Origin of the sequence: Catellatospora sichuanensis, from assembly GCF_007483665.1 — a bacterium.
In the GTDB taxonomy this organism is placed as follows: domain Bacteria; phylum Actinomycetota; class Actinomycetes; order Mycobacteriales; family Micromonosporaceae; genus Catellatospora; species Catellatospora sichuanensis.
The window spans coordinates 162178-275702 of the sequence record NZ_ML660185.1; the positions used below are offsets into that span (position 1 = coordinate 162178).

Genomic DNA, 113525 nt, shown 5'->3' on the forward strand with positions numbered 1-113525 from the left:
TGGACCCGACGTGGCGCGGCACGGACGACCGTGCCGCGCCACGTCCGTCATTCCGGGCTTGCCACCGCTCGAACGCGATCCGGCGCAGCGGAGTGTCGGCGCAGGCAGCGCGAGAGGGCCCGCCGTCGGACGGCTCATGATCTAGGCTGCGGTCATGATCGCGAGTGCTGACGTCAGGCAGGACCTGGCTCCGACCGGTGTGCTGCGGGCGTCCATCAACCTCGGCAACCCGGTGCTGGCGCAGGGCACGCCGGACGCGCCGAGCGGGGTGACGGTGGACATCGCACGGGAGGTCGGCGTACGCCTGGGCGTCGCCGTCGAGTTCGTCTGCTTCGACGCCGCCCGCAAGTCCCTGGAGGCGATGACGACCGGCCGGGCCGACCTCTGCTTCCTGGCGGTCGAACCGGCCCGCGAGTCCGAGGTCGCGTTCACCGCCCCGTACGTCGTCATCGAGGCCGTGTACGCCGTCCCGGTGAACTCGTCCATCACCACACCTGACGACGTCGACCAGCCCGGTGTGCGCGTCGGTGTGAAGCGGGGATCCGCGTACGACCTGTTCCTGTCGCGCACCCTTCGGCACGCCGAGATCGTGCGCGGCGACGAGGGCGTCGAGGCGTTCCGTGTCCACGGCCTGGAGGTGGCGGCGGGCATCCGGCAGCCGATGAAGGAGTACGCCGCCGCGGATCCCGGCGTCCGGCTGATCGACGCGGCCTTCATGCAGATCCAGCAGGCCGTGGGCACGCGCCGGGACCGGCAGCCGCATACCGTCCGGTTCCTGCGCGACATCGTCGAGGAGCTGAAGGCCGACGGATTCGTGGCCGAGGCGCTGCGGCGCTCGGGCCGGCTCGACGCGGCGGTCGCCCCGGCGGCCTGACCAGGCCGTAGACGGTGGTGACGGCGCGCGCTGCGCCGTCACCACCGGGTTCGCTACTGCTTCAGGAACTGCTGGGCGGGACTGCCGTTGCAGTCCCACAGCCGCAGGCGGGAGCCGTTGGCGGTGGAGCCGTTGGGCGAGTCGAGGCAGCGGTTGGACTGCGGGTTGCGCAGTGAGCCGTTTGCCTGCGGTATCCACTGCTGGGACCCGCCGGCGTTGCAGTCCCACAGCTGGATGAGGGTGCCGTTGGCGGTGCCGTTGCCGGTGGCGTCCATGCAGCGGCCGAGGGTACGCAGGGTGGTGCCGTCCCAGGCCCACTTCTGGTCCACGGCCACGGACTGGCAGTCCCACAGCTGGACGGCCGCCCCGTTGCCGCCGGTGTCGTCGGCGGCGACGTCGACACACTTGCCGCCGGGGCCGATGATGTTGCTGGCCGCGGTGGACCCGCCGCCGACCCGGAACACCTGCGCCACGCTGCTGTTGCAGTCGTAGAGCTGGAGCCGCGCTCCGTTGGCCGTGGAGCCGCTCGGCGAGTCGAGGCAGCGGCCGGACTGCGGGTTGCGCAGCGAGCCGTTTGCCTGCTGCACCCACTGCTGAGCGCCGCCGCCGTTGCAGTCCCACAGCTGGATGAGGGTGCCGTTGGCGGTGCCGTTGCCGGTGGCGTCCATGCAGCGGCCCAGGGTCCGCAGCGCGCTGCCGTCCCAGGTCCAGCGCTGGTCGCCGGAGGTCGCCTGGCAGTCCCACAGCTGGACGGCCGAGCCGTTGCCGCCGGTGTCGTCGGCGGCGACGTCGACACACTTGCCGCCGGGGCCGATGATGCGCTGGCCGGGCGGCGGGCTGGTGTTGAGCGCCTTCGATGCGGCGATGATGCCCTGGTTGGCGGCGCGCACCCGGGCCGCGTCGAACTTGAGCACCTGCCGGTCGTACGTCCAGAAGCCGTTGACCTCGCCCTCGACGTCGAACGGCTGCGTGTAGACCAGGCCGGACAGGCCACGGGTGTACATGAGGTTGGTGGACGAGTTGATCAGGCCCACGTAGCGGTCGGTGATGGACTGGGTGCTGGTGTGCATCTCGTACGCGCCGAAGCTTCCGTTCGGGCTGTACTCGTGGCCGGGGGTGCGCAGGCCCATGCCGCCGTACTCGCCGAGCACCGCGACGCGGGTGGCCGTCGGGGTCGGGGAGTCCGGGCCGACGTACATGTGCCAGTCCATGATGTCGCCGTTGCCGGGGTCGCCCTTGGACGCGCAGCAGTTGTATCCGCTGTGCGCGTTGACGAGCCGGGTCGGGTCCTGGTTCTTGACGTTCTGGGTGACCCGCGACGTGTCGGCGAGGTTCCACTCGCCCCAGCCCTCGTTGAACGGCACGTACACCACGACGGCGGGGGAGGAGCGGTGCTCGTCGACGAGTTCGCGCAGTTCGGTCTCCCACTGGGCCTGCTGGGCCGCGTTGCCGGGGTCGCCCTTGCTCGGCATGTCCTGCCAGACCAGCAGGCCGAGGCGGTCGGCGTGGTAGAACCAGCGCTGCGGCTCGACCTTGATGTGCTTGCGGACCATGTTGAAGCCGAGGTCCTTGATCTTCTGCAGGTCGCCGGCCAGGGCCGCGTCGGTCGGCGCGGTGTACAGGCCGTCGGGCCAGAAGCCCTGGTCGAGGGTGCCGTTGTGCATGACGAACTGGCCGTTCAGGGTCGGCATCAGCTTGCCGTTGACCACGGCCTTGCCGACTTCGCGCATACCGAAGTAGTGCATGGTCTGGTCGACCGTCGCGCCTGAGCTGTTGCGCAGCGACAGGCGGAGGTTGTAGAGGAACGGGTCGTCGGGCGACCAGCGCCGTGCACTGGGCACCGGCACGGTGAACTCGGTGAAGCCGCCGGTGGCGGTGCCGACCACGGTGGTGCCGTTGAGTGCTTCGGCGTACACGGTGTGCCCGGTGACGGTGCCGCGGGTGAACACCCGGATCCGCAGGGTGTTGTTGCTCAGGTTGGGATAGAGGTCGGCGCTGTAGATCGACGCCGTGGGGGTCGGCTCCATCCAGACCGTCTGCCAGATGCCCGACGTGGGGATGTAGAAGATGCCGCCGGGGTTGCGGACCTGTTTGCCGCGGGCCGGGTTGGAGCCCTCGGCGCCGGAGTCGGTCGGGTCGAACACCCGCACGATCAGCTCGTTGGTGCCCCCGTTGAGCTGCGGCGTGACGTCGAACTCGAACCGGTCGTAGCCGCCGGTGTGGGTGCCGACCTGTACGCCGTTGACCCAGACCGTGGTGCGCCAGTCCACCGCACCGAAGTGCAGCTGCACGCGGCGGCCGGCCCAGCCGGCCGGGACGGTGAAGGTGCGCCGGTAGGTCAGGTAGTAGCGGTTGTCGTTGGCGGGGCGTTTGATGCCCGACAGCGCCGACTCGACCGGGAACGGCACGTTGACGCGCTCGGGCAGATTCTGGCCGAACACGGGCGCGCCGTTGGTGGTGGACTGGCTCAGCTGCCACTCGCCGTTGAGGTTCAGCCAGTCGGGTCGGGTCATCTGCGGACGGGGGTACTCCGGCAGCGGGGTGCCGTTGAGTGCCTGGCTGGTCCACGGGGTGGTCAGCGGTGAGGGCTGGGCAGGGGCGGCCGTGGCCGGAGCCGCGGCGGCGGCGAGGCCGCCGAGGACGGTGAGGATGCCGAGGGCGCCGTGGAGGACGGCGGTCAGCAGGCGCCGTCGATGACGTGCTGGGTGCATGGGGTCTCCCAGGGTCGTTACCGGGCCTGATGAGGCGTCGCCGAAAGCCTCATCGTGGTCAGGGAAGGCGGCGGCGACGTTCCGTAGCGGATCGTCGTCGTCCCAGAGCTCAACGGCTCTATAACGTTATTTGCAGCTAATTGATACTCGTAGAGATACACGACTGTCAAGGTCTGGACACCGTCCGGAAACGAATCGCGGGCGGCTCGCGGCTGCGATCAGGCGCGGCGCGAGGACAGCACGCAGAACTCGTTGCCCTCCGGGTCGGCGAGCACGACCCAGCTCTGCTCGCCCTGTCCGATGTAGACGCGCGTCGCACCGAGCGCGATCAGCTGGTCGACCTCGGCATCCCGGTCATCGGGGCGGAAGTCGAGGTGCAGCCGGTTCTTGCCGGTCTTCACATCGGAGACCGGCACGAAGATGAGGCCGGGGAGCCGGTCGAGGGCGGGTCGGATCTCGTACCACCGCGGGTCGTCGTCGACGACCACCCAGCCGAGCGCCTCCCGCCACCAGCGGCCCAGTGCAGCCGGGTCATGCGCGTCGACGACGGTCTGTTCCCAGCTCAGGCTCACCGGCCCACCCTAGCCGCGCCCGGTCAGCTGATGAACGTCTCGGAGCCGAAGCGGCCCCACGCCACGAAACCGGCCAGGACGAAATAGACCAGGTCTACGACCATGAGGGTGTACTCGCGACGCCGGATGCGGGTGATCGCCGCCCCGGTCATGATCATCATCAGGCCGACGGCGGCCAGCGGCACCAGAACCGGCGCGATGTCGAGCACGGCGGGCAGGATCAGGCCCACCGCGGCCAGGACCTCGAGCGCTCCGATGGTCTTCACGGCGCCGGCGCTGAAGTCCTCGACCCATTTCGCGCTGGGCCCGAATGCGGCGATCCGTTCCTTTGGCATGATCAGCTTGCCGGCCCCGCTGAACAGGTAGGCGGCGGCGAGCAATCCGGCGACGATCCACAGGGCGAGGTTCATGAGGTTCTCCTCAGAGTCGGGCGACTCCGGCCTCACGGCGGGAGTGGCGACGGGTCCCGACCCTTCGGGCCGAGGCGTTCGGACATGGGATGCCGACGGCACGACGCGTGTGACAGCGCGGTCGCGTGACGCGCGTCACGGGCCGGGGCTGTCGCGGTTCGACCGTGGCCGGCGTCTTGTGGTGCAGACCAGTGGGACAGGAGACCGCACATGAACGAGGACGGCGGGCCGGGCCCGGCCACCGAGGTGTTCGTCGCCCACCGCAACCTGCTCTTCACCGTCGCCTACGAGATGCTCGGCTCGGCGGCGGACGCGGAGGACGTCCTCCAGGAGACGTGGCTGCGCTGGGCGGGCGTCGAGTTCGAGCAGGTGCGGGATCCGCGGGCATACCTGGTCAGGATCACCACCCGGCAGGCGCTGAGCAGGCTGCGTGTCCTCGGCCGGCGCAAGGAGTCCTACGTCGGCTCCTGGCTGCCCGAGCCACTGCTGACCACGCCCGACGTGGCCGAGGACGTCGAGCTCGCCGACAGCGTCTCGATGGCGATGCTGCTGGTGCTGGAGACGCTCGGGCCGACCGAGCGGGCGGTGTTCGTGCTGCGCGAGGTATTCGACCTCGGGTACGACGAGATCGCGGAGGCGGTGGGCAAGAGCCCGGCCACGGTCCGCCAGATCGCCCACCGGGCACGGGCACACGTCGCCGCACGCCGACCGCGTGACGTCGTATCCCCGGCCGAGAGCCGGGCTGTGCTCGAGGCCTTCCAGCGGGCGGTTCAGACGGGCGACATGCAGTCCCTGCTCGACATCCTCGCCCCGGACGTCGTCGTGCTGAGCGATGGCGGCGGACTCAAGCAGGCCGTGCTGCGGCCCGTCGTGGGGGCCGACAAGGCGGCTCGCCTGCTGGCCGCCGGCTGGAAGAAGGTCGGCGCTCAGATCTCGTTCGAGCCGGTGCAGGTCAACGGCTGTCCGGGCCTGCTCATGCGGCTCGACGGGGAGCTCGACACGGTCGTGGCCGCGCGGGTGGAGGGCGGTGCCGTCCGCGGGCTCTACTTCGTGCGCAATCCCGAGAAACTGACGCGTGTGCAACGGGAGACGATCCTGAGCCGCTGAGTGCCAAAGGGCTCGCCGACCTCCGGCCGGGCCGCCGGTTCGAGTGCGAGTGCGGACCGGCCCGCGGGTCTGCTCGCGGTCGGCGTGGTTTTCAGCGTCTGCCCAGCGCGGCTGGCTACCGTGGGCGCATGGACGAGAACCGTGCTCGGCGAGTGGTGGACCGCCTGCGTGACCGCGGAGTCCCCGCGCACCTGTCCCTCGGGGGAGGGCACCGCAAGGTCGGTGTCCGGATCGCCCTACCCGACGGCCGCGAGGCGCTCTGGGACACCGACGGCACCGCGGGCCTGGAAGCGCAGGTGCTGCGTGACGGCATGCTGGTGGGGTTCGTGCCGCACATCCCCGGCTCCGAGGACTTCACCGAGGAACAGGTCATCGACGCCATCGCGCGCACCGACTACGACCAGCCGATCGCCCGCCAGCGCGCCGTGGCCCCGCCGCCCGCAGCCCCGCTGCCCATGGAGGGCGGCTTCTTCCGCCGCCTCCGCGACGGCTTCCGCTGACCCCCACCTCCGGCAACTCTTAAAGACTTGGGCCAAACCGGGTGTGCGGTAAGCCCAAGTCTCTAAGAGTTGCGGCTCCGGGAGGCGGGCGCCGCCGCCCGGACTACTCGGTGTGCAGGGCTTCAGCGGTGCTGATTCGGGCCGCTTGGCGGGCGGGGAGCAGCGCGCTGAGCACGGCGATGAGCACGCCGCTGAGCAGCAGGACCGCGAGCTGCGGCGCGGTGTACACGTCGACGATGCCCTGCGGCAGCCGGGTCCCGGCGGCCTCGCCGATGAGCTGGATGATCTGCCGCTGTGCCGCGACGCCGCCGGGCAGCCCGAGCACGCCGCCGAGGATGCCCAGGGCCGCCATCGAGGTGACCACCATGACGGCCGCCTGGGCCGGCGTCATGCCGACGGACTTGACGATGGCGAGGTCGCGGCGGCGTTCGCGGGTGTTGAGCACGGCGGTGTGGGCGACGCCGAGTCCGGCCACGACGAGCAGGGCGGCGGTGAGCGCGCCGACGACGCTGAGCAGCACCGCCATGTCGATCTCGTCGTCGTCGGGGGTGGTGGCGATGAGGCCGGCGTCGCCGCCGCCGGCGACCTGTTCGATGAACCGGTCGGCGGTCGTTCCGGGTGACAGGCCTACGAAGTAGACCGGCATCCGGGGCTCCATGAAGGACACCGAGGCCCAGTCGAGGTAGACCTCGCTGTGCACGCCGAAGATCTCACCGACGATGCGGACGACGACGGTGCGTCCTTCGACGGTCAGCGTCAGGCTGTCGCCGATGGACTTGCCGGTCAGCCGCAGGACCTCGGCCCCGACGGCGGCCTCCCCGGCGCCGCTGATCCAGCGGCCTTCGAGGATTTCGTAGCCGAGCTGGGCCGAGTCGCCGCGGTAGGCGTTCAGGTCGACGTTCTCGGTGATCCCGGCGACGGCCGCGTCGCCGTAGAACAAGGTGGTGACGTACCGCGCGCCGGGTATGCCCCGCACGAACGCTTCCACCTCGGGGTCGGTCATCCGGGTGCCCTCCGGCTGGCGGCGGGCCTCGCCCTCCACCTCCGTGGGTCCGCCCGGCGGCGGGTTCATGACCTGCACCTGGACGTGGTCGGCGCGGACGAGCGCGTCGTTCCAGCGGCCCGCCGACTCGGTCAGGCCGATGGAGAACACCACGGTGGCGCTGCCGAGCACCACCGCGAGCAGGGTGAGCAGGGTCCGGGCAGGGCGTACGACGGGCAGGGCCAGGCCGAGGCTGACCGCGCGGGGCAGCCGGGAGCGGGACAGCAGCCGCTGCACGGCGCGGCCCCGGCCGGTGGGGGAGGCGACGGCGGACAGTGCGGCCGTCGCGGTAGTCCGGCCCGCGCGCAGGGCCGGGACCAGGGCCGTGACCGCCACGAGCACCGGGACGGCGACGAGCACGGCGACGGTCAGCACAGGGGACGGCGTCGTGTCGAGGCCGAGTACGTAGACGTTGTTCTGGAACTGTTCGAGCAGCCAGGAGGTGCCCAGGTTGCCCAGGACCGCGCCGACCGCGCAGCCGATCAACGCCGGGCCGGTCATCATCAGCAGGTACACGGCGGTGACCTGGCCCGGGGTGAAACCGATCGCCTTGAGCACCCCGATGCTCCGGTATCCGGCGATGACGGCGCCACTGACCACGTTTCCGATGACCAGCACCGCGACGATCAGGGACAGCACGGCGAAGACGGTGAGGAACGAACTGAGCGTCTTGGCGCGCTGCCCCGCCCGTTCCCGGTTGGTCAGGTAGTCGCCGGTGCCGGCGACCGCGTCGGTGGGCACCCCGGCGGTGACGGCGGCCAGCCGCTGCTCAAGGTGCGCGGCCGTCGCCGCCGACTCCGGCGCGAACCGGTAGAGCATCTGGGTGCTGGTCGCGCCGATGCGGCGCACGTCGTCGGGCCGCATCCACGCGTCGGCGCTCTGGGTGACCGAGTAGGCGACGCCGACGACGGTCGCGGTGCCGAGGTTCGGCAGCGTGTAGGTGCGGCCGAGGATCCGCCCCGGGTCGGGTCCCCAACGCAGATGGGTGCCGACGACGATCTCGCCGGTGGCGGTCGCCCACCGCCCGTGGGTCAGCCGGAGCTGGTCCGCGCCGCCGCCGGGCTCGGCCCGTCCGGCGATGCGCATCGGCCCGGCGCCCATCTGCATGCCGTTCTGCAGCTGCGCGCTCGCCATCGGGAAGGGCCCGGAGGCGGCCACGACGCCGTCGGCCTGCGCGGTGGCGCCGACGCGGTCGTCGGTGATCTTCGTGCTGTCGTACAGGACCGTTGCGTGCGCACCGTGGAGCTGTGCGAACGTGCGGTCGAACGGGCCGGTTACGGCCGCGAGCAGGGCGATGCCGATCAGCAGCGCGGCCGTGCACAGGGTGACGATGACGCCGATGAGCACGGTCTGCCCGCGGCGGCGACGGACGGCGGCGCGGGCGATGCTCCAGGTCGCGCCCATCACACCGACTCCAGCTCGGAGACCTTGCCGTCTTCGAAGTTGATGACGCGGCTGGCGCAGCGCTCGGCCAGGCGCTGGTCGTGCGTGACGATCAGCAGCGTCTGGCCGATCTGGTTGAGGTCGAGCAGCAGGTCCATGACCTGCTCGCCGGTGCGGCTGTCGAGCGCGCCGGTCGGTTCGTCGGCCAGCAGCAGGGCCGGCCGGTTCATCAGTGCGCGGGCCACGCCGGCCCGCTGGCGCTCGCCGCCGGACAGCTGGGACGGGTAGGCGTCCTTGCGGGCGGCGATGCCGAGCTCCTCCAGCAGGCCGAGCGCGCGGGCACGGGCCTGCTTGTGCGGGGTGCCGACCAGGCGGGCCGACAGCATCACGTTGTCGAGCACGGGCAGGTCGTCGAGCAGGTGGAAGAACTGGAAGACCATGCCGATGCGGCGGCGGCGGTAGCGGGCCAGTGCGCCCTCGCCCAGCGCGGACAGCTCCTCGCCGTGCACCGTGACGGTGCCGGAGGTGGGGCGGTCGAGCCCGGCGACCAGGTTGAGCAGCGTCGACTTGCCGCTGCCGGAGGGGCCCATCACGGCGACGGACTCGCCCTGGCGCACGGTGAGGTCGACGCCGTCGAGCGCCACCGTCTCGCCGTACCGCTTGTACACCGCGCTGAGCTGCACCAATACTTCTGCTTCTGCCATGACGGCGACAGTATGCAGCGGGCACCCAGCGCCGCGTCAGGCTGGGGATGCAACCGGCGGCCCAGGTCATCCCACGGATGTATGCGCCCGGTTCGCCAGGTTGATGCGGCCCTCGCGGGGGCCTTGCCACAATGGTGCGGTGATCTTCGCCGGTGTGCTGCGCCCGTCCGTCGTCGCGGGCCTGCTGCCGGCTGCCGCGGCGACAGCTGCGTGGGTGTGCCGCGACCTGCGGGTGACGCTGCCCGGCTGGGTGGCGGCGCCGCTGCTGGTGCTGGTCCTCGCCGCGCTGGGGTACGCGTGGAGCACCCGCCGGCGCTACGAGCGCTCGCTGCGCGACCGGGTCCGCCTGCTGGACGAGGCCGGGGAGGCAGCCGTCGCGGCCGCGCTGGCCGCCGAGCGCGACCGCATCGCGCGGGAGCTGCACGACATCGTCAGCCACAACGTCAGCCTCATGATCATCCAGGCGGGCGCGGCGCGGCAGGTCGTCACCGGTGCGCCGCAGGACGCCACGGAGGCGCTGCTGGCGGTCGAGTCCAGCGGCCGGGAGGCGATGAGCGAGCTGCGCGCCCTGCTCGGAGTGCTGTCGGCGGGCGACGACGGCGAGGACGACCTGACCCCGCAGCCCGGCATGGGGCGGCTGGAAGAGCTGGTGGACCGGGTCGCGTTCGCGGGGCTGCCGGTGGACCTGACCGTGGAGGGGCAGCCGCGGCCGCTGCCGCCGGGCATCGACCTGACCGCGTACCGGGTGATCCAGGAGGCGCTGACCAACGCGCTCAAGCACGCGTCCGGTGCCCGCGCCGAGGTGCACGTCCGCTACACCGACCGGCACCTGCGGTTGGAGGTCCTCAACACCGGGCCCAGCGTGCTCACCGGGCAGGCGGTCCCGCCGTCGGCGCCTGCCGAAACCGGTCGGGGTCTGCTCGGGCTGCGTGAACGCGTCGCCGCGTTCGGCGGCCACCTGGACGCGCGGCGGCGGCTGGGCGGCGGCTTCCGGGTGCGCGCGAGGATCCCGCTGTGACCCGGGTGCTGATCGCTGACGACCAGGCGCTGGTCCGTACCGGCTTCACGATGATCCTGAAGGCGGCCGGGATCGACGTGGTGGGCCAGGCCGCCGACGGGCTGGAGGCGGTGCAGCTGGCCCGGTCGCTGCGCCCCGACGTCGTGTTGATGGACATCCGGATGCCGCAGCTCGACGGGCTGGAGGCGACCCGGCGGGTGCTCGCCGACGTGCCGGAGACCCGCGTCATCATCCTGACCACCTTCGACCTGGACAGGTATGTGTACGCGGCGCTGGCCGCAGGGGCCAGCGGCTTCCTGCTCAAGGACGTGTCGCCCGAACATCTGGCCGCCGCGGTGACGCTGGTCGGCACCGGTGACGCCCTGCTGTCGCCGTCGATCACCCGGCGGCTGGTGCAGCGATACGCCCGCCCCGAAGGCGAGACGCCCGTCCCGGCCGACCTGAGCGCGCTGACCCCGCGCGAGCTGGAGGTGTTCCGGCACGTCGGCCGGGGTCTGTCCAATGGGGAGATCGCCGACGGGCTGACCCTGAGCGAGGCGACGGTGAAGACGCACGTCGCCCGGATCTTCGCCAAACTCGAACTGCGCGACCGCGCCCAGGCGGTTGTCGTCGCCTATGAGACCGGCCTGATCCGCCCCGGCGACTGAGGACGCCCGGCTGTCGGGGGCGGTTCCTATGATCGCCGCCATGGCGAACGCATACACGGTCCTGTGGACCCACGACACCTGCCGCGAGTTGCGTAAGGCGGGCCGGACCGGGCAGCGCCCGCCGGTCGCGTTCAGCGGGGTCCATACTTCGCTTCCCCGGTGGAGCAGGCCCGACGTCGGCGACGACGTCTACGCGCTGCACGTGAACCGGCGGGTACTGCACGTGGTGAGCCGGTTGCGGGTACGCGACAAGCAGCGCGGCGAATGCTGCGGCGCGAAGCCACTGACCTGGCGTGATCCGGCGTTCCCCGGCCACGCCGAGTGGGCGGCGCTCGGCGCGGACGGCTGCGGCGCGTCGGCGGTGCACGTCGACGCCACGCCGGTGCGGTTCGACTTGGCCGTCCCCGGCGACCTGCTGGCGGAGCTGGCGTGGCGCAACGCCCGCGGGGTGACCCGCGGGCTCAAAGGCGTCGCCGACGGGATGCTCGAAAAGTCCAACAGCCTGCAGGGTGGCGTCTACTGGCTCACCAGCGAGTCGGCTGCCGCGCTCGCGGCGCTCGTCGCGGGTGCCGCGAGCCCGTCAGACCGCGCCGAACCGGCGGTCGCGGGCGGGCTCCGGACCTAGCCACGAGTGTGAGGGAGCTTCACGGATCGCGGCGTACAGTGGGCGGGGATCGTCGTTGTCGGCTCCCTCCACCGATGGACCGGCGTACGCCCCTCGTACCCTGGTGAGGAACGCATGCCCTCCTTCCCCCGCCCTGATCTCGGCCCGCTGACGCGCAGGTCCGCCCTCGCCGCCCTGGGTTTGACGGGTGCCGCGATCGGCCTGGCCGCCTGCACCGGCAGCAAGTCTCCGTCCGGGACCGGTTCGCCCGGCCAGAGCCCTGACGCGCCGCCGCCCAAGGCCAACGTCACGATCACCGAACCCGCCGCGGCGGCGACGGATGTCCCCGCCTCCGCCGAGATCGTGTTCGCCGCGACGGACGCGGTCTCCACGCAGGTCGTGCTCAAGGACGCGGCCGGCGCCGATGTGCCCGGCGAGATGCATCCCGACGGCAAGGGCTGGCTGCCCGCCAAGTCCCTGGCGTACGGAACGGCCTACACCGTCACGGTCACCGCGACCGGTGACGACGGCAGGCCCGCGACCGCGACGTCGACCTTCACGACCATGGCCCAGCCCGGCAAGGTGGTCAGTGTCGTCAGCTTCCTTCCCGACGACGCTGTGGTGGGGGTCGGCATGCCGCTGATCTTCCGGCTGAGCCGCAAGATCCCCGAGGCGCAGCGGGCGGCGTTGCAACGGCGGCTGCTGGTGCAGACGACCCCGGCGCAGGAAGGCATCTGGACCTGGTACACCCCGGATGAGCTGCACTGGCGACCACGGGAGTTCTGGCAGGCCGGCACCAAGGTCTTCGTCGACGTGCGTGCGGGCGGGCTGCCCCTGGGCGACGGTTATTTCGGGAAGCGCAACTCGACGCTGACCTGCTCCGTCGGCCGGTCGCTGGTCATGACGATCGACGACAAGGCAAAGCCGAAGGTGATGAAGGTCGTGAAGGACGGCGTCACCGTGCGCACCATCCGGGTCAGCCTGGGCCGGGCGAGCATGCCGTCCTCGAGTGGCACCACCGTGATCATCGAGCGCCTGGCCAAGACGGTGTTCGACACGACGAACGACCCGAACCCGTCGAACCGCTACCGGACGAACATCGTCTACGCCCAGCGCCTGACCTGGGGCGGGGAGTTCATCCACGCGGCGCCCTGGTCGGTGAAGGACCAGGGAGTCCGCAACGTCTCGCATGGCTGTGTGAACATGTCCACGGCGGACGCCAAGTGGCTGTACGAGCAGACGATGATCGGCGACCCGGTGATCACCAAGGGCACGCCGCGCAGGCTGCAGTACGGCAACGGCTGGACCGACTTCGACAAGCCCTGGGACGAGTACGTCAAGGGCAGCGCGATCCCGTACACGCCGCAGACGGACACGACGCCTGAGCCGTCGGCGTCGCCGGTCACCTGAGCGGTCCTGGTCCTCCTCCTCCTCCCGCAGATCCGCCTGGCGGTCTGCCGGTGTGACCGTGCCCATGCCGGGATGTCCACATCGGACATCCCGGTTGGAGCGGGCGGGGGTGCCGCTCTCACCGCATGAAGTGCCACCCCCGCCCGCCGTCGAGCTGCCGACGCCGGCCGGGCGCACGGCATGTCCGCGGACTCGATCCGGTCGAACTCCGGACTCGGTTGCAGCGATAGTGTTAACGCACACATCGGTTCGCGTCAAGGGATGCCCGATGACCGGCTGTGCGCCTCGCGTGCCGCCTGCGTGAAGACTTGCGCAAATTCTCGGGTCGTTCAGCACAAGCCGCCGTTACGCATCTGTTGCGATCGCGTGTCTTGACGCACCTTCATGTGAGCGCTAACACTGTGTGCCAGCAACCGAGCGGAGGAAGACACATGAGCGACCGGTACGTCGTGGGCGTCGACTACGGCACGCTGTCCGGCCGGGCCCTGGTGGTCCGTGTCAGCGACGGCGCCGAGGTCGGCACGGCGGTGCACGAGTACCGCCACGGCGTCATGGACGGCGTGCTCGCCGCGTCCGGCGCTCCGCTGCCGCCGGACTGGGCGCTGCAGGACCCCGACGACTATCGCGACGTGCTGCGCAACGCGGTCCCGGCGGCGCTGGCCGCGGCGGGCGTCGACCCGGCCGACGTGATCGGCATCGGCACGGACTTCACCGCGTGCACGGTGCTGCCGGCGCTGGCCGACGGCACGCCGCTGTGTGAGCTGCCGGAGCTGCGCCACCGCCCGCACGCGTGGGTGAAACTGTGGAAGCACCACGCCGCGCAGCCGCACGCCGACCGCATCAACGCCCTGGCCCACGAGCGCGGCGAGCCGTGGATCGGCCGCTACGGCGGCAAGATCTCCGCGGAATGGCAGTACGCCAAGGGACTGCAGCTGCTCGAGGAGGACCCGGAGGTCTACGACCGGGCCGAGCGCTGGATCGAGGCCGCGGACTGGATCATCTGGCAGCTCTGCGGGGTCGAGACCCGCAACGTCTGCACCGCCGGTTACAAGGGCATCTTCCAGGACGGCAGCTACCCGTCCAAGGACTACCTGGCGGCGCTGAATCCCGGTTTCGCCGGCTTCGTCGCCAAGCTCGACGGCCCGCTGCTGCCGCTGGGCGGCCGGGCGGGTTCGCTGACCGCCGAGGCCGCTGCGTGGACGGGGCTGCCGGCGGGCATCGCGGTCGCGGTCGGCAACGTCGACGCGCACGTCACCGCCGCTGCCGCGCAGGCCCTCGACCCGGGCCGACTGGTCGCCATCATGGGCACCTCGACCTGCCACGTCGTCAACGGCACGGTTCCCGCCGAGGTGGCGGGCATGTGCGGCGTCGTCGACGGCGGCATCAGCCCGGGCGCCTGGGGATACGAGGCCGGGCAGAGCGGCGTGGGCGACATCTTCGGCTGGTATGTCGAGCATTCCGCCCCGGCGGGCTTCGACTCGCATGAGCGGCTGTCGGAGCTGGCCGCGGCGCAGCCGGTCGGCGGCCACGGACTGATCGCGCTGGACTGGTGGAACGGCAACCGCTCGCTGCTGGTCAACCACGACCTGTCCGGCCTGATCGTCGGGCTGACCCTGGCCACCCGGCCGCAGGACGTCTACCGGGCGCTGCTGGAGTCGACCGCGTACGGCACCCGAATGATCATGGAGGCGTTCGCGGCGGCGGGCGTGCCGGTCACCGAGCTGGTGGTGGCGGGCGGCCTGACCTCGAACCGGCTGCTGATGCAGATCTACGCCGACGTGACCGACCGGCCGCTGAGCATCATCGGCTCGGCGCAGGGCCCGGCCCTGGGCTCGGCGATCCACGCCGCGGTCGCCGCCGGGGCCTACACCGACGTGCACGAGGCGTCCGAGGCGATGGGCCGCGTCGAGCGGGGCGTCTACCAGCCCGACCCGGCACGTGCCCGCGCCTACGACGCGCTCTACGCGGAGTACCGGACTCTGCACGACCACTTCGGACGCGGTGCGAACGACGTCATGTCGCGCCTGCGCGCCATCCGCAACGCCGCTCACCTGCGCTCGGCCGACGAGCCCACGGTGGCGCTGGGGGCTGCGGCATGAGCGAGCTCCGCGAGCGAATCATGGGGCAGGCGAGTCATGCCGGCGACGAGCGCAGCGAGGAGTGGGCATGAGCGAGATCATTGCGGCACTGCGGCAGACCGTCTCGTCGCTGCACGGGGAGCTGACGCGATACGGCCTGGTGGCCTGGACCTCCGGCAACGTGTCGGCTCGGGTGCCGGGGCAGGAGCTGCTGGTCATCAAGCCGAGCGGGGTGTCCTACGACGACCTCAGCCCGGCGAACATGATCGTCTGTGATCTGGACGGCGTGGTCGTCGAGGGCGACCTGTCGCCGTCGAGCGACACCGCCGCGCACGCCTACGTCTACCGGGCCATGCCCGAGGTGGGCGGGGTGGTGCACACGCACAGCACGTACGCCACCGCATGGGCGGCGCGGGGTGAGGCGATCCCGTGCTTCCTCACGGCGCAGGCCGACGAGTTCGGCGGGGAGATCCCGATCGGGCCCTTCGCGCTGATCGGCGGCGACGACATCGGCAAGGGCATCGTGGCCACGCTGTCCGGGCACCGCTCGCCGGCGGTGCTGATGCGCAACCACGGGGTCTTCACCATCGGCAAGGACGCCCGCGCCGCGGTCAAGGCCGCGGTGATGTGCGAGGACGTCGCCCGCACCGCGCACCTGGCCAGGGCGCTCGGGCAGCCGCTGCCGATGGCGCAGGCCGACGTGGACTCCCTCTACGACCGCTACCAGAACGTGTACGGGCAGGCCGCCACCGGCCCCAAGGATCGCTAGACCTCCGCACGTGGGCCGACTCGGTCCCGGGCGGAGCCGCACCACAACGACCCTCTCACCGCAGTTTCACCGCTCCACCAGCACCACAGCGCAGGCCGCGCGCCGACGTCCCACACGGCGCGCGGGGGTAGGCCCATCCTCATTCCAAGGAGATCGCATGCTCACCATGGGCAAGGCCATCACGCGACGCCGCGCCGTCGCGGTGTTGACCGCAACTCTGCTCGCGACCGGTTTGGCCGCGTGTGGCAACAGCGACACCGGCGAGACGCCGGCCGACGACGGCAAGCTGACGCTCGGCTTCTCGCAGGTCGGCGCCGAGAGCGGCTGGCGCACCGCGAACACCAACTCGATCAAGGAGTCCGCCGCGGCGGCCGGCATCGAGCTGAAGTTCGACGACGCGCAGGGCAAGCAGGAGAACCAGATCACGGCCATCCGCAACTACATCCAGCAGAAGGTCGACGTCATCGCCTTCTCGCCGGTGGTGGAGTCGGGTTGGGACACCGTGCTCAAGGAGGCCAAGGACGCCGGCATCCCGGTGATCCTGACCGACCGTGCGGTGGACTCGGCGGACAAGTCGCTGTACAAGACGTTCATCGGCTCGGACTTCGTCAAGGAGGGCAAGCTCTCCGGTGAGTGGCTGGTCAACGAGACCAAGTCGGCCACCGGCACGGTGAACATCGTGGAGCTGCAGGGCACCACCGGTTCCGCGCCGGCCAACGACCGGAAGAAGGGTTTCGGCGAGGCCATCGCCGCGAACCCGAACCTGAAGATCATCGCGTCGCAGACCGGTGAGTTCACCCGCGCCGGCGGCAAGGCCGTCATGGAGCAGTTCCTGAAGGCCAACCCGAAGATCGACGTGCTGTTCGCGCACAACGACGACATGGGTCTGGGCGCGCTTGAGGCGATCACCGCCGCGGGCAAGGTGCCGGGCAAGGACATCAAGATCATCACGATCGACGCGGTCAAGGACGGCATGCAGGCCCTGGCCGACGGCAAGTTCAACTTCATCGCGGAGTGCAGCCCGCTGCTCGGGCCCCAGCTGATGGACCTGGCCAAGAAGGTAAAGGCCGGGGAGACGATCCCCCAGCGCATCCTGACCGAGGAGACCACCTTCACGCCGGAGCAGGCCAAGGCGGCTCTGCCGAACCGCAAGTACTGATTCCATCCCGGGGCCGCCGCACGCGCCGTGCGGCGGCCCCGTCTCGAGTCCTCACCGCAGACGGAGCCGGACCGGCGGGCACATCCCGCATCCGGCCGACGTCCCCGCCGCCCCGCCGACCCTGGTCCGCTGCCGGCCGCGGCGGCCCATGCCCAATAACTCAGCGAAAGGTCGGATGGGATGTCGGGTAGGCAACCGGTCCTGACGATGACCGCAATCAGCAAGTCCTTCCCGGGGGTACGCGCGCTCGACGGCGTCGACTTCCGGCTGTTCCCCGGCGAGGTGCACGCCCTGATGGGCGAGAACGGCGCCGGCAAGTCCACCCTTATCAAGGTGCTGACCGGCGTGTACGGCAACGACGCGGGCGTCATCAGCCTGGCCGGGCAGCAGGTGTCGTTCAGCGGCCCCATGCAGGCCGCCGCCGCCGGGGTCAGCACCGTCTATCAGGAGGTCAACCTCTGCGCCAACCTGTCGGTCGCGGAGAACATCTTCATCGGGCGCGAGCCGCGCACCCTCGGTGCGATCCGCTGGGGCGAGATGCGCCGCCGGGCCCGTGACCTGCTGGCCCGCCTCGACCTGCACATCGACGTGACGCAGCTGCTGGGCACGTACTCCCTGGCCGTGCAGCAGATGGTCGCCATCGCCCGCGCCATCGACATCCAGGCCCGGGTCCTCATCCTCGACGAGCCCACCTCCAGCCTCGACGCCACCGAGGTGGAGCAGCTGTTCCGCATCATGCGCCACCTGCGCGACGAGGGCATCGCGATCATCTTCGTGACCCACTTCCTGGATCAGGTCTACGGCATCGCCGACCGGATCACCGTGCTGCGCAACGGCCGTCTGGTGGGGGAGTACCCTACCGCGGAGCTGCCCCAGCTCGCCCTGGTCGAGAAGATGATCGGCAAAGAGCTCGACGTGCTGGAGAGCCTCGACGAGCACGCCAAGCGGGATGCTCGCGAGATCGAGGCCGGCACGCCGTTCCTGCAGGCCGAGGAGCTGGGCCGCAAGGGCTCGGTGACGCCGTTCAGCCTCACCATCCACGCCGGCGAGGTCGTCGGCCTCGCCGGGCTGCTCGGCTCCGGTCGCACCGAGGTGGCCCGCCTGCTGTTCGGCGCGGACCGCGCCGACCACGGCAAGGTCGCCGTCGACGGCAAGTCCGCACCGCTGCGCAACCCGATCGCCGCCATCGGCCACGACATCGCGTTCTGCTCCGAGAACCGGCGCACCGAAGGCCTGGTCGGCGAGCTGAGCGTGCGCGAGAACATCATCCTCGCCATGCAGGCCGCCCGCGGCTGGCTGCGCCCGATCCCGCGCCGCCGCCAGGACGAGCTGGTCGACAAGTACGTCAAGGCGCTGAGCATCCGCCCCGCCGACCCCGAGATCCCGGTGCGCAACCTGTCCGGCGGCAACCAGCAGAAGGTCCTGCTGGCCCGGTGGCTGATCACGGAACCGCGGTTGCTGATCCTCGACGAGCCCACCCGCGGCATCGACGTCGGCGCCAAGGCCGAGATCCAGAAGTTGGTGGTGCAGCTGTCCGACGGCGGCATGGCGGTGCTGTTCATCTCCGCCGAGCTGGAGGAGGTGCTGCGGCTCAGCCACAAGATCGCGGTCATGCGGGACCGGCAGCTGGTCACCGAGCTGGTCAACGACCACACGGTGGACGCCGACCGCGTCATGCAGACCATCGCCAGCGGCACGCACCACGAAGGGCCCGAAGTAGCATGAGCACCTCGAAGGTACGGTGGGCCGCCGTCACCGGCCACTCGCTGTTCTGGCCCGTGGTCGCGCTGCTGGCGCTGCTGACAGCCAACACCATCTACCGGCCGGGCTTCCTGTCGGTCGAGATGAAGGACGGCCACCTCTACGGCAGCCTCATCGACATCCTGCGGCTGGCCGCCCCGCTGATCCTGGTCGGGCTGGGCATGACGCTGGTCATCGCCACCGGCGGCATCGACCTGTCGGTCGGCTCGATGTGCGCGATCAGCGGTGCGATCGCCTGCCTGCACATCAGCCAGCAGCCCGACCAGAACGCCCTCGGCGGCGTGCTGGTGGCGCTGGCCCTGGGCGTCGGGCTCTCGCTCGTGCTCGGCGCGTGGAACGGTGCGCTCGTCTCCATCATCGGGATCCAGCCGATCATCGCCACGCTGATCCTGATGGTGGCCGGCCGGGGCCTCGCCCAGCTGATCACCGAGGGCCAGATCATCACCATCAACTCCGAGCCTTACAAGGCCGTCGGCGTCGGATACCTGCTCACCCTGCCCATCTCGATCTTCATCGCGGTCGGGGTGGCGCTGGTGGTGGCCGCGGTCACCCGGCGCACCGCGCTCGGCATGATCATCGAGTCGGTGGGCGGCAACGCCGAGGCCAGCCGGCTGGCCGGCATCCGCTCCGCCCGGATCACCTTCCTGGTGTACGTCATCAGCGCGGTGTGCGCCGGTATCGCCGGCTTCATGGTCACGGCGAACGTGTCCAGCGCCGACGGCAACGCGGCCGGACTGTGGATCGAGCTCGACGCGATCCTCGCGGTCGTGATCGGAGGCACGTCGCTGGCCGGCGGGCGGTTCTCGCTCGGCGGCACGATCCTCGGCGCGCTGCTCATCCAGACCCTCACCACCACCGTGTACGCCATGAACATCTCGCCGCAGACCGCGCTGCTGTTCAAGGCGGTCGTGGTGATCGCGGTCTGCCTCATCCAGGCCCCCGCGTTCCGGGCCAAGTTCGCCCGCCGCGGACCCGCCGCCCCCGCCGCCCCGCTCGCGGCCGACCAGCCGAAGGAGCAGGTGCCGGCATGACCACGACCTCACTCACCCCCACCCGCGACTGGTGGCGCATCCCGCAGCGGTACGTGCCGGTGCTGGCCACGCTAACCCTGCTGCTGGTCATGTACGCCGTCGGCGTCTCGCAGTACCGTGCCTTCTCCAACGTCCAGGTCATCTTCAACGTCTTCATCGACAACGGCTTCCTGCTCGTCGTCGCGGTCGGCATGACCTTCGTGATCCTCACCGGCGGCATCGACCTGTCCGTCGGCTCGGTCGTCGCGATGACCGCCATGATGTCGGCGTCACTGCTGCAGGGCGGCATGGATCCCGCGGCGGTGCTGGTGATCGCGCTGCTCGTCGGGCCGACGCTGGGCTTCCTGATGGGCTGCGTCATCCACTTCTTCGAGATCCAGCCGTTCATCGTGACCCTGGCCGGGATGTTCTTCGCCCGCGGCATGTGCACGTTCATCAGCAAGTCGTCGATCCCGATCACCGACCCGTTCTGGACCTCCATGGCCCAGGAGCGGATCGGTGACCCGCGCGGCAACTTCGTGTCGATCAGCGTGCTGATCGCCTTCGTGGTCGTCGTCGTCGGCGCGTTCGTGCTCGCGTACACCCGGCTGGGCCGCAACGTCTACGCCCTCGGCGGCAACCAGCAGTCGGCGCTGCTCATGGGTCTGCCCGTCGGCCAGACGAAGATCGCGGTGTACGCCATCAGCGGCCTGTGCTCGGCCATCGGCGGCATCCTGCTCTCGTTCTACACGCTGTCCGGTGCCCCGCTGATCGCGGTCGGCATGGAACTCGACGTCATCGCTGCCGTCGTCATCGGCGGCACGGTGCTCACCGGCGGCTCCGGCTACGTCTTCGGCACCGTGCTGGGCGTGCTCGTCCTCGGCGTGATCCGGACCCTCATCACCTTCGACGGCAGCCTCAACTCGTGGTGGACCAAGATCGTGATCGGTGGGTTGCTGTTCGCGTTCATCCTGCTCCAACGCCTTATCGGCATCCGCAAGAAGTAACCCCACCCGTTTCGCGGAAGGCACGAACATGACAACGCATCCCCAGCCCGAGGTCTGGTTCCTCACCGGCAGCCAGGGCATGTACGGCGAAGAGACCCTGCGTCAGGTCGCCGGCCAGTCCCGGGAGATCGCCCGCATCCTCGACGAGTCGCCGGGCATCCCGGCGCGGGTGGTCTGGAAGCCCGTCCTCACCTCGAGCGGCGAGATCCTGCAGGTGTGCCGCGAGGCCGCCGCGCAGGGCGCCGTCGGGGTGATCGCATGGATGCACACCTTCTCCCCGGCGAAGATGTGGATCTCCGGGCTGGATGCGTTGACGACGCCGCTGCTGCACCTGCACACCCAGGCCAACGTGATGCTGCCCTGGGACGAGATCGACATGGACTTCATGAATCTCAACCAGGCTGCGCACGGCGACCGCGAGTTCGGGTACATCCAGACCCGGCTCGGCGTCGCCCGCAAGACCGTCGCCGGCCACGTGTCCGACCCGCGGGTGGTCGCCCGGGTCGGCGCGTGGACCCGGGCGTCGATCGGCTGGGCGGCGATGCGCTCGCTGCGGCTGGCGCGCTTCGGCGACAACATGCGCGACGTCGCGGTGACCGAGGGCGACAAGGTCGAGGCCGAGCTGCGCTTCGGCGTCTCGGTCAACACCTACGGCGTCAACGATCTGGTCGACGCGGTCGAGGCGGTGCCCGCCACGCAGATCGACGAGCTGGTCAAGGTGTACGAGGACAGCTACCGCGTCACCGCCGAGCTGCGGGCCGGCGGCGAGCGCCACGAGTCGCTGCGCTACGCCGCCCGCATCGAGGCCGGCCTGCGCAACTTCCTCGAGGCCGGCGGCTTCCGCGCCTTCACCACCAACTTCGAGGACCTGGGCGGCCTGCGGCAGCTGCCCGGCATCGCGGTGCAGCGGCTGATGGCCGACGGCTACGGTTTCGGCGGCGAGGGCGACTGGAAGACGTCCGTGCTGGTGCGCACGCTGAAGGCGATGTCGGTCGGCACCACCGGCGGCACCTCGTTCATGGAGGACTACACCTACGACCTCACGCCGGGTCAGGAGCTGGTGCTCGGCGCGCACATGCTGGAGGTCTGCCCGACCATCGCCGCGGACACACCCAACGTGGAGATCCACCCGCTGAGCATCGGCGGCCGGGAGGACCCGGTCCGGTTGGTGTTCGACGCCCAGCCCGGCCCTGCCGTGGTGATGGGCCTGGCGGACATGGGCGAGCGGTTCCGGCTGGTGGCCAACGAGATCGACGTCGTCGCCCCGCCGCAGCCGCTGCCGAAGCTGCCGGTCGCCCGCGCGGTCTGGCGTCCCCGGCCGTCCCTGGCCGGCTCGGCCGAGGCGTGGATCACCGCCGGGGCCCCGCACCACACGGTGATGTCCCAGGCCGTGGGTGTCGAGGAGCTGCACGACCTGGCCGAGATGGCGCGCACCGAACTGGTCGTGATCGACGCCGACACCACCACGCGCCGGTTCGCCGACGAGATCCGCTGGAACCAGGCTTACTACCGGCTGGCCCGCGGATTCTGATCCCTGCCACCCCCGATGCGACGGATGCGTGTGCCCGAGGGGGCTGGGGCGCGCGCATCCGTCGGCCTGTCGGCCGTCCGCGACGAAAGATGATCAACATGCGATACGATGTGCCGTCAGGGGAGTCACCATGAGCCAGCAGCCGGCCGCCCGCGCGGCGGTGATGAACGACGTCGCCCGCCTTGCCGGGGTCTCGCACCAGACCGTGTCCCGGGTGCTCAACAACCACCCCAGCGTGCGCGACGAGACCCGCGAGCGGGTACTCGTGGCCGTCAAGCAGCTCAACTACCGGCCCAACGCGCTGGCCCGCGGCCTGGCCGGGCGGCGCTCGCGCGTCATCGGCGTGGTCAGCTTCGACACCATCCTCTACGGTCCCGCCGCCACCCTGCTCGGCGTCGAGCGCGCCGCCCGGCACGCGGGCTACGGCATCAGCATCGTCGCCCTGGAGAAGCTCGACCGCGCGGGTGTCACCGAGGCGGTCAACCGGCTCACGGAGCAGTCCGTGGCGGGCGTCGTCATCATCGCGCCGCTGCTGACCGCCGCCGCGGCGGCACACAGCCTGCCGACCGGCGTCCCGGCCGTGGTGGTGGAGTCCGACATCGCCGGGGACCTGCCGACGATCTCCGTCGACCAGGTCGCGGGGGCCCGCCTCGCGGTCGAGCACCTGCTCGGCCTCGGGCACGAGACCGTGTGGCACCTGACGGGGCCGCGGGACTGGCTGGAGGCCCGCGACCGCGTCGACGGCTGGCGGCAGGCACTGGAGGCGGCTGGCCGCCGGGTGCCGGCGGCGATCGTGGGCGACTGGAGCCCGCGCTCGGGCTACGAGGCGGGCCACCGGATCGGCTCCGAGGTCACCGCCGTGTTCTGCGCCAACGACCAGCAGGCCCTGGGCATGCTGCGGGCGCTGCACGAGCGCGGCATCCGGGTGCCGGAGGACGTCAGCGTCGTCGGCTTCGACGACATTCCCGAGGCGGAATACCTGTCCCCGCCGCTGACCACCGTCCGCCAGGACTTCGACGAGGTCGGCCGTCGCTGTCTGGCCGCACTCCTGGACCTGCTCGACGCCCAGGACATGCCCGACGCCCCACCCCACCCCCGCGTCGCACCGACCCTCATGGTCCGCGCCAGCAGCGGCCCGCCTGCCTGACACACGGCCGAGGCGGCCTGCCTGTCCGGCACGTGGCCGGTGCGGTCCGCCTGTCCGATTAGGCGATGGCCTGTTTGTGTGCCACGGCGATGCGGTCCGCCTGTCCGATAAGGCGATGCGGCGATGTGGCCCGCTTGTCTGACACGGCCGATGCGGCCCGGCCCCCGCGGGGCCCCCTCGGCCGTGTGTCATGAAACCGTGCTCCGCCTTCGGTGCTCGGGCGGTGTAGTCCGCAGGCGCGTGCTCGTTTCGGGACGCTCAAGCGTCCCGAAACGAGCACGTCCTGGCGCACATGTGCCTCGCCGGGGCAGCATCACCGGTGTCGGCATGCGTGCGCGCCCGCCGTCGATGCCAGGGAGCCGGGCCCGCCCCGAAGGCGTGGACTCAGAGGAAGCGCCAGAGGCGGTCGGCGGCGGTGCCGTCGTCGGCGGTGACGATCTGCGCGCCCTGGGCCGTCGATGCACCGCTGACCGCCAGGACCTTGCCGCCGCCGGCACACTGGATGCGGAAGCAGCCGTTCGCGCTGTGGCGCAGGCGCCAGCGGTGGTCGGTGGTGCCGTTGTCGGCCCACTGCATGACGCGCGCTCCGGTGGCGGTGGACATGTTCTCCACGCCGAGCACCTTGGCACTGTTGCCGTTGCGGAATCGCAGGTAGCCGCCGGTGTCGACGACGGCGGTCCAGAGGTGGTCGGCGGTGCCGGTGTCGCCCCACTGCAGCACCAGGCCGCCGTCGGCGGTCGACATGTTCTGTACACCCAGGACCAGGCCGGAGGCGAGGTTCTGGATGCGGCGCGCACCCTCGGGCACGAAGCGCCAGAGGTTGTCGGTGCTGCCGTTGTCGGGGTCCTGCACGGCCTGCGCGCCGTTGGCGGTGGAGCCGCTGAGGATCGCCAGCACCTTGCCGGTGTGCACGTTGCGGAGCTTGTGCGAGCCGTCGCCGTTGTCCACGATCGTCCAGCGGTGGTCGGCGGTGCCGTTGTCGGCCCACTGCATGACGCGGGCGTTGTCGGCGGTGGACATGTTCTCCACGCCGAGCACCTTGCCGCTGTGGGCGTTGCGCAGCCGCAGCGCCGAGCCGTCGACGATCAGCTCCCAGTTGTGGTCGGCGGTGCCGTTGTCGGTCCACTGCACGGCGAGCCCGCCGTCCGCCGTGGACATGTTCTGCACCCCGAGGACCAGCCCGCTGGCCGCGTTGGCCAGCCGGAACACCGCGCCCGCGGTGGTGCCGCCCTGCCCGGAGGCGTTCCAGTAGACCGTGTAGTTGTAGCCGTGTGCGTCGTAGAACGGGGCGAGATTGACCGTCGTGCCGTTGGCGGTGGCGGTGAACGCCAGCGAGGTGGTGTTACTGCGGGTCACCGTGCTCGTGGTGAGGCTGGGCAGCGCGGACAGGGCCGTGTTGCCGTAGTTGCCGGCGAGCACGACCGGGCCGTAGGTGACCGCGGAGACGTTGGCGTTGTCGTTGGCCGCCTTCATGACGACCCGCATGGGCAGCCGGACGGTCACCGTGTCGCCCGACGTCCAGGACCGCGTCAGGGTGGCATAGCTGCCCGGCGTCGTGGTGATGCTCTGGGCGACGCCGTTGACGCTGACGGTGGCGCCGGTGGTCCAGCCGGGGATGCGCAGCCGCATCGACCAGGACCCGCTGACGCTGCCCGTCACCTGGAGGGTGGTGGTGTCACTGACCGGGTAGGTGGTCGTCTGGGTGACGGTGATTCCGCGGGAGGACCAGGTCAGCACCGAGGGCGTGTACAGGTTCACGGTCAGCGTGGTGCCGTTGTAGAAGTAGATCGAGTCCATCAGCTTCGTATTGGTCTCGATGCCCGTGCCCTGGCAGCACCAGAAGGTGGTGTAGTCGGTGCTCCAGGTGCCCCCGCCCCACGCCGGGCCGACGCCGCGGCGGCCGCCGGGGTTCAGCGGGGTGAAGTAGGTGAAGTGCCCGTGGCTGTCGGCCGGGTTCTGCTGGCCGATCAGGTGGTTGAGCAGCGCGCGCTCGTAGAAGTCGAAGTACGCGGCCTGGTTCGGGTTGACCAGCCACAGCTCGCGGGCCAGCTTGAGCATGTTGTACGTGTTGCACGCCTCGGCGGTGTCGGTGTTGAGGTAAGCGGCGATGGCGTTCGGGGCGCGGAAGTGCTCGGCCTGGCTGTTGCCGCCGATGGCGTACGTGTGGGCGTTGACCGTGATGTTCCAGGCGTTGGTCGCGATGTCGCGGTAACGGGTGGTTCCGGTGGCCTTGTATTCGCGGGCCGCGCCGATCCACTTGGGCACCTGGGTGTTCGCGTGCAGGCCGTTGAGCTGATCCTGGTTGGCGGCGAGCGGGTTGAACACCGTGGCGTGGTCGAACCGCTGCGCGGCGGTCAGCCACCGGGCATCGCCGGTCTGCTGGTAGAGGTCGGCCAGCACGGCGTTCATGCCGCCGAACTCCGTGCCCAGCATGGCCTGCATCTGCGAGCTGCTGAGCCGCCCGGTGCGCCAGTCGACCCAGCCGGCCAGCGCCAGCAGCACGTCGCGGGCCTGGGTGCTGCCGAGGTATCGCCACACGTCGAGCAGGCCGGCCAGGGTCTTGTGGAGGGCGTAGTAAGGCACGTTGCCGTTGGACAGGGTTCGTGCCTCGAGGGCGGTGAAATCGGACTCGGGGAAACCCGACAGGTACCCGGCGGTGAACCCGGCCGCGGCGTTGTTGGCCTGGCAGGCGGCCAGGGCGGCGACCATCTGGTTGGCCTTGTCACGGCAGGTGGTGTCGCCGAGCACGGCCCAGGCCTGGGCCCATGCGGTGAGGAAGTGGCCCTGGCTGTGGCTGCGGAACGGGAAGGTGGGGGCCTCCCAGCCGCCGGTGGCCGCGGCGCCGTTGGTGGACAGGCGGTGGTTGGCGCGGAACACGTACATCAGCCGGTCGACGTTGACGTCGCGCAGGTAACTCAGGGTGCGGTTCTGGTTGTCCAGCCAGCGGCCGCTGGTGAGCCGCACCTGGCTGAGATCGAAGGCGTACGCCGAGACGCCGAGGTCGGCGCGGGCCGGGGGGATCGCCGCGGCGGCGGCCTCGGTGGCGGCGAGGGCGGGTACGGCGGTGGCCGCGGTGGCGACGCCGGTGGCCTGGAGCAGACGCCGGCGGCTGAGGGACGGTGACCACATAGGAGAGCTCCTTGACGGGGTTGGTGGTAACGGAAGCGAGTTACCGATCACACGTTTGCCAGGGGATGTGTCGACAAAGCAACCGCGCTGCCTCATGCAGAGCAGGTAGAAGCGGCATGCATCGTGTGCCCTCGATCCCGCCCCATGAATGTGACCGATAACAATCCGGGCGTCAAGACGTTCCGAAAATGTTTCCGCTCGGTTGCTGGTCGGCGTTGGGTTCGACGGCGAAGGCGAAGATCGTAGGTGGGGTACGATGCGCCGACAGGGGGTCACCATGAGTCAGCAGCCGGCCGCCCGAGCGGCGGTGATCAAGGACGTCGCGCGCCTGGCCGGCGTGTCGCACCAGACCGTGTCCCGGGTCCTGAACGACCACCCGAGCGTGCGCGACGAGACCCGCGAGCGGGTGCTGCGCGCGGTGCAGCAGCTCAACTACCGCCCGAACGCGCTGGCCCGAGGCTTGGCCGGGCGGCGATCGCGGGTCATCGGCGTGGTCAGCTTCGACACCATCCTGCACGGCCCCGCCGCCACCCTGCTCGGCATCGAGCGGGCCGCCCGGCGCGCCGGGTACGGCATCAGCATCGTGGCGCTGGAGCGGCTCGACCGCAGCGGGGTGGTCGAGGCGGTGAACCGGCTGACGGAGCAGTCCGTGGCCGGTGTCGTGATCATCGCGCCACTGCTGACGGCGGCCGCTGCGGCGAGCAGCCTGCCGACCGGCGTGCCGGCGGTCGTGGTCGAGTCGGACATGGCCGGTGACCTGCCGACCATCTCCGTCGATCAGGTCGCCGGCGCGCGGCTGGCAGTCGATCACCTGCTGGAGCTGGGACATGAGACGGTGTGGCACCTGTCCGGGCCCAAGGACTGGCTGGAGGCCCGGGACCGGATCGACGGCTGGCGGATGTCGCTGGAGGCAGCCGGCCGGCGCGTCCCGCCGGTGCTCGCCGGTGACTGGAGCCCGCGGTCGGGCTACGAGGCGGGCCGGGAGCTCGCAGAACGCGGCGACGTGACCGCCGTGTTCTGCGCCAACGACCAGCAGGCACTGGGCATGCTGCGGGCGCTGCACGAGCGCGGCGTGCGGGTGCCGGAGGACGTGAGCGTCGTCGGCTTCGACGACATCCCCGAGGCCGCATACCTGTCGCCGCCGCTGACCACCGTGCGGCAGGACTTCGACGAGGTCGGCCGCCGCTGCCTGGCGGCACTGCTGGAACTGCTCGGCGTCGACCGCCCGCCGGGCGTGCCGCGCCACCCCCGGGTGCCGCCGTCACTGGTGGTGCGCGCCAGCAGCGGCCCGCCACCCGCGCCCTGACGGCGGATCCGAACTCCGCACCGCTCAGCGTCGGTCGACCAGCCGTATCCACGAGCGGACCTTGATCCGGCCTATGGGGGCGGCATCCTCGACAGCGGCAGAACGGATCACCATCACAGGCTACTGATCACCCGGGGCGGCGTGGGAGTTGTCTTCGCCATATTCATGCACTGGGGGTGCAGATATCTTCGCGGATCCGTTACCGTGACGCCGTGACGGAATCGTGGACCCTCGCCATCGCACGTGACGACCTGTCCCGCACCGAGCTGGTGCGCCACCCGCTGCCCGACCTCGCCGACGGCGAAGCCCTGCTGCGGGTGGACCGGGTCGGCATGACCGCGAACAACGTGACCTACGCCGTGCTCGGCGACGCCTACCGCTACTGGGACTTCTTCCCGGCCGCCACCGCGGGCCTCGACGAGCGGTGGGGACTGGGGCCGCTGTGGGGATTCAGCGAGGTAGTGGCCTCACACGCGGACGGGGTGCCGGTCGGGCAGCGCCTTTACGGCTACCTGCCGCCCGCCGGTCACCTGATCGTGCGGCCGGGCCGGGTCGACGAGCGCGGTTTCCGCGACGCCAGCCCGCACCGTGCGCCGCTGCCGTCGCCGTACAACGCGTACGCGGCTACCACCGGCGATCCTGCGTACGCCGCGGACCAGGAGGATCTGCTGATCCTGTTCCGGCCGCTGTTCGTGACCTCGGCGATGCTCGCCGACCGGTTGCAGGACAACGGCTTCCACGGAGCCGGCACGCTGGTGCTGTCCTCGGCGTCGAGCAAGACCGCGTACGCCGCCGCCTTCGAGCTGCAGGGCAAGGGCCCGCGCCTGATCGGCCTCACCTCGCCCGGCAACGTGGCCTTCACCCGTGAACTGGGCTGCTACGACGCCGTGCTGCCGTACGACGGGATCGGCGAACTCGACCCGACCGCCCCGACGGCGTACCTCGACCTGTCCGCGAACCCGGACACGCGCGCGGCGCTGCGCGCCCACCTCGGCGACCGCCTCGTGCACGACGTGGCCGTGGGCCTGACCCACCAGGAGCGGGCGACCGACGCGCCCGCGGTGTTCTTCGCCCCGGACCAGATCCGCAAGCGCACGCTCGACTGGGGCCGCCCGGAGCTGGACCGGCGGCTCGCCGAGTCCTGGCACCGCTTCGCCGCGGTGGCCGAGCGATGGGTCGACATCACGGTCAGCCACGGGCCGGACGGGCTGCGCGACGCCTGGCTCGGCATGCTCGCAGGCACGACCCCGCCGCGGGTCGGCCACATCATCTCCCTGTGACAACCGGACGGGAAGTAGGCGGCCACCGTCGTCGTGACCCGGTTCAGGGGCGGGGGCGCTTGCCTGCGGCGAGGTCGGCGATCGCTTTGTTGAGGCGGGTGGCGCGGGTCCCGGGTGTCGTGGCCTTGAGCAGCGGGAGCATCACCAGGTACTGATCGGTCTTGCCGAGCTGCGTGTAGAACGCCCCGGCAGCCTGGTCCGCTGCCAGCGCCGCGGCGAGGTCCGGGGGCACGGTTGCTTCGCTCTGCTTGACGTACGCGGCGTCCCAGCGCCCGTCGGCCTTGGCCGCCTCGACCTCGGCCAGGCCCGGCGCGCGCACCCGCCCCTGCGCCATGAGCGCCTCCATGCGCTCCACGTTCACGCGCGACCACGAGCCCTTGGGTCTGCGGCGCGAATACCGCTGCAGGAAGTGATCGGCGTCGAGGGATTTGCGGATGCTGTCGATCCAGCCGAAGCACAGGGCCACGTCGGCCGCCTCGGTCACGCAGATCGCGGGCTGCCGTGCGTTCTTCTTGCGGACCTTCAGCCACGCGCCGTCAGGGCTGCCGTGGTGCTCGGCCAGCCAGGCCTCCCACTGGTCGGGTTGCTCGAAGCTCAGGATCTCCACACCGGCGACTCTAGGCGCTGCGGCCGACAGATGATCGAGACAGGTGCGGTCCCGGCGCGACCGTCCGGCCGGTCCTGGTCGGACCGGCCGGACGGCGGGATCAGCGGGTCGTGCAGAGGTTGCCGTTGAGCTTGAACAGCGGCGGGAGCACGTTCGGTCCCTGGTAGTTCCCGACGTAGCCGACGTTCACGGTGGCGCCCGGCGCGATTACCTTGTTGAAGTCGGCGTTGGACACGGTGACCGCCGAACCGGTCTGCGTCCAGGTGCCGTTCCAGCCGCTGCCGAGCTGCTGCCAGGCCGTCGGCCAGCTGAACGCCAGAGTCCACGTGTCCACCGGGTTGGTGCCGGTGTTCGTGATGTCGATGCTGCCGACGTACCCGTTGCCCCAGTTGCTGGCGTCGGTCAGGGTGACCGCGCACGGTGCGGCGGTGGGTGTGCCGGTCTGGAAGGTCACCGGCGGTGACGCCCAGGAGACCCGGCCGGAGCCGTCCCGCGCGACGATGTTGGCCGTGTACCGCGTGCCGGGCGCGAGGTTGTGCACGGTGAACGTGGTCCCCGTGGTCTCGCCCCATTGCTCGCTGATCGTGCCGAGCTGGCGGTGGATCTCGTACTTGAGCCCGGCGGCTGCGGCGGGCCAGGTGAGCGTGGCGGTGGTGGCTGCGACACCGGAGGCGGCCGGGCGGCCGGGTGTCGCCGGACGAGCCGTGGACCCCGCCGGACGCAGGACGAGCGTGGTGAGGGAGTTCGGCGCCAGCGTCACCGACGTGGCGCTGCCGGAGCCGGTCGTGATGGCGGTGTCGCCGTTGCCGAAGGTGTGCACCTGGGCGGTCGCGGCGGGGGAGTATCCGGCGTAGCTCAGGCTGACCTGCTTGCTCGCGGCCTCGTCGGTGTTGGCGAGCAGCACCGCGAGATCGCCGTTGGCGCGCCGGGCGGCGTGCGCCCGGATCGCCGGGTCGGACGTTCCCGCCCGGATGAGCTGGTCACCGGCCTTGACGAAACGCGACGTCATGGCCAGCCCGAAGTACGGCGCGAACGGGGTGTTCAGCGGGGGTTCGCAGACGGTGCCGTCGGCGTTGCAGGAGGCGCTGGAGAGCAGGCCGAAGTCGCCGTAGTCGGTGTGTCCGGCCACCGTGGACACCGTGCCGATGCCGTTGTGCACGTTCCACCAGTCGATGTTGAACACGCCCGCGGCGAGCAGGCTCGCGTAGGCGTCGGCGGCGAACAGCGCGCCGGGCTGGGTGTTCTGGCCGTACCCGGTGTTGATCTCGGTGAGCGCGATGCCGAGGTTCTTGCCCGCGTAGCGGTTGATCTGCTGGCGGGCCAGCCAGACCGCGTCGGTCACCTGTGCCGTCTTGGACAGCGCCTCGGCGGAGGAGGAGCCGCCCGGATACCAGTGCAGGATCGCGAAGTCGACGGACGGGCCCGCGATGGACAGCACGACCTGGTTCCAGGTTCCGGCGTCGCCACCGGCCACGATGCCGTCGGGCCAGTTGCCCGGCGTGGTGAGCACGATGCCGATCTTGATGGTGGGGTCGACGGCCTTCATCGCCTCGGCGTACTGCTTGGCGACGGTGGCGTAGCCGGCCGGGCTCTTGTCGGCGTGGTCGTCGGCCTCCCAGTTCGCGCCGTAGTGGCCGTTGCCGTAGAGCTCGTTGCCGATCTCCCAGTACTTCACGCCGTAGTTCTTCTCGACGTTGGCGTAGCGCACCCAGTCGGCCGCCTCCTGCGGCGTGCCGGTGCCGTAGTTGGCGATCACCATGGCCTGCGCGCCGGCGCGCTGCACACCGGCCATGAAGTGGTCGAAGTCGGTGTCCGGAGCGACGTAGCCGCCGGGCGCGGTGTTGTCCTTCCAGTGGTAGATGTCCGAGTAGGACCCGCCGGGGTAGCGCATGGTCTGCACGCCCGCGTCCTTCATCAGGTCCGCGACCGCGTTGGTGCCGAGTTGCGAGTCCCAGACGGCATGGTTGACGCCGATCGCGGCGTCGCCGACCGTCTCCAGCCCGGCTCGGGCGTTGACGGTCACGGTCACGGCGGGCTCGGCGGCCGCCGTCTGGGTCGGGACGGCGAGGGTTGCCGCTGCCAGCGTGAACGCCAGCAGGGCGGTGCGGCTCTTTCTCATCGTCGGACCTCCTTTCGGGAGCAGTGATTGGAAGCGCTCCCAAGAGTCGTACGCCCATCGATCCATGTCAACTGTGCGAAGCGGACAGATCTGCTGGCAGATCAACGTCGCTAAATCGAAAGAGGGCGATGCCTGCCCTAGATTGACGGCACCCTGTCCCACCTCGTCGGAGGTACTCCATGAAACTCCGTCGCGCCCTCGTGGCGCTGCTGACCGCGGTCGGCGCCGCAGCCGTCGTGTCGGCTCCGGCCGCGCACGCCGCCACGCCCGACCGCTGGGCGTTCGCGTTCATGAACAACCCCGTCCCGCCGGCCGGCTTCCTGATGGACCCGACCCGGCAGTGGAAGAGCGACAACATCCCGAACAGCACGGTCAGCCCGCTCGTGGTCGGCCGCTACCGGGTGAGGTTCCCGAGCATCGCCTCGGCCAACGGCGTCGCCCACGTCACCGCCGTCGCGGGCGACCCGCGCTGGTGCCAGGTCTGGAACCACTACGCCTCCGGCGCCGACCAGATCGTCGAGGTGCAGTGCTACAAGTACGCCGGCGCGGTGATCACGCCAGACTGGTCGGCGTTCACGGTCATGTATTCGACCAGCTCCGGGCTGCTCGCCGGGCCTGGCACGTACGCCTACGTGCAGGGCAAGTCGACCGGCGGCACCAACACGTCGTACAACCCGGTCGGGGGCGTCAACACGGTCGCCCACGGCGGCATCGGCACGGGTGTCTACAAGGTCTGGCTGCCCGGCGTCAGCACCGGGTTGCAGGACGGCAACCTGCAGTTGACCGCGCAGCACCCGAACAGCCCGCGCCGCTGCAAGATCGACAACTGGATCCCCGGCGGGGCCGGGCTGGACATCGTCGTGCGCTGCTACGACCACACCGGAGCGCCCGCCGACAGCTGGTTCGACCTGACCTACCACCGCGCGCGCTCCGTGTACGGAGCTTTCAACCCGCCGAAGTACTTCGCCTACCTGTGGACCCCCGGGTTCCCCGGACCATCCGATTACAACTCGGTCGGCTCGATCAACACACTGTCCGGTGCGGGGCCGGGACTGCAGTACGTCGAGTTCCACAAGGTCGGATTCCGCGAGGGTCACGTGCAGGTCAGCGGATACCGCAGCGGCGCGAGCTACTGCAACCTGCAGAACGTCTGGATGCTCTCCGGCAGCGTCGTGATCGTCCGAAACGTCATCTGCTGGACCGCCGCCGGTGCTCCGGTGAGCCCGGAGTTCTTCATCAGCTACAGCTCCCGGGTCTGATCCGGGGGTCGTCCGGTGGCCGGCCGCCCGGCAGGCCACCGGACGACCGGGTCGCATGACGACTGTTGATCGCCCGATCGCATATGGCCGCCGGACGTGCAGCCCTGCGCTGGTTCAGGTCCTGGACGGGGAAGGTGTCGGCACGGCCGGTGGCGCGGGCGTCACCGGCGGTGGCTTGGGCGGCACCACGGGCGGCACCGGGGCCGGTGGCGGCGGGAACTGCCGGTCGCGGTCGTACCACTCGGGGCGCTCGTGCCATCGGTCGCGGTCATCGTGCCAACCATGCTCCATGCGCTCGTGGCGTACGGCGTGGGCCGCCGCGACCAGGGCCGCGCCGACGCATCCAGTCAGGCAGGAGCCGGCCAGGAACGCTCCGACCAGTGCGAGAGCGAACCTTCCGGACGAGTCGCGCCTGGCCGGGCGTTCCGCGACAGGCTCGTCGGCGGTCGTGCCGGGCTCATCGGTCATACCTCCATCGTGGGGCAGATCGGTCGCCAGGTCAGGCGGCGTCGCGAGATGGCCTGGGATTCAGTGCCTGGTGTGGCGTGATGCGACCAGCGTGACGGCGACTGCTTCCCGCCGCCGCGCCGTCCGCGGGCGTGTTCCTCATCGCGTGTGTGCCGGGGAGCAGGAATGCGGCGAGGAACGTGACGGCCGGCAGCGCCGGCGGGCGGCTGCCGAGATTGCGGGTCAGGCCCGCGCCGCCGGCTGGCCAGGATCGGGCCGCCGACCGCGGACAGGCCCATGACCGGCCCGAACGCGCCGCAGGCCGCGCCCGCCTCCTTGGGCGGGAACATCCCCCTGATCATGCCGGACCCTGCGGAAGCAGCACGGCTCTGAGCAGGCCCGGCAGCACGCGGGCGCCGATGAGCAGCTCGCCCGCTACCTGCCCGCGCGGGCTGAGCCGCTCGGCCGCCCGGCGAGCCATCGAACACATCGGACACGCTACGGATTCCGCCGGTCGGCGCAGGGCTGTCGGACCGGGCCGTGCGGGCCGTCTAGCGGCGGCGATGAAGCCGCATGCCAACTTCGCCCTCGTTCCGGTGCCTGCTCACGGCCGTCTAACGCCATGCCGGTAAAAGGGCGTATGGTGTGAACGTCGCCCGGGTCCCCGGTGGCCGCCTTCCGCCGCCGCCGATGCACGACCCGCTGTCCGGCCGGAATCCGCCCCGCACGCCGCATCTGCGGCGGTCCCCGGCACGACGGTCGTCGCCACCGCAGGTCCTCCCTTGTGCGCGTACGCCGCGGGAGCGTGATTCACCGTCAAAGTTAAGGAACGTGAGTGCGATGGACGACATCGCCGACAATCACGACCGCACCAACGGCACCACGATGCCGAGCATGGGTCCGCTCGCGACGGTGCCGGACACCGCCGCCCGCAGGGCCGCCGACAGCAGGTACCCGGCCCCGGCCGCCAAGCATGCACTGCCGACCGTCCCGCCTGCACCCCTGGAACCCTCCGCCGCTGCACGTTACCTGCTCGCCGGCATCCGGATCGCCCTCGGCTGGATCTTCCTCTGGGCCTTCCTGGACAAGCTGTTCGGCTGGGGATCCGCCACCCCGCCGGCGAAGTCCGTGCTCAACGGCGGCAGCCCCACCGAGGGCTTCCTCTCCTCCGCGAAGGGCCCGTTCAGCGGATTCTTCCAGTCGATCGCCGGCGGCCTCGTGACCGACCTGCTGTTCATGGCCGCGCTGCTCGCCATCGGCGGTGCCCTGATCCTGGGCATCGGCATGCGACTCGCCGCGGCCGCAGGCGCCGTCCTGACCGTCCTGATGTGGGCCGCGGTCCTCCCCCCGACCAACAACCCGTTCCTGGACGAACACCTCGTCTACGCGGCGATCCTGATCGTCCTGGCCCTGCTCGGCGCAGGTGACACCCTCGGCCTCGGCAAGGGCTGGGCCGCTACATCGCTGGTGCGGCGAGCCGGCTGGCTCCGGTAGGCGCGCCGGCGCGGCCGCCGTTCACCACACCGCATTCCTGACTCGCCGAGCGCGTCGGGCGTCGCCACGCCGGCGGCGCCCGGCCCGCGCTGCGCTGCCACCTGAACGATGGGTCGAAAGGTCGAAGATGGTCGCCACCGTGCACGTCACCGCCGAACCGTTCCGACCGCCGGAGAAGACCGATCGCTGGCAGCCGCTGCCACGGCTTCGCAGCGCCACCATGGCAGCACCCCTGGCCGGGCCGGGCGAAACCGATCCTCTGCTGGTGTCCCTGCACGCCATGCCTGTCGGAGACCCGGCCCGGGCCGTTGCGCGCGACAGGGCCATCGAGTGGTATCTGCCCATGGCCGGCCACCTGGCACGCCGGTTCCGGAACCACAGCGAACCCCTCGACGACATCACCCAGGCCGCGGTCATCGGGCTGATCAAAGCGATCGACAGGTACGACCCCGGCCGCGGTGTGCCCTTCGTCAGCTTCGCGTTCCCCACCGTCCTCGGCGAGATCCGGCGGCACTTCCGGGACGCCACCTGGGACATCCGGGTGCCGCGCCGCATCCAGGAGCTGTATCGAGAGCTCGCCAAGGTGACCGATCAGCTGACCCGCGAGCTGCAGCGCTCGCCGAGCACGGTGCTGGTGGCCCAGCGGCTCGGGGTCAGCGAGCGGGAAGTGGGCGTGGTCCGCCTGGCCGCCCACTCCTACCGGCTGCTGTCGCTGGACCAGCCGCGAAGCGACGGCGACTGGGACGGCGACGGGGACGGGCAGCTGGCCGACCTGCTCGGCGTGGCGGATCCCGCCCTGACGGCGGTCGAGAACAGGATGCTGTTGCGGCACCGTCTGTCCCGCCTGTCCGAGCGCGACCGGCGCATCATTCTGATGCGTTTCGACGCGGAGTTGACGCAGGCGCAGATCGCGGCAGAGCTGGGCGTGTCGCAGATGCACATCTCGAGGCTGCTGTCCCGCACGCTGTCCCGGCTGCGACTGATGAGATGACGCCGGCCGCCCTCGGGCTACACCGCGGTTCGTCTGCGCTTCGGCGGTCGGCTGCGGGGCACCCGTCCCTCGGCGGGCAGCCCCAGCGCCTCGCGCTCCGCCGCGGTCAACATACGTTTGCCGGGTGACGAGACCGGAGGTGCCGGCGGTGCCGCTGCCGGCTCCTCCGTCTCCGCCACGGGAGCGCCCTTCGACTTCTTCGGCCGGGCGGCCGTGGACGGCTTGGCCGTGGTCGCCACCCGCACACGCTCGGTCTCCCCGGCGAGGCTGATCAGCTTGCGCACCCGCGGCACCGTCGCGAGGTTCGTCTTGGCGGCCGCCTCGGCCACCGGCATGCCGGAGATCACGAGGTCGGCCACGGCGCGGCCGCGCTCGCGCTGGATCGCCGCGACGATGCCGTCGAACAGGACCTGCTGGTGCGTGAGGTCGGCGTAGCGCTGCAGCGGGTCGGGCTCGCTCAACGCGTACGCGCAGAGATTGCGCACCATCCCCTCGATCTCGGCGGCGGTGGCGGTGTATCCCTCGGTCGTCGGGTCGGGCATCGTCGGCTCCTTTCACCGCGCGACGGCGAGTCCTCGTCCGGCGGCGAAGGGACTGTATCGGCAACCGCCGACCTTGAGCGAGTGCCTGCCGGCGACGGCGATAGCCCCGTCGCCGGGCGTACCCGCCGAGCCGGGGGAGCATCCGGTCAGCGCGCGATCATTCCCGCCGAGAGGTCGACGTCGGCGCCGGTCATGCCGGGCATGCGCAGGATGGCGACCACGGCCGCGCCCACCTCCTCCTCGGTGACCATGCGCTGCAGGGCGGCCCGGGAGACGAACGCGTGCTCGGCCTCGGCTTCGGTGACGCCGGTGCGCTGCGCCTCCAGCCGGAAGTTGCGCGCCATGCGCGGGCCTGCGACCGGCCCGGGGGACAGGCTGTTCACGGCCACGCCCAGCGTGCCGACCTCGTGCGCCAGGGTGACGGTCAGCCCCAGCACCGCCATCTTGGACGCCGTGTACGGGGTGCGCCGCGCCAGCGGCCGTTTGCCGCTCACCGAAGCGATGTTGATCACGTCGCCTCGCCCGGCGGTGGTCATGGCGGGCAGGAACGCCCGGCACATCAGGTACACGCCCCGCACGTTGACGGCGAACACCTCGTCCCAGTCGTCGGGCTCGATGTCGACCAGCGCGTCGACCGGCCCGGCGATCCCCGCGTTGTTGACCAGAATGGACACCTGCTCGTCGGCCAGCTCGTCGCGCAGCGCCGCGACGGAGTCCGGACGGGACGTGTCGCACACCGCGACCCGCACCCCTGCCGGGGCCAGCTCGGCCGCGACGGCGTCGAGCGTCGCGCGGGTGCGCCCGGTCAGCACGACCCGCGCCCCGGCGGCCGACAGCGCGTGCGCGATGGCTCGGCCGAGCCCGTTGCCCGCGCCGGTCACCAGCGCGGTGCGCCCGGCGACGTGATCGGCCGCCGCGCTCATGCCGCCGCCTGCGCGGGCGCCCACGGCAGCGGGTCGCCGGCGTACTTCGCCGCGCGTACGTCGCCGGAGCGCGCGTGGCCCTCGAACAGCTCCACCCGGCTGGCCCGGCCGCACAGCCGGCCGAGCTCGGCGCTCGCGGCGGGATCGACGACCTCCTGGTAGGTGACCGTCTTGAGATACCGGCCGACCCACAGCCCACCCGTGTGCCGCGCGCCGTGGCGGGTCGGCAGCGTGTGGTTGGTGCCGATGACCTTGTCGCCGTACGAGACGCAGGTGCCCTCGCCGAGGAACAGCGCGCCGTAGTTGCGCATCCGGTCCAGCGCCTCCCGGGGCCGTCGGGTGAGGACTTGCACGTGCTCGCTGGCGAAGTCGTCGGCCAGCGCGTACGCCTCGGCGAGGTCCTCGACGACGATCACCTGGCCGTGGTCGCGCCAGGCCGGGCCCGCGAAGTCGCGCGTCGGCATGTCCGCCAGGATCCGCTCGACGTGCCCGACGACCTCCCGGGCCAGCGCGTCCGACGTGGTGATGAGCACTGCGGGCGAGTCGGGGCCGTGTTCGGCCTGGCTGAGCAGGTCCACCGCGACGACGAACGGGTCGGCCGCGCCGTCCGCGACGATCAGGATCTCGGTCGGCCCGGCCAGCAGGTCGATGCCGACCTCGCCGAACAGCTGCCGCTTGGCCTCGGCGACGTACGCGTTGCCGGGGCCGGTCAGCATGTCGACGGCGTCGATCGCCGCGGTGCCCAGCGCCATCGCGGCCACCGCCTGCACGCCGCCGAGCAGGTAGATCTCGTCCGCGCCGGCCAGGTGCATCGCGGCCACGGTCGCCGCGGGCACCTGCCCGCGGATCGGCGGCGTGCACGCGGCGACTCGGCCGACCCCGGCCACCTTCGCCGTCACGATCGTCATGTGCGCGGAGGCGACCAGCGGATAGCGGCCGCCGGGGATGTACGCCCCGGCCGCCTCCACCGGGATGCTCCGCTGGCCGAGAAGCACTCCGGGCGACGTCTCGACCTCGAAGTCGTGCAGCGACGCGCGCTGGTGCCGGGCGAACGCGCGCACGTTGCCCTGCACGGTGAGGATGTCGTCGACGACCTGGTCGGGCACCGTCGCCACGATCGCGGCGACCTCCGCCGGGTCGAGCCGGAAGTGCTCGGGTTCCCAGCCGTCGAAACGGCGGGAGTATTCGCGCACCGCCTCGTCGCCGCGGGCGCGGACGTCGGCGATGACGGCGGCGACGGTCGCTCCGACCTCGGGATCGACCGTGCGGTTCGACGCCTTCACGGCGCGTTTGACGTGGACCGGCATGAGCGCTCCTGCACGGGCGGGCGGCGTGGGCAAAGTGAGTCTGTTGCGGCACTGCGGGATGGTCAATCAGCCGATGTCCCGCTTGTCCCGCCGACCTGTTTGCCGCATTATGGAAACACTGTTTCCATCCTCGTCCGGGTGAGGGTGCCGCTCCGGTATCGCGCCCGACCGCGGTGCCGCGGGTGCCGCCCTCCCGGTTTCGGCAGTCCGGGAGGGCGGGGTCACGGGCGTCGGGCGGAGGTCAGCCCAGGCGCCACTGCTGGTTGCCGCCCAGCGGATTGCCGCAGTCCCAGATCTGCAGCCGGGTCCCGTTGGCGGTGCCGAACTCGATCGCGTCCAGGCACTTGCCGGAGTTCGGGTTGACGATCGAGCCGTTGCCGTTGACCACCCACTGCTGGGCGCCGTTGTTCAGGCAGGTCCACAACTGCACGGCCGCGCCGTTGTTGGTGCGCCCGCCGGAAACGTCCAGGCACTTGCCCGAGTCTAGGCTGACGAAGGTGTTGCCGACCCGGCGCCAGCGCTGGTTGTTGTTGTTCGGGAAGCAGTCGTAGAGCTGCACCGGGGTGCCGTCGGTCTTGCCCCAGCCCGCCACGTCGACGCACCGGTTGGACGCCGCGCCGCGGATCACCGAGACGTCGCCGCCCCCGCCCCCGCCGCCGCCCGAGGCATTGCCGTCGACGTTGAAGTCGAACAGGTTCACGGCCAGGCCCGCGCCGCCGATCCAGGGTTCGAAGCCGGCCTGCACGCTGGTCATGTACCAGGCTGTATCGATCTTCCCGCGGCTGACCGAGTCGTTGATGAACGCCTTCAGGCTGAAGTTGGCGAACGTGTTGCCGGGCGCGGTCCGCACGTACGAGATGACGTTCCAGCCGATGTTGCCGAACCAGACGTCCCAGGTGCCGCCCTCGAGATTGACGGTGGCGATGCGGCTGCCGATGGGCTGCGGCCGGCCGCGGTGGTTGGTCCAGATCATCAGCTCGGCGCCGTAGTTCTGCCCGGCCGGGTTCGGGTTGGCGTCGAACCACAGGTCGAACGCCGTGTCCCACTCGCCGGAGTTCGGCGTGCTGATGTTGAAGGTCGCCCGCGGGTTGTTCAGCGAGCTGACCCGGGCGGGCAGGCCGCTGTTCGCGGTGCAGGCGCCGTAGTGGCAGCCCGCGTAGATGGACGGGTACGACGCCGGGGGGCCGTTGGTGGCGTTGTTGTGGTCGGCCCGGGTGACGGTGAACCCGGCGCTGGACACGTCGATGCACTGGGCCGTGCTCGCGCCCCAGCGGTTGTTCTGCACGATGTACCTGCCGCCCTGGACGGGGGCGGTGCCGTACTGGTCGCAGATGACCGGGGCGGCGGCGGCCGGCGCGGCCCCGGCGGACAGCAGCGCGGCTGCCACGGCGGTGCCGAGTGCGGCGGTGACGGCGATCGGGCGGAGTCGCCACTTCATACGGGTTCTCCTTGGCGCGGATCGCCGTGGGAGGGCTCCCACGGACTGCGGTCAGCCTCCATCCGCGACCCGCGATACATCAATCAGTTTCGAAACCTCGGCGCGTCTCACGGCCTGTCGTGGGCGAGCAGCTGGAACAGGATGTGGTCCTGCCAGACGCCGGCGATCTGCAGGTACTTCTCCGCCAGGCCGAAGCGCACGAAACCGTGGCGGGCCAGCACCTTCTGCGACGCGACGTTGTGCCGCAGCGTGCCCGCCTGGATGCGGTGCAGGCCCTGCTCCTCGAACGCGACCCGGATCATGCGCGTCACGGCCGCGGAGGCGACACCGCGGCCGTTGACGTCCTGGCTCACCCAGTAGCCGAGGTGGCTGTTCAGGAACGGGCCGCGCACGATGTCGTTGAGGTTGATCCGGCCGACGATGCGGTCGTCGAGCAGGATCACGTGCGGCACGCACTCGCCGCGCGCGTGCCGCTCCAGCGCGGTCCCGATCACCTCGCGCTGGCCCTCGGGCCCGAACCAGCCCTCGGGCCGCACCGGTTCGAACGGGCGCAGGAACTCAAGGTTCTCCTGGTAGAGGGCGCTGACGGCGGGCACGTCGTCGAGGGTCACGAGCCTGGTGCTGACGGTCATCCGCCCATGATCGCAAATCGGCCGGTGCCGCGCGCGCCGTGGCCGCGCGGTCCCGGTGGGATGATCGCCGCTGACCTCGGTGCCTTCGGTCGCACAAACTGGCCGATTGATGTCCGGAATGGTGGGCATCATCGAAACATGCTGGAAAAGCTCGACACCGTCGGCTGGGGCGGGCTGACGCACGCCTTCGGCACGGCCGAGGAGATCCCCGCCTTCATCGCCGCGCTGCGCGGCGACGACCCGCAGGTGCGCGGCGACGCCCGCGACGAACTCTGGACCAGCCTGCTGCACGAGGGCAGACGCTACGAGGCGGACGTCTACACGGTGCCGTTCCTCGTCGACCTGGCCGTCGATCCGGCCACGTTCGAGCGGGCCGCGATCGTCGACCTGCTGACCGCGCAGGCGATCGGCTCGGACCACCCCTACCTCGTGACGGGTTTCCCGATCGAGCGACTGCGGCCCTCGCCGGACGCGGTCGACGAGTCCTGGCACCTGCTCTACAGCGAGTGGAGCGGCCGCCCGGCCGGCGAATCGCCGGCACCGGGCGAGGCCGACGAACTCCGGGTGTACGACGCGGTGCGGGCCGAGCTGCCGCGGATCGTGACTCTGCTCGACGACACCGACGGCGACCTCATCGAGGCGGCGGCATACCTGCTCGCCTGGTTCCCGGAGGCGGCGCGCGACACCGTCGTGCCGCTGCTGGCCGTGGCCGGGCACCACGATTGGCGGCGTGACGTGCGGGTGACCGCACTGCTCGCGGCCGGACTGGCCGCTCGCGGGCCGGTGCCCGAGTCGGCGGTGATCGCGGGCCTGGTGCACGACCCCGACGAGGAGGTCCGCTGGGCCGCCGCGGTGGCGTGGGCGCTCACCGCGGGCGCGACCGTGCCCGAGGAGCCGCGTGCCGTCCTGCGCGCGCGGGCGGGCGGCGGCATCGGCGCGGACGAGCCCGTGCTCGCGCCATGGGGGCTGACCCGGGCCGAGTGGTCGGTGCGGCTGCTGGAGCACCTCGGCGATCCGGGAGCCGCGGACGCGCGGGCGGCGCTGGTCCGCAGAGAGGTGATGAAACGGCACTACGGCCCCTGGGCCGAGCGCCTCGGCGAGGCCTTCTACCTGGCGTTCGGGGACGACGCGCGGACCGGCCCGCTGGGATACGCCGATCTCACTCCCGCCCAGCGCTGGCTCGTCGACCACCTGGTCCGCCACCCGGACGCGCTGATCGCCGAGCCCGACGAGGTGACCGAGCTGCTGCGCTGGTACGGGCTTCCCGACAGCCACCCGGCGCTGAGCGCGTACGCGGCTTGAAGTGATTCTTCCGCGCTAGACACCGGTGGTCAGGTAGTCGTACACGGCGACGATCTCGAGCACTTCCCGGACCGTGCCGGACGCCCTGGTGAGCCGGAAGGATCCACCGTGCTGCGCCGCCACGGCGTGCGCCTGGAGCAGCACCCGGATGCCGCTGGAGTCGATGAAGCCGACGTCCTGCATGTCGACCTCCACGGCCCGCCCTGGACCGGCCTGGATCGCGTTGACGAGCCAGCTCGTCAGAGCCTGCTCGTTCGCCAGATCGAACTCGCCGGCCAGGGTGATCCGGACACGGTCCGCCAGGACCTCCACTTCATGTGTGGCCTGCGGCGGATTGCTAGCTCGATTCATGGAGGAAGCCAATCACAGACGTCGGACGGCGACAACGGCGACGTCGTCAGCGTGGGGCGGGTTCGTCAACTGCTGGAGCAGCCGGTCGCAGTAGAGGCCGAGGTCGGCGTCCACGGTCCCGGCGACTCGGCTGAGGTCGGCTATGCCGTCACGGATCGTGATGTCGCGGCGTTCGATGAGGCCGTCGGTGTAGAGCAGCAGCGTGCCGCCGTCAGGAATGACGAACTCCAGGTCTTCCGTCCGCGGGTGGTTGATCCCCAGCAGTGGCGCGCGGTGCCAGATCTCGCTGACCTGGTCGTCGACGATGAGCAGCGGCGGCAGATGGCCGGCGTTGGCCAGGCGGGCCCGGCCGGTCCGGGGATCGAGCAGCAGCAGGCAGAGCGTCGCCATCTCCCCGGGCAGCAGCCGGACCATCAGCTCGTCGATGAGGGTGACGATGCGGCCGGGGGAGTGCCCCTCGATGGCGTACGCGCGCAGCGCATGGCGGATCTCGGCCATCACGGTCGCGGCGTGCAGGGAGTGCCCGACGACGTCGCCGATGGCGATGAGCAGCTGGTCGTCGAGCATCGACAGCTCGTAGAAGTCGCCGCCGATCTCGGCTTGCGGGCTGGCCGGCTCGTAGCGCACGGCGAGATCGATCCCGGGCACGGTGGGCAGGTGCCGCGGCAGCAGACTGCGCTGGAGCGTGACCGCGATCCGGTGGTCCTGGTCCTGTGCCCGCTGGGCCTCGGCCGCCGCGCCGAGCGCCTGGGTCAGCTGCGTGAGCAGCCGGGCCTGGTCCTCGTCGGCGGGGGCGGACGTGAACAGGTAGAGCGGCGGCCGGTCGGCGCGCAGCCGGGCGGTGGTGACGGTGATGTCGCCGGATTCGGGCCAGCCCGCGGGCAGCCGCCAGCGCGCGGCCTGATCGTTGATCATGCGGGATCCGATCGGCACGTCGTCGTCGGGCGGCTCCCAGCCGATGACCGTGACATCGTCGGGGACGCTCGCCAGGGCCACGGACCAGCCCGTGTCGAGGGTCTCGGTGGCGACGGCGGCGGCTGCGCCGAAGAGGCGGGCAGCGCCGGCGGCGGCTTGGCCGAGCAGTTCGGTGAAGTCGCGTGCCATGGTGACCGCGAGCGTCGTCTCGGCGAGCCGAGCCAGGCCGTCGGCGAGCTGTTCGGCCTTGCGGCGCGCCTGGTAGTAGCGCAGTACGGCCTGCACCGTGGCGACCAGCTCGTGCGGGTCGATCGGTTCGACGAGGTAGGCGTCGGCGCCGCCGACCAGCCCGAGGGTCCGGTCGGCGGCGTCCACCGCGTGCGCCGAGACGTGGATGACGGGTGTGCTGGCGGTGCCGGGGTCGGCCTTGATCCGCCGGCACACGTCCAGCCCGCTCATGTCGGGCAGTTTGACGTCGAGCACGACCATGTCGAAGGGGCGCTGCTGGATCTTCTCGAGGGCCTCGTGGCCGTCCTCGGCTTCGGTGACCACGAATCCGGCGCGGGTGAGCCAGTTCTTGAGCAGGTAGCGCTTGGGGGCGCGGTCGTCGACCACCAGGATGGTCGTTTCGGTGGGGGCGGTCATGAAACTCTCGCGACCGGCAGGGTGACGGTGAACGTACTCCCCTTGCCCGGTTCGCTGACCATGGTCATGTCGCCGCCCAGGATGCCGACGAGGCGGCGGGCGTACGGCAGCCCGAGCCCCGTGCCGTGGACCTTCTGGCGGCCGGGGAGCTGGACGAACTCCTCGAAGATGCGCTCGTGCTGGGCGGCGGGGATGCCGACGCCGGTGTCGGCGACGGTGATCGTCCAGCGGCGGCCGTCACAGCCGGCATGCATGGTCACCTGACCATGGTCGGTGAACTTGACCGCGTTGTGCAGCAGGTTGCGCAGCACCTGGGTCAGCAGCGCCTCGTCCGACTCGATCCATGCGCCGTCGTCGGGGGTGTCCACGATCAGTTCGACGTCGGGGTTGGTCAGCACGGCCTTGAGGGTGCCGCGCAACTGCTTGAACAACTGGCTGAGGTCGACCAGCGACCACCCGGGCTCGAGGTGGCCCGACTCCGCCTTGGCCAGGTCGAGTAGATCGTTGACCAGTGCCAGCAGGTCGGAAGCCGAGCCGCGCATCAGTGCGATCTGCTCGGCCTGGGCGGCGGTGAGCGGGTCGGAGGCCGGATCGGACAGCAGCCTGATCAGCCCGATGACCGCGGTCACGGGAGCGCGCAACTCGTGGCTGACGTTGGCCAGGAAACGTGTCTTGGCTTCGCTGGCGTTGCGCAGCTGCCCGGACTTCTCGTCCAGTTCCGCGTACAGGGCCACCACGCCGCGGTTCGTCTCCTCGAGTTCGGAGCTGAGCTGAAGGTAGAGGGCCATCACGCCGCGGTTGGTCTCCTCCAGCTCGTCGTTGAGCGCCTTGAGCCGGTCCCGTTGTTGGCGGGCTTCCTCCAGTGCCGACAGCAGGTGCTCGTTCTGGGAGGCGAGCTCGTCGAGCGGGCTGGCCACCGTGGACGCGGCGAGCGTGCGTCGAGCACGCTCGACCTGGTCTGCGGTGAGCAGGTCCGGGGCGGGAAGACGGCGTGACAGCATGACCACTGTCTCATGCCCGTCGTCGGCGACTTCCAAAACATCCACGAGGCGGCCCGCCGGTCGCAGCGCCTGCTGGTCCACCGGACCGGGCACGGCGAGGTCGATGCGCAGATTCTCCGGCTGCCCGTGGATCCGGAAGGTGACCTCCACACCGGCCGCCTTGGCCAGCAGCTGGCGGCCGACGTCGCTGAGCGCGGTGGCGAGCCGGATCTGGTCCTGGTGTTCCAGGCCCAGCGCCGCGGCGGCCTCGCGGCCGCGCTGCCTGACGGCGAAGACGTCCTGCTCGCGGCGTAGCACCAGGTGCAGCAGGATGGTGTCGGTCATGGCCGGATCCTGGCCGCCAGCACGCAGGCGTCATCACGGCGCACGCCCGCGTCACGCAGCACCGTGGCGGCGATGAGCAGCGGTGACCGCGTGCTCAGGCCCGGACTGTGGTTCAGGCTCCACTTGTCGCTGACCCCGTCGGAGTGCATGACCAGCAGCGACTCCGCGCCGAACGGGTACTCGAACTCCTTGATGACGGCCCGTCCGTGCCCGGCGATGCCGGGCATCGACACCGTGCTGCGCCGCTCGTCGCCGGTGATGACGGTCGCCGCGACGTTGCCCATCCCGCACGTGCGTACGACGGCGGCGTCGGGGTCGATCTCCGCGACGGTCAGCGCGGCGCCACGGGTGTGGGACATGCCCCGGTGCAGGCGCTCGACGAGCATCGCGGGCGGTTCGTCGGGTGCGGTGCGGAAGATGTTGAAGGCGGTCTGGGAGGCGGCCGCGGCGAGCGGGCCGTGGCCGAGCCCGTCGCAGACCATGACCTGCCGCCTGCCACCGGCGGTGCGCACGGCGTAGCAGTCGCCGCTGACGGTCTCGCCGGTCAGCGGCCGGGTCAGCCCTTCGGCCCAGGCCGGCGGCGGCTGCGGCTCGCGCCACAGTTGGGCGGTGAGGACCGAGCCCCGTCCGGGCGTGGAGAACCCTTCCGACCGGTCTGCGAGCCTGGCCACGGCGCCCAGCCCGATGCCGAGGGTGCCGGTCGTGGAGCGGCCGTCCTCGGACATGGCGGCCAGGTCGGCCATGCCGGGCGCGGAATCGATGCTGACGATCTCGACGCCGACGTTGTCGTCGTGCCGGACCGGACGCACCAGCAGCGTTCCGTCCTCAGCGTGCTTGACCAGGTTCGACGCGAGCTCGGTGGCGATGATGGCGATGTCGGCGGCCTTGCGCTCCCCGAGGTCGACCGCGTTGGCCAGCTCGACGGCGAACCGCCGGACGGCGCCGACGGCGCTCTCGTCGTCCAGCCGGAACCATGATGCGGTCGGGGTCAGCGAGCTCAGCGCGCCCACTTGACCACCGCCACGGTGGTCCCGGCGCCGACCACGGTGTCCAGTTCGAACTCGTCCACGAGTCGCCGGGCTCCGCTGAGGCCGAGGCCGAGGCCGCCGCCGCTGGTGTAGCCGTCGGTCAGCGCCAGGTCGATGTCGGCGATGCCGGGGCCGGAGTCGCTGAAAACGACTCGCACCCCGCGCCGCACACCGTTGTCCACGGTGGAGACGGCAGCCTCGCCGCCCCCGCCGTAGACGAGAGTGTTGCGGGCCAGCTCGCTGGCCGCGGTGACCACCTTCGTCTGATCGACCAGCGACAGCTTGGCCGCGACCGCGGCGGTGCGGACCAGCTGGCGAACCCGGACGACGTCCTCGTCATTGCCGATGGCCTGCACCTGGTGACCAGGGCCTTCGCTTCCCGTCACGGCGAGGTCGTCTCAGGATCGCCGAGTAGGTCCAGATCGTCGAAGGTGTCCGGTTCGGCGTTTCTGGCCAGCAGTTCCAGGCCGCGTTCGACGTTGAGCGCGGTGCGGATCCCGTCGAGGGACAGGCCCAGCTCCACCAGGGTGATGGCAACGGCGGGCCGCATGCCGACGACGATCGTCTCGGCGTCCAGTACCCGCGAGATCGAAGCGATCGTCGACAGGGTGCGCCCGACGAAGGAATCGACGATGTCCAGGCCGGTGATGTCGATGATGACACCCCTGCAGCCGGTGTCGACGATGCGCTGGCCGAGATCCTCCTGCAGCTGCAGCGCCATCTGGTCCTGCATGTCGACCTGGATGGAGACCAGCAGCACCGAGCCGATTTTGAGGATCGGCACCCGTTCCATCACGCCTCCCGCTTGCCGGCGTTGCCGCGCCGGATCGCGTGCCGCAGTGCGTCGGCCAGGGTGGCTTTCGTGGCGATGTCGCCGAACTCGATGCCCAGCGCCACGATGGTCTGCGCGATCTGCGGGCGGATGCCGGAGATGATGCACTCCGCGCCCATCAGCCGCGCCGCCATGACCGTCTTGAGGACATGCTGTGCGACCTGGGTGTCGACCGCCGGCACGCCGGTGATGTCGATGATCGCGTACGGGGAGCCGGTGTCGACCAGCGCCTGCAGGAGCCGCTCCATCACGACCTGCGCCCGTGCGGAGTCCAGGGTGCCCACCAGCGGGACGGCGACCACGCCCTCCCAGAGCTTCACGACCGGCGTGGACAACTCCAGCAGCTGCTCGCTCTGCTCGGTGATGATGTGCTCGCGGGCGCGGGAGAAGGCTTCGAAGGAGAACAGGCCCAGCTCGTCGATGAACGCCGACCAGGCCACGTAGTCGCGCAGCGCCTTCTCGTCGCCCTTCTCCACCTCGCCGATCTCGTACAGCGCGGTCTTGAGGGCGAAGATGCTCGTGGCGGTCTCGGTGGCGGTGAAGCCCTGACGCGCGCGGCCGCGCGACAGCTCGGTGAGCACCGCACGCAATTCCGCGGTCTGCGGTCCGTCGAGATTGGTGGCGCCGTCGTTGAGCGACTTCTGCAGTTGCACCTGCAACTCGGTCGTCTGGCGGCCCGATTCCGCGACGGTCAGTCGGCCTTTCAACGGCGCAGCCGCGACCTCCGCCCAGCGCTTGGAGATCTTCTCCGAGCGGTCCGACAACAGCTTGCCGAGTCGCTCGCTTTGCTCTGCTTTCAGCGCCATTGTCATCCTCTACCACTTATATGTTTGGTCGGCCCGACCGGCTGCGAACTGTACCACCGCTGTTCGGGCAGGCCGGGTGCTGCGAAGGGAGGGTGGGAAGTGCTCGAATGCGGTCTCCGCAGGGTGGCTGTGTACCCGGATCGGGCCGGCGAATTCATGCACGTTCAGCAATCGGTTCCGGGGCGATCGGCTCTCCACCGGGCAGTCGTGAGCCGATAGCGGCGCCACGGTTTCGGCCAAGGTCCGGCGGGGCAGTCAGTGGCAGGTGGTCGGTGGGGCCGCCGTGGAGAAGGGAAGACCGATGGGCGACATCTCGAACAAGGCCGAAGAGCTCAAGGGCAAGGCCAAGGAGGTCGTGGGCGACCTGACCGGCAATGAGAGCCTGGCGGCGAAGGGCTTGGCCGAGCAGGCCGCGGCCAAGGCCAAGCAGGCGGCCGAGGACGTCAAGGACGCGGCGGAGGACGCCACCAACCGGTGACGGGGCCCACGCGGGCGTAATCGTCGTCAGGGCCCGTAGACACTGATGCAGAGAGTGCCACGCCGGCCCAGGCTGTGGCACTCTCTGCGTCAGTGTCCCAGGCAGCGATCGAGGCGCCACCGAGGTCAGTCAGCTCACATCGAACATCAACCTCGGGCCTGCGGAGGAGTCTTGCGTCAGGTAGTCAGACCGTTCGCACAGCCGCCGTCGGGCGCGGCGACGATCTCGTTCACGACCGCCGACGACCTCGCGGCGGTCCGGGAGTTCGTCGGCGCGCACGCCCAGGCATCCGGGCTCACCGCGGGCCGGGTCCCTGCACTCAAGCTGGCTGTGAGCGAACTCGTCACCAATACACTCCGGCATACCGCCGGCGGCGGCGTCGTGCGGGTGTGGGCCGAGGGCGACGCGATCATCAGCGAACTGACCGACAGCGGCACGTTCCGGAGGACGACCGCGGAGCCCGCCGCGCGGCCCGTAGCCTCGGGCGGGTGGGGGCTGTACATCACCGGTGAGGTCTGCGACGAGTTCCTCTACCACAGCCGACCCGGCCGCACCGTGTGGCGGCTGGTGTTCAAGCGCTGACCCGTCCGGCATCAAAGGCCCTTGGTCCGGGACTGCGGCTGTCCAAGCCGAGTCCCGGAGCAAGGGCCTTTGCCGCTCGCCCCGCGCTATCGGGGGTCATCCTGTTTGGTCGAAGGCTTGGTGCGGGGGCCGGGCAGGAGTTTGCCGCCGTGCCGCTTGCGGAGCAGGTTGGTGAGGTACATGAGGGCGAGGGCGAGCACGCCCATGTCGTCGAGATAGATCGGGTCGGGCAGCAGGTCCACCGGGAAGATGGTGTAGATCAGGGCGCCCCAGAAGGCGACCTTGCCTCCCGTGCCCAGCTCACCGAGCATCCGTTTGGTGACGAACAGGCGCCTGCCCAGTTTGATCGCGCCGATCAGCGTGATGATGCCGACGATCGCGACGGCAATGCCGATGATGATCCAGGTATCCCGATCCACGCACGAGTTCTACCCTGTCGCGCGGTGGTTAATCCAGTGTGTTCACGCGGCGGCGCGCAGAGCGAGGGTGAGGAACTCGTCGCGGCCACCGCGGAACAGGAAGTCCGAGGTCTGCGTGAAGGCCAGTGCGGTGACGTCGCGGTACGGGTCGTTGCACCACACGGTGCCGTAGCCGCCGTCCCAGCCGTACCGGCCGGGGATCGGCGAGATGTCGTCGGGCTTGGTCGCGACCGCCATGCCGTATCCCCAGCCCTGCGGCTCCAGCAGCATGCCCGCGGTGCCCTGCTGGTAGGCGGTGAGCTGGTTGGTCGTCATCGCGGTGACCGCCTCCGGTGACAGCAGTGCCCGGCCCTCGTGGACACCTCGGGCGGCCAGCATCCGAGCGAAACGCAGCATGTCGTCCACCGTGGACAGCAGCCCGCCCGCACCGGACGGGAACACCGGCGGCCGCGACCAGTCCTCGATCGGCGTCGCAGTCTGCCGGACCGGCTCGCCGGTGGCGAAGTCGGTCAGGTAGTGCGGGGGGATGCGCGCGACGTCGGCGGTGTGGAAGCCGGTGTCGGCCATGCCGAGCGGCGCGAACAGCCTGGTGTGCAGCACGTCGGCCAGCGGCGCGCCCGCGGCCCGGGACACCAGCACGCCGAGCACGAGCGCCCCGGCGTTGTACTGCCAGCGCTCGCCGGGCTGGTACATCAGCGGCAGGGTGCCGAACACCTTGATCCACTCGTCGGGGGAATACGGCGTGCGCGGGTCGGGTTCGGCCAGCACCAGGCGCAGCTGCTGAGCCGCCGCGACGATCGGGTATGGCGGGTCGTAGTGCGGTTCGGTCAGGATGCCGAAGCCCATCCGGAACGTCAGCAGGTTCTCGACGGTGATCGGCCGACGTGCGGGCACGGTGTCGTCGAGCGGGCCGTCGATCCTGGCCAGCACCCTGCGGTCGGCCAGTTCCGGCAGCAGGCGGTCGACCGGCTCGGCGAGGTCGAGCAGACCTTCCTCGACCAGCGCCATCGTGGCCGCGGCCAGCATCGGCTTGGTGATCGAGCCGATGCGGAACAGGGTGTCGCGCCGCATCGGCGTCGCGCCGTCGAAGCCGAAGGACCCGATGGTCTCGACGTGCACCTGATCACCGCGGGTGACGGCCATGACCAGGCCCGGCAGTTCGGCCGCGGCGACGCGCGCCGTCATGGCGTCGTGCAGTCGCCGCAGGCCGGAGGCCGACAGTGCATCGCTCATCACCACAGCGTGCCGCAAACCGGTCGCGGCCGCACGCCGGCCGGTGAAGAGGCCGGTGCGGCGGCCGCTCCCCAAGGGATGCTGCCGATCCCATCTGCGTATGTCGATCGAGGTGGCCCGGATCACCCGATCGGACCATGCCTGCCCGGATCGCGGTTTCATGCGTGGTCGGCGGGGAATGGTCCAGCTGTCACCGAAACCCCCTCGTTTCCGCTGGAAAGGAAGAAGCCCATGGACCTCGGAGAGGTGTTGACCGACGCGCTGCGCTCGGTCGCGCTGTTCCTGCCCAAGGCGCTGGCCTTCGTGGCGATCCTGCTCGCCGGCTGGCTCGTCGCGCGAGGCATCCGCATGCTCGCCGACAAGGGCCTCGAACGGGTCCGGTTCGACCAGCTCGCCGCCCGCGGCGGGGTGACCGCTGCCCTGGCCCGCGGCGGTGTCGACCCGTCCGACCTGGTCGCGCGGCTGGCCTACTACGCGGTGCTGCTGTTCACGCTGCAGCTCGCGTTCGGGATCTGGGGGCCGAACCCGGTCTCCGACCTGATCAACGCGGTGGTGTCGTGGCTGCCCAAGGCGTTCGTCGCGATCGTCATCGTGGTGGTGGCCGCGGCCATCGCCTCCTGGGTCAAGGACCTGGTGACGGGCGCGCTGGGCGGCCTGTCGTACGGCCGGTTCCTGGCCACGACCGCGTCGGTGTTCATCATCGGCCTCGGCGTGATCGCGGCGCTCAACCAGATCGGCGTCGCCACCACGGTGACCATGCCGATCCTGATCGCGGTGCTGGCGACCGTCGCCGGCATCCTGATCGTGGGCGTCGGCGGCGGCCTGGTCCGCCCCATGCAGTCGCGCTGGGACACCTGGCTCGACCGGGCCGGCGAGGAGTCGACGCGGGTCGCCGAGCACGCCCGCGCCTACGCCGCAGGGCAGGCCGACGCGACCCAGGTGCTCGCGGACCGGTCCGCCGGCACGGTGTACCCGGCGCAGCGCACCGCCCCGGAGGACGCCGGGCTGTACGTGTCGCAGCAGGCCGCCCCGGCCGAGCCCGACGCCTACCCGCAGGAGCGGGAGCCGCTGGTGCCCGGATTCGACAGCGACCAGACGCAGCCGCTGCCGAACGACGTGCCGCGTCCGGCCCCACGGCGGCGGTGACCGCCGGCCGGCCGGTGGGCGCGACCTGTCCGGTCGCGCCCATCGGCGGGTGTCGACCGGCCGTCCCTCCGGCGGGTGGAGCCGGTCGGCCAGCGTTGTCCTCTGTTCGGTCATAACGGACGCCAGGCCGCATTCAGGGCCCCGATGCTGGCCTAATCTCGCGGCATGGACCGTGGCCCCACCAGCCCAGACCAAGCCCGCCAGGTGCTCGCGCGCTACGCCCGCGTCGTCGGCGACGCCGGCCGTGCCGCCGCGGCGGCCGACCCGGGCGTGCTCGCCATCCTCGACCAGGCGACGGCGAGCGTCGGCGACGCGCTCGACCCCGAGCGGCGGCCGCCCCTGCTGGAGCTCGCGAGCTACGCCGACGGCCTCACCGACAAGGCGACCGCGCTGGGCTGGAACCTGCCCGACGTCACCACGCTGGACTGGCGCCGGGCCGACCAGATCACCTGGCGGCTGGTCGCGGTGTGCGACATCGCCGCGGCGGTGCTCGGCAGGGACGTCACCGCAGGCTGAGCAGGGGGTATGCGGGACGCGTAGGCAATGTTTGCCTGCTGTTCGCCCGAACGTGGTGTGGTGCGCGCGGCCCGTTCCCGGACGAGGACTTGCATGTCGAGGGTCAAGATGTGAAAGCCCCTCGAAAGGCAGCCCACCGTGCATACCCCTCTCTCCCGCCGCAACCTGCTGCGCGCCGGCACCCTCGGCGGCCTCGGCATCGCGTTCGCCGGCAGCATCCAGGCGGTCGCCGGTCCCGCCTACGCCCACCCGTCCGTGCCCGGCTACGGCCCGCTCCTGCCGGACCCGGCGGGCATCCTGTCCCTGCCGGAGGGCTTCTCCTACCGGATCGTCGCCGAGGCCGGCAAGACCCTGCTGACGACCGGTGAGCCCACCCCGGGCGACCCCGACGGCACCGCATGCTTCGGCACCCGCCGCGGCTTCACCCTGGTCAACAACCACGAGATCGGCGGCTCCGAGCCGTTCCGGGTCCCGGCCCGCCCCGGTTTCACCTTCGACCCCGGCGCGGGCGGCGGCACCACCAACATCGAGGTCGACCACCACGGCAACCGGGTCCGGCAGTACGTCAGCCTGGCCGGCACGCACAACAACTGCGCCGGCGGCATCACCCCCTGGGGCACCTGGCTGACCTGCGAGGAGACCGAGCAGCGCAAGGGCGGCGTGTTCCAGCAGGACCACGGCTGGGTGTTCGAGGTCGACCCGTTCGATCAGGAGGCCAACCTCGACCCGGTGCCGCTGAAGTTCCTCGGCCGGTACGCGCACGAGGCCGTCGCCGTCGACCCGAAGACCGACGAGATCTACCTGACCGAGGACGCCGGTGGCCCGAACGGGCTCTACTTCCGCTGGGTCCCGCCGAAGGGCTTCAAGGGCCGCGACGGCGCGCTGCGCAAGCTCGCGCTCAGCGAGGGCGGCGACACCGCGGGACGCCTCCAGGCGCTCAAGGCGACGCTGGACGGCCTGCACATCACGGACCTGTCCGCCGCCACCGAGCCGGGCACCAGGTACAAGGTGAGCTGGGTGGACGTGCCGGACCGGCTGGCCGCCACGGTCTCGGTGCGCAAGCAGTTCACCAACGACCAGGTCACCCGTGCCCGCAAGCTCGAAGGCCAGTGGTACGGCGACGGCGGCGTGTACTTCGTCTCCAGCTACGCCCGTACCGGTGACGGCAGTGTGCACGAGCACGACGGCCAGGTCTGGTTCTACGACCCGAAGCGCGAGACGATCGAGCTCAAGACCATCTTCGGGGTGAACCCGGACCCGTCGGTCGAGGGCAACTTCGACGGCCCCGACAACATCACCGTGTCGCCGTACGGCGGCGTCATCCTCGCCGAGGACGGCGAGGGCCTGTCGCACCTGGTCGGCGTCAGCGACAAGGGCGTGACCTACCCGCTGGCCCGCAACGAGATCAGTGACAGCGAGTTCGCCGGCCCGACGTTCAGCCAGGACGGCCGGATCCTGTTCACCGGCATCCAGGCCGACGGCCTGGTCGTCGCGATCACCGGCCCGTGGGGCCGCCGGGGCCACGACCACGGTCACGGTCACGGTCACTGACCTTCCGTGCCCAGTGCCGCGCCCGCTCCGGATGTGCCACCGGAGCGGGCGCTCGCCTGTCCGGCCCGGTACCGGCGGGCGTGCCGTCGGATACGTTGTCAGCGGATCTTCGGGAGAGGTGTGGACGATGGCACTGGTGGCAGTGACGGGCGGTAGCGGCAAGCTGGGCCGGGCGGTGGTGCGCGACCTGCTCGACAACGGATACGACGTGGTGAACCTGGACGTGGCGCCGCCGCGGGAGCAGCTGTGCCCGTACACGCGGATCGACTTCACCGACTACGGCCAGGCGGTGGAGGCGTTCAGCGCGATCGACAGCCGGTACGCCAAGGTGGACGCGGTGGTGCACCTCGCGGCGATCCCCGGGCCGGGGGTGACCGGCAACGCGGCGACGTTCGCCAACAACATCACGGTCAGCTACCACGTGTTCGCCGCGGCGCGGGCGGCAGGCGTGCGCAACGTGGTGTGGGCGTCCAGCGAGACGGTGCTCGGGCTGCCGTTCGACACCCCGCCGCCGTACCTGCCGGTGGACGAGGAGTACGCGGGCCGGCCGGAGACGGCGTACTCCCTCGCGAAGCACCTCGACGAGCAGATGGCGGCGCAGTTCTGCCGCTGGGACCCGCAGCTGAAGATGATCGGGCTGCGCTTCTCGAACGTGATGGAGCCCGGCGACTACGCGAACTTCGCGTCGTGGCAGGACGATCCGCGGGCGCGGATGTGGAACCTGTGGTCGTACATCGACTGCCGCGACGGCGCGCAGGCGGTGCGGCGGGCACTGGAGTACACCCAGCCCGGCCTGGAGGTGTTCATCATCGCCAACGCCGATACGGTCATGCACCGCGAGACCGTGGAGCTGGCCGCCGAGGTCTTCCCGGATCTGCCCTGGCAGCGCCCGGTCTCCGGCAACGAGACCCTGCTCTCCATCGACAAGGCACGCCGCCTGCTCGGCTACGCCCCGGCCCACGGCTGGCGCTGACCCGCCCGCACGACGGGCCCGCACCTGTCCGATGCGGGCCCGCTGCGTATTCAGTGGTCGATCATGAAGTTATGGCGGGGACACGCCGGTGAACCGTGCCATAAGTTCATGATCGACCGGCTAGGGGAGGGTCCAGATCTGGTTGCCGGAGGCGGCGCAGGTCCAGATCTGGAGGCGGGTGCCGTCGGCGGTGCCCAGGTCCTTGGCGTCGAGGCACTTGGCGGACGCCGGGTTGCGGAGGTTGCCGTTGGACTGGGGTTGCCAGACCTGGGCGCCGGAGCCGTTGCAGTCCCAGAGCTGGATCAGGGCGCCGTTGGCGGTGGAGGCGCTGGTGACATCCATGCACTTGCCCAGGGCGCGGACGGTGCCGTCGGTGCCGATGGTCCAGGTCTGCGCGTTGGTGCCGTTGCAGGTGTAGAGCTGGATGGCGGCGCCGTTGGCGGTGCTGGCGGCGGCGACGTCGACGCACTTGCCCGACGCCTGGCCGACGATGCGGCCGGTGCGGCCGCCCGGGGGCGGCGACGACGGCGGCGTGGTGCCGCCGATGGCGACCTCGTAGATCGCGCTGACCAGCGAGGTCGAGCCGGTGGTGTCCTGGGACAGCTCCCAGTTCATGATGCCGCCGGCGTTGGCCTTGGCCCACGCGGTCTTGCTGCGGATGGTGGGCAGGCCGTTGTAGCACTGCTGGACGCCGCTGACCGTGGTGCAGTCGCGGTTGGCGTTGGCCGGGTCCATCGCGACGAGCTGGCTGTACGTGTAGTACGTCGGGCGGCTGTAGAACGGCACGCCCAGCACGGCCTTGCTCGCGGGCAGGCCGCGGCTCTTCCACGAGTTGACCGCGTTGATCGACCAGTTGTAGTTGGCGTGCGGGCTGCCGCCGTCGTACGCCATGATGTTCAGCCAGTCGACGGCGCTGAAGACCGCCGGCTGCACGAAGTTCGCGGTGCCGCCCTCGGACACCACGGCGGCGGTGAGCAGCTTGCCGCGGGTGTGCATGGCGGTGCTGAGCTGGTTCATCAACGCCGTGAAGTTGTTGCTCTCGGCAGTGGTGTCCGGGTATTCCCAGTCGATGTCGACGCCGTCGAGGCCGTACTGGTTGACGAGGTTCACCAGGTTGTTGACGAACGCCGTGCGGGCGGTGGCGTTGGCGGCCAGGTCCTCGAAGGCCTGGTCGTTGCCGTCGTTCCAGCCGCCGACGGCGATGGAGACCTTGGTGTTGGCGGCGTGGGCCAGCGACACCAGCGAGGACAGCTTGGACGGATTGTCCAGGCCCTGCAGGCTGCCGTTGGAGTTCGGCAGGATGAACGCGTAGTTGATGTGCGTCAGCTTGCCGTACTGCACGGTGTTGACGTTGCCGGCCCACGAGGGCATGTAGCCCACGCTCTTGAAGCCGTTGGGCAGCACGACCGCCTGGGCCGTCGTGGCCGGGGCCAGCGCGACGGCGGCGCCGACGGCCGCGGAGGCCAGGGCGAGCCCGGCGGCGGCCCAGCGGCCGCGGCGGGCCTTGGGGGTGTCGGACATGGGGATCCCTTCGGTGTCCGGTGCCGGGGCGTCGTTTCGCCACGGCACATCGACTGACCGGGCAGGCGGGTGCGCCCCTCCCCGGCGCGGCCTGGGGGCAGGCGGCGGCCGGGGGCACGTGACGGTCCGGTCGGGTGCGGTTTCGGACGAGGAAGCGGCTCGCTCCGAGTGGTGCGGATGGAGTTTAGTAAACTTAACTATCTAATGCAATGAATGGCTGCCCCGCACCTGGCGGGAGCGTCGGCGGCGGGTGTTACTGTCCCTCGTCCCAGACCCGATGCGGCCCGGCGGAGGCAGCGCATGACGATCGGCTCCCACATCACGACGTTCGCCGGCCGACCCGTTGCGGAATATCCCGCCGACCTGGGCAAAGCCTCCCGCGCAGGCACCGCCTGGCGTTTGGAGGACCCGGACTACGACGACACCGGCGAGTTCCTGGTGCGACTGGAGGCACTGGCCGCGGAGGACTGGGCCGACCAGGTCGGCGCGCTGGTCATCGGCAACTGGGGCGGCGCCTATGACAGCGCCCCGCCGATCGGGCGGATCGTCGCCGCACTGCCGCGGTTCCCCCGCCTGCGCGCGCTGTTCCTGGGCGAGATCACGTACGAGGAGTGTGAGATCTCCTGGATCCAGCACACCGACATCACCCCGCTGCTGGAGGCGCTGCCGCAGCTGGAGGTGCTGACCGTGCGCGGGGCCACGGATCTGAGCCTCAAGCCGGTGCGGCACATGTCGCTGCGCGAGCTGACCATCGAATCCGGTGGCCTGCCCGCCGACGTGGTGCGCGCCGTCGGCGAGTGCGACCTGCCCGCGCTGACCCATCTGGAGCTGTGGCTCGGCACCGACAACTACGGTGGCGACGCCGACGTGGCAGACCTGGCGCCGATCCTGTCCGGCGCCCGGCTGCCCGCGCTCACCTCGCTCGCCCTGCGCGACGCCGAGATCGCCGACCTGGTCGCCGTGGCGCTGGCCGGTGCGCCGGTGGTCGCCCGGCTGCAGGCGCTTGACCTGTCGCTCGGCATGCTCGGTGACGACGGCGCGGCCGCGCTGCTGGCCGGCCAGCCGCTCACCCACCTGCGCAAACTGGACCTGCACCACCACTTCATCGGCCCGGCGGTGATCGAGCGGCTGACCGCCGAACTCGGCGCCGCGGGCGTGGAGCTGGACGTCTCCGGGGCCGACGCCCGCCACCGGAACGACCGCTACATCGCGGTCTCCGAGTAGATGCACCTCACCGTCGTCGGCAACCCCGGCCACCGCCGGGTCACCCTGTTCACCGCCGCCGCGGTGCGCGCCGGGCTGGCCGAACCCGAAGTGGTGTCCTGGCAGGACGTGCTCACCGGCGTCCCGCTGCGGCTGCGTCCCGGCACCGTCGTGCGCGTCGAGTCCCCGGGCGAGGACGCCGAGGTGGACCGGCTGCTGCGCGGCGCCGGCCGGACGGCCGAGCCGGGCGAGATCGTCGGCGGCCGGGCCTGGTACACCGGCTTCGCCGCCGCCCTGGACCGGGTCGCCGACGCCGCCCGCGACCAGGGCGCGCATCTGCTCGCCGATCCGGCCGAGATCCTGGTGATGTTCGACAAGGCGGCCTGCCACGCCCGGCTGCTCGCGGCCGGCATCCCCGTGCCCGCGGCGCTGCCCCGATCCCCGGCGAGCTGGGCGCAGCTGCGGTCGTGGCTGGACGAGACGGGCTGGCGGCGGGTGTTCGTCAAGCCGTGCCACGGCTCGTCCGCGTCCGGGGTGATCGCGCTGCAGCTCGGCAGCGGCGGCCGGATCCTGGCCACCACTTCCGTGGAACTGTCCGGCGGGCGGCTGTACAACTCGCTGCGGGTGCGGCACTACCGCGACGAGCGCGACGTCGCGGCGATCGTGGACCGGCTGGCCCCCGACGGGCTGCAGGTGCAGCGCTGGCTGCCCAAGGCCGGGCTGGACGGTCGCGTCGTGGACCTGCGCGTGGTGACGGTGGCGGGCGAGCCGTCGCACGTGGTGGTGCGCGGCAGCCGCTCGCCGATGACGAACCTGCATCTGGGCGGCGTACGCGAGGATCTGTGCGCGCTGCGCGCCGCGGCCGGTCGGCACTACGCCGAAGGCCTGGCGACCTGCCGCGCCGTCGCCGCATGCTTTCCCGGCAGCCTGCACACCGGCGTCGACCTGATGTTCGCGGCGGGCTGGCGCTCGCACGCGGTCGCCGAGGTCAACGCGTTCGGCGACCTGCTGCCGGGCCTGCACGTCGACGGCCGCGACACGTACGACGCCGAGGTGGCGGCCCTCCTCACCCGCGAACGCGCCGGCGCACCAGCATGACCGACCCCACCCGACCCGCTTGCGAGCCGGGCGTTCACCCGAAGGCGACTTTGCAGTTGCGGGGAAACTGCATGAATCAGGGCGGCGGTTCGTGCAGTTTCCCTGAAACTGCAGAGCCCGACCGCGGGGAGGGCACGGCGTGAGCGTGGACATGGCGTCGTTGGTGGGGACGCACGACATTGCGCTGGTCACGGTCGACACCTTGCGGTACGACGTCGCGGCGGAGGAAGCGGCGGCCGGGCGCACGCCGAACGTGGCCCAGGTGCTGCCCGGTGGGCGGTGGGAGCCTCGGCATACGCCCGCGAGCTTCACCTATGCCGCGCACCACGCGTTCTTCGCGGGGTTCCTGCCGACGCCGGTGACCCCGGGGCGGCACGAGCGGCTGTTCGCGGCCCGGTTTCCCGGCAGCGAGACCACCGCCGACGGCACCTGGGTGTTCGACGCGCCGGACCTGGTCACCGGGCTGGCCCGGGTCGGCTACCACACGCTGTGCCTGGGCGGCGTCGGCTTCTTCAACCGGCTCTCGCCGCTGGGCAGCGTGCTGCCGGACATGTTCGCCGAGGACCACTGGCGGCCCGAGTTCGGCGTGACCGAACCGGACTCCCTGCGCCACCAGCTCGACCAACTCGAAGTGAGCGTGGTCGCCGCGCCCGCGGCCCGGCCCTTGTTCACGTTCCTCAACATCTCGGCCCTGCACCAGCCCAACCGGCACTACCTGCCCGGCGCGGCCGAGGACGGCCCGGACAGCCACGCGGCCGCGCTGCGTTACGTCGACACCCTGCTGCCGCGCCTGTTCGAGCTGCTCACCTGGCGTCGGCGGCCGTGTTTCACGGTGCTGTGCGCGGACCACGGCACCGCGTACGGCGAGGACGGCCACCAGGGGCACCGGGTCGGCCACGATGTGGTGTGGACGGTGCCGTACGCCGAGTTCACGCTGTCGCCGGGGGAATGGTGACGGTGCTCGACGGCTCGCCCTACCAGGGTTACCTGTACGCGTACCCGCACAAGACGGCGTACCGGCCGCTGCGGCCGCGCCCGGCGCTGCGCGACGTGTGGGCCGGGCAGCCCCGCGACGCCCTGTTCCTGTACCTGCACATCCCGTTCTGCGAGATGCGGTGCGGCTTCTGCAACCTGTTCACCCGCGCCCAGCCGCCCGCCGAGCAGGTCAGCGCGTACCTGCGCCGGCTGCGGATCCAGGCCGAGCAGGTCACGGCGGCGATCGGCCCGGCCCGATACGTCCGGGCCGCGATCGGCGGCGGCACCCCCACCCACCTGACCGCCGACGAGCTGACCGAGCTGTTCGCCATCACTGACGGCGTGCTCGGCCTGAACCCGGCCACGGCACAGCTGTCCGTGGAGACCTCGCCCGCGACGGCGACGCCGGACCGGCTGGCGGTGCTCGCCGCGTACGGCACCCACCGGGTCAGCATGGGTGTGCAGAGTTTCCTCGACACCGAGGCGCACGCCGCCGGGCGGCCGCAGCGCCGCACCGAGGTCGACCAAGCCCTGACCGCGCTGCGTGAAGCGGCGTTTCCGCTGCTCAACGTCGACCTGATCTACGGCATCCCCGGCCAGACCCGCGACACCTGGACCTACTCGCTGCGCGAGGCGCTGGCCTGGTCGCCCGAGGAGATCTACCTCTACCCGCTGTACGTGCGCCCGCTGACCGGCCTGGGGCGCCGCGGCGACGTGCTGGACCCACCGCGCCGGACCGCCGTCGGACCGGGCCGCGACGCGCAGTGGGACCGCCAGCGCCTCGATCTGTACCGGCACGGCCGTGACCTGCTGCGCGAGGCCGGCTACCGGCAGCTGTCGATGCGCCAGTTCCGGCGTGCCGACGTGCCCGACCCCGACGGCGCCGACTACTGCTGCCAGGACGACGGCATGGTCGGCGTCGGCTGCGGGGCCCGGTCCTACACCGCCGACCTGCACTACTCGTTCGACTACGCGGTGAGCGTGCGCGAGGTGCGGGCCATCATCGACGACTACCTGTCCCGGCCCGCGGAGGACTTCGCCTACGCCGAGTTCGGTTTCTCGCTCGATGGGGGCGAGCAGCGGCTGCGCTGGCTGGTGAAGTCGCTGCTGCGGGCCGAGGGCGTCGACCTGCCCGGTTACACCGCCCGTTTCGGGTCCACCGTGGACGAAGACTTCCCGCATCTGGCCGAGCTGGCCGCGCGCGGCTGGGCCGCCGGTGACGGCGACCGGCTGGCGCTGACCGACGAAGGGCTGGCGCACGGCGACGCGATCGGGCCGTGGCTGGTGTCGGGGCAGGTGCGGGCGGCGATGGCGCGGGCGGTGCTGCGGTGAACCTGCTGCTGCTCTACCGCGGTCCGCTCGCGAGCTGCAACTTCGACTGCCCGTACTGCCCGTTCGCGAAACGCCGCGACAGCCGGGCGCAGCTGGCCGCCGACCGGGCCGCGCTGGCCCGGTTCGCCGACTGGATCGCCGCCAACCCCGCCGGAGACACACTGTCGGTGCTGTTCACGCCGTGGGGCGAAGGGCTGACCCGGTCCTGGTATCGCGATGCGCTGGTGCGGCTGTCGCACCTGCCGCACGTGGCGAAGGTCGCCATCCAGACCAACCTGGCCGGGCGGCTGGCCTGGGTCGCCGACGCCGACCCGGCCCGGCTCGCGCTGTGGGCCACCTACCATCCAGGCCAGGTCAGCCGCGAGCGCTTCCTGGCCGCCTGCGCCACGCTGCGCGGGCACGGCGTCCGGCACTCCGTCGGCATGGTGGGCCTGCCGGAGCACCATGCCGAGGCGGTAGCGATGCGGGCCGAGCTGCCGGAGTCGACGTACCTGTGGGTCAACGCCGCCGACGGGCACACCTACGATGCGGCGGCCGAGGCGGCGTGGACGGCGATCGACCCGCTGTTCGGCTACAGCGTGCGCCCGCACGCCTCAGCCGGGCACGAGTGCGGCGCCGGTGAGACGTCGCTGTCGGTGCTCGGCGACGGCACGGTGCGGCGCTGCCACTTCCTGCCCGAGGCGCTGGGCAACCTCTACGACGGCAGCTACCGGGCCGCGCTGCGGCCCCGCCCGTGCGGCAAGGCCACCTGCGACTGCCACATCGGATACGTGCACCTCAAACGCCTCAACCTGCACCAGGTCTTCGCCGGCGGCGTGCCCGAGCGCATCCCCGCCGGACCGCCGCCGACCTGGGGCGTGCCGCACGCGATGCTCACGTCTGCTGCTGCGGCAGGTACTCCTCCGGGGTGAGGCCGAACGTCCACGCCACGCCCTCCCGCGCGGTGCGCACGGTCGGCGGCACCCGCAGGAAGTACGTGCGGAAGCTGCCGTCGGGCTCGGGGCTGGAGTTCAGCACCTCCACCATCACCAGTGGCTCGTCGCCGGGCAGCTCGACCCGCCACAGCGTGCCGCACACGTCGGACTGCGTCTTGGACGCCCCGGACTCGCGCAGGTAGCGGTCGAACCCGAAGTGCTCCAGCATCACCCGGCGCATCTCGGCGTTGGACTCGCGCCGGATGCGCGCCACCGTCAGTGTCGGCAGTTCGGCGGCGATCTCCGCGGGCATCGGCATGCCGCTCCACGCGTGCAGGCCGAATCCGTCCGGGTAGGACAGCGCCGGGCCGTCGCCGTGGTGCAGCCGGCCCAGGTTGTCGCGGTGCACCGCCCGTGGGCGCTCGGTGAGGATCGCGACCTGTTCGAACGCCCACCACCAGCCCGCACTGCAGGCCACCCGGGCCAGGCCGTCGACGTCGGGGTGGCTGTCGAACGCGCCCAGCCAGGCCGCGTCGTGCTGGCCGTGGATCACGTCGAGCAGCGCGTCCTGCTGCGCCTGGCCGAGCTCGCCGCCCCGCGTGCCGAACTGCTCCGTCAGCCGGGTGCGCAGCGGCGTGGCCAGCTGGTCGACGAGCTGCTGCCAGGGCCGGCGGGCGGTGGCGGCCCAGTGCCGGGCGAAGCCGACCCCACCGAGCCGGGTGGTGAGCGCGGCGCGAGCCTGCGCCCAGGGGCGGGTGCGCACCTGCGGGCGTACGCTGCGGCCGAGCTGGAGATCGCCCGGCCGGACGCCCTGCGCGGCCAGCGCCTCGCGCACCTTCGGATCGCCCGCCGACCCGGTGCGCAGCATCGCCACCGCCGTCGCGCCCGCGGCGGGCGAGCCCAGCCACAGCATCCGCCGTGGCGCGGGCAGCCCCGCCAGGGAGTACGCGATTCCTACCCCCGCCTCGGCGCCCGCCCGGTCGGCCGGGTCGGTGCTCAGCCCGGTCGCCAGCCAGCGCTCGGCCCGCTCGGCCAGCGCCATGTCGGCGTTCTTCCGCGCCTCGCGCCGGTTCAGCGGCTGCTCGCCGCTCGTGCTGTGTGCCTGTCGAGTCGTCGTCATCTCCCAGCTCCCGCCGTGCTCAGTCCGCGACCGGGCGGATCGCGCCGGGGAAGTACTCACGCTGGCGGACCACCCGGTATGCCCCCGCGGCCAGCGCGATCGGGCCGTGCTCCTCGTGCACGAGCCGGCCGTAGCCCTCGATCAGCAGGAACAGCCGGCCCGGGTCGTCGGGCGGGCACAGCATCGCCACGCGCTCGCCGGTCACCACGTGCGCGTGGCCGGTCGCCTCGCCCAGCGCCAGCACCATCCGGTTGCGCCGGTCCCGCGGCGCGGGCATCAGATCGGGCGGCAGCTCCTCCCGCGCGATCGGGACCACCAGCACATCACCCTGCCGAAACATGATCAGCTCCACAACCGACGGACGAGTCGCGGGCGACGCTAGTGGGTGGGTACGACACCGCCTGTGGGGAACAGCTCCTCCAGCACCGCGGCCACGCCGTCGTCGTCGTTGCTCGCGGTGACGCGGTCGGCCCCGGCCAGGGCCTGCGGATGGGCGTTGGCGACGGCGACCCCGGTGCCCGCCCAGCGCAGCACGGGGACATCGTTGGGCATGTCCCCGAACGCGATCACCTGGTCGGCCGCGACGCCCCAGCCCGCACACAGGCGGGCGAGAGTGTCCGCCTTGGACACCGTCGCGGCGCTGATCTCCAGCATGCCACTGCCGCCGGAGTAGGTGACCATGACGTCCGGCACGAGCGCCTGCAGCCGCGCCATCAGCTCCTCGGTGACCGGGGCGGGAGACCAGGCCAGCAGCTTCACGCAGCTCTCCGCCCCGGTCCACAGCTCGGCGAGCGAGGCCGTGGGCACGCGTATCACGCTGCGGGAACTCACGTGATCGAAGCCGGGTCCGGTCAGTGCCCGGTATCCGGTCTCCACCGCGAAGCCCACGCCGTCCAGCGCCGAGGTGAGCACGGCGGCGACCCGCTCGGCCAGCGCGAGCGGCAGCGGACCGACGATGGTGATCTCGCCGGTGGCCAGGTCGTACGTGGCGGCGCCGTTGGAGCACACGGCGACACCCGTGATGCTTGCCGCCCCGGCGATATCGTGGATCTCCCGGGGCGGCCGCGCGGTGCAGATGACGACACGGGCGCCGGCCCGCGTCGCCCGGCGCAGCGCGGCCACGGTGCGGGCGGTGAGGGTGCCGTCCGAGCGGAGCAGGGTGCCGTCCAGGTCGACGGCGACGACGCGGATCACCGCCGGACCCTACCGCCCACCACCGCGCCCGCTTCCGACGGGCACGGGGCCGCAGTGGTGCCTTGACCGCTCGATTTGCCAGGCAAGCGGGCGTATAGGCGGTCAAGATACGCACACGTGCCTGGCAAATCGCACGATCTTCGCGGGCTCACGCGGGCAAGGCCGACGGCGTCGGAGTACGGCGCAGCCCGCCGTCCGTGGCAGACTCGGGGCATGTCGATGTCCGGGCTGCGGATGGTCGTGTTCCTGTGTGCCGGTGTGGCCAGTGCGGCGATCGGCCTGCTCGCCCTGGTGACGAACGTCGGCACCGGCTATTACACGGTCTTCGGGATGGTGCTGGGCTGTGCCGGCGCGGTGCTGGCCTGGCTCGGCCTCGCCGGGCTGCGCCCCGGCCCGATCGTGTGGGCCGCGGTGGCGGTGCTGGCGGTGGCCGGTCTGCTGGCGGGTCTGCTGGTGGTACGCGAGGACGTGTGCTGCATGTTCGGCTACCGGCGCGGGCTCGGTTATCCCTGGGCGTGGTTGGACAGCTGGGCCGACGCCGAAACCCTGGACGAGATCGAGGAGATCGCCGCCGCCCCCGAGCGCCTGCCGCTGCACCTCGATCCGGCGAAGCTGATCCTCGACGCCCTGTTCTGGACCCAGGCCGCCGTCCTCGCCGTGATTCCCGCGGTGCTCGTGCTGCGCGGCGCCCGGCCCGACCACCCGGATGACCATGAGGTTGTGCCGCCGACACGCCGTCGAGCCGTGCCATAGGTTCATGATCACCCGGGTGGGGGCGGGGGTCACCAGTCGGAGTTGGCTGCGCCCAGGCCCAGGCGGATCTGGTCGAACTGGTTGCCGTCGTTGTCGTCGGTGAAGGTCAGGGCGATCTCGCCCCAGGGGGAGACCGCCACGGCGGGTTGTTCCTGGCGGCCGGTGGTGACGTCGGTGTAGAACTGGGCGGGCAGGCGGCCGGCGGCGGTGCCGTCGGGGTTGAAGCCGCGGGCCCAGACGTCGAGGCCGTTCGCCGGGATCGTCCAGCCGACGACCACGTTGGCCTGGTCGTCGATGCCGGTGGCGGGTGCGGTGGCACCCGGCTGCGGGGACACCTCGACGTCGGCGTGGCGTGCCGTGCCGGCCGAGGTGAACGAGCGCGTCCAGACCGTGGGTGCCGCGGTGTGGTCGGACTCCCAGGCGACGGTGAACTCGCCGGTCATGTTGACCGCCACGGACGCGTTGCGCTGCTGGCCGTCGGCGGTGGCGTTGGCGGTACGCCGGGACAGGGCCACCGCACCGTTGGCCTTGGCCAGCCGGACCAGGCCGATGTTGTCGAAGCCGTTGCCGTCGCCGTCCTCGTTCCACACGATGGTCGCGTCGCCCGCGGCGGACACCGCGACGTCGGGCCGGTGGTGCGCGCCGGTGGTCTGGCTCGCGGTCACCTCGTACGCCTTGGTGGTCACGTTGGTGAACCCGGCGGCCTTGACCGTGGCCGGGTTCGGGTCCTGGCTGTCCTCCCAGACCACGGTGAACGCCACCGCACTCGGGTTGCTCGGCGTGCCGTCAGGGTCGACCGCGACCGCGGGCTGGATCTGCTGGCCCGCGGCCGAGGCGTTGGCGTTGCCGGAGCCCAGCACCGTGCCGGTCGGCGAGACCACCCGGTAGGGGATGTTGTAGAAGCCGTTGCCGTCCGGGTCGTCCGCCCAGACCACCACGGCGTTGCCCTTGTCGTCGAGGCCGACGTCGGGGGACAGGTGCCGCCAGGTGGTGCCGGCGGTGCCGCCCGCGGAGAGCTTCAGCTCGTACACGGCGACGCCGTCGCGGAACAGGCGCAGGAAGATCTCGGTGTGGGCTGCGTCCTCGGGGCCGGTGCTGTCGCGGTCGTCCTCCCAGACCACGGCGACGTGGCCGGACCGGTTCGCGGCCACGGCCGAGACGTCCTGGTCACCGGTGGCGGTGCTGTTGGCGGTGGTCCAGCTGACCGACGTCGGCGTCAGCGCGGCTGCGGCCCGCACGGCGGAGACGGGCACGGTCGATGTCACGGGCGCGGCGGACGCCGGGGTGGCCACGGTGGCGGCCACGAGCGCCGCGGTCGCGGACAGGGCCAGGGTGGTGAGGGCTCTCATGCGGATTCTCCTAGACCTGCTGCAGGCCGGGCAGGCCGTCCTGGATGACGTACGAGCGCAGCGTGGACACCGCAGCGCCGTGCTCGGTGACCGCGCCGACCGCGCGGAAGTCGGCGCGGACCTGCGCCGGTGTGATGGTGGTGCGCACGTAACCGCGCCGGTCCGCGTAGAACTTCAGGTGCGGGTTGGTGGCCACGTTCGGCACGGTCGTGGTGGCGCTGCCGTCGCCGCCGGAGCTGATCGACGTGCACACCAGCTCGGTGCCGATGGTCGCCGAGTTCGGGTTGGCATAGTCGGCCTTCAGCTCGTTGGCCCAGGACTTGTGCACGTCGCCGGTGAGTACGAGCGGGTTGCGCACGGCGCGGTCGCGCCAGCCCTGCTGGATGCGGGCGCGCGAACCGCGGTAGCCGTCCCACGCGTCCATGCTGGCGGCACCGGCCGCGTCGAACTGGCGGGCGAAGAAGACCTGCTGGCCCAGGACATCCCAGGTGCCGTAGTGCTGGGCGAGGCCGTCGAGCAGCCACGCCTCCTGCGCCGCGCCGGTCAGGCTGCGGGCGGGCAGGTCGGCGTCGGCGCACACCTTCCAGCCGTCGCTGCAGGCCTGGTCGTCGCGGAACTGGCGGGTGTCGAGCATGTGGAAGGTGGCCAGCCTGCCCCAGCGGATGCGGCGGTACAGGGGGATGCTGTTGCCGTCGGGCGTCGAAGCCGGACGCAGCGGCATGTTCTCGTAGTAGGCGCGGTACGCGGCGGTGCGCCGGGCGGTCCACTGCGCCGCGGTCAGCGCGGGGGAGCTGTCGGCGCGCACGTTCGTGGCGTAGTTGTTCTCGACCTCGTGGTCGTCGGGCACCACCAGCCAGGGCGCTGCCGCGTGCGCGGCCTGCAGGTCGGGGTCGGACTTGTACAGCGCGTAGCGGCGGCGGTAATCGGCCAGCGAGACGATCTCGGCGCCCACGTGCTCGCGCACCGACCCGGCCGTCGCCCCGCCCTCGTAGATGTAGTCGCCCAGGTGAAGCACCAGGCCGGGGTTGTCCTCGGCCAGGCGGCGGTACGCGGTGAAGTAGCCGGCCTGCCAGTTCGAGCAGGACGCGAACGCCATCACCAGGTCGCGGCCGAACGCGGTCGGCGCCGGGGCGGTGCGGGTGCGCCCGACCGGCGAGAGGTGGCCCTGTGCCCGGAACCGGTAGTAGTAGTCGGCGTCGGCGGCCAGCCCGCCCGCGATCACGTGCACCGAGTGCGCGTCGGCGTAGCGGGCGGTGACCGAGCCGGAGGCGGCCAGCGAGCTGAACGAGCTGGTGGTGGAGACCTGCCAGTCGACGACGACGTCGGCGTTGGCCATGCCGCCCTGGCCGTCGGCGTTGAGCGGGGTCGGGGCCAGGCGGGTCCACAGCACGACGCTGTCGGACTCGGGGTCGCCGGAGGCCACACCGAGCTTGAACGGGTACGGGGCGGCGGCGAACGCGCTCCCGCCGGCCAGTGCGGTCCCCGCGATCGCGAGTCCGCCGAGGACGAACGTACGGCGATGGAGTGATCTCATGCGCCGGACATTCATGGACGATGATGAACGTGATCCGTTGTGGCGTTGAACCACGGATTACGGGCGGCGGTCACTCCGTCGTGTCATCTCGTCATGTCCGACCCTTCTGCGAGGATGCTGCCTGGACCGGCGCGATCCACGCGAACCATGACGATCAAGGAGGATTCGAATGGCGTCCCGACTCAACCCGTACATCAGCTTCAACGGCAACGCCCGCGAGGCGATGGAGTTCTACCAGGGCATCCTCGGCGGCAACCTGACGATGAGCACGTTCGGCGAGTTCGGCGACAAGGACGCGCCGTACGCCGACCAGATCATGCACGCGATGCTGGAGTCCGACGCCGGCTACACCCTGATGGCCTCGGACACCCCGCCCGGCATGGCCTATCACCCCGGCGACAACATCACGGTCAGCCTCAGCGGCGACGACGGTGACAAGCTGCGTGGCTACTGGGAGAAGCTCACCGAGGGCGGCACCGTCGGCGTGCCGCTGGAGAAGCAGATGTGGGGCGACGAGTTCGGCGCCCTGAAGGACCGCTTCGGCATCAACTGGATGGTCAACATCGCCGGCTCCTGAAGCCGCATTCCGGGCGGGCGGCTGTCGGCCGCGTGTCCTGGAAAGACGCAGGCCGACCTGGCGAGCTCGCCAGGTCGGCCTGCGTCTTTGCGTCGATCGTCAGCTGGTCTCGCCCGCGACCGAGAACGAGCGCAGCCGCTGCGTGGCCAGCCAGGTGCCGACCGCCGTGATGAGCACTGCCATCACCGCCGCGACCCCGGTCGAGACCGTCGTCCCGAACAGCGTCGTCCCGGACAGCTCGGCGGCGAACTGGATGACGTAGTGCTGCACCGAGATGGTGCGGGTGCCGGCCACCAGGTTGCTCACCAGGCCCTCCCAGATCACCACGTAGAGCAGACCCACCAGCACCGGCCGCCGGGTCACCACGCTCAGCGCCAGGAACAGCGCGCTGTACGCGATCGCGCCCGCCACGCACGCCAGCGCGAGCCCGAGGCCGAGTCTCGTCCCGTCCACCATGGTGCCCGCGACGAACATCGGTACGCCGGTGGCCACGGCGCTGACCACCGACGCCACGGCCAGCTTGGCGAGGATGATCCGGCTGCGCGGGATGGGCTTGGTGAGGATGTGCACCACGGTGCCGTCGTCGATCTCCGAGCCGAGCACGCCGGTGCCGACGATCAGCGACACCAGCGGCAGGACCGTGGCGACACCCAGCCCGACCAGGACCCCATCGGCCAGGTCGATGGTCGGCGCGTCGAAAGCGATGCCGACGGCGGTCAGCCCGATCAGGATGACCGGCATGGGCAGCAGCAGCCAGGACCGGCGGCGGCCGAGCAGGCCGCGGGCGGTGATCCAGGCAATGGTCATGTTCATCGCGGTGCTCCCTATGCCGAGACCAGGTAGGCGAAGACGCTTTCCAGCGACTCGTCCGAGGGGATGAGCTGGCGCACCCGCACACCTTCGTCCAGGGCGATGCGCGGCAGCGCCCGGGTGAACGTGCCGTAGTCGCCGGCGTGCACGGTCAGGCCGTCCTTGCCCAGCGTCACGCCTGCCACCGAGTCCGAGGCCATCAGCGCGACCGCGAGCCGCCGGTCGTCGCTGGAGCGGATCGCGAACACGTGCGGGCGGTGCGTCATCAGGCGGCGGATGGTGCGGTAGTCGCCCGAGGCGGCCAGCCGGCCCGCGACGATCACCTGCACGGTGCCGGAGACCTGCTCGACCTCCTCCAGGATGTGCGAGCTGAACAGCACCGTGCGGCCCTGCGCGCCGAGCCGGTGCAGCAGGTCCATCATGTGCATGCGCTGCCGCGGGTCCATGCCGTTGAACGGCTCGTCCAGCAGCAGTACCGCCGGGTCGTGCACCAGCGCCGCGGCCACCCGCATCCGCTGGCGCATGCCCTTGGAGTACGTGTCCATCCGGCGGTCCTGCGCATCGGTCATCTCGACCAGCTCGATCGCGCGCCGGGTCGCCGCGTCGGCGTCGGGCAGCCCGTGCAGCTTCGCGCTGGCCCGGACGAACTCCTTGCCGGACAGGAAGCCGTACACCGACTCGCGCTCGTTGACCAGGCCGAGCTTGCGGTAGATCGCCGGGTTGCGCCAGGTGGCGTCCCCGTCGATCAGCACCTGCCCGCGCGACGGGGCGAGGAAGCCCGCCATCATGTGCAGCAGGGTGGTCTTGCCGGCGCCGTTCGGGCCGAGCAGGCCGGTCACGCCCGGCCCGAGGGTCATCGTCACGTCGTTGACGGCGACGACGTTGCCGTACCAGCGGGACACCCCACGCAGGTCGAGGTCGCTCACAGGGCTGCCTTTCGTTCGCGGCTTGCGGTGCTCCACTTCGTTGCGCTCCTCGCGCTCACAGGGACACCTTCCGGTAGCGCAGCACGAGCAGCGAAGCGCAGCCGGCCACGAGCAGCAACATCACCAGGCCGTACACCGGACCGAACGGGCCCACGTCGGTCGACGAGGTGCCGTACAGCCACTCGCGCACGCCCTCGGGCAGCGTCAACGGGCTGAACAGCGCCGCGATCTGGGAGGCCGTGCCGCCCTTGCCCAGCTCATCCATCAGCGCGACGACCGGCGTGGTGACCATGAAGACGACCACGATCGCGCCCGCCGCGAAGGCGCGTCGGCTGGCGATCGAGGCGATCAGCAGCGCGAGGCTGCTGAAGACCAGCGTGTAGCACGTGGCGACGACCCAGCCGCCGAGCATGCCGCGGGCCTCGGCCCCCACGCCAGAGGCGCCGTCGGCGGTGAACGCCGAGCCCAGGAACATCACGGCCTGCGGAGCGGCCATCAGCAGCCACACCGCCGTGGCCATCGCGGCCAGCTTGGCCAGCGCGTAGTCCGAGCGCCGGATCGGCCGGGAGAAGTACAGCGGCAGGGTCTGGTTGCGCAGGTCGCGGGAGACCAGCTCGGGCGCGACCACGGCCAGGAACACCATCACCACCACGCTCGCCGCGCCCGGCAGCTCCTGGTAGGTCAGAATCATCTCGCCCGACTGCGCCTTGACCGCGACGACGACCACGGCCAGGGCCATCACCAGGCCGATCACGATCCACGGGAAGATCTTGGCCTTGGCGCTGCGGCCCAGCCCGAACGCGACGCGCAGGCCATGTTCGAACAGCGAGCGGGCGGCATAACCGCGGCCCAGCCGGGGGCCGGTGTAGCGCTGGTAGCCGATGTCGTGGATGACGCTCTGCTCAGACATGGCTCACCTCCAGGGACGGGGTCGGGGTGGCGGTGGAGAACAGCTCGGCCACCCGGTGGCGGCGCTGGTCGAGGCGGTGCAGCGGCAGGTCCAACTCGGCGACGGTACGCAGGACCAGGTCGTAGGTGGCCTCTTCGGTCAGCGGCACCAGCAGCATCCGGCCCTCCGCGGTTGCGGCCAGCCCCCGCTGCGCCAGCGCCGCCGACAGCTCCGCGGTGCCCTCGGCGACCTCGATGGCCAGCACCTCGGTGCCGGTGGTCATCGCGTCGATCCGGTCGGCGCGCAGCAGGCAGCCGCCCTCGATCGCGATCAGCGAGTCACAGATCCGCTCGATCTCACCGAGCAGGTGCGAGCAGACCACCACGGAGATGCCGAACTCGGTGCCGATGCGGTGGATCAGCGTCAGCATCGCGTCGCGCCCGGCCGGGTCCAGACCGTTGGTGGGCTCGTCGAGCAGCAGCAGGTCCGGGTCGTGCACCAGTGCCTGGGCCAGCTTCACCCGCTGCTTCATGCCGGTGGAGTAGCCGCCGATCTGGCGGTAGCGCTCCTCGTACAGCCCGACGTGGCGCAGCGCCTCGGAGGCGCGCTCGCGGGCGACGGTGCGCGGCAGGCCGGTCATCCGGCCCATGTGCGTCACGAACTCCGCGGCGATCATGTCCGGCGGCAGGCAGTCGTGCTCGGGCATGTAGCCGACGCGGGCGCGCACCTGCTCACCGGCGGTGGTCGGGTCGAGGCCGAGCACCTCCGCCCGGCCGCTGGTCGGCGACAGCAGCCCGAGCAGGGTTTTTATCATCGTGGACTTGCCGGCGCCGTTGGCGCCGACCAGGCCGATGATGCCGGGCTCGACAGACAGGGTCAGGTCGGACAGGGCGGTCACCCCGCCCGGATATGTCTTGGTCAGCGACTGGGTCGCGATGAGGGCCACGCCGCCAACCTAGACCCCTGCCGCGATCGGCAGATCAGGTGTCAACCCTGGTCTCGACCCTGAGGCTGACCCGAGCCGCCGGCGCGCCCTGCCGCGGGTCCGGCCGTGGCAGGTGCTCGGCGCGCCCGTGGCCGTCATGGTGTGCTCGGACCGGACCGCGCATCGTCGAATGCGGATGGAACAATGCGTACGTGACGGAGCAGCAGAGCAGCCCGGCCGCGCCGCTGCCCGCGGTCGAGGCCGGTGAGCGGCACGGCTTCTACCTGGGCCTGGTGTCCGCCGCGTTCCCGGCGATCCTGGCCGGGGTGCGGCTGTTCGTGCTGTCCGACGGCGACGACGCGACGCTCAAGGCGCTCGCCCAGCACACCAGCATGCAGGCGCTGCTGATCGGCAGCTACGTCCCGTTCCTGCCGCTGATCCTCATCCTCGCGGCCTACCTCGCCCTGTCCGAGCGGCGGGCCGCGGTCCGCGGCGCGGTGTTCCAGCCCACGGTGCTGGCCAGCCTGCCGCCGCCGGTGGCGCTGATGTTCCTGGTCGTCGGCCTGCTCACCGCACCGGTGTACCTGCTGCTCCTGCTCCTGGCCGCCGCGGGGCTGCTGGCCGTGATGCTGCTGTGGCGGCGCGGGCGACCGGCCCCGCCGCGCCAGGGCGACCGCCCGCCCAGCCCGCTGCTCGGTGGGCGGGTGCCGAACCGGTGGGTGGACGGGCTGACGCTGACCCTGGGCGTGGTGCTCGCCGGCATGGTCACCCTGCAGGGCATGTGGCTGCCCGCGACCGCGCTGACCGTGGACGGTACGACGAAGGTCGCCTACCTCCTCGGACAGAACGAGGACCTGGAGACCGTGCTGTACCGCGACGGCGGCGGCCCGCAGCAGTTGAAGTCCGATCAGATCACCGCCCGGCGGATGTGCAGCGAGCGGAGGGCAGGGGTGCTGCGCCGGCCGCTCGCCGCGCTGATCTTCGTGCCCGACGTCAAGACCTCGGACGTGCCGTTGTGCCGTGACCTGCTGCAGCCGGGCGGCGGGCCGGTCAGGTCCGCGCCGGGCGGGCCAGCACCTCGCTGATCCGCACGCTGCCGACCTCGGCCCAGCGACCTGCCTGCTCGGTGATGGCCGCCGACAGCGCCTGGTCGAACGCCGACCGGCTGGTCATCGCGGTCTCCTGGGTCATGGCCCCGATCAGCCGGCGCAGCGTGGCCGCGGCCAGGTCGTCGATGGCCCCGCGTGGGCCGCGCGGCTGATATGCGGCGCCGACCGGATCGATGACCCGCCACAGGATGCGCAGCCTGACCTCGACCGCGCCGCCGTCCTGCGCGTCGAACGCGTCGGCCGCCGGTTGCTCGTTGCTGCCCTCCGGTGGCGCCGGCGGCCACAACAGCATCTGCGGGGTGAGGTCGACCTTGGCTTTGACCCGGTCGAACAGGGGCACCGCCAGGCGTCGGCCCGCCGCCAGCGCGCGATGAAAGCGCCGGTGGCGCTCCACGATCCATACCTCGTCCTCCGGCACCTGCCACAGCGCCGTCCAGGCGGCCAGTGACAGGAGTGCGACCACGATGAAGGTGAAGAAGCCCATGCGGCACAGCGTGCGTCATCCGGGCGAATTCCGCGCGCTCGACAATCGCGTACGGCGTACGGTACGGTGTACGCGACGAGTGGGAGGAGCCTGCACATGGCAGAGCCGGCGATATCGGCGGACGGGATCCGCAAGACCTATCGAGGAGCGCAGACCCCGGCACTCGACGGATTCGACCTGGAAGTGCCCAGGGGCACGGTGTACGGCCTGCTCGGCCCGAACGGGGCCGGCAAGACCACGGCCGTGCGCATCCTGGCGACGCTGATGCGCCTGGACGCGGGGCGCGCGGTCGTGGCCGGGCACGACGTGAGCACCCAGGCCGCCCAGGTGCGGCAGCGCATCGGCCTGGTCGGGCAGTACGCCGCGGTCGACGAGATCCTCAGCGGCCGGCAGAACCTGGTGCTGTTCGGCCGCCTGAACCACCTCGGCCGGACCCGCGCCGCGACCCGAGCCGACGAGCTGCTGCAGCGGTTCGGCCTCGCCGAGGCCGGCGGCAAGCCGGTCGCGAAGTACTCCGGCGGCATGCGCCGGCGGCTCGACCTCGCGGCAAGCCTGATCGTCTCGCCCGAGGTGCTGTTCGTGGACGAGCCGACCACCGGGCTGGACCCGCAGGGCCGCCAGGAGGTCTGGTCCGCGCTGCGCGAGCTGGTCGCGGGCGGCACCACCATCCTGCTGACCACGCAGTACCTGGAGGAGGCCGACCAGCTGGCGAACCGGATCGCCATGCTGTGGCACGGCCGCGTGGTCAGCGAGGGCACCCCCGACGAGCTCAAGGCCACCATCGGCGACGACTGGATCGACCTGGCGTTCGCCGACGCGGACCAGGCAAGGCTGGCGCTGCCCACGGTGGCGGCGCACGCCGACGGCGAGCCGCGCACCGAGGAGCACCGGATCAGCGTGCCGGTGCGGCAGCGCACCAAGGCGCTGATCGCCATCAGCACGGCGCTGGCCGCCGACGGAGTCGAGCCGGTCGAAGTCAACCTGCGCCGGCCCACGCTCGACGAGGTGTTCCTCGACCTTCACCGCAAGCAGGGCGACAAGCAGGAGGTGGCGGCGTGACGGCCGTGCTGGGCGAGACGTGGGTGCTCGCGCGCCGGGAACTGACCCACTGGCGGCAGCAGCCCGCCGGAGTGATCATCAACTGGCTGTTCACCGTGATGGTGGCGCTGATGTTCGGCGGGCTGTTCGGCGGGGCGATCGGTGACGACTACTTCGACTACCTGATGCCGGGCATGTTCGCCCTCGCCATGTTCTTCGGCGTGGAGGCGACGATGACCGCGGTGTCCTCCGACGCGGCCAAGGGCGTCACCGACCGCTTCCGGTCGCTGCCGATCCATTCGGCGTCGGTGGTGCTGGGGCGCTGCCTGGCCGACCTGATGAACTCGGCGGTCGGCCTGGTCGTGCTCGTCGGTGCGGCCGCGGCGCTGGGCTGGCGCTGGCAGGAGGGCCTGGGCCGTGCGCTCGCGGCGTTCGGGCTGCTCCTGCTGCTGCGTTTCGCGCTGCTGTGGGTCGGCATCTTCCTCGGCCTGGTCGTGAAGGGTCCCGAGTCGGTGACCATGGTGCAGATCCTGGTCTGGCCGGTGGGTTTCCTGTCCGGTGTCTTCGTCGACCCGGCGACCATGCCGACCTGGCTCGGCACGATCGCGCAGTGGAACCCGCTGTCGGCGACCGCCGCCGCGTCCCGCGAGCTGTTCGGCAACCCCGGCCTGATCCCCGACCACGCCATGCTGCTGGCCGTGCTCTGGCCGCTCCTGCTCACCGCGATCTTCCTACCCCTATCGGTCCACCGCTACCGCCGCCTCGGCTCCTGACAAAGGAAGGGCACCTTCTTATCGGTTTCCGATGTAGAAGGTGCCCTTCCCAACAACGGGGTACCTCAGGCCCTGGCCAGGGCAGCGTCGAGGACCTGCTCGTACGTCGCCCGGGACGGCAGGTGGGTCAGCAGGTGCCGCATGTTGCGGTCCGCGTACCGTTCGTCCTGCTCACCGTGCGCGCTCAGCGCCACGTCGAGCTGCCCGGCCACGTAGTTCAGCAGGCCCGTCGCCGCGCCGCGGAACGTGTCGACGCTCAGCGGCGGCAGCGCACCGGCCCGCTCGCGATAGCCGGCCAGCAGGGCACGGGCGCCGGCGGCGTTGACGCCGCCGTTGGGGTCGACCGCCCAGGAGGCCAGCGCCGCGCACAACTCCCAAGCGGGTGGCAGCCCGGCGGCGTGCTCCCAGCCGGTGAGGATGAGGCTCCCGCCGGCGCCGAGCCGTACGTTGCCCGGGTTGACGTTGTTGTGGCACTGCACCGGCTCCGGCACCGTCGCGCCCTGCCCGACGGCCGCCAACCCGGACAGCACGGGCACCGCCGCGGCCAGCGCCGGAGCCCATTCGACGCCCTTCGCGGCGACGAGGTCGGCCAGTTCCGACCAGCTCGTGGTCCACAGCCGTACCGAACTCCACGGACAGACGCCGCTCGCCGGGAAGCGCAGGCCGTGGATCACGGCGAGCGTCTCGCCGACCACGCGGGTGATCGACGCGCTGACCGGCGCGGCCAGCGGCGGCCCGGAGTGCCGCCACTCGTAGACGCGCCACCGGCTGCCCTCGACCAGCTCGACCGCGGCACCGGAGACGCTGCGGACCGGGGCGGGCAACGCCACGCCCGCCCGTGCCGCGGCCTCCTGGAACCTGGTGTTCTCCTCGCCGTCGGTCACGGGGAACACGTCGTCGACGGTGCGCGGCGCCCACCTGCCGCGATCGGTGTCCAGCGACCAGCGCCGGCCCATCTCGTCGGCCCTGGCCACCGAGCGCATCGGACCGGTCACCTCGCCCAGGCCGAACCGGGCGGCGAGCAGGCGGGCCAGCACGGGATCGGCGACATCGCCCTGACCTCGCCGTCGATCGACCTCGGCCTTGAGATCGGCCCAGGTGCGAAACCCGTACTGCTCGGCCAGAGACGCCTGCGCGTCGGCGAGCGCCGCCCGCGGATTGCCGTCGCGCAGTCCGGCGAGCAGGTCTTTGGCCTGCTGGCGCAGGTGGTCGAGGTCGGGATCGTCGGGCAGAGTCTTCATCTGAGCACCCTCCACGCCCGGACTCGCACAGGCGGATGAGAGCGTCGGCAAGCGTCGCCCAACCTGATGTCAGGCGGGGTGGCTTCGAGCCTTCCGGCGAGTCTCGGCGCGTACCCGAACGCGCTGGATCGAGGCTAACCGAACCCACCGCGGCATTGTCAAGTGGAACGACTGCGCCGGTGCGGTCATGGAAGAACCTCGACGACGTCCTGGGGCAGTCGCGGCCGCACATCGTCCAGGATGGTGCGGTAGTGCGCGCCCGTCGGGTCGGCGAGTTTCCGGTGGGTGCCGTCGCGGACCGCGTACACCGCGTCCTGGGTGACTCGGAGCACGGGGTGGGAACCGCTGCCCGGCGTGACGACGAACCCGCGGAAGCCGAGCGGGGCGGCCGGTTCGGGCACGTCCTGGAACTCGGCGGCCCGGCTGTCCAGGTCCGCGTAGATCCGCTCGGCGACCGGGGCGCTCAGCGCGGTTTCCGGGTTCTCCCGACCCGAGAACACATCCACCGACACCTGGTACGCGGTCGGCCGTGGTTCGCTCGTCGCGGGTGAGCACGCGGTCGCGCCGGCCGCCAGGCCCAGTGCGAGCAGACCTACGGTGATCGTCTTCGAACCTGACATGGGCCGGTTCCCCTCACTGGTCCGCTCCTGCCGACGCCGTCCAGTATGGGAGCTCGGTTCCTCGAATGCAGGTCACGGTCTGACGGTTGCGATGGTGACGTGCTCGCTGCCGGTCGCCCCGGCCAGCCGCCGCCCGATCGACCCGGCGATTCGGCCGGCCTGCGTCTTCGCCAGCTCGGCGACGGGGCCCGCGTGGCGGTCGTCGACGGTCGTCCGCCACAGCAGCAGCCAGCGGTCGAAGTGGGCCTGCTCCAGCCGCACCAGCCGGTTGAGGTCGAAGTGCGCCTGCAGCGCGTTGCGGCGGTAGCTGCCCGTGCGCAGCAGCACCGTTTCCCAGAAATCGCACATGATCGGCAGGTGCGCGGGGAGGTCCATCCGGGCCACGTCGATGAAGATCGGGCCGAGCAGGTCGTCGGCGTACACCCGGGTGTAGAAGTCGGTCACGACGCCGGTGATGTCGCCGCGGTCGGTGATGTCGGTGCGCACGGGCTCCTCCTTTTTTACTATCGCCATCGTATATATTCGGAGCGTGGCCGACGATATGACCTACGGCGCACTCGCGGTGGCCAGCCGCCGGCGCGTGCTGGAGGTGCTGCGCCAGGCCGACGCGCCGCAGGACGCGGTCGCGCTGGCGCAGGCCACCGGTCTGCACCCGAATACGGTGCGTTTCCACCTGAAAGTGCTGATCGAGGCCGGCTACGTGGTACAGGCCACCGTGCCCCGCAGTGGTCCCGGCCGCCCGCAGGCGGTGTACACCGGTGTGACCCCGGCCGCCGAGGCAGGCGGCTACGCGCTGCTCGCGGAGATGCTCGCCGGTCAACTGGACGACCTCGACGGCTCCGCGCTGGCCCAGCGTGCGGGCCGCCGCTGGCTGCACCGCACCGCCCCCGCCGGGGCGGGACCCGCTGCTACGGACCCGGCCGCCGCGCCGACGGGCGCGGGCGCGACGGCCACGCTCGATGAAGCCGCGCTACGGGCCACTGCCCTGTTCGCCGAACTCGGCTTCGATCCGGTGCGCACGCCGCACGCCGGGGCCGCCCGGATCGAGCTGCACGCCTGCCCGTTCCTCGACGTGGCACGGCGGCACCCCGACGTGGTGTGCGGCGTGCACCTCGGGCTGCTGCGCGGCACCGTGGACGGGCTGGCGCCGCAGGCGTTCGACACGGAGCTGTATCCGTTCGTGCGGCCCGGCGTGTGCGCCGCCGAGATCCGGCGGAGGCAGTCGTAGATCATGCCGGCGGCCCGCCCAGGCACACCCGAATGAGTCGGTGGGTCTTGGTAGAACGCCGGAATGGATTCCACGGAAACTGATCCGGGACGACCGCGCGTGGTGGTGTCGTCGGTGGTGTCGGCGGACGGCCGTCTCACGCTCAGCAGCGATCAGCTGCTCCTGCACGAGGGGGCAGGCGGCGTCTGGCGATCGCTGCAGCCGCCGAGCACGCACGCGGTCGAGCAGGCGCGTGCGGCGCTGCTGGAGCGGCTGTACCAGCCACAGGTAGTGCTCGAAGGCAGCGGCACCTTCGTCACCCACGACACCGGTCCGGTGACCGGGCTGCCCGCCGCCGACCCGGCGCTGGAGCTGCACACGGACTTCCTCCCCGACGATGTGGCCGGTGCCAGGTGGTTCGCCGTCGTGGACAGCCGTGGACGCGTGCGCTGGAGCGTGAAGAGCAGCGGCGACCACCGGCTCCTGATCCTGGTGGCCATGGCGACACCGGCGGACTACCTGGCCTTCCTGCGCCAGGAGGGGATCCCTTATCTCGTCGTCGGTCAGGATCGGGTCGATCCCGCCACCGCGCTCGGCCGCCTGGCCGACAAGCTCGGCGTCACCTGCGTCGTCTCGCACGCGGGCGGCGAACTCAACGGCGCCCTGCTGCGTGCCGGACTCGTCGACGAGCTGCACGTCGTCATGCTTCCCGCCCTGGTCGGCGGCAAGGGCACGCCTGCCCTGTTCGACGGCGCTCAGCTGACGCCCGGCGAGCTGCCGACACCGCTACGGCTGCTTTCCATTCACTCCGAATCCGACGGGCTGCTCTGGCTGCGTTACGAGGTCGTCCGGACCGGCACGACGGCAGCAGACTGAGAATCAGGCCGCTCGCGTCGGACTACGAGCCTGGTGCCGCATCGGGCGAACCTGCCTGCCGCGCGTAATGCCGTTGGCGGCGCTCGGCGAAGCGCCGATACTGTCGCGATGATCTCCGATGCCGACGCTGCTGCCCTGTATGACCTGCTGAACCCCTGGGACGGGACGAGGTTCGACAGCGACGCGTTCTATGACGACCTGGTGATGTCCGCGGACGCGGTGCTGGACGTGGGCTGCGGCACGGGCGGCATGCTGCACCAGGCCCGCGAGGCCGGCCATCGAGGCCGCCTGGTCGGGCTCGACCCGGACCTTGCGGCACTGGACCGGGCACGTCGGCGCACCGACGTCGAGTGGGTGGCCGGGGTGGCCGCCGAGGCGCGCTGGGACCGCGAGTTCGACCTGGCGACCATGGTCAGTCACGCGTTCCAGTTCCTCGTCGGTGATGACGACCTACGCGCGTCGCTGGTCGCCATCCGGGCGGCGCTGCGTGACGGCGGCCGGTTCGCGTTCGAGACGCGCCATCCGCAGGCGCGGGCGTGGGACGACTGGAACCCGTCGAACGTGTCGGAGGTCGTGGACGCGCAGGGCCGTACGTTGCGGGTGTGGCATCAGGCCGAGCAGGTCGGCGACGTGGTGAACCTCGTCGAGACGACCAGCGGGTCCGACGGCGCCGTGCTCCGGGTCGATCGTTCCAGCCTGCGCTTTCTCGACGTGCCGACGCTGGCGGCGTTCCTGGCCGAGGCCGGTTTCGGGATCGAGGCCCAGTACGGCGACTGGCAGCGCGGCCCGGTCACCGACACGAGCCGTGAGATCGTCACGATCGCGCGCCGGATCTAGGGCCGCGAGATCACGGCTGCCTGGGAGTTCGCGCGATACGCCCTGCCGGGCGAGCCTGCACCCGAGGGTCACCCGGCAGGGCGTGTCCGCCCGATCAGCGGTCGCCGGTCGTCTCGGCCTGCTCGACCTGCTGGATGAGCTGTTTGAGGTGGGCGATCTCCGCGCGCAGGGCGGTCTGCCCGGCGGGGGTGAGGGTGACCCAGGTGCGCGGGCGCTTGCCCTCGTAGCCCTTTTCGATCTGGATCAGCTCTGCCTTCTCCAGCACGGTCAGGTGCTGTCCGAGGTTGCCGGCGGTCAGCTGCAGGGTCGTACGCAGGAAGCCGAACTCGACCTGGCGGGCCTGGTGCGCGATGGCCATGATGCCCAACCGGACGCGCTGGTGGACCACGTCGTCGAGGCCGTTGGCGGGATGCTCGGTCATCGCGGCTGCGCCTCGCCGGCCGGCCGGAACAGGGCGAAGGCGGCACTGCCCAGCAGCAGCACCGCCGCCGGGACGAGCAGGTACGGCAGGAAGAACCACCGCGACGACGACTCGATGACCTGACTGCCCTGTACGAGCGCGATCGACAGGTAGACGGCGGTGTAGGCCAGCAGCGCCCAGTGGCGTTCCACCCAGGCCAGCACCAGCAGCGCCAGGCCGATCACCGTGAGGGGGGAGACCAGAAAGGAGACGGCGTGCATGGTCGGGGTGAACTCGCTCGGGGCGGCGGAGAATGGCGCGAGCGGGTGGTACGCCAGCCACAGCGACGCGCCCGCCAGCAGGACGGCGAGGACGACGCCGACGACGACATAGGGGCGGATGGGGGTGCCCAGGCCGCGCTGCCTGGACTGGCGGACGTAGAAGGCGGCGATGGCCGCGTAGGCGAGCATCAGCGCGATCGGCCAGTACACCGCGGTGGAGGCGACCGAGGCGACGCAGACGGTGGTGCCCTCCTCCGGGCCCGGCCGGCACGGGCCGAGCTGGGGGGCGTACCGCTCGACGGGGATCGCGACCAGGGTGATCACGGCGAAGGCCAGCAGCGGGAACCAGGTGCCGCGCTGGGCGACACGGACGCGGCGGGTCAGTTCACCCACGGTCGTCAGCAGCTCGCGAGGGCTGTCCGCCGATGGCACGGATTCGTCATGCAGGTAGCTTTGCATTACAGACCTTTCTGTGCAAGAGACGGCTCTCCGTTGATTCGAGGGTGCACCTGTCGACGGTGCGGCCACTAGGGTCTCGGTCGTGGACGCCAAGACCGACGAATTGAGGGCCGCGCACGATGCGCTCGCGGCGTGGTACGTGGACAACCTGGACGGACTGCTGGAGGCGTCCCCCGTCGAGCGGGCGGTGCTCGACCTCTTCTGCGAATTGACCCTCGCCTCGCAACTGGGCGGCGTGGTCGGGGACGTCGGCAGCGGAACCGGCCGGCTCGCTCCGTACCTGGCGGCACGGGGGCTGACGCCACACGGGGTCGACCTGTCTCCCGAGATGGTCCGCATTGCCAGACGTGACCACCCGGACTTCGCGTTCGACGTCGCCGACCTGCGCGAGCTGCCCTTCGAGGACGCCTCGCTGTCCGGCGTGGTCTGCTGGTTCTCGCTGATCTTCCTCGCGCCCGCCGACCGGGCGCCCGCGTTCGGCGAACTCGCTCGCGTCGTCAAGCCCGGCGGCCACCTGGTGACCACCTTCAAGCCCGGTGACGGCACGCTGCGACGCGGCGGTCGCAGGGCCGGCCTCGGTGTCGAATACGACGGTTACTGGATGTCGGCTCAGGAGATGGAGGACCGGGTCACCGCCGCCGGTTTCGCGACGGTCTTCCGGGGCAGCCAACCCAGCTCGGATCAGGAAGCCTCCACGCAGGACTTCCTGCTCGCCCGGCGAACGTGAGCACTGCGACGCCTGCTTCACGCATGAAAACGCCCCCGGCCGTATCGGCTCGGGGGCGTTTCCGTGGCGGGTCACTCGGTCGCGGCACCCGCGAACTGGGCCTCGTAGAGGCGCGCGTAGGCGCCGCCGGAGGCGATCAGCTTGTCGTGCGAGCCGTGCTCGACGATCGAGCCGTGCTCCATCACCAGGATGACGTCGGCATTGCGGATGGTGGACAGCCGGTGCGCGATGACGAAGCTGGTCCGCCCGCTGCGCAGCGAGTTCAGCGCCCGCTGGATGAGCACCTCGGTGCGGGTGTCGACGGAGCTGGTCGCCTCGTCCAGGATGAGGATGCTCGGCTCGGCGAGGAACGCCCGCGCGATGGTGATCAGCTGCCGCTCGCCGGTGCTGAGGTTGGTGCCGTCCTCGTCGAGCACCGTCTCGTAGCCGTCGGGCAGCGTACGCACGAAGCGGTCCACGTGGGCGGCCTTGGCCGCCTCGATGATCCGCTCCCGGGTGGGGGAGTCCGCGCCGTACGCGATGTTGTCGGCGATGGTGCCGCCGAACAGCCAGGTGTCCTGCAGCACCATGCCGGTCTTGGACCGCAGGTCCTCGCGGTCCATCGCGGCGATGTCGACGCCGTCGAGCGTGATCCGCCCGCCGGTCACCTCGTAGAAGCGCATCAGCAGATTGACCAGCGTGGTCTTGCCCGCGCCGGTGGGGCCGACGATGGCCACCGTCTGGCCGGGCTCGACGACCAGTGACAGGTCCTCGATCAGCGGCTTGTCCTCGGTGTACCGGAACGCCACGTGCTCGAAGCTGACCTGGCCGCGCAGATCCTGCACCCGGGCCGCGGGGACCGGCTCGGGGCTCTGCTCCTGCGCATCCAGCAGCTCGAACACCCGCTCGGCCGAGGCGACACCGGACTGCACCAGGTTGGACATCGCCGCGACCTGGCTCAGCGGCTGGCTGAACTGGCGGGAGTACTGGATGAACGCCTGCACGTCGCCCAGCGACAGCGTGCCGGACGCCACGCGCAGCGCGCCGACGACCGCGACCAGCACGTAGTTCAGGTTGCCGATGAAGAACATGGCCGGCTGGATCATGCCGGAGATGAACTGCGCCTTGAAACCGGCCGTGTAGAGCGCCTCGTTGTGCTCGCGGAACTTCTCGGCCGCCTCGTGCTGGCGACCGAACACCTTGACCAGCGAGTGGCCGGTGTACATCTCCTCGATGTGGGCGTTGAGCTTGCCGGTGGTGGCCCACTGCGCGATGAACTGCGGCTGCGCCCTCTTGCCGATGCGCATCGTCACCCACACCGAAACCGGCACGGTGACCAGCGCGATCAGCGCCAGCAAGGGCGAGATCCAGAACATCATCGCGAGTACGCCGACGATGGTGAGCACCGAGTTCATCAGCTGGCTCAGCGACTGCTGCATCGTCTGCGCGACGTTGTCGATGTCGTTGGTGGCCCGGCTGAGCACCTCGCCGCGCTGCTGGCCGTCGAAGTAGCTCAGCGGCAGCCGGGACAGCTTCGTCTCGACCTGCTCGCGCAGCGCGTAGACGGCGCGCTGCACCACGGTGGTGATGATCCGGAACTGCATCAGGGAGAACAGCGACGCGGCGACGTACACGCCGAGTGCGATCAGCAGCACCCGGCCCAGCGCGTCGAAGTCCACGCCCTGCCCGGGGACCAGGTCCATCGCGGCGAGCATGTCGGCGAGCGTGCCGTTGCCCTGGGCGCGGACCGCGTCGACGGTCTGCGCCTTGGTCACGTCCGGTGACAGGTCGCCGCTGATGATGCCGGTGAACAGCACGTCGGTGGCGTGGCCGAGGATGCGCGGGCCGATCACCGACAGGCCCACGCCGATGACGCCCAGCGCCACGGCCGACCAGACGGCGGCGCGGTGGGGCGCCAGCAGTTTCAGCAGGCGGCGGGTGGACTGCTTGAAGTTGAGCGACTTGCCCTGCGGCGGGCCGGCCATCATCGCGCCGGGACCGAAACGGGGACCGCTGTCGCGGCGCTGCGCGGGGGCGGTCATGCCGTCACCTCGCTGCGCTCGGCTCCGTCATGACGGGTAATGCTCATGGTTCGCTCGCTGCGCTCGTTCACGCCGTCACCTCGCTGCGCTCGGCTCCGTCATGACGGGTAAAGCTCATGGTTCGCTCGCTCACGCCGCCTCCTCCTCGGTGAGCTGGGACAGCACGATCTCGCGGTAGGTCACGTTGCTGTTCATGAGTTCGCTGTGGGTGCCGGTGCCGACGACCTGCCCGTCGTCGAGGACGAGGATGCGGTCGGCGTCGCGGATGGTGTTGACGCGCTGGGCGACGATCACGACCGTCGCGTCGGCGGTCTCCCGGGACAGCTCCCGGCGCAGCGCGGCGTCGGTGGCGTAGTCCAGGGCCGAGAACGAGTCGTCGAACAGGTAGATCTCGGGTCGGTTGACCAGCGCGCGGGCGATGGCCAGGCGCTGGCGCTGGCCGCCGGAGACGTTGGTGCCGCCCTGCGCGATCGGCGCGTCCAGGCCCTCGGGCATGGCCTGCACGAACTCCTTTGCCTGCGCCACCTCCAGGGCCTGCCACAGCTCCTCGTCGGTGGCGTCGGCCTTGCCGTAGCGCAGGTTCGAGGCGACGGTGCCGGAGAACAGGTACGGCTTCTGCGGGACGAAGCCGATGGCCCGGGCCAGCGCCTGCGGCTCGATCTCGCGCACGTCGACGTCGTCGACCAGCACCCGGCCGCCGGTGGCGTCGAACAGCCGCGGCACCAGGTGCAGCAGCGTCGACTTGCCGCTGCCCGTACTGCCGATGATCGCGGTGGTCTCGCCGGGCAGGGCGGTGAAGGAGATGCTGCGCAGCACCGGCTCCTCGGCGCCCGGGTAGCTGAACTCGGCGTCGCGCAGCTCCAGGTGCCCGCGCAGGCCTTCCGGGGTGACCGGTGCCGTCGGCGGGACGACGCTGGACGCGGTGTCGAGCACCTCCTCGATGCGCTCGGCGCACACCTCGGCGCGGGGCAGCATGACGAACATGAAGGTGGCCATCATGACCGCCATCAGGATCTGCATCAGGTAGCTCAGGAACGCGGTCAGCGCGCCGATCTCCATGCCGCCGCTGTCGATGCGGTGCGCGCCGAACCACAGCACGGCCACCGTCGAGACGTTGATGACGAGCATGACGAACGGGAACATCGAGGCCATCAGCTTGCCGACGGCCAGCGCGACGTCGGTCAGCTCGGTGTTGGCGCGGGCGAAGCGCTCCTGCTCGTGCCGGTCGCGGACGAACGCCCGGATCACCCGGATGCCGGTGATCTGCTCGCGCATCACCCGGTTGACCTCGTCGATGTTGGTCTGCATGGCCCGGAACAGGGGCCGCATCCGGTAGACGATGACGCCGATGCCGAGCACCAGCACGGGGATGACCGCCAGCAGCAGCCCGGACAGCTGCACGTCCAGCTGCAGGGCGAGCACGATGCCGCCGACCATCATGATCGGTGCGCTGACCATCATGGTGAAGGTCATCAGCGCCAGCATCTGAACCTGCTGCACGTCGTTGGTGGTACGCGTGATGAGCGAGGGCGCGCCGAAGTGGCCCACCTCGCGGGCGGAGAACGACTGCACCCGGTCGAAGATCGCGGCCCGGACGTCGCGGCCCAGCGCGCTGGCGACCTGGGCGCCGACGTAGACCGCGCCGATGGAGCAGATGATCTGCACCAGCGAGACGCCGATCATGGCGGCGCCGATGCGCATGATGTAGCCGGTGTCGCCCTTGACCACGCCCTGGTCGATGATGTCGGCGTTGAGCGTGGGCAGGTAGAGGTTGGCCAGCGTCTGCACCAGCTGCAGGAGCACGACCAGGGAGATCTGTCGCCGGTATGGCCGCAGCTGGCGGCGTACGAGTGTGATCAGCATGCGGGCTCTTTCTTCGCCTCGGGGGAGAGCACGCCGTCCAGGACGACGTCGACGATCTGGTCTTCGGGGAGGATCTCGCTGCGGTTGTTGAAGAACACCATCGAGATGAGCAGGGACGCGACGGTCGCCGGCGGCAGCCGGAACCGGTCGGCATCGTCCTTGATCAGCTCGGCGACCGCATCCGAGATACCTGACAGCGCCTCGCGGGGGTCGAACACGGGCGCGGTGGTGACCACGGCGAGGCCGCTGCCGCGCAGCGACATCATCAGCGGGGCGTTGTCGCGGAAGCGGCGGGTCAGGATCCGCACGGCGGTCTTGAGCCGGAACCGGACATCGGGGTCGCCCGCCACTGCCTTGATCGACTCGATGGTGGGGGCCGGGTCGAAGGCGTGGGCGAGCGTGGCCGAGATCAGGGCGGCCTTGTCGGGGAAGGCGCGGAAGATGGTCCCCTCGGCGACACCCGCGCACTCGGCGATCCGCTTGCTGCTCACGTGCACGCCTTCGGCACGCAGCAGGGGCAGGGTCGCCGCGATGATCGCGGCGCGCCGGTCCTCGGGGGTCAACGGGGAAACCCGGCGCCTGGGGGAGGCGTCAGTCACGGCGGCGACTCTAAATGAGTGAGCACTCACTCCGCAACCCGATTCTCCGCACCCACGCCGTCGGGCGACCGCTCCCCCCGACCCGGCCGCTCGCGGACCCGCCTGTCATCGACGTTGGCCTATCTCATCGAGTCCGGTCGCCGAATACTCGATGTGATAGGCCAACGTCGATGTGAAGCGGGGGTGCGCCGGGCGTGCACCCCACCGGGTCAGGCGGCGACGAAGATCAGGGAGGTCTGGTCGTCGAGGGCCTTGTCGAGCGTCGCGTAGTCGCCCGCGGTGAACAGCCGGCACGCGCCGACCTCGCCCGGCGCGGTGTCCTCGTGTTCGCACAGGACCGCCCGGCCGCCGTCGGCCAGCCGCAGTGAGCTGATCGCGTCGTTGCCCACCGGGCCGAGATCGGCGGCCGCGAACATGCCCGGGCCGAACGCGCCGGACGGGCCGGTCAGCCCGCCGTCGGCGTACGCGGTGAGCACCTGCCCGGTCGACGGCCCGGCCGACACGGCCAGCAGGGAGATGCCGCCGTCGAGGGCCGTCCCGGCCAGCTCGTGCACCCCGGAGCCGAACAGCGTGCACTCGCCCAGCGTGGCCGGTGCCACGTGGTCGTCGGCACAGGCCAGCACCCGGTGGCCGGCCGCCACGCGCAGGGAGCTGATCGTGTCGTTGCCCACCTGGGTCAGGTTGCCGGTCGCGGCCTGGTGCACGCCGGGGCCGAACGACTGTGCCGCCCCGGCGAGCGCGGGTCCGTCGGCCGCGGTCACCGCCGGGCCGCCGACGGCGATCAGGGAGACCGCCCCGTCCAGGCCGGCGCCGACCGACGGGTGCTCGCCGGGCCCGAACACCTGGCACAGGCCGGGGTTGCCGCCGGCGGTGGCGGTCGAGCGGTCGCTGTCGCAGAGCACGGCCTGGTGGCCGTCGGCCACTGCCAGGGAGCGGACCGCGTCGAGGCGGTCCAGGTCACCGGCGGCCGCCTCGTACCGGCCGGGGCCGAGTCGCAGCTTGCCGCCGGACAGGGACGGCTCCCCGTACACGGTGACGCCCTGTCCGGTCTCCTTCGCGGCGACGACCGTCAGCAGCGAGATGTGGTCGTCGAGACCGCCGCCGACCCGGTCGTACCAGCCGGCGTCGAAGTACCGGCAGGAGCCGAGGCCGTCGACCGCGCCGACACTCTGCGCCGCGGTGCGGTCGCAGGCCAGCACCCGGAAGCCCGCGGCCACGCGCAGCGATGAGACGGCGTCGGCGCCGACCGCGCCCAGCCCGCCGGAGTCGGCGTCGAACACGCCCGCGCCGAACGCCTGCGACGCCCCGCCCAGCTCCGGTTCGGCGTACGCGACCAGCGGGTACACCGCGTCCGGGACCGTCGGCTCCGGCGCCACGGGCACCGGGGCCGGCGCGCCTGCGGCGGCGGTCAGCGGCAGCAGCGCGTACGCCGTGCCCGCGGCGGCCAGCAGCGACCTGCGAATCCACATCTCAAAGCTCCCCGTGTCACCCCGACGTGCAGCACCACCGGTACCAACTGGCGGCGGGCCCGCTGGTGATGGACGTGACACGATCGGGCGGTCAGCGCCGCCGGTTGCGCATGGTCAGCTCGGTGAGCCCGTCCCGGGTGGCGACGACGGTGAGCTTGTCGCGCTCGCGTACCCGCCGGGTCGGGCCGGGTTTCCACAGCGGCCGGGGCTCGCCGAACTCGGTGACCGCGACCATCCGGATCGAGCCCGCCCGGTTCACGTTCTCCGTGGTCGTGCCGGCCAGCGGCGAGCCGGTGGGCACGAACATCTCGGCGATGAGCAGCACCCGCCGGTCGACGGCGATGGTGCCGATCACCTCCCGGCCCATCAGCGCCTCCGCGAACGCGGGCACCGCCATGTTGGACACGCTGCGCGACAGCGGCAGGTCGAACGTCGTGCGCACCCGGTCGGCGAGGTCGGGGTCGAACAGGCGCAGCACCACCCGCACCCGCTGCTGCAGCTTGCGGGCCCACAGCGCGGTCTGCAGGTTGGCCATGTCGGAGCGGTCCACCGCGAGCAGCGCCTTGCACCGGTCCACGCCCGCCTGGCGCAGCGTCGTCTCCCGGCTGGGGTCGCCGATGAGCAGGGGGATGTCCAACTCCCGGGCCAGCGGCACGCCGCGGGCGTTCTCGTCCTGGGCGATGGCGACCATGGTGATGCCGCGGTCGTGCAGCAGCCGCATGACCCGGGTGCCGACGCCGCCCAGGCCGACCACCACGACGTGGCCGGAACGCGGCTGGATCAGCCGTAGCTGCGCCACGGCCAGGCGCGCCCGCACCGTGCCCTCCACCACCAGCGCGGTGACCAGCGGGATGAACGCGAGCCCGGCGAGTCCGAGCAGCAGTTGCAGCGCCTGCTGCCGGGGCTGGTAGTCCGGTTCCGGCTGCGGGCCGCCGAGCACGGTGGCCGCGGCCTCGTAGAACGCCTCCCACGGCCGAAGGTCCAGGCTGAACGCCAGCGCGACACCCGCCGCGACGATGATCGCCAGCACGGCCGTGACGGCGATGCGGGTCTTGCGGGAGAACAGTGCCCCCAGGAACGACAGCACCAGGCCGGCCCACGACGGCCGCTTCGGGGTGAGCCGGCTCAGGCCGAGCGAGGTCTCCCACAGCGAGGCCGGACCGCGGTCCTCGGCGAGGACCAGGTCGGCGGTGCGCTCGTCGGCGGGGAGCACCTGTGGTGCGTCGCCGTCGGAGGTGTCGGCGAGCCCGCACACCACGTCCTGGGGCACGACGTCGGTGCGTGGAGCGACGACCAGGGTGCGCCGGGCCACCTGCACCGGCGTCGCCGCCACCTCGCCGAGCGCGGTGGCGACCAGCTCCGGGCCGGCGATCTCCGCATCGGACAGCACGCGCGCGTTGCCGAGCAGCGACTCGATGTCCTGGCCCAGCGCGGTGTGGTACATCCGCAGCACCAGCCGCAGCCGGGGGGCGACGTCGCGGGCCAGCAGGGCGTGCGAGAGGTTGCCGACGTCGTCCTGCACCGTGAGCGCCAGCCCGGCCGCGGTGCCGACGTCGACCCCGCGCAGCGCCTGCTCGTCGATGCGCTCGGCTACCACCAGCGCGACCTGGGCCAGGTCGGTGAAGTCGCGCGCCGTGGCCTGTTCCGCCTCGGTCATCAGCACCACCACCTCGGCGCGGTAACGCTCCGAGAGCTGTTGCGCCAGGCGGTAGGTCAGGTCGTCCGATCCATTGAGGACGAAGTGGTTCGTGCGGGCAACGGGCATGCCGGAATGGTCGGCCCGCCGCATCGACAGGGGGTGACTTCCAGATGGCCGTACGGTGAACTGAGCCGTCTCAGCCGCGGCGCAGTGTCATGAGCATCGCCGGATAGGGCCCGGCGGCTATCTCCGCCGTGGCCTGGTCGGCGGGGATCACGTTGTCCATGCGCAGCTGCAGGGTGGCGCCCGTCGCGTCGATGATGATCCGCCAGCGCCAGCCGCCGCCGTAGTCGGCCTCCAGTTCGGCCACCGCACCGTCGCGCAGGGTGCCGGGCAGCGTGAACGCCGCGGGCTGCTGGTGCCACGAGTCGCTCCACAGCCCGACCAGGGCGTCGGGCTCCGTGCCCGCGCCCAGGGCGAGCAGGCCCTGCTGCGGGCCGTCGGTCGGGTGCGCCCAGGTATAGGCGACCGTGGTCATGTGGCCACCCGCCGCCGTGGCCAGCGTCAGCGTGGCGGGCGACTCGGCGAACTGGTCCTGGGGCATCAACCGGAAGCCGTTGGCCCCGGTCCAGGCCCCGGCCGCGCCCGAGAGAATCGTCATTCGCGGATGCTAGCCGGTCGGTGCGTCATCGGCCGGTGACGCGCCTGCGCGACCTCCGGAGTGTGAGCGGTGTGTGAGGACTTCCGCTCACGTCCACGTCGCAGCCGATCGGGTGGACTGGGCGCCGTGACCGACCTGACTAGCGAGGCGGCGGCATGATCCTGCTGTCCGACCGCCGGATCTCCGCGATCGCCCTCGGCGACACCGGCGAACCCATGATCGACCTGCGTGAGGTGCCGGAGCTGCGGATCGACTCCCGGCTCGCCGACCCCGCCGGGGCGTACGCCCACCTGCGCGAAGGCGTCGCCCAGCGGCTGCTGGACGCGCAGCGCGCGCTGCCGGACGGGCTGCGGCTGCTGGTCGTCGAGGCGTACCGGCCGCTGCGCCTGCAGACGACGTACTTCGAGGACTACCAGGCCGAGTTGCGGGCCGCCCACCCGGAGTGGGACGCCGAGCGGCTGCACACCGAGGCGAGCAAGTACGTCGCGCCGCCCGACGTCGCGCCGCACAGCACCGGCGGCACGGTCGACCTGACCCTGTGCACCGAGCAGGGCATGGAGCTGGACATGGGCACGGCCGTCAACGCGAGCCCGCTGGCCAGCGCCGACGCCTGCTTCACCGGCTCGCCGCACATCTCGGCGACGGCCCGTGAGCACCGCGACCTGCTGTCGCTCGCACTGTCGGGCGTGGGCCTGGTCAACTACCCCACCGAGTGGTGGCACTGGTCCTACGGCGACCGCTACTGGGCCCTGCAGACGCGCTCCGCGCAGACCCGGTACGGCCCGGTCGCGACGGTCTGAGCGCCGGGCGGAACAAGCGGTGCGGGTCTGCGGTTGATCCAGCGGACGACATCCGAGATCACCGAGGAGTACCCATGACCAGCTCCGCCGACGCCGTCATCGCCGCGCTGCGGTCCGGCCACGACTCGCTCGCCGCGTACGTGCGCGGCCTGCCGGAAGCGGACCTCACCGGCGCGTCCGGCGCGTCCGAGTGGGACGTGTCCCAGGTGCTCAGCCACCTGGGCAGCGGCGCCGAGATCCACCTCGGCACGGTCGAGGCGGCGCTGGAGGGCCGCCCCAACCCCGGGTTCGAGTTCAACCAGGGCGTGTGGGCGCGCTGGAACGCCATGAAGCCCGTCGACCGGGCCGAGGGCTTTCTCGCCGCCAACGACGCGCTGCTGGACCGGTACGAGTCGCTCGACGCCGGCACCCTGGCGGACCTGCGGATCGACATGGGCTTCCTGCCCGCGCCGGTCGACGTCGCCACGGCGGCGAGCCTGCGGCTGAGCGAGTACACCTTCCACTCCTGGGACGTGCGGGTCGGCCGCGACCCGCAGGCCGTGCTCGCGCCGGAGGCGGTGCCGCTGCTCACCGGCACGCTCGGCGGCATGTTCGGCTGGCTGGCCAAGTCCGACGCGCTCGACGGCAGGGAGCTGACCCTGCGCGTCGAGACCACCGACCCCGATGCGGTCCACGGGCTCCGGCTCGCGGACAAGGTCGAGCTGGTCGACGCGCCGGCCGAGGCCGACGGGGTGCTGCGGCTGCCCGCCGAGGCCTGGCTGCGCCTGATCGTCGGCCGGCTGTCGCCGCAGCACAACCCGGCCGGCGTCGAGGCTACGGGCGAAGCCGACCTGGTACTGCTCCGCCAGGTGTTCCGCGGATTCTGATCCAGGCTCGCCTCCCGCCTGCGACCGTCCGACGGCCGCGGACGGGAGGTACTGAGCTGGTATGAGCTTGTTTCACCGTTTTGATCGCGTCTGAGCTGTGACACTACGGTGGTGACCGGCGTTGACGACCGTGCGGGGCTGCTCGAGGGAGTCGACCTGCGCGCGCTGGTACGGCGCTACGAGCCGGTGCTGTGCTTCACCGCGGGCGAGATGTTCTTCCCGATGCCCGTCGACACGTACCTGGCCGGGGCGGCGCTGTGGGCCTCGCACCACACCTCGCGCGGCAGCCCGACGCTGTTGATCGACCACGGCGAGCTGAACCCCGAGCGGCTGGCCGAGTCGGCTCGCGCCCATCCCGAGGCCGCACTGTTCCTGCGCTACGCCCCACGCGGCCTGCACCGCCGTGAGCTGCGGGAATGGCGGCGCAGGCCGGACCGGCCGAAGTTCACCGGGGTGTCCCGGCTGGCGGCGGTCGGGCTGCTCGGCCGGTTCATCGACTCCCTGCTGCGCCTGTCGCTGACGCTGCGCGGCCGGGTCCCCGGCGGGCTCACGGCCGCGGTGCAGCGCCAGTACGCGGCCGCCGGTCCGCAGACCGACGCCTACCACGCCCATGTCAGCTCGGACGGCGGCTACGTCGTCATCCAGTACTGGTTCCTGTACGCGATGAACGACTGGCGGTCGAGCTTCAGCGGCGTCAACGACCACGAGTCCGACTGGGAGCAGCTGACCCTCTACCTGGTGCCGTCGCCCGACGGGCCGGACGGCTTCGAGCTGGCCTGGGTGGCGCTGTCCTCCCACGACGAGGTCGGCGACGAGCTGCGCCGCCGCCCCGACGACCCCGACCTGACCTGGGTCGACGGCACGCACCTGATGGCCAACGCGGGCGCGGGCTCGCACTCGGGGGCCTACCTGCCGGGCGACTACCTGGTGCGGGTGCAGCCGCCGTCGCTGGAGGGCGTCCTCAACACGGTGATCCGGGTCCGCGCGCTGCTGTTCCCGTGGACGCGCGGCAATGCCGCCGAGGGTCTGGGTATCCCGTACGTCGACTACCGGCGCGGCGACGGGGCGCACATCGGGCCCGGCACGGGCCGACCGTGGACCCCGATCCTGATCGACTCGGGCACGCCCTGGGTGCGCGACTACCGCGGGCTGTGGGGACTGGACACGGAGGACCCGTTCGGCGGCGAGCGCGCGCCCGCCGGTCCCCGCTACGAGCGCAGCGGCGCGATCCGTGCCTCCTGGGGCGACCCGGTCGGCTGGGCGGGCCTGGACAAGGTGCCGCCGACGCCCGCGCGGGCGCTGCGGGCCGGGGCCGACCGGGTGCGCGAGCTGGACGAGACGATCACCGAGCTCGACGGCCGGATCGCCGACGGGCAGGACGAGCTGCGGCGCATGTCGGCCGGGCTCGAGGTGCTGCCGCCGACGGTGACCGCGAGCCGCCGCGGCGGCGACGGCGCGGCCGCCGCACTGATCGCGCAGGAGCAGGCCATGGCACTGCTGCGGGCCCGCCGTCGCGCGGCGGTCAACGAACGCGACCAGCTCCGCGCGGTGGGCGGCGTGCCGCCGCTGCCTCCGCCGCACGCGCACCTGCGCAACCGCGTCGTGCCCGACGTCGCCGCGCCCGCGGGCGCGCTGCTGCGGTTCTGGGCCGGGGCGTCGCTGTCCGTGCTGCTGCTCCTGCTCGGCTTCGCGCTGCTGCTGGAGCAGGGTTCGCTGCTGTTCGCGTGCACGCTGGCGGTGCTGGCGGTGATGGGCATCGAGGCGGTGCTGCGCCGCCGCCTGCTGCTGTTCCTGCTGAGCCTGGTCATCCTCATCGGCGTCGGCTGGCTGACCTGGCTGCTGGTCACCAACCTGCGGATCGCGTTCGGCGTGCTCGCCGTGGCCGCGGCCGTCGCGATCGGCACTGCGAACCTGCGCAACCTGTTCGGCCGCCGCTGACCCGGAACCGACCCGTCGCGCGTCACGCGCGGTGGGTCAGCTCCGGACCTGGATCAGGCCGTGCGTGCCGTCCAGGCGCCAGCCGATCCCGGCGGCGTCCAGCGCCGCGACGTCCGGTGCGCCGACCAGGACCTCTGACTTGAGCGTACGCAGCGCCGCGACCGCCCCGGGGAAGTACGCGGTCACCGCGTCGAACGGGGTGTGCGCGGGCCAGTGGCGGTCACCGACGAGGCGGCGGTAGTTCAGGTCGCCCTTCACGAGGGTCAGCTTCGCCGACCGGAACCGTGCGGCGAGGTCGTCAGGCAGGTCGTGATAGCTCAACGGCTCGCAGTAGAACGGGTGGGTCGCCACCTCCAGGGACCCGTCGTTCAGCGCCGTCCACAGCCGTTCGCGCAGCGCGGGCTCCGCGTCCGCCAATCGTCGCAGGCAGGACAGCAGGTCGTGCAGCATGGCGTCGGAGACGAAGTACGGCTGGGGCTTGAGGTGCAGTTCGACCCGGTCGGTCAGTCCGTTGCGCAGCAGCACGTCGACGAGGACCAGGTCGGGGATGAGTTCCCGCCCGGCGTTGTCGGCGACCAGGCAGACCGTGCCGCGGGTGCCGGGCGCGAGGATGCGCCGCAGCACCGCGCTGTCGTCGGCGACCAGGTCGGACGCCTGCTTGCGGTGCTCGGCCTCCGGGTCGGACACCCGGGTCGCCAGGTCGGCCCGATTGCCCCAGAGCGCGGCGTCCACGGCCGCGGTGAGCTGCTGTTCGGCGGGGCGGGTGGCCAGGTCGGCCAGTACGGCGAGGTCGGCGTCGAGCGCGGGGTCGGCCAGCTCCGCCGACTTCTGCGGCGTGAACGGGTCCAGGCCGCGCCACGGGCCGGGGCGGAAGTACTCCACGGCTTCCAGCAGCCGCCGGTAGAAGTAGTTCTCCGACCACAGGAACGGCACGTCGTACCAGCGCATGCCCAGATAGGGTGCGCTCCAGCAGGCCCAGTCGGCGGCGTCGTGCGCGTCGGCGGGCAGCGGCTCCACGACGCCCGAGACGGCGTCCTCGGCGAGCGCGGCCAGCGCGGCGCGGATGCGCGGCGGGTAGGGGAATGCGGCGGCCACCTGCTCGATGATCGCCGGATGCCGGTCGTGCAGCACCCGCCAGGTGAACGAGCCAGGCACGTCGCTGAGGATCGGCGGCGCCTCGGGCAGCACCTGCTTGCGGTCAGCCTCGGACACTCGTCGCCCCCGCCGTCGTCTGTCAACCGATCATCGGCAGTCTAATGCGATGCCAGTGGCCGCCTCTGGACAGGTCGCATCGATCCGGTGTCACGTCGTCCGGGGCGCCTAATGGCGTTGACCGTGCGGTGCGGATGCGGTTCGCTGGCCGCATGCCTCACCTTCACGTCCGTCCGGTGCGGAGCGAAACCGAGATCGCGGACTGGCGGCACGCGCACAATGTGATCATCCCGGGAGACCCGCTCAGCCTGGACGAGGTGCGCGAGCGGCTGGGCCGTAACCAGCTTGAAGTCGCGTACCAGGGCGAGGTGCTCGTGGGATGCACCACGGTGCGGCCACCGGCCGACGCCGGCGCGGCGGCCGTCGTGATCGTCCGGGTGTTTCCGGAGCACCGCGGGCAGGGGATCGGGCGGCAGCTGTACACCCGTGCGCTGGAGCAGGCGGGGGCGCTGGGTGGGGACGGGATCGAGACGATCGTGTGGGCGGCGAACACCGGCGGCCTGCGGTTCGCGCAGGCCGCCGGGTTCGTCGAGGTGTCCCGCTATCTGCCGCCGGACGAGGACGTCCCGTATGTCACGCTGCGGCTGACCTGACCTCAGTCGATCTTGGCTGCGGTGATCGCGTTGCCGCCGCCGAGCTTGCTGCCGCTCACCGTGAACGTCCAGGTCCCGGAGCCCAGCGGCAGGCCGTTCACCCGCACGGTCCACGTGCTCCCGTTCTGGGTGGGCTCGGTCTGGCTGCCGGTCGGCGGGGTCTTGCCGGTGAACATGTTCGCGATCGACGAGCTGGCATAGCGGGTCATCCGCTGCTTGTTGCCGTCGCCCCAGGCGGCCATGAAGAAGCTGACGTAACCGGCCGCGTCGGTCGGATACTGCGTGCGGTTGAGGAACACGTCGACGGTCGCCGTCGGGTGGCCGAGCTGGGTGTCCTCCATGGTCAGCCGGGCGTCGTCGCCGTGCGCGTTGCGGTAGTTGCAGGCGGTGCGCCCGCTGCCGGCCGGTTCGCAGTTCAGCGTGGTCCACTGGCTGTTGGGCTTGCCGTGGCCCATGAACTGCGACACCGCAGCCTGCGCGGCGTACTGGTCGAGTTTGGACTTGCTGCCGGAGGCCCATGCGGCCAGCGCGGCCAGGCCGTAGTCCTTGGCCGACTTCGGGAAGGTCGGGCCCTGGTTGCCGCTGCCACCGGTCGACGACGGCTGCGGCGTCGCGGCGGCGGAGCCGGACGGCAGGGCGCTCGCGCTCGTCCCGGGGCTCTCCGTGATCACCGTGTTGGCACTGGCACTGGCCTGCGGGTCGCCCTTCTTGCCGCAGGCGGCGGTGCCCAGCAGGGCGAAGACGAGCACACCGGCGGCGGCGGTACGGGCGGTGCGGTGTGGACGGTCGTGCAGTCTATGGGTTCGCGTGCCGTTGCCCGGGGCGGCGTGGCGCAGCGGAGAGGCGGTCATGGCGGACACGGTAAGTTGATCGACCGGCGTTGCCTAGGACCCGTCGCAAATCCGACCTCGCACCGACCCCGGCCCGGCGTAACCGGTGCGGTCAGGCGTACGCCTTCGCCTGGAGGGTGAACAGGTCGTGGTAGAGGCCGCCGCGGGCCATCAGCTCGTCGTGGCTGCCCAGCTCTGCGATGGAGCCGTCGCGCAGCACCACGATCAGGTCCGCGGCGCGCACCGTGGAGAACCGGTGCGAGACGAACAGGGTGATCGCACCCGTGCCCCGGGCGGCTCGCCGGGCCGCCGTCGCGAAGCGGGTGAACAGCGCGTTCTCGGCGTGGGCGTCGAGCGCGGCGGCGGGCTCGTCGAGGGCCAGCAGCAGCGGCCGGGGCCGCATCAGCGACCGGGCGAGGCCGAGCGACTGCCACTGGCCGCCGGACAGTTCGGTGCCGTCGGCGTACCCCCGGCCGAGCATGCCGTCCAAGCCGCCGGCCTGGTCGACGGCGCGCCCGGCACGGGCCCGGTGGATCGCGGCCTGCAGCGCCGCGTCGTCGGCGTGGTGGGTGAGCTCGCCGACGCCGACGTTGTCGCGGACCGTCCAGTGCAGCCGGGCGAAGTCCTGGAACAGCATGGCGATCCGGCGGTGCCACGACTCGGCCGGGATCCGGCGCAGGTCGGTGCCGTCGACGGTGAGCGTGCCGCCGGTGGGGAGGTACAGCCCGCAGAGCAGCTTGACCAGGGTGCTCTTGCCTGCGCCGTTCTCGCCGACGAGGGCGACGGTGGCGCCGGCGGGCAGGGTCAGGTCGACGTCGCGCAGCGTCGGCTCGGCCGCGCCGGGGTAGGCGAAGGTGACGCCGTGCAGGCGGATGCCGTGCCGCAGCCGTCGCGGGGCAGCTGAGGTCGCCGGTTCCGGGGCGGGTGCGGCGGCGGCCAGTTCGGCGAAGCGGCCCGCGGTGCGCGCCGTTGCGGCGACCGTCGCGTGCAGCCCGATCGCCCCCGCCACCTGCACGCTGATCTGCACGGCGAGCATTACGACCAGGACGACCTCCCCGACGGTCGCGGTGCCGTCCACGGCCCGGCCGAGCACCAGCAGGATCGCCCCGCCGTACGCGAAAGCGAACAGCAGCTGTCCACACCCGCGCAGCAGCGCGGCCCGCCACTGCGCCGCCCACAGCGTGTCGGTGGTGCGTGCCCACGTCTGCGCCTGCCGGGCCAGCAGGAAGCCGTCCGCTCCGCACAGCCGGATCTCCTTGACCGCGTCGGCGTCGGCGGCCAGCGCCAGCAGGTGGCTCGACAGCCGTCCGGCCTCGGCGGTGCGTTCGCGGGCGCGTTCGGTCAGCTTCGCGGCCCGGCGGGCGACCAGCACCGGCGGCACCGCGGCCAGTGGCAGCAGGGCCAGCCACGGGTCGACGGTGGCCAGGATGACCGTGGTCACCGCGGCCCGCAGCACCAGCCCGCCCAGGTGCAGCAGTCCTTCCAGGGACTGCCGGGTCTTCGCGGCGTCCTGGGCGGCGAGCGCCAGCGTATCGGCGAAGCGGGGGTCGTCGAGGTGGGCCAGGTTCGGCTGCCCGTTGGCCAGCGCCAGCAGCCGCCGGTCGAGCACGGTGCCGGCCTGCTCGCCGACCTCGAAGTAGGACAGGTGCGCGAAGTGCCCGAGCATCAGCTCCGCGACGAGCAGCGCCGCGACGGCGACGGCCAGCGCGGTGGCGGTCCCGCTCGCACCGGCGAGCGCGGCGTCGGTGAAGTCGCGCAGCAGGAACCCGATGAACGGGGTGGCCAGGTAGCCGCCGGTCAGCAGGCCGACCGCGACGGTCAGTCTGCGCGGGTCGGCGGCCCAGGCCAGGCCGAGCACGAAGCCGAGCGCGGTGTGCAGTGTCCTCATGCGACGGCGGCCACGTCGTCGCGGAACCGGCCGGCCTGCAACGCGAACATCTCCGCGTAGTGGCCGCCCGCGGCGAGCAGTTCGTCGTGGTCGCCGCGTTCGACGACGTGCCCGTCGGACAGCACCAGGATCTGGTCGGCACGCCGCACCGTGGAGAAGCGGTGCGAGATGACGACGCTGGTCAGGCCCTCGGTCTGGGTGAGGAAGCGGTCGAAGAACTCGACCTCGGCGCGTACGTCGAGCGCGGCGGTGGGCTCGTCGAGCACCAGCAGGCGGGCGCCGCGGTCGACGGCATGCAGGGCGCGGGCCAGCGCGAAACGCTGCCACTGGCCGCCGGACAGGTCGCGGCCGCCGGTGTAGCGGGCGTGCAGCGGGGTGTCCAGGCCCGCGGGCAGGTCGTCGAGCACTTCCCCCGCCCCGGCGCGTGCCGCCGCGGCACGCCAGTCGGCAGGGGTGCCCGTGCCCAGGCCGATGTTCTCGCCCGCGGTCAGCTCGTAGCGGTTGAAGTCCTGGAAGATGACGGCGAGGCGGCGCTGCCACGAGGCCGGATCGAGGCCGCGCAGGTCGAGGCCGTCGACGGTGATCGCGCCGCGGTCGGGGTCGTAGCAGCGGGTGAGCAGCTTCATCAGGGTGGTCTTGCCGGCCCCGTTGAGCCCGACGACGGCGGTGCAGCGCCCGGCGGGGATGACCAGGTCGAGGTCGGTGAAGACGCGCCGCCCGCCCGGGTAGGCGAAGCCGACCTGAGTGAACCGGATCTCGCGCTGCGGAGCGGGTGCCGGGGTGGCCCCGGGCAGGGCTTCGCCGCGTACGGCATCCTCGAAGCCGGTCAGGGCGGCCAGCGCCCGCCCGCCGAACTGGGTCTGCACGTCGGCCTCGGGGAAGTAGACGCCGAAGCGGATCGGCACCAGCACCGCCTGCACCGCGACGGCGTACCCGAGCAGGTCGAGTTCGCCGCTCGCGGTGGCCTGGGCGACGGCGGTCAGGGCCAGCGCCGCGCCGACGAGTCCGGTCAGGGCGAAGCCGAGGAACGGGCGCAGCAGCAGGCGCCGCCGCATGCTCCAGATCGGATCGAGGTAGCTGCGGTGCTCGCTGTCCAGGCGCGCGGTGAGGAAGTCGAGCAGCCCGAGCACCCGGATCTCCTTGGCCGCCGCGGTGCCGGTGGTGAGCGTGCGGGTGTACGCCAGGCGGCGGCGCTGCGGGGACAGCGCGTCCCACTCCGCCGCGAAGCGGCCCAGCGAACCGCGCTGCCCGAACCGGATGACCAGCGCGGTCGCCGCGACGACGAGGCCGGCGAGCGGGGACAGCACCACCGCGATCAGTGCGACCGCTCCGGCGAGCCCGGTGTAGCGGGCCAGCAGTGCGGGCAGCGCCGCGGCGGCGTCGCCGGGCGACGGGGCGGCCCGGTCGGTCGCGGTGCGCACGTCGGCCAGCAGGTCCAGCGTGCCGGGGCGCTCCAGGGCCGCCACGGGCGCGTCGGTGAACGCCGCCCGCAGCGCCCGCTGCACGCAGTGCCCGTCGACGCGGCGCGAGACCAGCTCGGCCAGCGCGGCCTGCAGCGGGCCGAGCAGCTGCTGCGCGACGAGCGCGGCGAGGGTGAGCGCGACGGCGGTGCCGAGGGCGGCTTCGCCGCGGGCCACCGCGGGCACCCGGGCCAGCAGCACCGCCATGCTCACGATGAAGACGATCGGGGCCAGCCCGAATGCGGCGCTGACGAGCAGGGCGACCGCGACCGGCAGGGTTCCCGCTTGGCGCAGCAGACGGGCCAGGTCGAACCATCGCCGCAGTGCGGGCAGCATCATGCCGACGTCCTCCCGACAGCCGCTATCATCAATAAACTTAACAGTTAACATACTTAAATGCACGGGTTGATTTCCGCCGCGGTGACCACGCACCCGCGCCGCCGTCCGGAGGCCGACGCCCTCGCGGCGAGCCAGCCGGGGCTGGACTTCGAGGTCGTCGAGGATCCCGAACCCGACGGGCCGCGCAGCGCGCTGCGCACCGCGCGGCTGGCCTGGCGGCGAGCCGATCCCGGCTGCACGCACCGGTTGCTGGTGCAGGACGACATGCGGCTCGCGCCCGGGTTCGCCCGGCTCGTGCGGGCGGCCGTGGCGGCGCAGCCGGACCGGATCCTGTGCCTGTTCACCGAATGGGGTTCGCGCACCTCGCCGGCGGTGCGGTTGGCCGCGCTGACGGGCGCGGGCTGGGTGCCGCTGCTCGACCCGTACGTGCCGACGACCGCCGTGGTCCTGCCCACCGCGGTCGCGCATGCCCTCGCCGAGTTCCCGGCCGAGCCGGGCGAGCCCGACGACGTGCTGCTGCTGCGCTTCGCCCGGAAGCACGGGATGACGCCGCTGGTCAGCAGCCCCAACCTGGCCGAGCACGAGCAGGGCGACTCGCTGATCGGCAACGACGTGCTGCAGGGCCCGCGACGGGCGGCGCTGTTCGGCGGCCCGCCCGGTGACTGGGCAGCCGTCCTGGTCCCGCCGATGGTGCCGCACCTGCTGCTGTTCGACGGGGTGGTGGTGTGCCAGGTGCCGGACGGCGAAGGCTGGCGGGCGGTGCCGGCCGACGAGTTCCTCGCCCTGTCCGGCCTGTCCGTGCCCGACCTGCTGGACGGGTATGCCGCGACGGTCGCCGAGTGCGACCCGGCCGGGCGGATGCGCCGGGTGGTCGCGGACTCGTTGCTGTTGCAGCTGTGGCTGGCCGCCTTCTGCTACGGCGTCGCGGCGTATCAGGTGGTGGGCGACGCCGCGACGGTGGACCGCGCGCTGCGGACCGTGCGTGGCGCGGCCGCGCTGCGCACCCTCGCGCCGGGCGCGCTGCGCCGATTCGTGCCCGGCCACCGGCTCGCGGCGCTGTCCACACTGGTGGCTCCGCTGGTGCGGCAGGCCATATCGGACGGATGTGTACACGCTGGTAAGGCGGGAGATCACTTCTGGAAAGGATCTTTCCAGTAATCGTAAACTGTGCTATCAGTTATATGCCCATGGATGGATGACCTCCGACCGCGGGGCGTTGCTCGCGCCGACCCCGGCGCGCCGTGTCACCCGGTTCCACCGCAGACAGGCAGGCGTCGATGGATAACCAAGCACCGCGCGGCGGCGAGGGGGTGGGCTGAGTGCAGGTCATCCCGCGTCGCGCCACGCCGTCCGGCACCGCGCCGCTGTCCCTGCTGCAGCAGCGGTGGTGGCACCTGTGCACCGCGTACGAGGGCGGCGCATCGCCGATCGTGGTGATCGCCGACCGCATCACCGCGCCGCTGGACGTGCCCGCGTTCACGGCGGCCGTCAGCGCGCTCGCCGACCGGCACGACGCCCTGCGCACCACGTTCGCCGTCGGCCCCGACGGGCCGCGGCAGGTGATCGCACCACCCGGCGGCCTGGTGACGGAGCTGCTCGACGTGTCCGGGGAGGCCGACCCGCCCGGCCGGGCACGGGAGCTGGTCGCGGAACTGGCCAGGGCGCTGCTCGACCTGGCCGGCGGCAGGCTGGTGCGCTCCCGGCTGATCCGCCTCGGCCCGGCCGACCACGTCTGGTGCCTGGCGGTGCACCACATCCTGGTCGACGGCGAGTCGGCCATGATCCTGCAACGCGAGGCCGTGGCGCTCTACCGGGGCGAGCCGCTGCCCGAGCCGTTCATCGGGTATGCCGACTTCGCCGCCTGGCAGTGCGCCGACACCACCGGAGACGTAGATCTGGCCTGGTGGACCGAGCGGCTGCGCGGCGTGCCGCCGCTGGAGCTGCCCACCGACCTGCCCCGGCCGCCGGCCAAGACGCTCCGCGGCGGCCAGGTCGACGTGCACGTCGCCGCGCCGGTCGCGGACGCGCTGGACCGCTTCGCCCGGCAGCGGCGGGCCACGCCGTACATGGTGCTGGCCACCGCCCTGCTGGTGGTGCTCGCGCGGCGCTCCGGGCAGACCGATCTGTGCGTGGGCATGCCGGTGTCCGGCCGCCTGCTGGAGGAGACCGAGCGCACGGTGGGCCTGTTCGCCAACACGATCGCGCTGCGGGTCGACCTGTCCGGCGATCCGGATCTCGGCGAGCTGCTGGGCCGGGTCCGCGCCGCGACGATCGACGGGCTGGCCCGGCAGGCGGTGCCGTTCGGGCAGGTCGTCGCCGCGGTCGACCCGGACGCCGACCGCTCCCGCACCCCGGTCTTCCAGGTGACGGCGGCGCTGCATACGCATACCGCCGCCGGGCCGGTCGATCCGCACTGGCGGCCGTTCGCCCAGAGCGCCCCGCAGATCCTGCACGACCTGGGGGTGGATGCCTGGCGCGAGCCCGACGGCCTGGAGCTGACGCTGCGCTACGACACCGGGCTGTTCACCGCGGACACCGCCGCCGCGCTGGCCGACGAGATCGTCGCGGTGCTGCGGGACCTGGCCGAGGGTGCGACGCCGGCAGTGTTCGCGGTGGCGGCACGGCATGGGTAGCCACGTCGCGTTCTTCAACATCCCGGCGCTGGGGCACCTGTTCCCGACCCTGGGCGTGGTCGCCGAGCTGGTGCGGCGCGGGCACCGGGTCAGTTATGCGGCGACCGCCGACCGGGCCGCGTACGTGGCCGCGGCCGGGGCGCGGGTGATCCCGTACACCTCGACCCGCCCGGGTGACACCGATCCGGAACCGCGCACCCCCGCCCGCGCCGAGCACATCGGACGCAGCCTGCTCAACTTCCTGGCCGAGACCGAGCACACCCTGCCGCAGCTGGAGCCGGCCCTGCTGGCCGACCCGCCGGACCTGGTGCTGTTCGACCGGATGGCGTTCGCCGGACACGTGTTCGCGCACACCCACGACATTCCCGCGATCCAGCTGTGGCCGATGATCGTTTCGGCGGGGCCGTGGTCGCTGAACGAGGCGGTCCCGGTCGATTTCGGGCATCCGACGCTGGCCGAGTACACCCTGCGCCTGGAGCGTTTCCTGACCGGGCGCGGGCTGACCGGGCTGACCACGGATGGCTTCCTCACCCCGCGGGTGGTGCGCCACCTGGCCTTCCTGCCGCGGGCGTTCCAGTACGCGGGCCCGGCCTTCGGCGACGAGTTCGCCTTCGTCGGGCCGTGCACGACCCCGCGCGCCGGTGATGTGCCCTGGTCGCCGCCTGCCGACGGCGCGCCGGTGGCGCTGGTGTCGCAGGGCACGCTCAACAACCACTGGCCGGACTTCTACCGCCTGGTGTTCGAGGCGTTCGCGGACACGCCCTGGCACGTGGTGCTGGCCGTGGGCCGCCGCCTCGACCCGGCCGCCCTGGGTGCGCCGCCGCGCAACGTCCAGGTCATGCCGGTGGTGCCGCAGCTGGCGGTGCTGGCGCACGCGCGGGTGTTCGTCTCGCACGGCGGGCTGGGCGGCGTCATGGAGTCCGTGCAGGCCGGCGTCCCGCACGTGGCCGTGGCCCGCACGCTGGAGCAGGACCTCAACGCCGCCCGCATCGTCGACACCGGGCTGGGCGCGTCGCTGGCCCTGGAGGGGCTGACCCCGGCGCGGCTGCGCGACACGGTGCACCGGGTCGCCGAGGACCCCCGCATCGCGGCGGGCGTCGCCGCGATGCGGGCCGAGGTGCTGGCCGCGGGTGGTCCGGCGCGCGCCGCCGATCTCATCGAATCGTGCCTGCGGGAGCCCGCCCAGCGCGGCGCCGCAGGCGTGCGGACCCTGGCCCCTCAGGGATAGGCAGCGGGCCGCCCGGCGCCCCCCGGGCGGCCCGCTACCTCTGCTCCGGCAGATGCCATCGATAGATGGGCCGGTTTAAATCAACCGAACCGCCAGCCGTGATCGCAGTTATGTACCTAAGAAACTTAACTATTTATTGGCATCGTGGTCGCGTCGGCGGGGAAAGCCCGCCACATCCCCCTCGGGAATCGATGGAGGTTCCACTAGTGATCACAGTTTCGACGGCACGCGGCGACTCGCCCGGCACGCGTCGGCGCGCCGGGACGAGCCGGGTGCCGAGGCGTGTCACCGCCGGCCTCGCGGCCCTCGGCCTGCTCGCGACCACCTTGGTCGCCGCGGCCGGCCCGGCCTCCGGCGGTCTGCCCGCGCGCTGGGTGGGGACCTGGGGGACCGCACTCACCGCGCCGAGCCTGGCCAACACCGGCAGCTCGCTCAACGGCTTCACCGACCAGTCGATCCGCCAGCTGGTGCGGGTCTCCCTCGGCGGGGAGAAGGTCCGGCTGCGGATCACCAACGCGTACGGCACCGGCCCGCTGACCATCGGCCACGCCAGCGTCGGCCTGCCGGTCTCGCCCGGCTCGCCGCAGCTGCAGCCCGGCAGCATCCGTGAGATCACCTTCAACGGCAGCGAGACCGCCGTCGTCTACAAGGGAGCGGAGCTGCTGACCGACCCGATCGACCTGCCGGTGTCGGCGACCGCGGAACTCGCGGTGACCCTCTACCTGCCGACCGCGACCGGGGCCACCTCCTGGCACTGGACCGCCCGCCAGACCTCCTACGTCTACGCCGGCGACAAGGCCGAGGACCTGACCGGCGCCGGGCAGACCGCCGCCTACAACCACTTCTACTACCTGGCCGGGATCGAGGTGCTCACCAAGACCGGCGCGGGCACGGTGGTCGTGCTCGGCGACTCCATCAGCGACGGGTCGGGCTCCACGCTCGGCGCGAACACCCGCTGGCCCGACTACCTCGCCACCCGGGTCACCGGCACCTGGCCGGCGCTGGGCGACCCCGGCGTGCTCAACGTGAGCCTCGCCGGCAACCAGGTCACCAAGGACGGCCTGGCCATCAACTCCCCGGCCCTGGGTGACAGCGCCCTGGCCCGCCTGGACGACGACGTGTTCAGCCAGCCCGGTGTACGCACCGTCATCGTCGAACTCGGCATCAACGACGTCCACCTGTCCGGCTTCCCGGCCGACCAGATCATCGGCGGGCTGCGCCAGCTGGCGATCCAGGCCAAGGACCGCGGGGTGCGCGTCGTGGCGGCCACGCTCGGCCCGTTCGAGGGCTACTCGACGTGGACCGCGGACAAGGAGGCCGTACGCCAGGCGGTCAACACCTGGCTGCGGGGCAGCAACGAGTTCGACGCGCTGCTCGACTTCGACCAGATCCTGCGGGACCCGGCCGCGCCGAGCAAGGTGCTGCCCGCGTACGACAGCGGCGACCACATCCACCCGAACGACGCAGGCGCGCAGGCCCTCGCCGCGGCCGTGCCGCTCTGGCTGCTGTGACCCGATGACGCCCCGCACCCTCCCCGAGCTGCTGGCCGCCCTCGCGGCGGCGCGACCGCAACACGTCGCGCTACGCCTGGCCGGCGGGGAGGGCGCGGGGCCCACCGATCTGACCGCGGCGGCGTGGCACCGCCGCGCCGTGGCCGTCGGGCACGGCCTGCTGGGCAAGGGCGTCGCGCCCGGCGACCGGGTGGGTCTGGTGTTCGACGGCACGGACTGGCTCGACTACGCGGTCGCGTACGCGGCGGTCACCGGGATCGGCGCGGTCGCCGTGCCGTTGTCGGCGGCGTCGCCCGAGGCCCGGCTGCGGGAGCTGCTCGACCACGCCGGGGCGCGCTGCGTCGTCGGCGCGCGCGGCTGGTCGCCGTCCGAGCTGGACAACGGCGACCCGTCGCCGCAGCCGGTCGCCGTCCTGCCCGGACAGACCGCGCAGATCGTCTACACGTCCGGCACCACCGGCACGCCCAAGGGTGTGGCGGCGAGCCATGCCAGCCTCACCCACGGCCTCGACCCGGCGCGGCCGCCGCTGGCGCACTCGCGGCACGCGCTGCACGCGTTCCCGCTCGGCACCAACGCCGCGCAGACGATGCTGGTAACCGCGCTGATCGCGCGCCCCACCGTGGTCACCGTCCCGGCCTTCGACCCCTGGGCGTACGCCCGCACCGCGCAGATCCTGCGCGCCGGCACCCTGTTCCTGGTGCCCGCGATGGCGAGCGCGCTGCTGGAGGCGGGCGTGTTCGAGCAGTGCGACCTCGACGCGGTGCAGCTGGTGTCGTGCACCGCTGCGGCCCTGCCGCCCGCCGTGGCCAGGGCGCTGGCAGCGGTGCTGCCGGAGGCCGTGATCGTCAACAACTACACGTCGACCGAGGCCGCGCCCGCGCATACCAGCATGGTCTTCGATCCTGACCGGCCCGGCTCGGTCGGCCGTGCGGAGGGCGGGGCCGAGCTGCGCATCCTCACCGCCGACGGAACCGTCGCCGGACCGGGGGAGACCGGAGAGGTCTGGCTGCGCGCGGGGGACGCGGTGCGGGCGTACCACGGCGACCCCGAAACGAGCGCGGCCGTGTTCCGCGACGGCTGGGTGCGCATGGGCGACCTCGGCTACCGCGACGCCGACGGCTACCTCTTCCTGGTCGACCGCGAGTCCGATCTGGTCAACGCGGGTGCGCACCGGGTCTCCACGCTGCGGGTCGAGGCGGCGCTGCACGAGCACCCGGCCGTGCTCGGCGCGGCCGTGCTCGGCCTGCCGCACCCGGTGCTGGGTGCGACGGTCGCCGCCGCCGTCGAGCTGCGCGACCCGTCCGCGCTGGCCGGGTTGCGTGCCTTCCTCACCGACCGGCTCGCGGCTTACGAACTGCCGACCCGGATCGTCGCCGTGGCAGCCCTTCCCCGCAACGACGGCGGCAAGGTGCGCAAGTCCGCGCTGCGGGAGCTGTTCGCGCAGGCCCCGGCCCGCGTGATGCCCCGCACCGCGGCTGAGATCGCGCTGGCCGGGCTGTGGCGCGAGGTGCTGCGGGTGCCGGAGGTCGGTGTCGGCGACGACTTCTTCGCCCTCGGCGGCGACTCGATGCGCGCCACTCGCCTGGCCGCTCTCGTCACCGCCTGCTTCGGCAGGGAGGCGCCGGTCTCCCTGATCTTCGAGATGCCGCTGCTCGCCGCCCAGGCCGAATGGCTCTCGGCAGAGCCGGTCGCCGCGGGCGACGATCGCGGTTTCGGGTCGGAAGGTGAGGCCGGACCGCAGGTTCCGCCACGAGACGGCGATCACGGCGGACCGGTCAGGCTTGGTGGGCTGGGCGATGACCGCGGTTTCGGGTCGGAAAGTGAGGCTGGAGCGCAGGTTTCGCCACGAGACGGCGATCATCGCGGGCCGGGCCAGGGCGGCGGGCAGGGTGAGCGCCGGGAGGATGGGGCGGCGGGCCGGGAGATGCCGTTGGCGTCTACTCAGGAGAGCATGTTGGCCTGGATGTGGGCGACGGGGGAGCCGCGCGACGTCGGGCCGATCAGCGTCGGCATCAGGGTGCGGGATGAGCTCGATCCGCAACTGCTGCACCGGGCGCTGACCGTGGTGGCGGACCGGCACGAGGCGCTGCGCACCGTGTTCGACCGGGATCCGGCCGGGCGGCACCGGGCCCGGGTGCTCGACCACTGCCCGCCGGTGGTGACCGCCCTCGCGGCCCGCGACCTCGACCATGCCGGGCAACTGTGCCGCGCCGACCGGGAAGGCGGCTTCGACACGGCCCGCGGGCCGCTGGTGCGGGCGATGGTCGCCACCGTCGGCCCCGACGACCACGTGCTCGGGCTGGCCGTGCACCACCTGGTCTGCGACGGCGCGTCGATGGGACCGCTGCTGCACGAGGTAGGCGTCGCGTACGCGGCGCTGCGCCGCGGCACCCCGCTGCCCGCCGCCGCACCGGGCACGCCGCTGCGCGACTTCGTCACGTACACCCGGCAGCGCTGGCAGGTCACCCTGCCGCACTGGCGGCGGGTGCTCGACGGCGCGCCCGCTCACCTGGCGCCGTTCCGCGGTCGCCGGGAGGCGGTCCGGCTGCGCAGCGCCGCGCTCGAGTTCCCGCTGCCCGGCACGCTCGGAGACGGGTTGCGCCGGGCCGCCGCGGCCCAGGGCGCGACCCCGTTCATGCTGATCGCGTCGTGCTGGGCGGCAGCGCTGTCGGAACGCACCGGCACCGACGACATCGTGCTGATGTCCCCGGTGCCCGGCCGCACCCGGCCCGGCAGCGAGGCGCTGATCGGCTGCCTGAGCCAGTCGCTGCTGCTGCGCGTGGACACCTCCGGCGGCCCGTCCGCCGCCGAACTGCTGGCCCGGACCCGGCGCACCGTCCTGGACGCGCTGGACCACCAGCACCATCCGTTCGTCGAGTGCTACCTGCGGCACACCGGCGCGGCCTGGCTGCGGGTGGAGACCTGGGGCGGCCAGGCACACCTGCCGGGACTGGAGTCGGAGCCGTTCGAGCTGCCCCGGGCACTCGACGCGGACTGGCCCACGCCCGGGGGCCTGCCCGACCTTCAGGCACCCGAGCTCGCCGTCGTCGAGCATCCGAACGGTTCGCTGGTCGCGCACCTGCTCTGGAACCACCACGCCTTCGACCGGTCCGAGATGGACGTCTTCGCCGGGCGGGTCGTCGAACTGTTCGAGCACGCGGCGCGCGAGCTCGCCCCCGTACCACCGCAGGAGGTTTTGCGATGAGCACCGCCACCCCGGCCCAGCACGGCATGTGGCTGACCGAGCGCCTCGGCCTGGCCGCCACGGCGTACCACATGCCGCTGCCGGTATGGCTGGACGGCCCGCTCGACCCGGCCCGGCTGGCGGACGCGTGCGCGGCGGCCGTTGCCCGGCATCCGGTACTGTCGTGCGCGTTCACCGAGACCGACGGGGAGCTGCTGCTGACACCGGCGGCCTGCACGCCGTCGCTGGTCGTGGGCACGGCCCCAGGCGATCTGGCGGTGTTCGTCCGGGAGCGCACGGTCGCGCCGTTCGATCTGGCCGCGGGACCGCTGATCCGGTTCGACCTGGTGGCGGCCGGGCCGGAGCGGCACCTGCTGCTGATCGTCGCGCACCACCTGGTGTTCGACGGCGAGTCCAAGGAGATCCTGCTCGCCGACCTCGCGGCGGCCTACTCCGCATCGGACGGTGCGCAGCCGACGGCGGCAGAGGTCGGCTCGAATGCGCTCGTCGCCGGGGCGACACCGCCACCGACCGCGGAGAACCCCGCGCCGAGCCGGAGCGAGGAGTCCGCCCGCGTTGCCGCGCTGCTGCCGGAGGCTGTCGCGCACTGGGCGGGGGCGTATCGCGCTCCGGGTGAGCCCAGCCTGCCGGGGCTGCGGGCGATCACCCCGGCCGGGGCGCGGCCGGGTGTGGTGGTGTCGCTGGATCTGGCTGCCGTGCCGGTCCGGGCGGCCGCGGCGGAAATGGATGCGACGACGTTCGAGGTGGTGCTCGCGGGGCTGCTCACGCTGCTCGACCGGTATGGCGACCCGCACCCCACGGTCGGCGTCGACCTCGGCACCCGCCCGTCCGACGCGCACGACCGTGTCGGGCTGTACGTCAACGAGCTGCCCGTCGGCGTGCCCGCGACCGACCCGGTCGACCCGGTCACCGTGCGGGAACGCGTCGCGGCGGTGCGGCGCGGGCTGCGGGAGACGTACCCGCTGCGCGCCGTACCCCTGTCCCGGGCCGTGTCCGGCCTGGCCCCGCGAGCCGCGCTCACCCCGGTGTCGATCAGCTACCGCCGCCGGGTCCGGCCCACGCCGGTGTTCGCCGGTCTCGACGTCCGGGTCCAGTGGACGGCGTACCACCACGCCGCCCGCAACGCCCTGCACGTCCAGCTGCTCGACGACCCCGCCGGGCCGACCCTGCCGGTCCTGCTGCACGTCGACCCGGCCCGCCTGGACCCCGCCGGCGCCGCCCGGATCGGCACGCACCTGCGTACGCTGCTCGACGGCTTCGTCCGCCACCCGGACGCGCACCTGCGCGACCTCGACATACTCGATCCGTCCGAACACGAGCTGCTCGCCGCCTGGAACGCCACCGGAAGGTCCGTTCCCGGCCCGCAGACGCTGCACGAGGTCGTCGATGCGCAGATCGCCGCGCGCCCCGACGCCATCGCGGTGTTCGCCGCCGACAGCGCGATGACCTACGCCCAGCTCGACGCCGAGGCCGCCGCGGTGACGGCACGGCTGCGTGAGCGTGGCATCGGCCCCGGCGATCTCGTCGCGGTGTGCCTGCCCCGGACCTCGCGGCTGCTGCCCGCGCTGCTCGGCGTGCTGCGCACCGGTGCGGCATACCTGCCGCTGGATCCGGAACACCCCGAAGCCCGACGCGACGGCCTGCTCGCCGACGCGCGCCCGGCCGCGGTGCTGACGGCCGACGGCGATGGGGTGACCGTGCTGGGCGAGGCCGAGGCCGGGGCGGTCGCCGGCCCAGCCGCGCCAATGCGCGAACCCGGGCTCTGCTACGTGATCTACACGTCCGGTTCGACCGGTCGGCCCAAGGGCGTGGCCGTGGAGCACCGCGGGGTGGTCAACCTGTTGCACGCGCTGCCCGAGGTGGTGCCGACCGGGCCGGGTGACGTGTGGCTGGCCGTGGCGTCGGCGGCGTTCGACATGTCGGTGCCGGAGCTGTGGCTGCCCCTGGCCACCGGCGGCACGGTCGTGCTGGCCACCGCCGAGCAGGCGCGCGACGGCGAGCTGCTGCTGAAACTGCTGCGCCTGACCGGGGTCACCCACGCCCACCTGACCCCGTCGACGTGGCGGCGGCTGGTCGACGCCGGTTTCGCCGAGCGCGGGGTGGTCGCGGTGTGCGGGGCGGAGGCGCTGCCCGGCCCACTCGCCGCCGAGCTGCGCTCGCGTACGAAGCGGCTGGTCAACCTGTACGGCCCGACCGAGACGACGGTGTGGTCGACGGCCGCGGACCTCACCGCGGACGGCCCGGTGACCATCGGCCGCCCGCTGGCCAACACGACGGCGTACGTGCTGGACGCGGCGCTGCGCCCAGTGCCGCACGGCGTCGTGGGGGAGCTGTGCCTGGGCGGGGCCGGGGTCGCCCGCGGTTACCTGGGCCGCCCCGAGCTGACCGCAGCGCGCTTCGTGGACACGGCCTGGGGGCGGCTCTACCGCACCGGTGACCGGGTGTGCCGGCTGCCCGACGGGTCGCTGGAGTTCCACGGGCGGGCCGACGACCAGCTGAAGGTGCGCGGCCACCGGATCGAGCCGGGGGAGGTGGAGGCGCACCTGCGGGCGGCGGAGTCGGTCGTGGACGCGGCGGTGACCGCGTCGGCGGACGGTGCGGCGCTGGTGGCGTACGTCGTCGGCACGCCCGATCCGGCCCGCTTGCGCGAGCAACTGGCGGCGGCGCTGCCCGCATACCTGGTGCCGTCGGCGTTCATGCTGGTGGAGCAGCTGCCGCGCAACGCCAACGGCAAGCTCGACCGGGCCGCGCTGGCCGGGCTGGCGGGTACGCCGCTGGTGCCGCGGGCGTCGCCGCGGCCCTACACAGGGCTGGCGCTGCAGGTGTACGAGATCTGGCGCGAAGTGCTCGGGCACGGGGAGATCGGACCCGACGACGACCTGTTCGACCTCGGGGGGCACTCGCTCACGGTTACGAAGATCGCGGCCCGGTTGCGCCGTCGGCTCGGCGTCGACCTGCCACTGCACGTCTTCTTCGACACCCCCACCATCAACGGCATCGTCGCCGCCGCGGACCGGTGACTGCAGTTGGCCACATGATCGCGAATTTCGATGACGCCGCCCGTTCGCTATCGTCTGGTGGTGCCTGTGCTCTTCTTGACGTGTGGTCTGCAGGGAAGTGGCAAGACAACGCTCGCGAGGCGGCTGGAGCAGGAGCATGCCGCGTTGCGGCTCACTGCGGATGAGTGGCTCCGTCAGCTGCATCCGGAACTGTCCGAGCCGGAGCTCGATTTTCACCGGGACTCTGTAGAACACCTGCAGTGGGCGACTGCCTTGCGCGTCTTGCAGCTGGGCTGCAATGTCGTGCTGGATTGGGGTTTGTGGGCGAGGGAGGAGCGTGATCGCTACCGCTCGGAGGCCCAGGCGATCGGAGCGCGTGTGGTGCTGTGCCTGCTGGAACCATCCCGACAGGAGATACTCGATCGGTTGGAGCGCCGTAACGCTTCGCCGCCGCCGGGCGTGTTTCGGATTACGAGGGAAGAGCACGATCAGGCGTGGGACTTCTTCCAACGCGAGCGTCCGACGCGTGCTGAGCTCGATCTGTTCGACCCCGTGCCGTGACTCGACCGCGGCGACCTAGGTTTGACTCAGTCGCTGCCCCATGGCAGGCGGCGGCAGCAGCGGCCATCAGCGGCTGAGGTCGGCCGCCCAGCGTCGTAACCTCCACCGTCAACGGCTTCGTCGCCGCCGGGGACCGGTGACGGCTCAGGTGCAGTAGGTGCCGTCCCACGGTGGCGAGAACATGATGTCCATCGGGTAGAAGCCGACCCGGGGCATGCCGTGCTCCGCCGTCTGGTCGACCAGCTCCCAGGTGACGTCACCCTCCTGCACCGAGAACGTGCGAATGGCGATGTCGCCGTACGCGGTGTTGGGTAGGCCGGCGATCAGCTGCTCCCGCAGCTCGTGCGCGTCGTCCAGTACGTCGTTGTGGATCCGGGAGCTCACGTACGTCCCGGTGTGGTCGAACAGGAACAGCGCCACACCGATGGCGCCGGGCGCGTTGTGGCGGGTGCCGGTGATCAGCGCGAGGAACTGGCCGTCGGCGTACCGGCCGAGCCGGTCGGTGCGCATCGAGTCCGGGTGGTACTCGATCCGGATCAGTGCGGGCGGCGTGTCCGGCTCCGGCGGCGGCGCAGCCGACCGCCAGTCGCACGCGCCACGCCAGCCGCCACGGCCGAGGTTCCATGCCAGCATCGCCTCGAACGCGGCGTCGAACGCGACCGGGTGGGCCAGCTCGGCCGGGGTGTCCTGCCCCTCCTGGGCGAGCAGCCGGTAGCCGTCCGGCAGTCGCCACGCCTGGATGAAGTCGTCGTCGTTCCCGTCGCGCACCAGCGCCACCGAGCCGCTGCCCGGCAGGTCGCTGAGCTGGTCGAGCAGCACCCACAACAGCCCGCCCGAGGGTTGCTCGTGCGTGCCGTCGCGGTGGTAGAGGGTGATGCGCGGACTGCTCAACAGGGTCCTTCCGATAGTCGTGGCCGTCGCAGGATAGGCGCGCGGGACGGGGCGCGTGAGCCCGCCGCGTCGCGGCGACGGGCCTGGGGTCCGGTATCAGCGCGCCGCGTCGTCGCGGCGACAGATC

General features: G+C 71.8%; 103 protein-coding genes. 52 read left to right on the forward strand and 51 right to left on the reverse strand.

Going from position 1 to position 113525, the window contains the following annotated elements; translation table 11 throughout:
• Positions 1 to 154: 154 nt before the first annotated feature.
• Complete coding sequence (locus tag FLL47_RS04660) at positions 155 to 874, forward strand: transporter substrate-binding domain-containing protein (RefSeq protein ID WP_144119163.1); 720 nt, start codon at positions 155 to 157, stop codon at positions 872 to 874.
• Positions 875 to 927: 53 nt separating this feature from the next.
• Here FLL47_RS04660 and FLL47_RS04665 read toward each other — a convergent pair whose 3' ends face one another.
• The 3 genes from FLL47_RS04665 to FLL47_RS04675 all read right to left on the reverse strand — a co-directional run bounded on the left by FLL47_RS04665 (position 928) and on the right by FLL47_RS04675 (position 4567).
• The gene (locus tag FLL47_RS04665; protein ID WP_144119164.1) at positions 928 to 3585 is read right to left on the reverse strand and encodes a ricin-type beta-trefoil lectin domain protein; all 2658 of its coding nucleotides are present in this window, start codon (positions 3583 to 3585) and stop codon (positions 928 to 930) included.
• 218 nt (positions 3586 to 3803) lie between these two features.
• On the reverse strand, positions 3804 to 4157 hold the full coding sequence (locus FLL47_RS04670; RefSeq protein WP_144119165.1) for a VOC family protein: 354 nt from the start codon (positions 4155 to 4157) through the stop codon (positions 3804 to 3806).
• Between the two features lie 23 nt (positions 4158 to 4180).
• Positions 4181 to 4567, reverse strand: coding sequence for a DoxX family protein (locus FLL47_RS04675; RefSeq protein WP_144119166.1), 387 nt, complete (start codon positions 4565 to 4567; stop codon positions 4181 to 4183).
• Between the two features lie 210 nt (positions 4568 to 4777).
• Here FLL47_RS04675 and FLL47_RS04680 point away from each other — a divergent pair, with 210 nt between their 5' ends.
• Both FLL47_RS04680 and FLL47_RS04685 read left to right on the forward strand, forming a co-directional pair.
• Complete coding sequence (locus FLL47_RS04680) at positions 4778 to 5674, forward strand: RNA polymerase sigma-70 factor (RefSeq protein WP_144119167.1); 897 nt, start codon at positions 4778 to 4780, stop codon at positions 5672 to 5674.
• A 128-nt stretch (positions 5675 to 5802) separates the two neighbouring features.
• Complete coding sequence (locus FLL47_RS04685; protein ID WP_144119168.1) at positions 5803 to 6174, forward strand: hypothetical protein; 372 nt, start codon at positions 5803 to 5805, stop codon at positions 6172 to 6174.
• A gap of 103 nt (positions 6175 to 6277) precedes the next feature.
• Here the strand turns inward: FLL47_RS04685 and FLL47_RS04690 are convergent, their stop codons facing one another.
• Entirely contained in the window at positions 6278 to 8620 is a 2343-nt protein-coding gene (locus tag FLL47_RS04690) for an FtsX family ABC transporter permease (RefSeq protein ID WP_144119169.1), read from the reverse strand.
• Positions 8620 to 9303 carry an ABC transporter ATP-binding protein gene (locus FLL47_RS04695; protein ID WP_144119170.1) on the reverse strand — a complete coding sequence of 228 codons (684 nt, stop codon included), beginning with the start codon at positions 9301 to 9303 and terminating at the stop codon, positions 8620 to 8622. The genes FLL47_RS04690 and FLL47_RS04695 overlap by 1 nt, the downstream gene beginning before the upstream one ends.
• Positions 9304 to 9589: 286 nt before the next feature.
• Between FLL47_RS04695 and FLL47_RS04700 the strand changes: the two genes are divergently transcribed.
• The 12 genes from FLL47_RS04700 to FLL47_RS04755 all read left to right on the forward strand — a co-directional run bounded on the left by FLL47_RS04700 (position 9590) and on the right by FLL47_RS04755 (position 23444).
• Positions 9590 to 10321, forward strand: a complete 732-nt coding sequence (locus FLL47_RS04700) for a sensor histidine kinase (protein ID WP_425457659.1) — start codon at positions 9590 to 9592, stop codon at positions 10319 to 10321.
• Positions 10318 to 10968 carry a response regulator gene (locus tag FLL47_RS04705; protein WP_144119172.1) on the forward strand — a complete coding sequence of 217 codons (651 nt, stop codon included), beginning with the start codon at positions 10318 to 10320 and terminating at the stop codon, positions 10966 to 10968. Before FLL47_RS04700 ends, FLL47_RS04705 begins: the two co-directional genes overlap by 4 nt.
• Before the next feature lie 40 nt (positions 10969 to 11008).
• The gene (locus FLL47_RS04710; RefSeq protein ID WP_144119173.1) at positions 11009 to 11593 is read left to right on the forward strand and encodes a hypothetical protein; all 585 of its coding nucleotides are present in this window, start codon (positions 11009 to 11011) and stop codon (positions 11591 to 11593) included.
• A gap of 114 nt (positions 11594 to 11707) precedes the next feature.
• Positions 11708 to 12982, forward strand: a complete 1275-nt coding sequence (locus FLL47_RS04715; protein ID WP_144119174.1) for a L,D-transpeptidase — start codon at positions 11708 to 11710, stop codon at positions 12980 to 12982.
• 431 nt (positions 12983 to 13413) lie between these two features.
• Positions 13414 to 15081, forward strand: a complete 1668-nt coding sequence (gene araB / locus FLL47_RS04720) for a ribulokinase (RefSeq protein ID WP_144119175.1) — start codon at positions 13414 to 13416, stop codon at positions 15079 to 15081.
• Between the two features lie 67 nt (positions 15082 to 15148).
• Complete coding sequence (locus FLL47_RS04725) at positions 15149 to 15829, forward strand: L-ribulose-5-phosphate 4-epimerase (protein WP_144119176.1); 681 nt, start codon at positions 15149 to 15151, stop codon at positions 15827 to 15829.
• A gap of 157 nt (positions 15830 to 15986) precedes the next feature.
• Positions 15987 to 16988, forward strand: a complete 1002-nt coding sequence (locus FLL47_RS04730) for an ABC transporter substrate-binding protein (protein WP_186315561.1) — start codon at positions 15987 to 15989, stop codon at positions 16986 to 16988.
• 180 nt (positions 16989 to 17168) lie between these two features.
• The gene (locus FLL47_RS04735; protein WP_144119177.1) at positions 17169 to 18713 is read left to right on the forward strand and encodes a sugar ABC transporter ATP-binding protein; all 1545 of its coding nucleotides are present in this window, start codon (positions 17169 to 17171) and stop codon (positions 18711 to 18713) included.
• Positions 18710 to 19780 (forward strand): ABC transporter permease, encoded by a 1071-nt coding sequence (locus tag FLL47_RS04740; RefSeq protein WP_144119178.1) that lies wholly within the window; start codon positions 18710 to 18712, stop codon positions 19778 to 19780. The genes FLL47_RS04735 and FLL47_RS04740 overlap by 4 nt, the downstream gene beginning before the upstream one ends.
• Positions 19777 to 20766 carry a galactofuranose ABC transporter, permease protein YjfF gene (yjfF, locus tag FLL47_RS04745; protein WP_144119179.1) on the forward strand — a complete coding sequence of 330 codons (990 nt, stop codon included), beginning with the start codon at positions 19777 to 19779 and terminating at the stop codon, positions 20764 to 20766. Before FLL47_RS04740 ends, yjfF begins: the two co-directional genes overlap by 4 nt.
• A 28-nt stretch (positions 20767 to 20794) precedes the next feature.
• Positions 20795 to 22297, forward strand: coding sequence for an L-arabinose isomerase (gene araA, locus FLL47_RS04750; protein WP_144119180.1), 1503 nt, complete (start codon positions 20795 to 20797; stop codon positions 22295 to 22297).
• 130 nt (positions 22298 to 22427) lie between these two features.
• Complete coding sequence (locus tag FLL47_RS04755; protein ID WP_144119181.1) at positions 22428 to 23444, forward strand: LacI family DNA-binding transcriptional regulator; 1017 nt, start codon at positions 22428 to 22430, stop codon at positions 23442 to 23444.
• A gap of 384 nt (positions 23445 to 23828) precedes the next feature.
• Here the strand turns inward: FLL47_RS04755 and FLL47_RS04760 are convergent, their stop codons facing one another.
• Positions 23829 to 26573 carry a beta-L-arabinofuranosidase domain-containing protein gene (locus tag FLL47_RS04760; RefSeq protein ID WP_144119182.1) on the reverse strand — a complete coding sequence of 915 codons (2745 nt, stop codon included), beginning with the start codon at positions 26571 to 26573 and terminating at the stop codon, positions 23829 to 23831.
• A 277-nt stretch (positions 26574 to 26850) separates the two neighbouring features.
• Between FLL47_RS04760 and FLL47_RS04765 the strand changes: the two genes are divergently transcribed.
• Together FLL47_RS04765 and FLL47_RS04770 are read left to right on the forward strand one after the other, a co-directional pair.
• Positions 26851 to 27879, forward strand: a complete 1029-nt coding sequence (locus FLL47_RS04765; protein ID WP_144119183.1) for a LacI family DNA-binding transcriptional regulator — start codon at positions 26851 to 26853, stop codon at positions 27877 to 27879.
• A gap of 212 nt (positions 27880 to 28091) precedes the next feature.
• Complete coding sequence (locus FLL47_RS04770) at positions 28092 to 29159, forward strand: DUF2855 family protein (protein ID WP_144119184.1); 1068 nt, start codon at positions 28092 to 28094, stop codon at positions 29157 to 29159.
• A gap of 43 nt (positions 29160 to 29202) precedes the next feature.
• Here FLL47_RS04770 and FLL47_RS04775 read toward each other — a convergent pair whose 3' ends face one another.
• Positions 29203 to 29766, reverse strand: a complete 564-nt coding sequence (locus FLL47_RS04775) for a YdeI/OmpD-associated family protein (protein ID WP_144119185.1) — start codon at positions 29764 to 29766, stop codon at positions 29203 to 29205.
• 100 nt (positions 29767 to 29866) lie between these two features.
• Positions 29867 to 31885 carry a cellulose binding domain-containing protein gene (locus FLL47_RS04780; protein WP_144119186.1) on the reverse strand — a complete coding sequence of 673 codons (2019 nt, stop codon included), beginning with the start codon at positions 31883 to 31885 and terminating at the stop codon, positions 29867 to 29869.
• A gap of 179 nt (positions 31886 to 32064) precedes the next feature.
• Between FLL47_RS04780 and FLL47_RS04785 the strand changes: the two genes are divergently transcribed.
• Positions 32065 to 33144, forward strand: coding sequence for a hypothetical protein (locus tag FLL47_RS04785; RefSeq protein WP_144119187.1), 1080 nt, complete (start codon positions 32065 to 32067; stop codon positions 33142 to 33144).
• 114 nt (positions 33145 to 33258) lie between these two features.
• Here the strand turns inward: FLL47_RS04785 and FLL47_RS04790 are convergent, their stop codons facing one another.
• The gene (locus FLL47_RS04790) at positions 33259 to 33612 is read right to left on the reverse strand and encodes a hypothetical protein (protein ID WP_144119188.1); all 354 of its coding nucleotides are present in this window, start codon (positions 33610 to 33612) and stop codon (positions 33259 to 33261) included.
• A gap of 337 nt (positions 33613 to 33949) precedes the next feature.
• On the reverse strand, positions 33950 to 34072 hold the full coding sequence (locus FLL47_RS44645) for a hypothetical protein (protein ID WP_281286654.1): 123 nt from the start codon (positions 34070 to 34072) through the stop codon (positions 33950 to 33952).
• A gap of 350 nt (positions 34073 to 34422) precedes the next feature.
• On the opposite strand from FLL47_RS44645, the gene FLL47_RS04800 reads away from it, so the two are divergent.
• Entirely contained in the window at positions 34423 to 35085 is a 663-nt protein-coding gene (locus tag FLL47_RS04800; protein ID WP_425457655.1) for a DoxX family protein, read from the forward strand.
• Positions 35086 to 35212: 127 nt separating this feature from the next.
• Positions 35213 to 36076, forward strand: coding sequence for a SigB/SigF/SigG family RNA polymerase sigma factor (locus FLL47_RS04805; protein ID WP_144119189.1), 864 nt, complete (start codon positions 35213 to 35215; stop codon positions 36074 to 36076).
• Between the two features lie 17 nt (positions 36077 to 36093).
• Here the strand turns inward: FLL47_RS04805 and FLL47_RS04810 are convergent, their stop codons facing one another.
• The 5 genes from FLL47_RS04810 to FLL47_RS04830 form a co-directional block, all read right to left on the reverse strand.
• A complete protein-coding gene (locus FLL47_RS04810) occupies positions 36094 to 36618 on the reverse strand; it encodes a hypothetical protein (RefSeq protein ID WP_144119190.1) in 525 nt (174 codons plus the stop codon).
• A gap of 146 nt (positions 36619 to 36764) precedes the next feature.
• Positions 36765 to 37541 carry an SDR family NAD(P)-dependent oxidoreductase gene (locus tag FLL47_RS04815; protein ID WP_144119191.1) on the reverse strand — a complete coding sequence of 259 codons (777 nt, stop codon included), beginning with the start codon at positions 37539 to 37541 and terminating at the stop codon, positions 36765 to 36767.
• Positions 37538 to 38848 (reverse strand): histidinol dehydrogenase, encoded by a 1311-nt coding sequence (hisD, locus tag FLL47_RS04820; RefSeq protein WP_144119192.1) that lies wholly within the window; start codon positions 38846 to 38848, stop codon positions 37538 to 37540. Before hisD ends, FLL47_RS04815 begins: the two co-directional genes overlap by 4 nt.
• Before the next feature lie 241 nt (positions 38849 to 39089).
• The gene (locus FLL47_RS04825) at positions 39090 to 40286 is read right to left on the reverse strand and encodes an RICIN domain-containing protein (protein WP_144119193.1); all 1197 of its coding nucleotides are present in this window, start codon (positions 40284 to 40286) and stop codon (positions 39090 to 39092) included.
• A gap of 107 nt (positions 40287 to 40393) precedes the next feature.
• Positions 40394 to 40918 carry a GNAT family N-acetyltransferase gene (locus FLL47_RS04830; RefSeq protein WP_144119194.1) on the reverse strand — a complete coding sequence of 175 codons (525 nt, stop codon included), beginning with the start codon at positions 40916 to 40918 and terminating at the stop codon, positions 40394 to 40396.
• Positions 40919 to 41056: 138 nt separating this feature from the next.
• Between FLL47_RS04830 and FLL47_RS04835 the strand changes: the two genes are divergently transcribed.
• Positions 41057 to 42220, forward strand: coding sequence for a hypothetical protein (locus tag FLL47_RS04835; RefSeq protein ID WP_144119195.1), 1164 nt, complete (start codon positions 41057 to 41059; stop codon positions 42218 to 42220).
• Positions 42221 to 42235: 15 nt separating this feature from the next.
• Here FLL47_RS04835 and FLL47_RS04840 read toward each other — a convergent pair whose 3' ends face one another.
• From FLL47_RS04840 to FLL47_RS04870, 7 genes are read right to left on the reverse strand one after another with little or no spacing between them, the layout of a single operon-like run.
• Positions 42236 to 42571, reverse strand: a complete 336-nt coding sequence (locus FLL47_RS04840) for an STAS domain-containing protein (RefSeq protein ID WP_144119196.1) — start codon at positions 42569 to 42571, stop codon at positions 42236 to 42238.
• Positions 42572 to 42583: 12 nt separating this feature from the next.
• A complete protein-coding gene (locus FLL47_RS04845; RefSeq protein WP_144119197.1) occupies positions 42584 to 44131 on the reverse strand; it encodes a fused response regulator/phosphatase in 1548 nt (515 codons plus the stop codon).
• Positions 44128 to 45456 (reverse strand): sensor histidine kinase, encoded by a 1329-nt coding sequence (locus tag FLL47_RS04850; protein ID WP_144119198.1) that lies wholly within the window; start codon positions 45454 to 45456, stop codon positions 44128 to 44130. Before FLL47_RS04850 ends, FLL47_RS04845 begins: the two co-directional genes overlap by 4 nt.
• Positions 45453 to 46466 (reverse strand): SpoIIE family protein phosphatase, encoded by a 1014-nt coding sequence (locus FLL47_RS04855; protein WP_246157531.1) that lies wholly within the window; start codon positions 46464 to 46466, stop codon positions 45453 to 45455. Before FLL47_RS04855 ends, FLL47_RS04850 begins: the two co-directional genes overlap by 4 nt.
• Positions 46454 to 46870 carry an ATP-binding protein gene (locus tag FLL47_RS04860; protein ID WP_144119199.1) on the reverse strand — a complete coding sequence of 139 codons (417 nt, stop codon included), beginning with the start codon at positions 46868 to 46870 and terminating at the stop codon, positions 46454 to 46456. Before FLL47_RS04860 ends, FLL47_RS04855 begins: the two co-directional genes overlap by 13 nt.
• Positions 46867 to 47277, reverse strand: coding sequence for an STAS domain-containing protein (locus tag FLL47_RS04865; RefSeq protein ID WP_144119200.1), 411 nt, complete (start codon positions 47275 to 47277; stop codon positions 46867 to 46869). Before FLL47_RS04865 ends, FLL47_RS04860 begins: the two co-directional genes overlap by 4 nt.
• Entirely contained in the window at positions 47277 to 48122 is an 846-nt protein-coding gene (locus FLL47_RS04870; RefSeq protein WP_144119201.1) for an STAS domain-containing protein, read from the reverse strand. The genes FLL47_RS04865 and FLL47_RS04870 overlap by 1 nt, the downstream gene beginning before the upstream one ends.
• A 301-nt stretch (positions 48123 to 48423) precedes the next feature.
• Here FLL47_RS04870 and FLL47_RS04875 point away from each other — a divergent pair, with 301 nt between their 5' ends.
• Entirely contained in the window at positions 48424 to 48600 is a 177-nt protein-coding gene (locus tag FLL47_RS04875) for a CsbD family protein (protein WP_144119202.1), read from the forward strand.
• A gap of 171 nt (positions 48601 to 48771) precedes the next feature.
• Positions 48772 to 49182, forward strand: a complete 411-nt coding sequence (locus FLL47_RS04880; RefSeq protein ID WP_246157533.1) for an ATP-binding protein — start codon at positions 48772 to 48774, stop codon at positions 49180 to 49182.
• An 86-nt stretch (positions 49183 to 49268) separates the two neighbouring features.
• Here FLL47_RS04880 and FLL47_RS04885 read toward each other — a convergent pair whose 3' ends face one another.
• Both FLL47_RS04885 and FLL47_RS04890 read right to left on the reverse strand, forming a co-directional pair.
• On the reverse strand, positions 49269 to 49601 hold the full coding sequence (locus tag FLL47_RS04885; RefSeq protein WP_144119204.1) for a YkvA family protein: 333 nt from the start codon (positions 49599 to 49601) through the stop codon (positions 49269 to 49271).
• 42 nt (positions 49602 to 49643) lie between these two features.
• Positions 49644 to 50834: a serine hydrolase domain-containing protein gene (locus FLL47_RS04890; RefSeq protein ID WP_144119205.1), complete on the reverse strand. Its 1191-nt coding sequence runs from the start codon at positions 50832 to 50834 to the stop codon at positions 49644 to 49646.
• A gap of 231 nt (positions 50835 to 51065) precedes the next feature.
• Between FLL47_RS04890 and FLL47_RS04895 the strand changes: the two genes are divergently transcribed.
• From FLL47_RS04895 to FLL47_RS04910, 4 genes are all read left to right on the forward strand, one after another.
• A complete protein-coding gene (locus FLL47_RS04895; RefSeq protein ID WP_144119206.1) occupies positions 51066 to 51980 on the forward strand; it encodes a mechanosensitive ion channel family protein in 915 nt (304 codons plus the stop codon).
• A gap of 165 nt (positions 51981 to 52145) precedes the next feature.
• A complete protein-coding gene (locus FLL47_RS04900; RefSeq protein ID WP_144119207.1) occupies positions 52146 to 52496 on the forward strand; it encodes a DUF6401 family natural product biosynthesis protein in 351 nt (116 codons plus the stop codon).
• 138 nt (positions 52497 to 52634) lie between these two features.
• Positions 52635 to 54047: an alkaline phosphatase PhoX gene (locus tag FLL47_RS04905; protein WP_222105959.1), complete on the forward strand. Its 1413-nt coding sequence runs from the start codon at positions 52635 to 52637 to the stop codon at positions 54045 to 54047.
• A 127-nt stretch (positions 54048 to 54174) separates the two neighbouring features.
• Positions 54175 to 55020, forward strand: coding sequence for an NAD-dependent epimerase/dehydratase family protein (locus tag FLL47_RS04910; protein ID WP_144119208.1), 846 nt, complete (start codon positions 54175 to 54177; stop codon positions 55018 to 55020).
• Between the two features lie 120 nt (positions 55021 to 55140).
• Here the strand turns inward: FLL47_RS04910 and FLL47_RS04915 are convergent, their stop codons facing one another.
• Complete coding sequence (locus FLL47_RS04915) at positions 55141 to 56541, reverse strand: glycosyl hydrolase family 18 protein (protein WP_144119209.1); 1401 nt, start codon at positions 56539 to 56541, stop codon at positions 55141 to 55143.
• 300 nt (positions 56542 to 56841) lie between these two features.
• Here FLL47_RS04915 and FLL47_RS04920 point away from each other — a divergent pair, with 300 nt between their 5' ends.
• The 5 genes from FLL47_RS04920 to FLL47_RS04940 all read left to right on the forward strand — a co-directional run bounded on the left by FLL47_RS04920 (position 56842) and on the right by FLL47_RS04940 (position 62060).
• Complete coding sequence (locus FLL47_RS04920; protein WP_144119210.1) at positions 56842 to 57765, forward strand: STM4015 family protein; 924 nt, start codon at positions 56842 to 56844, stop codon at positions 57763 to 57765.
• Positions 57766 to 58842, forward strand: a complete 1077-nt coding sequence (locus tag FLL47_RS04925) for an STM4014 family protein (protein ID WP_144119211.1) — start codon at positions 57766 to 57768, stop codon at positions 58840 to 58842. It abuts the gene before it with no gap.
• A gap of 139 nt (positions 58843 to 58981) precedes the next feature.
• A complete protein-coding gene (locus tag FLL47_RS04930) occupies positions 58982 to 59797 on the forward strand; it encodes an STM4013/SEN3800 family hydrolase (RefSeq protein WP_246157535.1) in 816 nt (271 codons plus the stop codon).
• Positions 59794 to 61149, forward strand: coding sequence for an STM4012 family radical SAM protein (locus FLL47_RS04935; RefSeq protein WP_425457656.1), 1356 nt, complete (start codon positions 59794 to 59796; stop codon positions 61147 to 61149). Before FLL47_RS04930 ends, FLL47_RS04935 begins: the two co-directional genes overlap by 4 nt.
• The gene (locus tag FLL47_RS04940; protein ID WP_144119212.1) at positions 61146 to 62060 is read left to right on the forward strand and encodes an STM4011 family radical SAM protein; all 915 of its coding nucleotides are present in this window, start codon (positions 61146 to 61148) and stop codon (positions 62058 to 62060) included. The genes FLL47_RS04935 and FLL47_RS04940 overlap by 4 nt, the downstream gene beginning before the upstream one ends.
• Here FLL47_RS04940 and FLL47_RS04945 read toward each other — a convergent pair.
• The 3 genes from FLL47_RS04945 to FLL47_RS04955 are packed head-to-tail and all read right to left on the reverse strand — an operon-like array spanning position 62023 to position 64377.
• Positions 62023 to 63183, reverse strand: coding sequence for a DUF6745 domain-containing protein (locus FLL47_RS04945; RefSeq protein ID WP_246157536.1), 1161 nt, complete (start codon positions 63181 to 63183; stop codon positions 62023 to 62025). The genes FLL47_RS04940 and FLL47_RS04945 overlap by 38 nt on opposite strands.
• Positions 63184 to 63202: 19 nt before the next feature.
• Positions 63203 to 63523, reverse strand: coding sequence for a hypothetical protein (locus tag FLL47_RS04950; RefSeq protein WP_144119213.1), 321 nt, complete (start codon positions 63521 to 63523; stop codon positions 63203 to 63205).
• 38 nt (positions 63524 to 63561) lie between these two features.
• Entirely contained in the window at positions 63562 to 64377 is an 816-nt protein-coding gene (locus tag FLL47_RS04955; protein WP_222105960.1) for an HAD family hydrolase, read from the reverse strand.
• A gap of 213 nt (positions 64378 to 64590) precedes the next feature.
• Between FLL47_RS04955 and FLL47_RS04960 the strand changes: the two genes are divergently transcribed.
• Entirely contained in the window at positions 64591 to 65130 is a 540-nt protein-coding gene (locus FLL47_RS04960; RefSeq protein ID WP_144119214.1) for a hypothetical protein, read from the forward strand.
• Positions 65131 to 65159: 29 nt separating this feature from the next.
• Here the strand turns inward: FLL47_RS04960 and FLL47_RS04965 are convergent, their stop codons facing one another.
• Together FLL47_RS04965 and FLL47_RS04970 are read right to left on the reverse strand one after the other, a co-directional pair.
• Positions 65160 to 66479, reverse strand: a complete 1320-nt coding sequence (locus tag FLL47_RS04965) for a hypothetical protein (protein ID WP_246157538.1) — start codon at positions 66477 to 66479, stop codon at positions 65160 to 65162.
• Positions 66480 to 66489: 10 nt separating this feature from the next.
• Positions 66490 to 68013, reverse strand: a complete 1524-nt coding sequence (locus FLL47_RS04970) for an alkaline phosphatase D family protein (RefSeq protein WP_144119215.1) — start codon at positions 68011 to 68013, stop codon at positions 66490 to 66492.
• 169 nt (positions 68014 to 68182) lie between these two features.
• Here FLL47_RS04970 and FLL47_RS04975 point away from each other — a divergent pair, with 169 nt between their 5' ends.
• Positions 68183 to 68590 carry a VOC family protein gene (locus FLL47_RS04975; RefSeq protein WP_144119216.1) on the forward strand — a complete coding sequence of 136 codons (408 nt, stop codon included), beginning with the start codon at positions 68183 to 68185 and terminating at the stop codon, positions 68588 to 68590.
• A 99-nt stretch (positions 68591 to 68689) separates the two neighbouring features.
• Here FLL47_RS04975 and FLL47_RS04980 read toward each other — a convergent pair whose 3' ends face one another.
• The 4 genes from FLL47_RS04980 to FLL47_RS04995 are packed head-to-tail and all read right to left on the reverse strand — an operon-like array spanning position 68690 to position 72161.
• The gene (locus tag FLL47_RS04980; protein ID WP_144119217.1) at positions 68690 to 69403 is read right to left on the reverse strand and encodes an ABC transporter permease; all 714 of its coding nucleotides are present in this window, start codon (positions 69401 to 69403) and stop codon (positions 68690 to 68692) included.
• Positions 69404 to 69414: 11 nt separating this feature from the next.
• Positions 69415 to 70326 carry an ABC transporter ATP-binding protein gene (locus tag FLL47_RS04985; protein WP_186315562.1) on the reverse strand — a complete coding sequence of 304 codons (912 nt, stop codon included), beginning with the start codon at positions 70324 to 70326 and terminating at the stop codon, positions 69415 to 69417.
• A 55-nt stretch (positions 70327 to 70381) separates the two neighbouring features.
• Positions 70382 to 71236: an ABC transporter permease gene (locus FLL47_RS04990; RefSeq protein ID WP_144119219.1), complete on the reverse strand. Its 855-nt coding sequence runs from the start codon at positions 71234 to 71236 to the stop codon at positions 70382 to 70384.
• Complete coding sequence (locus FLL47_RS04995) at positions 71229 to 72161, reverse strand: ABC transporter ATP-binding protein (RefSeq protein WP_144119220.1); 933 nt, start codon at positions 72159 to 72161, stop codon at positions 71229 to 71231. The genes FLL47_RS04990 and FLL47_RS04995 overlap by 8 nt, the downstream gene beginning before the upstream one ends.
• 191 nt (positions 72162 to 72352) lie before the next feature.
• On the opposite strand from FLL47_RS04995, the gene FLL47_RS05000 reads away from it, so the two are divergent.
• Positions 72353 to 73225 carry a hypothetical protein gene (locus FLL47_RS05000; protein ID WP_144119221.1) on the forward strand — a complete coding sequence of 291 codons (873 nt, stop codon included), beginning with the start codon at positions 72353 to 72355 and terminating at the stop codon, positions 73223 to 73225.
• Here FLL47_RS05000 and FLL47_RS05005 read toward each other — a convergent pair.
• On the reverse strand, positions 73191 to 73733 hold the full coding sequence (locus FLL47_RS05005) for an SPFH domain-containing protein (RefSeq protein WP_144119222.1): 543 nt from the start codon (positions 73731 to 73733) through the stop codon (positions 73191 to 73193). The genes FLL47_RS05000 and FLL47_RS05005 overlap by 35 nt on opposite strands.
• Before the next feature lie 96 nt (positions 73734 to 73829).
• Between FLL47_RS05005 and FLL47_RS05010 the strand changes: the two genes are divergently transcribed.
• Positions 73830 to 74792, forward strand: a complete 963-nt coding sequence (locus tag FLL47_RS05010) for an ATP-binding cassette domain-containing protein (RefSeq protein WP_144119223.1) — start codon at positions 73830 to 73832, stop codon at positions 74790 to 74792.
• Positions 74789 to 75544: an ABC transporter permease gene (locus tag FLL47_RS05015; RefSeq protein ID WP_144119224.1), complete on the forward strand. Its 756-nt coding sequence runs from the start codon at positions 74789 to 74791 to the stop codon at positions 75542 to 75544. Before FLL47_RS05010 ends, FLL47_RS05015 begins: the two co-directional genes overlap by 4 nt.
• Before the next feature lie 65 nt (positions 75545 to 75609).
• Here FLL47_RS05015 and FLL47_RS05020 read toward each other — a convergent pair whose 3' ends face one another.
• From FLL47_RS05020 to FLL47_RS05030, 3 genes are all read right to left on the reverse strand, one after another.
• Positions 75610 to 76785: an aminoglycoside phosphotransferase/kinase family protein gene (locus FLL47_RS05020; RefSeq protein ID WP_144119225.1), complete on the reverse strand. Its 1176-nt coding sequence runs from the start codon at positions 76783 to 76785 to the stop codon at positions 75610 to 75612.
• Between the two features lie 185 nt (positions 76786 to 76970).
• Positions 76971 to 77405: a hypothetical protein gene (locus tag FLL47_RS05025; protein ID WP_144119226.1), complete on the reverse strand. Its 435-nt coding sequence runs from the start codon at positions 77403 to 77405 to the stop codon at positions 76971 to 76973.
• 72 nt (positions 77406 to 77477) lie between these two features.
• Entirely contained in the window at positions 77478 to 77891 is a 414-nt protein-coding gene (locus tag FLL47_RS05030) for a group III truncated hemoglobin (protein ID WP_222105961.1), read from the reverse strand.
• A gap of 43 nt (positions 77892 to 77934) precedes the next feature.
• Here FLL47_RS05030 and FLL47_RS05035 point away from each other — a divergent pair, with 43 nt between their 5' ends.
• The 3 genes from FLL47_RS05035 (at position 77935) to FLL47_RS05045 (ending at position 80325) form a co-directional block, all read left to right on the forward strand.
• Positions 77935 to 78633, forward strand: coding sequence for a helix-turn-helix transcriptional regulator (locus FLL47_RS05035; RefSeq protein ID WP_186315563.1), 699 nt, complete (start codon positions 77935 to 77937; stop codon positions 78631 to 78633).
• A 63-nt stretch (positions 78634 to 78696) separates the two neighbouring features.
• Positions 78697 to 79488 carry a RibD family protein gene (locus FLL47_RS05040; protein WP_144119229.1) on the forward strand — a complete coding sequence of 264 codons (792 nt, stop codon included), beginning with the start codon at positions 78697 to 78699 and terminating at the stop codon, positions 79486 to 79488.
• Between the two features lie 108 nt (positions 79489 to 79596).
• The gene (locus FLL47_RS05045; RefSeq protein WP_144119230.1) at positions 79597 to 80325 is read left to right on the forward strand and encodes a class I SAM-dependent methyltransferase; all 729 of its coding nucleotides are present in this window, start codon (positions 79597 to 79599) and stop codon (positions 80323 to 80325) included.
• Between the two features lie 94 nt (positions 80326 to 80419).
• Here the strand turns inward: FLL47_RS05045 and FLL47_RS05050 are convergent, their stop codons facing one another.
• Both FLL47_RS05050 and FLL47_RS05055 read right to left on the reverse strand, forming a co-directional pair.
• Positions 80420 to 80746: a winged helix-turn-helix domain-containing protein gene (locus tag FLL47_RS05050; protein ID WP_144119231.1), complete on the reverse strand. Its 327-nt coding sequence runs from the start codon at positions 80744 to 80746 to the stop codon at positions 80420 to 80422.
• On the reverse strand, positions 80743 to 81465 hold the full coding sequence (locus FLL47_RS05055) for a hypothetical protein (protein WP_144119232.1): 723 nt from the start codon (positions 81463 to 81465) through the stop codon (positions 80743 to 80745). Before FLL47_RS05055 ends, FLL47_RS05050 begins: the two co-directional genes overlap by 4 nt.
• 82 nt (positions 81466 to 81547) lie before the next feature.
• Between FLL47_RS05055 and FLL47_RS05060 the strand changes: the two genes are divergently transcribed.
• Entirely contained in the window at positions 81548 to 82192 is a 645-nt protein-coding gene (locus FLL47_RS05060; RefSeq protein ID WP_144119233.1) for a class I SAM-dependent methyltransferase, read from the forward strand.
• Between the two features lie 71 nt (positions 82193 to 82263).
• Here FLL47_RS05060 and FLL47_RS05065 read toward each other — a convergent pair whose 3' ends face one another.
• The 6 genes from FLL47_RS05065 to FLL47_RS05090 all read right to left on the reverse strand — a co-directional run bounded on the left by FLL47_RS05065 (position 82264) and on the right by FLL47_RS05090 (position 90444).
• On the reverse strand, positions 82264 to 84213 hold the full coding sequence (locus FLL47_RS05065) for an ABC transporter ATP-binding protein (protein WP_222105962.1): 1950 nt from the start codon (positions 84211 to 84213) through the stop codon (positions 82264 to 82266).
• Between the two features lie 129 nt (positions 84214 to 84342).
• Complete coding sequence (locus FLL47_RS05070) at positions 84343 to 86076, reverse strand: ABC transporter ATP-binding protein (RefSeq protein ID WP_144119234.1); 1734 nt, start codon at positions 86074 to 86076, stop codon at positions 84343 to 84345.
• Positions 86070 to 86675 carry a TetR/AcrR family transcriptional regulator gene (locus FLL47_RS05075; RefSeq protein WP_222105963.1) on the reverse strand — a complete coding sequence of 202 codons (606 nt, stop codon included), beginning with the start codon at positions 86673 to 86675 and terminating at the stop codon, positions 86070 to 86072. Before FLL47_RS05075 ends, FLL47_RS05070 begins: the two co-directional genes overlap by 7 nt.
• 209 nt (positions 86676 to 86884) lie before the next feature.
• On the reverse strand, positions 86885 to 88144 hold the full coding sequence (locus tag FLL47_RS05080) for a hypothetical protein (RefSeq protein ID WP_144119235.1): 1260 nt from the start codon (positions 88142 to 88144) through the stop codon (positions 86885 to 86887).
• A 91-nt stretch (positions 88145 to 88235) separates the two neighbouring features.
• Positions 88236 to 89909: an NAD-binding protein gene (locus tag FLL47_RS05085; protein WP_186315564.1), complete on the reverse strand. Its 1674-nt coding sequence runs from the start codon at positions 89907 to 89909 to the stop codon at positions 88236 to 88238.
• A 70-nt stretch (positions 89910 to 89979) separates the two neighbouring features.
• Complete coding sequence (locus FLL47_RS05090; protein ID WP_144119237.1) at positions 89980 to 90444, reverse strand: hypothetical protein; 465 nt, start codon at positions 90442 to 90444, stop codon at positions 89980 to 89982.
• 155 nt (positions 90445 to 90599) lie between these two features.
• Between FLL47_RS05090 and FLL47_RS05095 the strand changes: the two genes are divergently transcribed.
• The 3 genes from FLL47_RS05095 (at position 90600) to FLL47_RS05105 (ending at position 94048) form a co-directional block, all read left to right on the forward strand.
• Entirely contained in the window at positions 90600 to 91244 is a 645-nt protein-coding gene (locus FLL47_RS05095; protein ID WP_144119238.1) for a M15 family metallopeptidase, read from the forward strand.
• Between the two features lie 74 nt (positions 91245 to 91318).
• Complete coding sequence (locus FLL47_RS05100; protein ID WP_144119239.1) at positions 91319 to 92110, forward strand: maleylpyruvate isomerase N-terminal domain-containing protein; 792 nt, start codon at positions 91319 to 91321, stop codon at positions 92108 to 92110.
• Positions 92111 to 92221: 111 nt separating this feature from the next.
• Positions 92222 to 94048 (forward strand): hypothetical protein, encoded by a 1827-nt coding sequence (locus FLL47_RS05105; protein ID WP_144119240.1) that lies wholly within the window; start codon positions 92222 to 92224, stop codon positions 94046 to 94048.
• A gap of 36 nt (positions 94049 to 94084) precedes the next feature.
• On the opposite strand, the gene FLL47_RS05110 is transcribed toward FLL47_RS05105, so the two are convergent.
• Complete coding sequence (locus FLL47_RS05110; protein ID WP_222105964.1) at positions 94085 to 95260, reverse strand: damage-control phosphatase ARMT1 family protein; 1176 nt, start codon at positions 95258 to 95260, stop codon at positions 94085 to 94087.
• Between the two features lie 176 nt (positions 95261 to 95436).
• Between FLL47_RS05110 and FLL47_RS05115 the strand changes: the two genes are divergently transcribed.
• Positions 95437 to 95853 (forward strand): GNAT family N-acetyltransferase, encoded by a 417-nt coding sequence (locus FLL47_RS05115; protein WP_246157541.1) that lies wholly within the window; start codon positions 95437 to 95439, stop codon positions 95851 to 95853.
• Positions 95854 to 95855: 2 nt separating this feature from the next.
• On the opposite strand, the gene FLL47_RS05120 is transcribed toward FLL47_RS05115, so the two are convergent.
• The 3 genes from FLL47_RS05120 to FLL47_RS05130 all read right to left on the reverse strand — a co-directional run bounded on the left by FLL47_RS05120 (position 95856) and on the right by FLL47_RS05130 (position 100370).
• On the reverse strand, positions 95856 to 96704 hold the full coding sequence (locus FLL47_RS05120; protein WP_144119242.1) for a hypothetical protein: 849 nt from the start codon (positions 96702 to 96704) through the stop codon (positions 95856 to 95858).
• A gap of 91 nt (positions 96705 to 96795) precedes the next feature.
• The gene (locus FLL47_RS05125; protein WP_144119243.1) at positions 96796 to 98571 is read right to left on the reverse strand and encodes an ABC transporter ATP-binding protein; all 1776 of its coding nucleotides are present in this window, start codon (positions 98569 to 98571) and stop codon (positions 96796 to 96798) included.
• On the reverse strand, positions 98568 to 100370 hold the full coding sequence (locus FLL47_RS05130; protein ID WP_222105965.1) for an ABC transporter ATP-binding protein: 1803 nt from the start codon (positions 100368 to 100370) through the stop codon (positions 98568 to 98570). The genes FLL47_RS05125 and FLL47_RS05130 overlap by 4 nt, the downstream gene beginning before the upstream one ends.
• A gap of 57 nt (positions 100371 to 100427) precedes the next feature.
• Between FLL47_RS05130 and FLL47_RS05135 the strand changes: the two genes are divergently transcribed.
• From FLL47_RS05135 to FLL47_RS05165, 7 genes are all read left to right on the forward strand, one after another.
• Entirely contained in the window at positions 100428 to 101528 is a 1101-nt protein-coding gene (locus FLL47_RS05135) for a hypothetical protein (RefSeq protein ID WP_144119244.1), read from the forward strand.
• Between the two features lie 161 nt (positions 101529 to 101689).
• Positions 101690 to 103003 carry a condensation domain-containing protein gene (locus tag FLL47_RS05140; protein WP_144119245.1) on the forward strand — a complete coding sequence of 438 codons (1314 nt, stop codon included), beginning with the start codon at positions 101690 to 101692 and terminating at the stop codon, positions 103001 to 103003.
• Positions 102996 to 104231, forward strand: a complete 1236-nt coding sequence (locus FLL47_RS05145) for a macrolide family glycosyltransferase (protein ID WP_144119246.1) — start codon at positions 102996 to 102998, stop codon at positions 104229 to 104231. Before FLL47_RS05140 ends, FLL47_RS05145 begins: the two co-directional genes overlap by 8 nt.
• Before the next feature lie 206 nt (positions 104232 to 104437).
• Positions 104438 to 105742, forward strand: a complete 1305-nt coding sequence (locus FLL47_RS05150) for an SGNH/GDSL hydrolase family protein (protein ID WP_246157543.1) — start codon at positions 104438 to 104440, stop codon at positions 105740 to 105742.
• Positions 105743 to 105746: 4 nt separating this feature from the next.
• Positions 105747 to 108947, forward strand: coding sequence for an AMP-binding protein (locus FLL47_RS05155; RefSeq protein ID WP_144119248.1), 3201 nt, complete (start codon positions 105747 to 105749; stop codon positions 108945 to 108947).
• The gene (locus FLL47_RS05160; RefSeq protein ID WP_144119249.1) at positions 108944 to 111967 is read left to right on the forward strand and encodes a non-ribosomal peptide synthetase; all 3024 of its coding nucleotides are present in this window, start codon (positions 108944 to 108946) and stop codon (positions 111965 to 111967) included. Before FLL47_RS05155 ends, FLL47_RS05160 begins: the two co-directional genes overlap by 4 nt.
• A gap of 60 nt (positions 111968 to 112027) precedes the next feature.
• Positions 112028 to 112507 carry a P-loop nucleotide/nucleoside kinase family protein gene (locus FLL47_RS05165; protein WP_186315565.1) on the forward strand — a complete coding sequence of 160 codons (480 nt, stop codon included), beginning with the start codon at positions 112028 to 112030 and terminating at the stop codon, positions 112505 to 112507.
• A 144-nt stretch (positions 112508 to 112651) separates the two neighbouring features.
• Here the strand turns inward: FLL47_RS05165 and FLL47_RS05170 are convergent, their stop codons facing one another.
• On the reverse strand, positions 112652 to 113398 hold the full coding sequence (locus FLL47_RS05170; protein WP_144119251.1) for a hypothetical protein: 747 nt from the start codon (positions 113396 to 113398) through the stop codon (positions 112652 to 112654).
• Positions 113399 to 113525: the final 127 nt, after the last annotated feature.

Excerpts from the sequence above, each read along its gene's own strand:
- FLL47_RS04660 (WP_144119163.1), top strand. The coding sequence starts at position 155 with ATGATCGCGAGTGCTGACGTCAGGCAGGACCTGGCTCCGACCGGTGTG.
- FLL47_RS04665 (WP_144119164.1), bottom strand. The coding sequence starts at position 3,585 with ATGCACCCAGCACGTCATCGACGGCGCCTGCTGACCGCCGTCCTCCAC.
- FLL47_RS04675 (WP_144119166.1), bottom strand. The coding sequence starts at position 4,567 with ATGAACCTCGCCCTGTGGATCGTCGCCGGATTGCTCGCCGCCGCCTAC.
- FLL47_RS04680 (WP_144119167.1), top strand. The coding sequence starts at position 4,778 with ATGAACGAGGACGGCGGGCCGGGCCCGGCCACCGAGGTGTTCGTCGCC.
- FLL47_RS04685 (WP_144119168.1), top strand. The coding sequence starts at position 5,803 with ATGGACGAGAACCGTGCTCGGCGAGTGGTGGACCGCCTGCGTGACCGC.
- FLL47_RS04690 (WP_144119169.1), bottom strand. The coding sequence starts at position 8,620 with ATGGGCGCGACCTGGAGCATCGCCCGCGCCGCCGTCCGTCGCCGCCGC.
- FLL47_RS04695 (WP_144119170.1), bottom strand. The coding sequence starts at position 9,303 with ATGGCAGAAGCAGAAGTATTGGTGCAGCTCAGCGCGGTGTACAAGCGG.
- FLL47_RS04710 (WP_144119173.1), top strand. The coding sequence starts at position 11,009 with ATGGCGAACGCATACACGGTCCTGTGGACCCACGACACCTGCCGCGAG.
- FLL47_RS04715 (WP_144119174.1), top strand. The coding sequence starts at position 11,708 with ATGCCCTCCTTCCCCCGCCCTGATCTCGGCCCGCTGACGCGCAGGTCC.
- araB (WP_144119175.1), top strand. The coding sequence starts at position 13,414 with ATGAGCGACCGGTACGTCGTGGGCGTCGACTACGGCACGCTGTCCGGC.
- FLL47_RS04725 (WP_144119176.1), top strand. The coding sequence starts at position 15,149 with ATGAGCGAGATCATTGCGGCACTGCGGCAGACCGTCTCGTCGCTGCAC.
- FLL47_RS04730 (WP_186315561.1), top strand. The coding sequence starts at position 15,987 with ATGCTCACCATGGGCAAGGCCATCACGCGACGCCGCGCCGTCGCGGTG.
- FLL47_RS04735 (WP_144119177.1), top strand. The coding sequence starts at position 17,169 with ATGTCGGGTAGGCAACCGGTCCTGACGATGACCGCAATCAGCAAGTCC.
- FLL47_RS04740 (WP_144119178.1), top strand. The coding sequence starts at position 18,710 with ATGAGCACCTCGAAGGTACGGTGGGCCGCCGTCACCGGCCACTCGCTG.
- yjfF (WP_144119179.1), top strand. The coding sequence starts at position 19,777 with ATGACCACGACCTCACTCACCCCCACCCGCGACTGGTGGCGCATCCCG.
- araA (WP_144119180.1), top strand. The coding sequence starts at position 20,795 with ATGACAACGCATCCCCAGCCCGAGGTCTGGTTCCTCACCGGCAGCCAG.
- FLL47_RS04755 (WP_144119181.1), top strand. The coding sequence starts at position 22,428 with ATGAGCCAGCAGCCGGCCGCCCGCGCGGCGGTGATGAACGACGTCGCC.
- FLL47_RS04760 (WP_144119182.1), bottom strand. The coding sequence starts at position 26,573 with ATGTGGTCACCGTCCCTCAGCCGCCGGCGTCTGCTCCAGGCCACCGGC.
- FLL47_RS04765 (WP_144119183.1), top strand. The coding sequence starts at position 26,851 with ATGAGTCAGCAGCCGGCCGCCCGAGCGGCGGTGATCAAGGACGTCGCG.
- FLL47_RS04780 (WP_144119186.1), bottom strand. The coding sequence starts at position 31,885 with ATGAGAAAGAGCCGCACCGCCCTGCTGGCGTTCACGCTGGCAGCGGCA.
- FLL47_RS04785 (WP_144119187.1), top strand. The coding sequence starts at position 32,065 with ATGAAACTCCGTCGCGCCCTCGTGGCGCTGCTGACCGCGGTCGGCGCC.
- FLL47_RS04790 (WP_144119188.1), bottom strand. The coding sequence starts at position 33,612 with ATGACCGATGAGCCCGGCACGACCGCCGACGAGCCTGTCGCGGAACGC.
- FLL47_RS44645 (WP_281286654.1), bottom strand. The coding sequence starts at position 34,072 with ATGGCTCGCCGGGCGGCCGAGCGGCTCAGCCCGCGCGGGCAGGTAGCG.
- FLL47_RS04805 (WP_144119189.1), top strand. The coding sequence starts at position 35,213 with ATGGTCGCCACCGTGCACGTCACCGCCGAACCGTTCCGACCGCCGGAG.
- FLL47_RS04810 (WP_144119190.1), bottom strand. The coding sequence starts at position 36,618 with ATGCCCGACCCGACGACCGAGGGATACACCGCCACCGCCGCCGAGATC.
- FLL47_RS04815 (WP_144119191.1), bottom strand. The coding sequence starts at position 37,541 with ATGAGCGCGGCGGCCGATCACGTCGCCGGGCGCACCGCGCTGGTGACC.
- hisD (WP_144119192.1), bottom strand. The coding sequence starts at position 38,848 with ATGCCGGTCCACGTCAAACGCGCCGTGAAGGCGTCGAACCGCACGGTC.
- FLL47_RS04825 (WP_144119193.1), bottom strand. The coding sequence starts at position 40,286 with ATGAAGTGGCGACTCCGCCCGATCGCCGTCACCGCCGCACTCGGCACC.
- FLL47_RS04830 (WP_144119194.1), bottom strand. The coding sequence starts at position 40,918 with ATGACCGTCAGCACCAGGCTCGTGACCCTCGACGACGTGCCCGCCGTC.
- FLL47_RS04835 (WP_144119195.1), top strand. The coding sequence starts at position 41,057 with ATGCTGGAAAAGCTCGACACCGTCGGCTGGGGCGGGCTGACGCACGCC.
- FLL47_RS04840 (WP_144119196.1), bottom strand. The coding sequence starts at position 42,571 with ATGAATCGAGCTAGCAATCCGCCGCAGGCCACACATGAAGTGGAGGTC.
- FLL47_RS04845 (WP_144119197.1), bottom strand. The coding sequence starts at position 44,131 with ATGACCGCCCCCACCGAAACGACCATCCTGGTGGTCGACGACCGCGCC.
- FLL47_RS04850 (WP_144119198.1), bottom strand. The coding sequence starts at position 45,456 with ATGACCGACACCATCCTGCTGCACCTGGTGCTACGCCGCGAGCAGGAC.
- FLL47_RS04865 (WP_144119200.1), bottom strand. The coding sequence starts at position 47,277 with ATGGAACGGGTGCCGATCCTCAAAATCGGCTCGGTGCTGCTGGTCTCC.
- FLL47_RS04870 (WP_144119201.1), bottom strand. The coding sequence starts at position 48,122 with ATGGCGCTGAAAGCAGAGCAAAGCGAGCGACTCGGCAAGCTGTTGTCG.
- FLL47_RS04875 (WP_144119202.1), top strand. The coding sequence starts at position 48,424 with ATGGGCGACATCTCGAACAAGGCCGAAGAGCTCAAGGGCAAGGCCAAG.
- FLL47_RS04890 (WP_144119205.1), bottom strand. The coding sequence starts at position 50,834 with ATGAGCGATGCACTGTCGGCCTCCGGCCTGCGGCGACTGCACGACGCC.
- FLL47_RS04895 (WP_144119206.1), top strand. The coding sequence starts at position 51,066 with ATGGACCTCGGAGAGGTGTTGACCGACGCGCTGCGCTCGGTCGCGCTG.
- FLL47_RS04900 (WP_144119207.1), top strand. The coding sequence starts at position 52,146 with ATGGACCGTGGCCCCACCAGCCCAGACCAAGCCCGCCAGGTGCTCGCG.
- FLL47_RS04910 (WP_144119208.1), top strand. The coding sequence starts at position 54,175 with ATGGCACTGGTGGCAGTGACGGGCGGTAGCGGCAAGCTGGGCCGGGCG.
- FLL47_RS04915 (WP_144119209.1), bottom strand. The coding sequence starts at position 56,541 with ATGTCCGACACCCCCAAGGCCCGCCGCGGCCGCTGGGCCGCCGCCGGG.
- FLL47_RS04920 (WP_144119210.1), top strand. The coding sequence starts at position 56,842 with ATGACGATCGGCTCCCACATCACGACGTTCGCCGGCCGACCCGTTGCG.
- FLL47_RS04925 (WP_144119211.1), top strand. The coding sequence starts at position 57,766 with ATGCACCTCACCGTCGTCGGCAACCCCGGCCACCGCCGGGTCACCCTG.
- FLL47_RS04945 (WP_246157536.1), bottom strand. The coding sequence starts at position 63,183 with ATGACGACGACTCGACAGGCACACAGCACGAGCGGCGAGCAGCCGCTG.
- FLL47_RS04950 (WP_144119213.1), bottom strand. The coding sequence starts at position 63,523 with ATGTTTCGGCAGGGTGATGTGCTGGTGGTCCCGATCGCGCGGGAGGAG.
- FLL47_RS04960 (WP_144119214.1), top strand. The coding sequence starts at position 64,591 with ATGTCGATGTCCGGGCTGCGGATGGTCGTGTTCCTGTGTGCCGGTGTG.
- FLL47_RS04965 (WP_246157538.1), bottom strand. The coding sequence starts at position 66,479 with ATGAGAGCCCTCACCACCCTGGCCCTGTCCGCGACCGCGGCGCTCGTG.
- FLL47_RS04970 (WP_144119215.1), bottom strand. The coding sequence starts at position 68,013 with ATGAGATCACTCCATCGCCGTACGTTCGTCCTCGGCGGACTCGCGATC.
- FLL47_RS04975 (WP_144119216.1), top strand. The coding sequence starts at position 68,183 with ATGGCGTCCCGACTCAACCCGTACATCAGCTTCAACGGCAACGCCCGC.
- FLL47_RS04980 (WP_144119217.1), bottom strand. The coding sequence starts at position 69,403 with ATGAACATGACCATTGCCTGGATCACCGCCCGCGGCCTGCTCGGCCGC.
- FLL47_RS04990 (WP_144119219.1), bottom strand. The coding sequence starts at position 71,236 with ATGTCTGAGCAGAGCGTCATCCACGACATCGGCTACCAGCGCTACACC.
- FLL47_RS05005 (WP_144119222.1), bottom strand. The coding sequence starts at position 73,733 with ATGGGCTTCTTCACCTTCATCGTGGTCGCACTCCTGTCACTGGCCGCC.
- FLL47_RS05010 (WP_144119223.1), top strand. The coding sequence starts at position 73,830 with ATGGCAGAGCCGGCGATATCGGCGGACGGGATCCGCAAGACCTATCGA.
- FLL47_RS05020 (WP_144119225.1), bottom strand. The coding sequence starts at position 76,785 with ATGAAGACTCTGCCCGACGATCCCGACCTCGACCACCTGCGCCAGCAG.
- FLL47_RS05025 (WP_144119226.1), bottom strand. The coding sequence starts at position 77,405 with ATGTCAGGTTCGAAGACGATCACCGTAGGTCTGCTCGCACTGGGCCTG.
- FLL47_RS05040 (WP_144119229.1), top strand. The coding sequence starts at position 78,697 with ATGGATTCCACGGAAACTGATCCGGGACGACCGCGCGTGGTGGTGTCG.
- FLL47_RS05045 (WP_144119230.1), top strand. The coding sequence starts at position 79,597 with ATGATCTCCGATGCCGACGCTGCTGCCCTGTATGACCTGCTGAACCCC.
- FLL47_RS05050 (WP_144119231.1), bottom strand. The coding sequence starts at position 80,746 with ATGACCGAGCATCCCGCCAACGGCCTCGACGACGTGGTCCACCAGCGC.
- FLL47_RS05055 (WP_144119232.1), bottom strand. The coding sequence starts at position 81,465 with ATGCAAAGCTACCTGCATGACGAATCCGTGCCATCGGCGGACAGCCCT.
- FLL47_RS05065 (WP_222105962.1), bottom strand. The coding sequence starts at position 84,213 with ATGACCGCCCCCGCGCAGCGCCGCGACAGCGGTCCCCGTTTCGGTCCC.
- FLL47_RS05070 (WP_144119234.1), bottom strand. The coding sequence starts at position 86,076 with ATGCTGATCACACTCGTACGCCGCCAGCTGCGGCCATACCGGCGACAG.
- FLL47_RS05080 (WP_144119235.1), bottom strand. The coding sequence starts at position 88,144 with ATGTGGATTCGCAGGTCGCTGCTGGCCGCCGCGGGCACGGCGTACGCG.
- FLL47_RS05085 (WP_186315564.1), bottom strand. The coding sequence starts at position 89,909 with ATGCCCGTTGCCCGCACGAACCACTTCGTCCTCAATGGATCGGACGAC.
- FLL47_RS05090 (WP_144119237.1), bottom strand. The coding sequence starts at position 90,444 with ATGACGATTCTCTCGGGCGCGGCCGGGGCCTGGACCGGGGCCAACGGC.
- FLL47_RS05095 (WP_144119238.1), top strand. The coding sequence starts at position 90,600 with ATGATCCTGCTGTCCGACCGCCGGATCTCCGCGATCGCCCTCGGCGAC.
- FLL47_RS05100 (WP_144119239.1), top strand. The coding sequence starts at position 91,319 with ATGACCAGCTCCGCCGACGCCGTCATCGCCGCGCTGCGGTCCGGCCAC.
- FLL47_RS05120 (WP_144119242.1), bottom strand. The coding sequence starts at position 96,704 with ATGACCGCCTCTCCGCTGCGCCACGCCGCCCCGGGCAACGGCACGCGA.
- FLL47_RS05125 (WP_144119243.1), bottom strand. The coding sequence starts at position 98,571 with ATGAGGACACTGCACACCGCGCTCGGCTTCGTGCTCGGCCTGGCCTGG.
- FLL47_RS05130 (WP_222105965.1), bottom strand. The coding sequence starts at position 100,370 with ATGATGCTGCCCGCACTGCGGCGATGGTTCGACCTGGCCCGTCTGCTG.
- FLL47_RS05135 (WP_144119244.1), top strand. The coding sequence starts at position 100,428 with ATGCACGGGTTGATTTCCGCCGCGGTGACCACGCACCCGCGCCGCCGT.
- FLL47_RS05145 (WP_144119246.1), top strand. The coding sequence starts at position 102,996 with ATGGGTAGCCACGTCGCGTTCTTCAACATCCCGGCGCTGGGGCACCTG.
- FLL47_RS05155 (WP_144119248.1), top strand. The coding sequence starts at position 105,747 with ATGACGCCCCGCACCCTCCCCGAGCTGCTGGCCGCCCTCGCGGCGGCG.
- FLL47_RS05160 (WP_144119249.1), top strand. The coding sequence starts at position 108,944 with ATGAGCACCGCCACCCCGGCCCAGCACGGCATGTGGCTGACCGAGCGC.